General features: G+C 69.6%; 83 protein-coding genes, 3 rRNA genes, 1 other RNA gene and 1 pseudogene (2 of these 88 only partly in view). 38 read left to right on the top strand and 50 right to left on the bottom strand.

Features of this window, described 5'->3' with window-relative positions:
• On the top strand, positions 1–277 hold the 3' portion of the coding sequence (locus OG828_RS30270; RefSeq protein ID WP_328502905.1) for an anthrone oxygenase family protein. It extends 260 nt beyond the left edge of the window; 277 of the gene's 537 nt are visible here — the last part of the coding sequence; its start codon lies off the left edge, out of view; its stop codon occupies positions 275–277.
• Here the strand turns inward: OG828_RS30270 and OG828_RS30265 are convergent.
• Positions 226–1,377, bottom strand: a complete 1,152-nt coding sequence (locus OG828_RS30265; protein ID WP_210580047.1) for a uroporphyrinogen-III synthase — start codon at positions 1,375–1,377, stop codon at positions 226–228. The two genes, OG828_RS30270 and OG828_RS30265, sit on opposite strands and share 52 nt — an antisense overlap.
• A gap of 206 nt (positions 1,378–1,583) precedes the next feature.
• Positions 1,584–2,966: a nitrate/nitrite transporter gene (locus OG828_RS30260; RefSeq protein ID WP_328502904.1), complete on the bottom strand. Its 1,383-nt coding sequence runs from the start codon at positions 2,964–2,966 to the stop codon at positions 1,584–1,586.
• A gap of 494 nt (positions 2,967–3,460) precedes the next feature.
• Here OG828_RS30260 and OG828_RS30255 point away from each other — a divergent pair, with 494 nt between their 5' ends.
• The 3 genes from OG828_RS30255 to OG828_RS30245 are packed head-to-tail and all read left to right on the top strand — an operon-like array spanning position 3,461 to position 5,312.
• Positions 3,461–3,871, top strand: a complete 411-nt coding sequence (locus OG828_RS30255) for a hypothetical protein (RefSeq protein ID WP_210580054.1) — start codon at positions 3,461–3,463, stop codon at positions 3,869–3,871.
• Positions 3,872–3,889: 18 nt separating this feature from the next.
• Positions 3,890–5,032 (top strand): type VII secretion target, encoded by a 1,143-nt coding sequence (locus tag OG828_RS30250; RefSeq protein ID WP_328363636.1) that lies wholly within the window; start codon positions 3,890–3,892, stop codon positions 5,030–5,032.
• Position 5,033: 1 nt separating this feature from the next.
• Positions 5,034–5,312 carry a hypothetical protein gene (locus tag OG828_RS30245; RefSeq protein ID WP_328502903.1) on the top strand — a complete coding sequence of 93 codons (279 nt, stop codon included), beginning with the start codon at positions 5,034–5,036 and terminating at the stop codon, positions 5,310–5,312.
• On the opposite strand, the gene OG828_RS30240 is transcribed toward OG828_RS30245, so the two are convergent.
• The 5 genes from OG828_RS30240 to OG828_RS30220 form a co-directional block, all read right to left on the bottom strand.
• On the bottom strand, positions 5,309–6,301 hold the full coding sequence (locus OG828_RS30240; RefSeq protein ID WP_328502902.1) for an IS481 family transposase: 993 nt from the start codon (positions 6,299–6,301) through the stop codon (positions 5,309–5,311). The two genes, OG828_RS30245 and OG828_RS30240, sit on opposite strands and share 4 nt — an antisense overlap.
• Before the next feature lie 241 nt (positions 6,302–6,542).
• Positions 6,543–7,790 (bottom strand): acyltransferase family protein, encoded by a 1,248-nt coding sequence (locus OG828_RS30235; RefSeq protein ID WP_328502901.1) that lies wholly within the window; start codon positions 7,788–7,790, stop codon positions 6,543–6,545.
• A complete protein-coding gene (locus OG828_RS30230; protein ID WP_328502900.1) occupies positions 7,787–9,988 on the bottom strand; it encodes a glycosyltransferase in 2,202 nt (733 codons plus the stop codon). The genes OG828_RS30235 and OG828_RS30230 overlap by 4 nt, the downstream gene beginning before the upstream one ends.
• Complete coding sequence (locus tag OG828_RS30225; protein ID WP_328502899.1) at positions 9,988–10,785, bottom strand: hypothetical protein; 798 nt, start codon at positions 10,783–10,785, stop codon at positions 9,988–9,990. The genes OG828_RS30230 and OG828_RS30225 overlap by 1 nt, the downstream gene beginning before the upstream one ends.
• A gap of 447 nt (positions 10,786–11,232) precedes the next feature.
• Positions 11,233–12,198 (bottom strand): LysR family transcriptional regulator, encoded by a 966-nt coding sequence (locus tag OG828_RS30220; RefSeq protein ID WP_328502898.1) that lies wholly within the window; start codon positions 12,196–12,198, stop codon positions 11,233–11,235.
• An 83-nt stretch (positions 12,199–12,281) separates the two neighbouring features.
• On the opposite strand from OG828_RS30220, the gene OG828_RS30215 reads away from it, so the two are divergent.
• From OG828_RS30215 to OG828_RS30185, 7 genes are all read left to right on the top strand, one after another.
• Positions 12,282–13,517 carry an MFS transporter gene (locus OG828_RS30215; protein ID WP_328502897.1) on the top strand — a complete coding sequence of 412 codons (1,236 nt, stop codon included), beginning with the start codon at positions 12,282–12,284 and terminating at the stop codon, positions 13,515–13,517.
• Positions 13,518–13,637: 120 nt separating this feature from the next.
• Positions 13,638–14,933 carry an ABC transporter substrate-binding protein gene (locus OG828_RS30210; RefSeq protein ID WP_328502896.1) on the top strand — a complete coding sequence of 432 codons (1,296 nt, stop codon included), beginning with the start codon at positions 13,638–13,640 and terminating at the stop codon, positions 14,931–14,933.
• Positions 14,930–15,880, top strand: coding sequence for a carbohydrate ABC transporter permease (locus tag OG828_RS30205; RefSeq protein ID WP_328363609.1), 951 nt, complete (start codon positions 14,930–14,932; stop codon positions 15,878–15,880). The genes OG828_RS30210 and OG828_RS30205 overlap by 4 nt, the downstream gene beginning before the upstream one ends.
• Positions 15,877–16,701: a carbohydrate ABC transporter permease gene (locus OG828_RS30200; protein ID WP_328363606.1), complete on the top strand. Its 825-nt coding sequence runs from the start codon at positions 15,877–15,879 to the stop codon at positions 16,699–16,701. Before OG828_RS30205 ends, OG828_RS30200 begins: the two co-directional genes overlap by 4 nt.
• Positions 16,702–16,712: 11 nt before the next feature.
• Positions 16,713–18,962: an alpha-xylosidase gene (gene yicI, locus OG828_RS30195; protein WP_328363603.1), complete on the top strand. Its 2,250-nt coding sequence runs from the start codon at positions 16,713–16,715 to the stop codon at positions 18,960–18,962.
• The gene (locus OG828_RS30190; RefSeq protein WP_210580105.1) at positions 18,962–19,972 is read left to right on the top strand and encodes a LacI family DNA-binding transcriptional regulator; all 1,011 of its coding nucleotides are present in this window, start codon (positions 18,962–18,964) and stop codon (positions 19,970–19,972) included. The genes yicI and OG828_RS30190 overlap by 1 nt, the downstream gene beginning before the upstream one ends.
• 39 nt (positions 19,973–20,011) lie before the next feature.
• The gene (locus tag OG828_RS30185; protein WP_328502895.1) at positions 20,012–22,918 is read left to right on the top strand and encodes a glycoside hydrolase family 3 protein; all 2,907 of its coding nucleotides are present in this window, start codon (positions 20,012–20,014) and stop codon (positions 22,916–22,918) included.
• Positions 22,919–22,942: 24 nt separating this feature from the next.
• Here OG828_RS30185 and dacB read toward each other — a convergent pair whose 3' ends face one another.
• The 7 genes from dacB to ftsE form a co-directional block, all read right to left on the bottom strand.
• Entirely contained in the window at positions 22,943–24,529 is a 1,587-nt protein-coding gene (gene dacB, locus OG828_RS30180) for a D-alanyl-D-alanine carboxypeptidase/D-alanyl-D-alanine endopeptidase (protein ID WP_328502894.1), read from the bottom strand.
• A 44-nt stretch (positions 24,530–24,573) separates the two neighbouring features.
• The gene (locus OG828_RS30175; RefSeq protein WP_328502893.1) at positions 24,574–25,557 is read right to left on the bottom strand and encodes an extracellular catalytic domain type 1 short-chain-length polyhydroxyalkanoate depolymerase; all 984 of its coding nucleotides are present in this window, start codon (positions 25,555–25,557) and stop codon (positions 24,574–24,576) included.
• A gap of 195 nt (positions 25,558–25,752) precedes the next feature.
• Positions 25,753–26,140: a transfer-messenger RNA gene (gene ssrA / locus OG828_RS30170) on the bottom strand.
• Between the two features lie 92 nt (positions 26,141–26,232).
• Entirely contained in the window at positions 26,233–26,778 is a 546-nt protein-coding gene (gene smpB, locus OG828_RS30165) for an SsrA-binding protein SmpB (RefSeq protein ID WP_328372295.1), read from the bottom strand.
• A gap of 58 nt (positions 26,779–26,836) precedes the next feature.
• Complete coding sequence (locus tag OG828_RS30160) at positions 26,837–28,006, bottom strand: S41 family peptidase (RefSeq protein WP_328502892.1); 1,170 nt, start codon at positions 28,004–28,006, stop codon at positions 26,837–26,839.
• Between the two features lie 67 nt (positions 28,007–28,073).
• Positions 28,074–28,991, bottom strand: a complete 918-nt coding sequence (ftsX, locus tag OG828_RS30155; protein ID WP_328363584.1) for a permease-like cell division protein FtsX — start codon at positions 28,989–28,991, stop codon at positions 28,074–28,076.
• 39 nt (positions 28,992–29,030) lie between these two features.
• On the bottom strand, positions 29,031–29,720 hold the full coding sequence (gene ftsE / locus OG828_RS30150; protein WP_004000799.1) for a cell division ATP-binding protein FtsE: 690 nt from the start codon (positions 29,718–29,720) through the stop codon (positions 29,031–29,033).
• A gap of 293 nt (positions 29,721–30,013) precedes the next feature.
• Here ftsE and OG828_RS30145 point away from each other — a divergent pair, with 293 nt between their 5' ends.
• Entirely contained in the window at positions 30,014–30,205 is a 192-nt protein-coding gene (locus OG828_RS30145) for a hypothetical protein (protein WP_210580151.1), read from the top strand.
• A gap of 117 nt (positions 30,206–30,322) precedes the next feature.
• Here the strand turns inward: OG828_RS30145 and OG828_RS30140 are convergent, their stop codons facing one another.
• The 4 genes from OG828_RS30140 to OG828_RS30125 form a co-directional block, all read right to left on the bottom strand.
• Positions 30,323–30,928 carry an LPXTG cell wall anchor domain-containing protein gene (locus OG828_RS30140; protein WP_328363580.1) on the bottom strand — a complete coding sequence of 202 codons (606 nt, stop codon included), beginning with the start codon at positions 30,926–30,928 and terminating at the stop codon, positions 30,323–30,325.
• 289 nt (positions 30,929–31,217) lie between these two features.
• Positions 31,218–32,324, bottom strand: a complete 1,107-nt coding sequence (prfB, locus tag OG828_RS30135) for a peptide chain release factor 2 (RefSeq protein WP_328363577.1) — start codon at positions 32,322–32,324, stop codon at positions 31,218–31,220.
• Between the two features lie 579 nt (positions 32,325–32,903).
• Positions 32,904–34,160: a serine/threonine-protein kinase gene (locus tag OG828_RS30130; RefSeq protein WP_328502891.1), complete on the bottom strand. Its 1,257-nt coding sequence runs from the start codon at positions 34,158–34,160 to the stop codon at positions 32,904–32,906.
• A gap of 135 nt (positions 34,161–34,295) precedes the next feature.
• On the bottom strand, positions 34,296–35,981 hold the full coding sequence (locus OG828_RS30125; protein WP_328502890.1) for a serine/threonine-protein kinase: 1,686 nt from the start codon (positions 35,979–35,981) through the stop codon (positions 34,296–34,298).
• A gap of 392 nt (positions 35,982–36,373) precedes the next feature.
• Here OG828_RS30125 and OG828_RS30120 point away from each other — a divergent pair, with 392 nt between their 5' ends.
• The 5 genes and pseudogenes from OG828_RS30120 to OG828_RS49625 all read left to right on the top strand — a co-directional run.
• A complete protein-coding gene (locus tag OG828_RS30120; RefSeq protein ID WP_328504961.1) occupies positions 36,374–40,693 on the top strand; it encodes an FHA domain-containing protein in 4,320 nt (1,439 codons plus the stop codon).
• A gap of 245 nt (positions 40,694–40,938) precedes the next feature.
• Positions 40,939–42,315 carry an ABC transporter substrate-binding protein gene (locus OG828_RS30115; protein ID WP_328502889.1) on the top strand — a complete coding sequence of 459 codons (1,377 nt, stop codon included), beginning with the start codon at positions 40,939–40,941 and terminating at the stop codon, positions 42,313–42,315.
• Positions 42,316–42,319: 4 nt separating this feature from the next.
• Positions 42,320–43,663, top strand: coding sequence for a carbohydrate ABC transporter permease (locus tag OG828_RS30110; protein WP_328363565.1), 1,344 nt, complete (start codon positions 42,320–42,322; stop codon positions 43,661–43,663).
• Positions 43,660–44,568 carry a carbohydrate ABC transporter permease gene (locus tag OG828_RS30105; protein WP_328363562.1) on the top strand — a complete coding sequence of 303 codons (909 nt, stop codon included), beginning with the start codon at positions 43,660–43,662 and terminating at the stop codon, positions 44,566–44,568. The genes OG828_RS30110 and OG828_RS30105 overlap by 4 nt, the downstream gene beginning before the upstream one ends.
• 190 nt (positions 44,569–44,758) lie before the next feature.
• Positions 44,759–44,929: pseudogene (locus OG828_RS49625) on the top strand (glycosyltransferase family 2 protein); the annotation flags it as partial.
• Between the two features lie 500 nt (positions 44,930–45,429).
• Here the strand turns inward: OG828_RS49625 and OG828_RS30095 are convergent.
• Entirely contained in the window at positions 45,430–45,843 is a 414-nt protein-coding gene (locus OG828_RS30095) for an organic hydroperoxide resistance protein (RefSeq protein ID WP_328502888.1), read from the bottom strand.
• A 123-nt stretch (positions 45,844–45,966) separates the two neighbouring features.
• Between OG828_RS30095 and OG828_RS30090 the strand changes: the two genes are divergently transcribed.
• Positions 45,967–46,431 (top strand): MarR family winged helix-turn-helix transcriptional regulator, encoded by a 465-nt coding sequence (locus tag OG828_RS30090; protein WP_328440326.1) that lies wholly within the window; start codon positions 45,967–45,969, stop codon positions 46,429–46,431.
• Between the two features lie 93 nt (positions 46,432–46,524).
• Positions 46,525–47,505, top strand: a complete 981-nt coding sequence (gene galE / locus OG828_RS30085) for a UDP-glucose 4-epimerase GalE (protein ID WP_328502887.1) — start codon at positions 46,525–46,527, stop codon at positions 47,503–47,505.
• 13 nt (positions 47,506–47,518) lie between these two features.
• Here the strand turns inward: galE and OG828_RS30080 are convergent, their stop codons facing one another.
• Entirely contained in the window at positions 47,519–48,157 is a 639-nt protein-coding gene (locus OG828_RS30080) for a TetR/AcrR family transcriptional regulator (protein ID WP_328363549.1), read from the bottom strand.
• Between the two features lie 181 nt (positions 48,158–48,338).
• Between OG828_RS30080 and OG828_RS30075 the strand changes: the two genes are divergently transcribed.
• On the top strand, positions 48,339–49,262 hold the full coding sequence (locus OG828_RS30075) for an ABC transporter permease (RefSeq protein ID WP_328440325.1): 924 nt from the start codon (positions 48,339–48,341) through the stop codon (positions 49,260–49,262).
• Positions 49,255–50,103 carry an ABC transporter ATP-binding protein gene (locus OG828_RS30070; RefSeq protein WP_328363543.1) on the top strand — a complete coding sequence of 283 codons (849 nt, stop codon included), beginning with the start codon at positions 49,255–49,257 and terminating at the stop codon, positions 50,101–50,103. The genes OG828_RS30075 and OG828_RS30070 overlap by 8 nt, the downstream gene beginning before the upstream one ends.
• Positions 50,104–50,175: 72 nt before the next feature.
• On the opposite strand, the gene OG828_RS30065 is transcribed toward OG828_RS30070, so the two are convergent.
• Positions 50,176–55,110: an NAD-glutamate dehydrogenase gene (locus tag OG828_RS30065; protein WP_328363540.1), complete on the bottom strand. Its 4,935-nt coding sequence runs from the start codon at positions 55,108–55,110 to the stop codon at positions 50,176–50,178.
• A gap of 795 nt (positions 55,111–55,905) precedes the next feature.
• Here OG828_RS30065 and OG828_RS30060 point away from each other — a divergent pair.
• Positions 55,906–56,472 (top strand): DJ-1/PfpI family protein, encoded by a 567-nt coding sequence (locus tag OG828_RS30060; protein WP_210580200.1) that lies wholly within the window; start codon positions 55,906–55,908, stop codon positions 56,470–56,472.
• Between the two features lie 60 nt (positions 56,473–56,532).
• Here the strand turns inward: OG828_RS30060 and OG828_RS30055 are convergent, their stop codons facing one another.
• On the bottom strand, positions 56,533–57,198 hold the full coding sequence (locus tag OG828_RS30055) for an HAD family hydrolase (RefSeq protein WP_328502886.1): 666 nt from the start codon (positions 57,196–57,198) through the stop codon (positions 56,533–56,535).
• Between the two features lie 47 nt (positions 57,199–57,245).
• Complete coding sequence (locus tag OG828_RS30050) at positions 57,246–57,761, bottom strand: DUF6912 family protein (RefSeq protein ID WP_328502885.1); 516 nt, start codon at positions 57,759–57,761, stop codon at positions 57,246–57,248.
• Between the two features lie 327 nt (positions 57,762–58,088).
• Here OG828_RS30050 and OG828_RS30045 point away from each other — a divergent pair, with 327 nt between their 5' ends.
• On the top strand, positions 58,089–58,631 hold the full coding sequence (locus OG828_RS30045; RefSeq protein WP_328502884.1) for an Rv3235 family protein: 543 nt from the start codon (positions 58,089–58,091) through the stop codon (positions 58,629–58,631).
• Positions 58,632–58,852: 221 nt separating this feature from the next.
• Here OG828_RS30045 and secA read toward each other — a convergent pair whose 3' ends face one another.
• On the bottom strand, positions 58,853–61,672 hold the full coding sequence (secA, locus tag OG828_RS30040) for a preprotein translocase subunit SecA (protein ID WP_328363528.1): 2,820 nt from the start codon (positions 61,670–61,672) through the stop codon (positions 58,853–58,855).
• Between the two features lie 279 nt (positions 61,673–61,951).
• On the opposite strand from secA, the gene OG828_RS30035 reads away from it, so the two are divergent.
• Complete coding sequence (locus OG828_RS30035; RefSeq protein WP_328502883.1) at positions 61,952–62,536, top strand: GNAT family N-acetyltransferase; 585 nt, start codon at positions 61,952–61,954, stop codon at positions 62,534–62,536.
• A gap of 626 nt (positions 62,537–63,162) precedes the next feature.
• Positions 63,163–64,365 carry a winged helix-turn-helix domain-containing protein gene (locus tag OG828_RS30030; RefSeq protein WP_328502882.1) on the top strand — a complete coding sequence of 401 codons (1,203 nt, stop codon included), beginning with the start codon at positions 63,163–63,165 and terminating at the stop codon, positions 64,363–64,365.
• A gap of 3 nt (positions 64,366–64,368) precedes the next feature.
• On the opposite strand, the gene OG828_RS30025 is transcribed toward OG828_RS30030, so the two are convergent.
• The 7 genes from OG828_RS30025 to mtnA form a co-directional block, all read right to left on the bottom strand.
• Positions 64,369–65,115, bottom strand: coding sequence for a response regulator (locus tag OG828_RS30025; protein WP_210580213.1), 747 nt, complete (start codon positions 65,113–65,115; stop codon positions 64,369–64,371).
• Between the two features lie 202 nt (positions 65,116–65,317).
• Entirely contained in the window at positions 65,318–66,010 is a 693-nt protein-coding gene (gene hpf / locus OG828_RS30020) for a ribosome hibernation-promoting factor, HPF/YfiA family (protein WP_374104737.1), read from the bottom strand.
• Positions 66,011–66,316: 306 nt separating this feature from the next.
• Positions 66,317–67,234, bottom strand: coding sequence for a ComF family protein (locus OG828_RS30015; RefSeq protein ID WP_328502881.1), 918 nt, complete (start codon positions 67,232–67,234; stop codon positions 66,317–66,319).
• 171 nt (positions 67,235–67,405) lie between these two features.
• A complete protein-coding gene (locus OG828_RS30010; RefSeq protein ID WP_328502880.1) occupies positions 67,406–69,235 on the bottom strand; it encodes an LpqB family beta-propeller domain-containing protein in 1,830 nt (609 codons plus the stop codon).
• Positions 69,225–71,291: an MtrAB system histidine kinase MtrB gene (gene mtrB / locus OG828_RS30005; RefSeq protein ID WP_328502879.1), complete on the bottom strand. Its 2,067-nt coding sequence runs from the start codon at positions 71,289–71,291 to the stop codon at positions 69,225–69,227. Before mtrB ends, OG828_RS30010 begins: the two co-directional genes overlap by 11 nt.
• A 1-nt stretch (position 71,292) precedes the next feature.
• Complete coding sequence (mtrA, locus tag OG828_RS30000; protein WP_015659998.1) at positions 71,293–71,982, bottom strand: two-component system response regulator MtrA; 690 nt, start codon at positions 71,980–71,982, stop codon at positions 71,293–71,295.
• 165 nt (positions 71,983–72,147) lie between these two features.
• Positions 72,148–73,296, bottom strand: a complete 1,149-nt coding sequence (gene mtnA, locus OG828_RS29995) for an S-methyl-5-thioribose-1-phosphate isomerase (RefSeq protein ID WP_328502878.1) — start codon at positions 73,294–73,296, stop codon at positions 72,148–72,150.
• 141 nt (positions 73,297–73,437) lie between these two features.
• On the opposite strand from mtnA, the gene OG828_RS29990 reads away from it, so the two are divergent.
• The 5 genes from OG828_RS29990 to OG828_RS29970 are packed head-to-tail and all read left to right on the top strand — an operon-like array spanning position 73,438 to position 79,060.
• Positions 73,438–74,793, top strand: a complete 1,356-nt coding sequence (locus OG828_RS29990) for a glycerophosphoryl diester phosphodiesterase membrane domain-containing protein (protein ID WP_328502877.1) — start codon at positions 73,438–73,440, stop codon at positions 74,791–74,793.
• 4 nt (positions 74,794–74,797) lie between these two features.
• Complete coding sequence (locus OG828_RS29985) at positions 74,798–75,568, top strand: DUF4129 domain-containing protein (protein ID WP_443062444.1); 771 nt, start codon at positions 74,798–74,800, stop codon at positions 75,566–75,568.
• Positions 75,565–76,761 carry a DUF4350 domain-containing protein gene (locus OG828_RS29980; protein ID WP_328440316.1) on the top strand — a complete coding sequence of 399 codons (1,197 nt, stop codon included), beginning with the start codon at positions 75,565–75,567 and terminating at the stop codon, positions 76,759–76,761. Before OG828_RS29985 ends, OG828_RS29980 begins: the two co-directional genes overlap by 4 nt.
• Positions 76,761–77,750 (top strand): AAA family ATPase, encoded by a 990-nt coding sequence (locus OG828_RS29975; RefSeq protein ID WP_328372285.1) that lies wholly within the window; start codon positions 76,761–76,763, stop codon positions 77,748–77,750. The genes OG828_RS29980 and OG828_RS29975 overlap by 1 nt, the downstream gene beginning before the upstream one ends.
• Positions 77,750–79,060: a DUF58 domain-containing protein gene (locus OG828_RS29970; protein ID WP_328502876.1), complete on the top strand. Its 1,311-nt coding sequence runs from the start codon at positions 77,750–77,752 to the stop codon at positions 79,058–79,060. Before OG828_RS29975 ends, OG828_RS29970 begins: the two co-directional genes overlap by 1 nt.
• 82 nt (positions 79,061–79,142) lie before the next feature.
• Here OG828_RS29970 and rrf read toward each other — a convergent pair.
• From rrf to OG828_RS29950, 4 genes are all read right to left on the bottom strand, one after another.
• A 5S ribosomal RNA gene (gene rrf / locus OG828_RS29965) occupies positions 79,143–79,259 on the bottom strand.
• A gap of 70 nt (positions 79,260–79,329) precedes the next feature.
• Positions 79,330–82,451: ribosomal RNA gene (locus OG828_RS29960) — 23S ribosomal RNA — on the bottom strand.
• A gap of 301 nt (positions 82,452–82,752) precedes the next feature.
• Positions 82,753–84,278 (bottom strand): 16S ribosomal RNA (locus OG828_RS29955).
• The 16S, 23S and 5S rRNA genes sit together here, the layout of an rRNA operon.
• Positions 84,279–84,868: 590 nt before the next feature.
• Positions 84,869–85,876: a stage II sporulation protein M gene (locus OG828_RS29950; protein ID WP_328502875.1), complete on the bottom strand. Its 1,008-nt coding sequence runs from the start codon at positions 85,874–85,876 to the stop codon at positions 84,869–84,871.
• Between the two features lie 127 nt (positions 85,877–86,003).
• On the opposite strand from OG828_RS29950, the gene OG828_RS29945 reads away from it, so the two are divergent.
• Positions 86,004–86,954, top strand: coding sequence for an RDD family protein (locus OG828_RS29945; RefSeq protein WP_328502874.1), 951 nt, complete (start codon positions 86,004–86,006; stop codon positions 86,952–86,954).
• A 35-nt stretch (positions 86,955–86,989) separates the two neighbouring features.
• Here OG828_RS29945 and OG828_RS29940 read toward each other — a convergent pair whose 3' ends face one another.
• Both OG828_RS29940 and ahcY read right to left on the bottom strand, forming a co-directional pair.
• Entirely contained in the window at positions 86,990–87,604 is a 615-nt protein-coding gene (locus tag OG828_RS29940; RefSeq protein WP_328363488.1) for a hypothetical protein, read from the bottom strand.
• A 218-nt stretch (positions 87,605–87,822) separates the two neighbouring features.
• The gene (gene ahcY / locus OG828_RS29935) at positions 87,823–89,280 is read right to left on the bottom strand and encodes an adenosylhomocysteinase (RefSeq protein WP_328502873.1); all 1,458 of its coding nucleotides are present in this window, start codon (positions 89,278–89,280) and stop codon (positions 87,823–87,825) included.
• Positions 89,281–89,770: 490 nt separating this feature from the next.
• On the opposite strand from ahcY, the gene OG828_RS29930 reads away from it, so the two are divergent.
• A complete protein-coding gene (locus OG828_RS29930; protein ID WP_328502872.1) occupies positions 89,771–91,975 on the top strand; it encodes a fructose-specific PTS transporter subunit EIIC in 2,205 nt (734 codons plus the stop codon).
• A 124-nt stretch (positions 91,976–92,099) separates the two neighbouring features.
• Here OG828_RS29930 and OG828_RS29925 read toward each other — a convergent pair whose 3' ends face one another.
• The 7 genes from OG828_RS29925 to OG828_RS29895 all read right to left on the bottom strand — a co-directional run bounded on the left by OG828_RS29925 (position 92,100) and on the right by OG828_RS29895 (position 100,251).
• Complete coding sequence (locus tag OG828_RS29925) at positions 92,100–93,080, bottom strand: cation diffusion facilitator family transporter (protein WP_328363476.1); 981 nt, start codon at positions 93,078–93,080, stop codon at positions 92,100–92,102.
• Between the two features lie 116 nt (positions 93,081–93,196).
• Positions 93,197–94,348, bottom strand: a complete 1,152-nt coding sequence (gene manA, locus OG828_RS29920; protein WP_328502871.1) for a mannose-6-phosphate isomerase, class I — start codon at positions 94,346–94,348, stop codon at positions 93,197–93,199.
• A 142-nt stretch (positions 94,349–94,490) separates the two neighbouring features.
• A complete protein-coding gene (locus tag OG828_RS29915) occupies positions 94,491–95,621 on the bottom strand; it encodes an SIS domain-containing protein (protein WP_328363470.1) in 1,131 nt (376 codons plus the stop codon).
• Positions 95,622–95,648: 27 nt separating this feature from the next.
• Positions 95,649–95,819, bottom strand: coding sequence for a Trm112 family protein (locus OG828_RS29910; protein WP_210576332.1), 171 nt, complete (start codon positions 95,817–95,819; stop codon positions 95,649–95,651).
• A gap of 732 nt (positions 95,820–96,551) precedes the next feature.
• Entirely contained in the window at positions 96,552–97,919 is a 1,368-nt protein-coding gene (locus OG828_RS29905) for a phosphomannomutase/phosphoglucomutase (RefSeq protein ID WP_328440310.1), read from the bottom strand.
• A 101-nt stretch (positions 97,920–98,020) separates the two neighbouring features.
• Positions 98,021–99,637, bottom strand: a complete 1,617-nt coding sequence (locus OG828_RS29900) for an L-lactate permease (protein WP_328440309.1) — start codon at positions 99,635–99,637, stop codon at positions 98,021–98,023.
• Positions 99,638–99,828: 191 nt separating this feature from the next.
• Entirely contained in the window at positions 99,829–100,251 is a 423-nt protein-coding gene (locus tag OG828_RS29895) for a DUF3499 domain-containing protein (RefSeq protein ID WP_210576335.1), read from the bottom strand.
• Positions 100,252–100,535: 284 nt separating this feature from the next.
• On the opposite strand from OG828_RS29895, the gene OG828_RS29890 reads away from it, so the two are divergent.
• Positions 100,536–100,985 (top strand): metallopeptidase family protein, encoded by a 450-nt coding sequence (locus OG828_RS29890; protein WP_210576559.1) that lies wholly within the window; start codon positions 100,536–100,538, stop codon positions 100,983–100,985.
• Positions 100,986–101,026: 41 nt separating this feature from the next.
• Here the strand turns inward: OG828_RS29890 and OG828_RS29885 are convergent, their stop codons facing one another.
• The 3 genes from OG828_RS29885 to OG828_RS29875 form a co-directional block, all read right to left on the bottom strand.
• On the bottom strand, positions 101,027–102,514 hold the full coding sequence (locus tag OG828_RS29885) for a DUF5719 family protein (protein ID WP_328502870.1): 1,488 nt from the start codon (positions 102,512–102,514) through the stop codon (positions 101,027–101,029).
• Positions 102,511–106,209, bottom strand: a complete 3,699-nt coding sequence (locus OG828_RS29880) for a glycosyltransferase family 2 protein (protein ID WP_328502869.1) — start codon at positions 106,207–106,209, stop codon at positions 102,511–102,513. The genes OG828_RS29885 and OG828_RS29880 overlap by 4 nt, the downstream gene beginning before the upstream one ends.
• Positions 106,210–106,390: 181 nt before the next feature.
• Complete coding sequence (locus tag OG828_RS29875) at positions 106,391–106,654, bottom strand: WhiB family transcriptional regulator (protein WP_003975777.1); 264 nt, start codon at positions 106,652–106,654, stop codon at positions 106,391–106,393.
• 660 nt (positions 106,655–107,314) lie between these two features.
• On the opposite strand from OG828_RS29875, the gene OG828_RS29870 reads away from it, so the two are divergent.
• The 4 genes from OG828_RS29870 (at position 107,315) to OG828_RS29855 (ending at position 111,284) form a co-directional block, all read left to right on the top strand.
• Entirely contained in the window at positions 107,315–107,806 is a 492-nt protein-coding gene (locus tag OG828_RS29870) for a cysteine dioxygenase (protein ID WP_328363452.1), read from the top strand.
• A 42-nt stretch (positions 107,807–107,848) separates the two neighbouring features.
• A complete protein-coding gene (gene cofD / locus OG828_RS29865; protein ID WP_328502868.1) occupies positions 107,849–108,808 on the top strand; it encodes a 2-phospho-L-lactate transferase in 960 nt (319 codons plus the stop codon).
• Positions 108,805–110,115 (top strand): coenzyme F420-0:L-glutamate ligase, encoded by a 1,311-nt coding sequence (locus OG828_RS29860; protein ID WP_328502867.1) that lies wholly within the window; start codon positions 108,805–108,807, stop codon positions 110,113–110,115. Before cofD ends, OG828_RS29860 begins: the two co-directional genes overlap by 4 nt.
• A 179-nt stretch (positions 110,116–110,294) precedes the next feature.
• Positions 110,295–111,284 carry a DNA-3-methyladenine glycosylase family protein gene (locus tag OG828_RS29855; protein WP_328502866.1) on the top strand — a complete coding sequence of 330 codons (990 nt, stop codon included), beginning with the start codon at positions 110,295–110,297 and terminating at the stop codon, positions 111,282–111,284.
• Between the two features lie 647 nt (positions 111,285–111,931).
• Here the strand turns inward: OG828_RS29855 and OG828_RS29850 are convergent.
• From OG828_RS29850 to OG828_RS29840, 3 genes are read right to left on the bottom strand one after another with little or no spacing between them, the layout of a single operon-like run.
• Positions 111,932–112,954, bottom strand: coding sequence for an SDR family oxidoreductase (locus OG828_RS29850; protein WP_328502865.1), 1,023 nt, complete (start codon positions 112,952–112,954; stop codon positions 111,932–111,934).
• 34 nt (positions 112,955–112,988) lie between these two features.
• Positions 112,989–113,708 (bottom strand): DUF998 domain-containing protein, encoded by a 720-nt coding sequence (locus OG828_RS29845; RefSeq protein ID WP_328502864.1) that lies wholly within the window; start codon positions 113,706–113,708, stop codon positions 112,989–112,991.
• Positions 113,705–114,754, bottom strand: a complete 1,050-nt coding sequence (locus OG828_RS29840; protein ID WP_328363434.1) for an aldo/keto reductase — start codon at positions 114,752–114,754, stop codon at positions 113,705–113,707. Before OG828_RS29840 ends, OG828_RS29845 begins: the two co-directional genes overlap by 4 nt.
• A gap of 76 nt (positions 114,755–114,830) precedes the next feature.
• Between OG828_RS29840 and OG828_RS29835 the strand changes: the two genes are divergently transcribed.
• Positions 114,831–115,343 carry the 5' portion of a TetR/AcrR family transcriptional regulator gene (locus OG828_RS29835; RefSeq protein WP_210576344.1) on the top strand. It continues 30 nt past the right edge of the window, so 513 of the gene's 543 nt are visible here — the first part of the coding sequence; its start codon is at positions 114,831–114,833; its stop codon lies beyond the right edge, outside the window.

Raw genomic sequence — 115,343 nt, 5'->3', positions numbered from 1 at the left:
GACGTGGGTGTGGGCGGGCCTCGCGGCGTACGCCCTCACCTTCCTCGTCACGGTCGTGGTGAACATCCCGCTGAACAACGGCCTCGCAGAGATCGGCACTTCGGCGTCGGTCGCGCGGGAGGAGTTCGAGGACATGTGGGTGGCCTGGAACGTGGTACGGGCGGTGTTGTCTACGCTCGCGCTGGCGTTCCTGGCAAGGGCCCTGGTCGTGTACGGCCGCGGCCGTCAGGCGTCGGCGTACTTGGCGTCGGCGGCCGGGTCGAGGGCGAGCCGGTAGCCGCGTTTGACGACGGTCTGGATGAGTTTGGGCGCCCCGAGTGCCGTACGCAGCCGGGCCATCGCGGTCTCCACGGCGTGCTCGTCGCGGCCGGCGCCGGGCAGCGCACGCAGCAGTTCGGCGCGGGCGACGACCCAGCCGGGCCGCCGGGACAGGGCCCGCAGCAGGGACATCCCGGCGGGCGGTACGGGTTTCAGCTCGCCGTCGACCAGGACCGCGTGGCCCCGGATCTCCACCCGGTGCCCGGCGATCGGCAGGGCCCGCGCGCGGGCCGGCAGCTCCTGGCAGAGCAGCTGGACGAGCGGGCCGAGCCGGAAACGTTCCGGCGAGACCGTGTCCACGCCACGGGCCTGGAGCGGCAGCGCGGTGACCGGGCCGACACAGGCGGGCAGGACGTCGTGGTGCAGGGCGGCGAGCAGTTCGGCCAGCAGACCGCGCTCCTCGGCGCGGGACAGCAGGGACGCGGCGGCGGGCGCGCTGGTGAAGGTGAGCGCGTCCAGGCCGCGTGAGACGGCGGCGTCGAGCAGCCGGTCGACGGGCCCGATGTCCTCCGGCGGCATCCACCGGTACACCGGCACCCCGACGACCTCCGCGCCCGCGGCCCGCAGCGACTCCACGAATCCCGGCAGCGGCTCGCCGTGCAGCTGAATGGCGATACGACGCCCCTCGACCCCTTCCTCCAGGAGCCGGTCGAGCACCTCGGCCATGGACTCGCTGGACGGCGACCAGTGCTCGGTCAGCCCGGCGGCCCGTATCGCGCCCTTGACCTTGGGTCCGCGCGCGAGCAGCTCCACGCCGCGCAGCCGGTCCAGCAGATCCTCGCCGAGGCCCCACCCGTCGGCGGCCTCGATCCAGCCCCGGAAGCCGATCGCGGTCGTCGCGACCGCGATGTCCGGCACGTTCTCGACGATGTCCTTGGTGGCGGCGAGCAGCTCACCGTCGTCGGAGAGCGGCACGATCCGCAGGGCGGGGGCGTGCAGAACGGCGGCACCGCGCCGCTGGAGCAGTGCCCCGAGTTCATCGGCCCGGCGCGCGGCGGTGACACCCACGGTGAACCCGGCGAGGGGTCCGTGTTCCGGTCGCTGCTGTTCCTCGTACATAAAACTCTCGTCCCGCACTCGAGTCGTCGCACCGTATGACCCAGGTGAGGCCACAGGCCCTGCATGAGGCGCTGCCTCACATCAGGCACTACCTCAGATCAGGCGCTACCTCACATGAGGCATTTCGGCTCTTCTGCCTGCATGCCGACCGAGCCTGTCAACGGTGCGTGACAGGCTCGGTTCGACTGGATGTCGCTGGTGTTACGTCACACCTCGGCGTAGCTGAGCTGCGATTTCGCCTCCGATGCGGTGGCGGTGGCCGGAGCCTGCGCGGCCGGGCGGCGAAGGTATACGGCCCAGGTGACCACGAAGCAGACGCCGTAGAAGGCGAGGAAGGCGACGAAGGCGCCGGTGCCGGAGCCCACGCTCAGGAACGACTGCCGGAAGGCGAGGTTGATGCCGAGCCCGCCGAGTGCGCCCACCGCGCCGATGAGTCCCATGGAGGCACCGGAGAGCCGGCGGCCGTAGGAGGCGGCCTCTTCACCGGTCAGGCCCTTGGCCGCGGCCTTGGCCTGGAAGATGCCGGGGATCATCTTGTACGTCGAGCCGTTGCCGAGCCCCGTCAGGATGAACAGCGCGATGAACGCGGTCGTGAACAGGGCCAGCGACTTCGACATCGAGGCGGAGATGATGACCGCGGTCGCGGCGGCCATGCCGACGAAGTTCCACAGGGTGATGCGCGCGCCACCGTACTTGTCGGCGAGCCAGCCGCCGAAGGGCCGGATCAGCGAGCCGAGCAGCGGGCCGATGAAGGTGACGTACGCGGACTCCAGCGGCGTACGCCCGAACTGCGTCTGCAGGACGAGGCCGAAGGCGAAGCTGTAGCCGATGAACGAGCCGAAGGTGCCGATGTAGAGGAAGGACATGATCCAGGTGTGGGGGTCCTTCGCGGCCTCCTTGGCGGCGCCGGTGTCGTTCTTCACGGACGAGATGTTGTCCATGTACAGCGCGGCGAGGACCGCGGCGACGACGATGCAGGGGATGTAGATCCCGAGCAGCACGCGCGGGCCGCCGCTGGCGCCGATGACAGCGAGGCCGACCAGCTGCACGACCGGGACACCGATGTTGCCGCCGCCGGCGTTCAGGCCGAGCGCCCACCCCTTCTTCCTGAGCGGGAAGAAGGCGTTGATGTTGGTCATGCTGGACGCGAAGTTTCCGCCACCGATGCCGGCGAGCATCGCGCACAGCAGGAAGGTGGTGAACGAGGTCCCCGGCTCCATCACGATGAAGGCGGCGATGGTGGGGAGCAGCAGCAGCGAGGCCGAGACGATGGTCCAGTTCCGGCCACCGAAGACCGCGACCGCGAAGGTGTAGGGGACCCGGACGAGCGCGCCGACCAGCGTCGCCATCGACACGATGACGAACTTGTCGGCCGGGGTGAGCCCGTACTCGGGGCCCATGAACAGCACCATCACGGACCACAGGGTCCAGATCGAGAACCCGATGTGCTCGGAGAGTACGGAGAAGACGAGGTTGCGGCGGGCCACCTTCTCTCCGGTCTCGTTCCAGAAGGTCTCGTCCTCGGGATCCCAGTGATCGATCCAACGGCCTCCCCTGCTCTGGGCGGGGGCCTGGCTAGGGGCTGTCATGACGCCTCCACGGTGCTCCGGGGCTCGGGCGGTTCTTTGCGGTGCTGAGCGGTATGAGTCCTGAAGGTAGGGAGGGCGCGTTTCCTGTCTGTGGCGTCGGGTGACCGGAAAGGAACTTTGCTCTCACCCCGGCGAAGGGGCGGATGAGAGGTTGTACGGCGAAACGAACGCGGACGGCCGCCGCCGGTACGCCCCCGGGCTGCCTCGCGTCGTGTCATGGAGCGCAGATCGCGAATGCGCTCGAGACGCCGTAGATCAGCGACCGTTCGCGCCTCGTTCGTCGCCTTCGCCTCCACGGTCGTCGTGCCGGCCTGCCCGATGTCGCCCCAAAATCAGGGCATTCTCTAGCAATTCGGACCTGTTGCACCGTCTGTTCGTATCTCTGTCACGCGCGGGCATGTGACGGATCTGTGATTCCAGCGCATCGAATGTTTTGCGTCAGGCACCTTAGGTTCAGAGTGGTCGGCATCTGTGATCTGTCTGAGGGAGGACATGTGGCCGAGAGTCCGGATTCGGGCAGGCAATTCGACGACTCCGAACTTCTGGAGATGTCCCAGGGAGACCCGGCGCAGGCGAGACTGCTGCGCAAGTCACTGGAGACCCTCGCCGCCGGGCACGGCGGCGATGCCCTGAAGGAGATGGCACAGGAGGTCCTCTCCGGGCGGGCGAGCCTGCGGGACGCCGCGAACGTGTCCGCGTACGCCGACCAGCTGATCGAGCAGGCGGCGCCCATGGCGGAGAAGTGGGCCTCACTCTCCGAGGCGGAGCGCGAGGAACTGGCCGCAGAGGGCAGGCGCGCGATCGCGGCGGAGCAGGAGCAGATCGACGAAGAACGACGCGCGGCGCCCGACGAGCGCGCCGACAAGAAGTCCCGGCATGACGGCCGTGGCTGGTCACTGTACTGACGGGGGCGGGAGCAGACCGTGGGTTTTCGAGTAGAGCCGGACGCGATCCAGGGGTTCTCCACGCTCGTGGGGCGCGGCGCCGAGGGCGCCACGCAGGCCGTCGAGTACACGAGCAACAACGCGAAGATCGACACGATGGTCGGAGGGCAGCTCTGGGATCTTGTCGCGGGCGATCACGACAGTTACGTGGAAGCCGCCAAGAAGGCCCTGGGCAAGGTGCAGAGCGTCCTCACCGCGTCGCAGAAGGAACTGTCCCAATCCGCCAAGTACTACCGCGAGACGGACACGGACGAAGCCGCGAAGATGGACGCCACCTACCCGGGCTCCAAGGGCGGCGGAGGCGCACCGTCCGGCGGCGGCAACGGAAGCGACTTCGCCGACGCGCAGGACGCCGGGGCCACACTCAAGGCACCGGCGGGCGACAGCGACAACCCCCTGGTCAAGTACGCCCAGGGGCACGCCGACGAATACACGATGAACCCGGTGCAGAAGACCCTCGGCACCGTCCTCGACCTGGGCAGCCCCTCCACCGTGGCCGTGGAGGCGGTGAAGCTGCTCTTCGGCGTCGACATCTTCGGCGAGATCAACAACTGGGTTCTGGGCGACTGGAACAAGTACAAGGACTGCGCCGAAGTCTGGGGCAACCTCGGCTCGTTCTGCGACTCGGTGGCCGCGAACCTGAAGAAGGGCACCACGAACGTCGGCGTGACCTGGGAGGGCAACGCCTACGACGCCGCGAAGGTCTACTTCGACGAGTTCAGCAAGAAGCTCGCCGACTTCAAGGAGAGCTTCGACTCCCTGAAGACCTGCTACGACCAGGCGGCACAGATGGTGTTCCAGCTCGCCGAGGTCCTCAAGGCCGGGGTCGTCTTCCTCGCCGACATGGCGATCATCTGGATGGCCAACATGGCCGCGGCCACGGCCGTCAACGCCATCCCGGTCGGCGGGCAGGTGGCGTCCGCCGCCATGTTCGCCCTGGCCGCCGCGCAGGCCGTCATGATCATCGAGAGGTACGCCGCTCTGGTGAAGGCATTCGACGCGACCATGATGGCCATCACCGGGCTCGGGGCGGTGCTGTCCACGGCGATCAACGGCTTCTCGTCGGCCGACGGCTTCCCCGAGGCCAGCTCCGCCGGCTACGACAACCGAGTGGTCGCCTGAGATGCCCTACCCCTCCTCGAGCGAAAACATGGAGCTGTTCCTCACCCGCGCCCGGATGCTGTCCGCGGTGGCCGTCCCCGCATACCTGGCCCTCCTGCTCTTCCTCACCAGCGAGGAGGGCTGGACCTGGAGCTTCCTGGTGCTGTGCGTCCTGCCCCCCGTCGCCGCGGTGGCGGGCTTCGTGGGGAAGCGGGACATCCGGCCGGGGCTGGCGGTGGCGGCGCTGGTCCTGGCGTTCGCGCCACTGCCGCTGATCGGCGGGCTTGAGGCGTTGTTCTAGTTGTACTGCCCAGGGACGTTGGTCAACCTGGTGATGGGGGCTTTGCCGCCGGTCGCGGTGTGGGGGCGGTGGTGATTGTAGTGATGGAGCCAGGCCGGCAGGGCTTTGCGGCGGGCTGATTCGCTGGCGTAGAAGCGTCCCAGGGCCCAGCCGTCGGCGAGCGTGCGGTGGAAGCGTTCGACCTTGCCGTTGGTCTGTGGCCGGTAGGGCCGGGTCTTCTTCGGTGTGATCCCGAGTTCGTGGCAGGTCCGGGACCAGTGGCGGGAGCGGTAGGCCGAGCCGTTGTCGGTGAGGACCCGCTCGATCGTCACCCCACGGACTGCGAACCAGTCGACCGCACCGCGCAGGACGTCGGCTGCGGTGGCGGCCGTCTCGTCATCGCGGATCTCGACGTAGGCGACTCGGGAGTGGTCGTCGACGACGGTGTGGACGAACGCGGTTCCCAACAGCGGTCCGCGGTATTTGTTGCGGGGCCTGTCGGGTGTTGCGGCGCGGTTCCTGCGGCCCTGGACGCGTCCGACATAGCGCCAGCCGCCGCCGTCGGGAACGTTGCCCAGCTTCTTGACGTCGATGTGGAGCATCGCACCGGGATGATCGTGTTCGTAGCGGCGGACCGGCTCGCCGGTGACGCGGTCGATGTGGGACAGCCGGTTGATCCGGCACCGGGTCAAAACCGCGTGGACGGTCGAGGCGGGCATGCTCAGCCGCCCGGCGATCTGGACCGGGCCCAGCCGTTGCTTCCAGCGCAGATGCACGATCTTGCGGACCTGGGGCTGCGGGGTTCGGGCCGGGCTGCGGTGAGGCCGTGAGGACCGGTCGAGCATGGCGGCCGGCCCGGACTCGGCGTAACGGTCGGCCCACCGTTTGGCGGTGGGCCAGGACACGTCGTAGCGCTCGGCTGCACGGGCGACCGGCCAGCCGTCATCGACAATCAGACGCGCCAGGCGCAGCCGGGCACGAGGCGTCAAAGCAGCGTTAGCGTGAGACACGAGGCCTCCTGGTTGGCGGAGCGGTTCCTCGACAGCTTCACTCCACAACCGGAGGCCTTCACCCGTCACCCGATTCAGACGGTGTCAGAGCACAAACTCGACCAACCTGCCTGGGCAGTACATCTAGTACCGCGAGGCCACGCTGGGCCGCGGGGGCGTCGGCCTTGTCGTGGTTGAGGGCGTAGCCGCTGGTGTGGGGCACCGCGGTCGGTCGGTCCTACCACCTGGTGGGCGCAGCGCCTCACGCCCGATGCGCCGCGCCCCTGCCCCCGCCACGCTTGGAACCATCCGGCCACAACCTCGGCTTCCGCTTCGCGGCGATGTCCTCGATCCAGCCCACCCCCACGATCGCCAGTCCGATCAGTGGCCACACCAGCAGGAACATCCACAGCATGTACGTCGCGTCGAGCGCCGCCGTCGCGCTCTCGCCCTGCATGAACGGCAGCTCGTACGCGCGGTCGATGATGGGGACCGTGGCCATGATGAGCATGTTGTGCCAGAGGTAGATCGTGACGGCGCGGTTGTTGGACAGGGTCACGAGCTTGTCCCACCTGGCGAGGCGGCCGGGGAGTTCCTGCCAGGACGGGGAGTAGACGAGGAGGATGACGACGAAGCCGAAGGACCAGGTGGCCTGGGCCAGGGGGATGTCGTTCAAGTCCCAGCCGTCGGGGCCCAAGTGGCCGGATGCCCACCACAGGCCGAAGGCCATCAGCAGCGTCGAGCAGGAGACGGACATGTAGCGCGGGATTTTTGCCAGCAGGCCCTCGTGGTGGGCGATGCCGAGGACCCAGCAGCCGCCGTAGACCGCGAAGTCGGTGACCGCGTTGCCCGTTTCGCCGGGGATGGTGACAAGTCCCGTGCCCACTACGGCCGTCAGGCCGAGCGGGGCGAGCAGGGTCGGCCAGGGTGCCCTGCGGAATGCCCACAGCAGCAGGGGCGACGCCACCACGAACCACAGATACGCCCGCAGGTACCACAGCGGACCCGCCGTCTGCACCGCCCAGGTGTCCTCCACCAGGCCCGTCGGGGAGCCGATCTGCCATGGGAAGGGCGGAGCGCCGATCGGGACGATGTAGTTGACCAGCTTGAGGAGGGTCCAGACGGGGCCCTCGTCCGAGCCCTTCGCCGGGTTCCAGCCGTCCGCGAACATCAGGACCAGGATCACCGCGCTGAACGCCCAGAGCGGAGGCAGAAGGCGCCGGATGCGGCCCTTGATCACGCCCCGTGCCGGACGGTTCAGCGAGCGGGCCATCAGGGAGCCCGCCAGCGCGAACATCACGCCCATGGAGGGGAACAGGACGGTCAGCCAGGCCCAGCCGAACAGGTGGTACACGACCACGCGGACCAGGGCTATGGAGCGGAGGAGGTCCAGGTAGCGGTCCCGGCCGGGTCTCGCGGCAGGGGGTGCCGGCTGCTCCGCCGTCCGCTGCTGCGGAATGCCGTACGACGTGCTCACACCCGTCGTCGTCGGCTCGTATGCCTGCGTCATCCCACCGGCCTCCGATCGGCCCCGTCCTGAGGCGCCCGCGGCCTCGGCATCGCGCCGCCCGGAGCTTCGACGACCCCGGTGCGGCGCAGCTTCTGCCAGCGCAGGCGGCCGCCGGTCAGGGCGGTGATCCAAGACTGGAGCAGGACGACGTACATGAGCTGCCGGTAGAGGATCTGCTGGAGGGGCAGGGTGATGAGGTGGGTCATGCGTTCGCGGTCGAGGCGGAAGGCGTACGCCGCGCAGACCGCCTGGATCGCCAAGACGCCCAGCCAGGCGCCGATGGTCTTCGTCGTCGGGCCGAAGATGATGCCGTAGAGGAGGAAGACGTCGATCAAGGGGGCCAGGAGCGGGGCCAGGACCATGAACAGGGACACCAAGGGCAGGCCGACGCGGCCGAAGCGGCCCGACGGGCCCCGTTCCACCAGCGCCCTGCGGTGCTTCCAGATCGCCTGCATGGTGCCGTACGACCAGCGGTAGCGCTGGGACCAGAGCTGCTGGACCGTCTCCGGGGCCTCGGTCCAGGCGCGCGCGTTCTCGGCGTAGGCGACCCGCCAGCCGTCGCGGTGCATCGCCATGGTGATGTCGGTGTCCTCGGCGAGCGTGTCGTCGCTCATGCCGCCGACGCGTTCGAGGGCGCTGCGCCGGAACGCTCCCACCGCGCCCGGGATCGTCGGCATGCAGCGCAGGATGTCGTACATACGGCGGTCGAGGTTGAAGCCCATCACGTACTCGATGTGCTGCCAGGCGCCGATCAGGGAGTCGCGGTTGCCGACCTTCGCGTTGCCCGCGACCGCGCCCACGCTCGGGTCGCCGAAGGGCTGGACGAGTTCGCGGACCGTGGCCGGTTCGAAGACCGTGTCGCCGTCCATCATCACGACGATGTCGTGACGGGCGTTCGCGAGACCCCGGTTGAGGGCGGCCGGCTTGCCCGCGTTGAGCTGGCGGACCACCCGGACGTTCGGCAGGCCCATCGCCTCGACGATGCGGGCGGTGCCGTCGCTGGAGCCGTCGTCGACGACCACGACCTCAATGGGATGCTCACTGGCCATCAGTGAACGGACGGTGTTCTCGATGCACTTGGCCTCGTTGTACGCCGGCACCAGCACCGACACCGGTTCGGTGACCGGCGGTCCCCAGCTGAAGTCGCGGCGGCGCACCCGGCGGGCGTGGATGCCGGAGAGGAGCAGCATCAGGACGAAGCGGCTGATGACCAGGAAGCCGATCACCGCGAGACCCACGACGAGTACGTCCGTGATCCGCTCCGAGGCCTGGACCAGGAAGACCCATGCCTTGCCCTTCCAACGGTCGAGGCCGGTGACCTGGGTGTGCGCGCTGGGCGCGTCGAGGGCCTCGGTGAGGTTGTCGAACTCGTAGCCCCGCGCCTTGAGATCGGGCAGGAGCCGGTCGAGCGCCGCGACGGTCTGGCTGCGGTCGCCGCCGGAGTCGTGCATCAGGACGATCGCGCCCTTGCCGTCCTGCGGCGTCGCGCGGCGGATGATCTCGTCGACGCCGGGCCGCTGCCAGTCCTCGCTGTCGGTGTTGTTGACGACGGTGATGTAGCCGCGGGCGCCGATGTAGTCGGTGACCGGCCAGGACTTGTTGTCCATCGCGTCGGCGAAGGAGGAGTACGGCGGCCGGAAGAGGGAGGTGCGGATGCCTGCCGCGCCGCTGATCGCGAGCTGGTTCTGGGACAGCTCCCAGTCGATGCGCTGCTTCGACTGGTAGGAGAGGTCGGGGTGGTTGAAGGTGTGCAGGCCCACCTCGTGGCCCTCCGCCACCATGCGCTTGACGAGGTCGGGGTAGCGCGAGGTCATCGTGCCGGTGACGAAGAAGACCGCGTGGGCCTTGTGCTCCTTCAGCACGTCCAGGACCCTCGGGGTCCAGACCGGGTCCGGGCCGTCGTCGAAGGTGAGGACGAGACGGCGGTCGGGGACGCGCAGGCTGGTGGTGCGACCGCTGCGGGTGTCGATGACCGGGCCGCCCTTGAGGATCTGCTCCGGCACCCGGTCGGTGGCGGCGGGCGGCTGGACGCGGTGGTCGGCGAGGATCTCGCTGTGGACATACCCGCGCAGCATCAGCATCGCCATCAGCGCGACGAGGACGAGCGAGGGGAGCAGCAGGCGCATGGGCAGGCGGCGGCGCCGGGAGCCGTCACGGGCTCCGGTTGCGGGCCCGGGACGGCGGGTGCGGGATGCCATCAGGTGATGTTCTCCGGGGACGAGGGTGGAGCGGAGGTGCCGCCCGGCTCCTGGGCGACGGGGTTCGGGTCGCTCGCGCCGTCGGCCACCGCACCGGGGGCGTCGACGGTCGCGGAGGCACTGGCCGAGGGGGAGGGCTCGCCGCCGCCGGTCGGGCTCGGGTCGGGCGATGCGGAGGCCGACGGGTCGTCGGACGGCTCCGGGTCGGCGGGGTCGTCGGACGGACCGGTGCCCGGGTTCGGGGCCGTCCGGGTCGCCGAGGGCTCGGGGTCGGTGGACGTGCCGGGGTCCACGACGCCGGCGGAGGCGCCGGGCGCGGTGGCGGAGGCGCCGATGGAAGGCGTCACGTCGGCTCCCGGGGACTCGGTCACGCCGGGTGAGAGGAGACCGGTGCCGGTGGGTTGCGCCGACTGGGCGGGGAGCGGCGGGGAGTCGACCTTGCCGGCCGGCTGCTCGTCCTTCTGGCCCGGTACGGGGAGCCAGGGCGCTTCGGAGTTGCCGGACATCAGGGTGGCCAGGATGACCACGGCGTAGACCGCGCAGGCGATGCCCACGGCCATGCCGATCCGGCGGTACCTGCGGCTGCGGCGGCCCGACTCGTCGACGAACACCGGTCCGTCCGAAGCGGGGGACGTGGAAGAGGAGCCGCCCGCGCCGGACGGTCCGCCCTTCGCCGCGTGCAGCCGCAGGTTGTCGAGCTGCAGCCCTATGCCGTCGAGCTGGACCGTCACCTCGTGCGGGTCATGGGTGTGCCCGTCCGTCTCGCCGGACTCGGCCCACGGGTCGCGCGGGGGCACGGTCCCGGAAGCGGGCGACTGAAGCGCTCTCTTGCGGATGGGCGGAAGCACCTCGGTCTCGTCGGCCGGGACAGCGGATGACGTCGAAGGACCGGACGAACCGGAGGAAACTGAGGAGCCGGAGGAACCCGAAGGACCGGAGGCACCGAAGAAACCGGTAGAACCCGAGGGGCCCGAAGTACCCGAGGAACCGGAAGAACCCCGTCCGTCCCCCATGGTCACCGACAACTCCCGAGTCCCGGAAGCCGCATCGGGCCACTCCGGTTGGGCGTCTTCCCGCCAATTTTTCACGCGCACGCACATCCCCCCACGGACCGTTCTGGGCGCGCACGACTCCGAGCACCAGTCGACCGAACCGGGCCCCCACCCGCTCCGAGCGCCCCCCTTACCACACCGTGCTCAGGGCATGAATGTAGCGCACCGAGGAGGATCCATGTTCGGCAGGTGTCAGAAATGCGTACTTACTGTGTCCACGTCAATGGCTGGAATCCATCCCCCGACGGGTCTCACCAGCCACCCCTCCTCGCCGGCCAGCTGAGCCGCGGCCCGTCGAAGTGCGTCGAATCCGGGGTGCACCAGCCCCTTTCGCCACACCAAACTGACGAGCGAGAGGGGAACAGGGTCCACAAGGGGCCGTACTACCGTCGAAGGCATGGCCGGAAAATCCACCACGGCGAGGATCGGGTTACGCATCTTGGCCATGATCCGCTGGAACTCCTCGTCACCCACCGCAAGCGGAGCGGGCGCGGCGACCTGGATGCCGCGCCCCTCGAAAAGCCGGCGGGCAAGATCGGTCCACTCCGGTGTCCGTGGATTTCCGGCGCCCGCGTACACGGTCTCGCCCGCAAGCGCTTCGAGTGGCACTGTCTCATTTCCGGCCAACCGGTGGTCCTCGGGCAGAACGACCGCCATCGGCTCGTACCGCACCGGCTGATGGTCGAGCTGGGCCCGCAGCGCCGGGTCCAGCCCCGCGTACCGCCCGAACGACGCGTCCAGCCGGCCCGCGATCAACTCCCCCGCCGCGCCGGTCAGCCCGCTCTCGAAGCGGGCCATCAGCTCCTGCTCGGGGGCGAGTTCCCGCGCCCGGTGCAGCACTCGGCGGCCGGTGACGAGACCCGGCGAGTTCAGGTCCACCAGTAGCGGCCTGGCCTGCCCGAACGCCGACAGCAGCGCCTCCTGCGCCGCCAGCACCCGACGCGCGTACGGCACCAGCCGCTCACCGTCGGCCGTCAGCGTCACCTGGCGCGTGGTCCGTACGAACAGTTCGGCGCCCAACTCCCGCTCCAGGCGACGTACATCACGACTGAGCGCCTGCTGGGCGACGTAGAGCCGGGCCGCGGCGCGGGTGAAGTGCAGCTCCTCGGCGACGGTGAGGAAAGCACGCAGCAAGCGGGGGTCGAGGTGAGCGGGCATGACGGGAACTTACAACGCAGGTGCGTGAATCGGCCCGCAGAAGGTGTTGGACCCCTTGATCGCTTACGGGCGACGGTTGCTCCATGCCCAGCCGCTACCGCCGTTCCATGTCCAGCCCCTACCGCCACCTCTTCACCCTCCCCGGCACCCGAGCCTTCACGATCGGGAATCTCGTCGCCCGGCTCCCCATGGGCATGTTCAGCGTGAGCGCGATCCTGATGATCGCCGGTTCGCGTGGCTCGTACGCCCTCGCCGGCGCCGTCACCGCCACCGGCCTCGCGGCGACCGCCGTGACCGCCCCCTGGATCGCCCGGCTCGTCGACCGGCACGGGCAGGCCCGGGTCGCCGTACCCGCCACCACCCTCGCCGCGCTGGGCAGCCTCGCGCTGCTGCTGTGCGTCCACTACGACGCCCCGGCCTGGACCCTGTTCGCCGCGTATGCCGCGACCGCCACCACCCCCAACCTCGGCGGCATGTCCCGCGCCCGCTGGGCCCACCTGCTCAAAGACGACACCGCCGCCCTGCACACCGCGAACTCCTTCGAACAGGCCGCGGACGAGCTGTGCTTCATGCTGGGCCCGGTCCTCGCGGCCTTTCTCTGCGGCACGTTCTTCCCGGAGGCGGGCACGCTGACCGGCGCCGTCCTCCTGCTCACCGGCATGCTGCTGTTCACCGCCCAACGCGCCACCGAACCGCCGATACAACGGCGGAAACCGGCGAAGGCCCCCCTCCGCACCCCCGGCATGCCCCCGCTCCTCGCCGTATGTCTCGCCCTGGGCGCGGTCTTCGGCTCGATGGAGGTCGTGACGCTCGCGTTCGCGGACGCACAGGGCCACAAGTCGGCGGCGGGCGCGATCCTCGGTCTCCAGGCGGCCGGTTCCTGCGCGGCGGGCCTGCTGTACGGCGCGACGAAGCCGACCGGACCGGCGGAACGCCGTTACCTGTACTGCATAGCCGCCATGACCGCCCTCATGGCCCTCCCCCTGCTCGCCGCGGCCCTCACCGGCTCGCTCCTCGTCCTGGCCGGCGCCCTGCTCGTCGCCGGTATGGCCACGGCGCCGACCATGGTCACCAACATGACCCTGATCCAGCGGCACACCCCGGACGGCCGCCTCAACGAGGGCATGACGCTCGCGGTGACCGCGCTGCTCGGCGGTATCGCGTGCGGCAGCGCGCTGGGCGGCTGGACGACGGAACACCTGTCGGCGACGGCCGGCTTCTGGATACCCGTGGCCGCCGCGGCGGCGGCGCTGGTGATCGCGCTCGCCAGAGCACTTCCCGGAACACTCCGCCGAACCAATTCGCGTCCAGCCCATTGACGCCCTCACAGCCCCCACATACCTTCGCCCGTCGAAGCGCTTCGACGTCCAGCATCGAATCGATTCGACGAACGCGATCCATCTAGATCCATCCGGCTCCGACTTCCCTGGAGGCACGGGATGTTGACGGCACGAAGGCGTGTGGTGGCGACGGCGGTGATACTCGCCGGGTCACTGCTCCTGACCTCCTGCGGAGACTCAGACAGCGGGTCCTCAGGAGACGGCAAGACGCTCAAGCTGTGGCACTACGAGGCCCCGAACAGCGCGATGGGACTGGCCTGGAACGAGGCGATCAAGGAGTTCAAGGCCAAGCATCCGGGCGTGAAGGTGGAGTTCGAGGAGAAGGGCTTCGAGCAGATCCAGAAGACCGCCCCGATGGTCCTCAACTCCTCCGACGCACCCGACGTCATGGAGTACAACAAGGGCAACGCGACGGCGGGCCTGCTGTCCAAGCAGGGTCTGCTCACCGACCTGTCCGCGGAGGCCACGAAGCGCGGCTGGGACAAGAAGCTCAGCGCGAGCGTCCGCACCACCAGCGTGTACGACGCGAACGGCGTGATGGGCTCCGGCAAGTGGTACGGCGTGCCCAACTACGCCGAGTACACGATGGTCTTCTACAACAAGGAACTCTTCGCGAAGTACAAGATCCCCGAGCCGAAGACGTTCGACGAACTGACCGCCGCGATGGACACGTTCGTCAAGAACAAGGTCACCCCGCTCGCCAACGGCGGCGCCGAGTACATCGCCCACCAGTACCTGTACCAGCTGGCCCTGTCGAAGGCCGACCGCGCCTGGGTGGACTCGTACGAGCTGTACAAGGGCAAGACCGACTTCCACGACCCTGCCTGGACGTACGCCGCCGACACCTTCGCCGACTGGGTGAAGAAGGGCTACATCGGCAAGACGTCCAGCAATGTGAAGGCCGAGGAGACCGGGGTCTCCTTCATCCAGGGCAAGGCGCCGATCCTGTTCTCCGGCAGCTGGTGGTACGGCCGTTTCGTGAACGAGGCGAAGTTCGACTGGGGCACCTTCCTGTGGCCCGAGTCCAACCTCACGCTCGGCTCCGGCGGCAATCTGTGGGTGGTGCCCAAGGGCGCCAAGAACAAGGAACTCGCCTACGACTTCATCGACATCACCATGTCGGAGAAGATCCAGAACCTGCTCGGCAACAAGGGCGGCGTCCCGGTCGCGGCCGACGCGAGCGCCATCACCGACCCGAAGTCCAAGACGCTCATCGACAACTTCAACACTCTCTCCGAGCGCGACGGCCTGGCCTTCTACCCCGACTGGCCGGTCCCCGGCTTCTACGACGTCCTCGTCTCCGAGACCCAGAAGCTGATCACCGGCAGCGAGCAGCCGGACGGCTATCTCGACGCCCTCCAGGAGGCGTACGACAAGGGCGTGCCGCAGCAATGACGGTGACCGTCGAGCGGCGGGTGACCGGCAAACAGACCCACGCCGGTCACCCGCGCCGCCCCCGTGACTCGTACGCCCTCTTCCTGCTGCCCGGTGTCCTCGCCTTCCTGGCCGTGATCATCGTCCCGTTCCTGATGAACACGGGCGTGAGCTTCACCGACTGGCAGGGCGTGGGCTCACCGGAGTGGTCCGGGCTCGCCAACTACCGGGAGCTGCTGGACGATTCCGAGTTCTGGGCATCGTTCCGGCACAGCCTGTTCATGGTCGTCGCCATGGCGGCCGTACCGACGGCGGTCGGACTGGTGCTGGCCGCCGCGCTGTTCGACTACGTCGGCAAGCACTTCGGCTCGAAGACGGTCGCCGTCCTGCGCGCCTGCTTCTACCTCCCGCAGGTGCTGCCGATCGCGGTCGCTGGCATCGTCTGGAGCTGGATCCTCGCCCCGGACAGCGGCTCCCTCAACGAACTGCTCAAGGCGATCGGCCTGTCGAGCTGGCAGCAGGACTGGCTCGGCGATCCGGACATCGCGCTCTACAGCGTGATGGGCGTGATGGTCTGGGTACAGCTCGGCTTCCCGCTGGTCATCTTCATGGCGGGTCTCCAGCGCGTCGATCCGCAGCTGTACGAGGCGGCCGAGTTGGACGGCGCCGGCTGGTGGCGCCGCTTCTGGCACATCACGCTGCCGCAGATCCGCCCGGAGATATACGTCGTCCTGACGTGGTGCACGATCGCCGCGCTCAAGGTCTTCGGCGCGGTGTACGTCCTGACGAAGGGCGGACCGGGCGGCGCCACCAACGTGCCGTCCTACTTCTCCTTCACCACGTTCTTCGAGAAGACGCAGGTCGGCTATGGCGCCGCGATCTCCACGGTCCTGACGGTGATCATCCTGCTGCTGTCGCTGATCGGCCTGAAGCTCCAGACCCGCGCGGAGGAAAGGGAGGGATCATGACCGGCGCCCTGCGTCGCTACCCGGTGCTGATCGCCCTGTGCATCGCCGCCCTCTTCATGATCGTGCCGTTTCTCATCGTCACGCTCAACGCGTTCAAGTCCCCCGCCGAGTACTCCCAGAACGGCCCCCTGAGCCTCCCCGACGGCCTCTACCTGGACGGCCTGAAGGACTTCTGGGAACGCGTCGACTACACCCAGAAGCTCGTCAACTCCCTGCTGATCAGCGGCGGGGTGGCGGTGTTCGCGGTGATCCTGTCGATCCTCAACGCCTATGCGATCGGCATCGGCCGGATCAAGGGCCGCACCTGGGTGCTGGCGTTCTTCGTCCTCGCGAACATGCTGCCGCAGGAGGCGCTGGTCTACCCGATCTACTACCTGAGCAAGGAGGCGGGGCTCTACGACACCCGGCTCAGCGTGATCATCGTGTTCACGGTGATCCAGGCGGCGTTCGGCACGTATCTGCTCTCCTCCGTCCTCGGCCAGTTCCCCCGGGAGATCATCGAGGCCGCCCGGATCGACGGCGCGAACAAGTGGCAGATCCTGTGGCGGATCGTCGTCCCCGTCAGCCGTCCCACCATCGGCGTGCTGCTGGTGTTCTTCTTCATCTGGACCTGGAACGAGTTCCTGCTCCCCCTGGTCATGCTGATCTCCAACGACAACCAGACGGTGTCGGTGGCGCTCGGCGTCCTCCAGGGCCAGCGTCTGATGGACGCCACGATGACCAACGCGGCCGCCCTCCTCGGCGTGCTCCCCGCTCTCGTCTTCTTCCTCGTCTTCCAGCGAACGCTCACCCGCGGCATCGCCGTGGGAGCCGTGAAGTAAGGGACCCCCACGTGAAGTTCACCGACGGCTACTGGCTGCTCCGCGAAGGTGTCACCGCGGCCCACCCGGTCGAGGTGCTCGACGTCACCGCGACGGACGGCGCACTGGAGATCCACGCGCCGACCCAGCCCATCCGGCACCGCGGCGACCTGCTGAAGGGACCGGTCGTGACGATCAGCGCCCACACTCCGATGCCCGACGTCATCGGCCTCACCTTCACCCACTTCGAGGGCGAGCAGCCGCGCGGCCCCCAATTCGACCTCGCGAAGGAGGAGACCGCCGCGCACACGGAGTACGACGAGGAGAACGCGACCCTCACCTCCGGCGCGCTGTCGGTCCGGGTGGCCCGCACCGGCCCCTGGCACGTCGACTTCCTCGCCCACGGCCGCACCCTCACCTCCAGCGGCCCCAAGGGCATGGGCATCATGCGGGACGGGGAAGGCTCGCACTACCTGCGGGAACAGCTGAACCTCAAGGTCGGCACCTCCGTCTACGGCCTCGGCGAACGCTTCGGCCCGCTCGTCAAGAACGGCCAGGTCGTCGACATCTGGAACGCCGACGGCGGCACGGCCACCGAACAGGCCTACAAGAACGCCCCGTTCTATCTGACGGACGCCGGCTACGGCGTCTTCGTCGACCACCCGGGCAAGGTCTCCTTCGAGGTGGGCTCGGAGACGGTGTCGAGGGTCCAGTTCAGCGCGGAGACGCAGCAGTTGACGTACTACGTCATCTACGGCCCCTCCCCCAAGGACATCCTCCGCAAGTACACGGCCCTCACCGGCCGCCCGGCCCTCCCGCCCGCCTGGTCGTTCGGGCTGTGGCTGTCGACGTCCTTCACCACGTCGTACGACGAGGAGACGGTGACGTCGTTCATCGAGGGCATGCGGGAGCGCGAACTCCCGCTCTCCGTCTTCCACTTCGACTGCTTCTGGATGCGCGAGTTCAACTGGTGCGACTTCCAGTGGGATCCGCGGGTCTTCCCGGACCCGCAGGGCATGCTGTCCCGGCTGCACGCCCGGGGCCTGCGCGTCAGCGTCTGGATCAACCCGTACATCGCCCAGCGCTCCCCGCTGTTCGCGGAGGGCAAGGCGCTCGGGCATCTGCTGAAGCGGCCGGACGGCAGCGTGTGGCAGTGGGACCTGTGGCAGCCCGGCATGGCCCTGGTCGACTTCACCTCCCCCGCCGCCCGCGACTGGTACGCGGCCAAGCTGGAGGCACTGCTCGCACAGGGCGTGGACTGCTTCAAGACGGACTTCGGCGAGCGGGTGCCGGTGGACGTGGCCTGGTCCGACGGCTCCGACCCGGAGCGGATGCACAACTACTACACGTACCTCTACAACCGCACGGTCTTCGACGTCCTGCGCAAGCACCGCGGCGAGGAGGAGGCGGTCGTCTTCGCCCGGTCGGCGACGGCGGGCAGCCAGAAGTTCCCCGTGCACTGGGGCGGCGACTGCGAGGCGACGTACGAGTCGATGGCCGAGTCACTGCGCGGCGGGCTCTCGCTCGGGCTCTCCGGCTTCGGCTTCTGGAGCCATGACATCGGCGGCTTCGAGGGCACGCCGACGCCGTCGCTGTTCAAGCGGTGGCTGGCGTTCGGGCTGCTGTCGTCGCACAGCCGGCTGCACGGCAGCTCGTCCTACCGGGTTCCGTGGCTGTTCGACGAGGAGTCGGTGGACGTGCTGCGGCACTTCACCCGGCTGAAGCTCAGCCTGATGCCGTATCTGTACGAGGCCGCCCGCACCGCCCAGGCCGAGGGGACGCCGGTCATGCGGGCCATGGTGCTGGAGTTCCCGGACGATCCCGGGTGCGCGCATCTGGAGCGGCAGTACATGCTCGGGCCGGATCTGCTGGTGGCGCCGGTCTTCGACGACGAGGGACAGGTGACCTACTACTGTCCCGAGGGCACCTGGACCCACTTCGTCAGCGGGCAGACGGTCACCGGCCCGCGCTGGGTGCGCGAGAAGCACGGCTTCATGAGCGTGCCGCTGCTGGTCAGGCCCGGTGCGGTGATCCCGGTCGGCGCGGTGGCCGACCGGCCCGACTACGACCACGCCGACGGGGTGACGCTGCGGGCGTACGGGCTGGAGCGGGGCGCCCAGGTGACGGTACGGGTCGGGGAGGTGGCCTTCACCGTCGTACGCGAAGGGGACACGCTGCGGGCGTCGTGCAGTGACCCGTCGGCGCCGTGGGCGCTGGCCGCGGGCGAGCGGGTGGTGCGGGCGCCGGCCGGGACCGGCTTCCTGACGGTGGAGCTGGGCTGATGGTGAAGATCACTGATGTGGCCCGGCACGCCGGGGTCTCCCCCAGCACCGTCTCCTACGCGCTCAGCGGCAAGCGCCCGATCTCCGAGGAGACCCGGCAGCGCGTCGAGGCGTCCATCCGCGAATTGGGCTACCGCCCGCACGCGGGCGCCCGGGCCCTGGCCAGCAGTCGCTCCAACGTGCTGGCACTGGTGGTCCCTTTACGGGCCGGCATCCACGTCCCGGTCGTCATGCAGTTCGCGGTGTCGGTGGTGACGACGGCACGGCGATACGACCATGACGTGCTGCTGCTGACGCAGGAGGAGGGCGAGGAGGGGCTGCGTCGGGTCGCCGACACGGCGCTCGTCGACGCGCTCGTGGTCATGGACGTCCAGCTCGACGACCCCCGGCTGCCGCTGCTGCGCTCGCTGGACCGGCCGTCGGTGATGATCGGGTTCCCGGCCTCATCGGAGGGCCTGACCTGCATCGACCTCGACTTCAAGGCCGCCGGCGAGGCATGCGTGGAGCATCTGGCGCGGCTCGGCCACCGGGTGGTGGCGCTGATCGGGTCACCGCCGGAGGTGTACGTCCGCCAGACCGCGTTCGCCCAGCGCGTGGTCCAGGGCTTCACCGCCGCCGCCGACCGGGGCCGGCTCTCCTCCTCGGTCCACCCGTGCGAGGCCACGCCCGCCGCCGCCCGCGCGGTCGCCGAGCAACTGCTGCGGGAGCAGCCCGCGTTGACCGGCGTCGTCGTGCACAACGAGGCGATCCTGGAGCCGCTGATCGACGCCTTCGGCCGGCTCGGCCTGCGCGTCCCCGCCGACCTGTCCGTCACCGCCATCTGCCCCGACGAACTCGCCGACTCCCTCCGTATCCCGGTCACCTCGGTCGCCCTGCCCTCCGCCGAGGTGGGCGCACAGGCCGTGGAGCTGCTGATGAACAAGCTCGGCGGCAAGACGGTGCCCGAGGCCACGCTGCTGCCGCCCCGGATGACGGAACGCGCGAGCACGGCGCCGCGCAACACGCCCTGAACCCCGTATGTGCAAGGCCCTACCTGAAGGAGCCGTGGCATGAGAGGCAAGACAAGACGCAGATCCACGCTCGTGGTGGCGCTGGCCCTGGTCGCAGGGCTCGGCGCCACCGTCCCCGCCCACGCCGAAGACCCGGCCCACCCGTTCCGCAACCCCACCCTCCCCGTCGAGAAGCGCGTCGACGACCTGCTCGGCAGACTCACCCTCGCGGAGAAGATCTCCCTCCTCCACCAGTACCAGCCCGCCATCCCCCGCCTCGGCATCCAGTCCTTCCGCACCGGTACCGAGGCCCTGCACGGCGTCGCCTGGCTGGGTGAGACCACCGTCTTCCCGCAGGCCATCGGGCTGGCCTCGACCTGGGACCCGGCCCTGATGGAGCAGGTCGGCTCGGCGGTCGGCGACGAGGCCCGCGGCTTCCAGCAGGAACGCCCGGCCGGCTGGGGCCTCAACCTCTGGGCTCCCGTGGTCAACCTCCTCCGCGACCCGCGCTGGGGCCGCAACGAGGAGGGCTACAGCGAGGACCCCGAGCTGACCGGCGCCCTGTCGACGGCGTACGGCGAGGGCCTGACGGGCGGCGACCCCGACCACCTCAAGACGGCGCCCACGATCAAGCACTACCTCGCGAACAACAACGAGTGGAACCGCACGACCACCTCCTCCGACCTGCGTCCACGGGTCGCGAAGGAGTACGACGAGGCCGCCTTCAAACCGGCGATAGAGGCGAACGCGGCGACAGGCGTCATGTCCTCGTACAACCTGGTCAACGGCCGCCCGGCGACCGTGAATCCGGACCTCAACGACGTCGTACGGAAGTGGACCTCGTACGACCTCCTGAACGTCACCGACGCCTTCGCGCCCGGCAACATTCCCGGCTCCCAGCAGTACTACCCGACCCTCGCCGAGGGCGACGCGGCGACGCTCAAGGCCGGCAACGACAGCTTCACGGACAACGACACGAACTCGGGCGTGACGATCGCGGCGATCAACTCGGCCCTGGAGCAGGGCCTGCTGGAGGAGTCGGACGTCGACGAGGCCGCCTCCCACATCCTGTCCGTGCGGGTCCGGCTCGGCGAGTTCGACCCGGGCGGCGGCAAGTACGGCTCGATCGACAAGTCCGTGATCAACAGCCCGGCCCACCAGAAGCTGGCGCGCAAGGCGGCGACCGAGGGCGCGGTGCTGCTGAAGAATGACGCGGCTCTGCCCTTGAAGAAGTCCGAGAGGGACGTCGCCGTCGTCGGCCCGCTCGCCGACACCCTCTACACCGACTGGTATTCCGGCACCCTCCCCTACGCGGTCACGCCTGCCGACGGCGTCGCCGCGAAGCTTTCCACCGAGGTGACCAGCAGCGAGGGCGTCGACCGGATCGCGCTGAAGAACGCGGCGACGGGGAAGTACATCACCGCGGGCACGGACGCGGACGGCGAGGCGCTGAAGGAGACCGAAGTCTCCAGTACGGCCGGACAATTCGACGTCTTCGACTGGGGCGGCGGCGTGGTGACCCTGCGCTCCGCGGCCAACGGCAAGTACGTCGGTTACAACTGGTCGAACTTCGTCAACGACCAGACGCAGCCGAACGGTTGGTATGTGCAGCAGCAGTTCAAGCTGGAGGAACAGACGGACGGCACGTATCTGCTCCGCTACGCCGGCTACGAGACCGAGGAGTCCTGGTGGTCCAACCCGGTCTACCTCGGCCCGACCGGTGAGGACGGCACGCTGGGCCTGGTGGCGAAGGACGCCGCCGCGCACTACACGAAGGACGTCGTCCGCAGCGGCGTCGACGAGGCCGTGGCCGCGGTGAAGGGCAAGGACACGGCCGTGGTGGTGATCGGCTCCAACCCGTCGATCAACGGCCGCGAGGCCCACGACCGCACCGACATGGGTCTCGCCCCGGCTCAGGAAGCCCTGGTCAGGGCCGTTCACAAGGCCAACCCGAACACGGTCGTGGTCGTCGAGAACAGCTACCCGACCACCCTCGGCGCCTTGCAGAAGGAGGTCCCGGCCGTGCTGTGGACGTCCCACGCGGGCCAGGAGACGGGCAACGCGCTCGCCGACCTCCTGTACGGCGACGCGAACCCGTCGGGCCGCCTCACCCAGACCTGGTACCGCTCCGAGGCGGACCTCCCGTCGATCCTCGACTACGACATCATCAAGTCCGACCGCACCTACCAGTACTTCAAGGGCCGGGCCCTCTACCCCTTCGGCCACGGCCTCTCCTACACGAACTTCCGCTACGGCGCCCTGAAGAAGACCGACGGCGGCTACGCCCTGACCGTCACCAACACCGGCCGCCGCACCGGCGACGAGGTCGTCCAGCTCTACGTCCACCAGCGCGCCTCCCGCGACAAGCAGCCGCTGAAGCAGCTGAAGGCGTTCCAGCGGGTGTCGCTGAAGCCCGGCGAGACCAAGACGGTCAAGCTGAAGGTGACACCCAAGGACCTCGCGCACTGGGACGTCACCCGCTCCAAGTGGGTGGTGGAGAAGGGCACATACGACGTCCTGGCCGGCGCCTCCTCCGCCGACATCCGCGCCCGTACGACGTGGCAGGTGTCCGGGGAGACGATCCCGGCGCGCGACCTGTCCCGTACGACCCGCGCCGAGAACTTCGACGACTACGCCGGCACGCGTCTCGTCGACGAGTCGAAGGCGCGCGGCACGGCGGTGGGCACGGCGGCCGACCGGGCGTGGCTGAAGTTCGGGGACGCCCAACTGCGGTCGGGCGCCACCAGGTTCACCGCACGCGTGGCGGGCGCGGCAGGCACGGTCGAGATCAGGCTCGGCTCCCCGACCGGCACACTCGTCGGTACGGCCGTGACGGACGGGACGCCTTCGCCGTACGACTACGAGACGGTGACCGCCGATCTCGCGCGCGCGGCGAAGGGCCGTACGGACGTGTATCTCGTGCTGAAGGGAGAGGGCCTGCGCCTGGCGACGTTCAGTCTGCGCTGACGGGCACCCGGCGCAGGCCCGGCCTCAGCAGCGGGCGGGCTTGCGCCACGCGCACTCGACGTCGGTGCCCTGGGTCGCCTTCGGCTGGACCGCCGTCGCGGCCTCTTCCGTCGACTTCGCGAGCGTGACCACGATGGCGTCCTCCAACGGCTTCACGGAGGACGCCAGATAGTTGTTGAGGACGATGCTGAAGACCAGCTCGCGTCCACCGGCGTCCGTGACATACCCGGACAGGGCCGAGGCCCCCGTCAACGACCCCGTCTTGGCGCGGGCGTTGAGCGCGGCGGCCGTACCGCACATCCGGGAGCGCAGGGTGCCGCCGACGAACCGGTCGGGATCGCAGGCGACCGGCAGCGAGCGCAGCCAGTCGGCGTACCAGGGCTCGGCACGTACGGCGAGGAGGAGCTCGGCGAGCTGTGCCGCGGGGAAGTTGTCCATCCGCGACAGCCCCGACCCGTCGACCTGACGGACCCTGCCGGTGTCGACGCCGATGCCCTTGAGATATCCGCTGACGGCGGCCAGCCCGGCACTCCAGCTCCCCTGCTTCGACACCTCGTACGCCATGGCCTTGGTGAGGATCTCGGCGTGCATGTTGTTGGAGAGCTTCATGAACGGGACGAGCAGGTCCTTGAGGGCCATGGAGTCGTGCGAGGCCAACTCGCGTGCGGATGCGGGCGTTTGACGCCCGAGCCGAGTCGGCCCGGCGACCTTGACCCCGTGATCCGCGAGCGCGTCCCGGAAGACGGCGGCGGCGTATCCGGTGGGCTCCCACACGGTGATCCACTCCTTGGCACCGGAGCCGCCCACGGGGGTCGTACCGCTGACGACGATGTCGTTGGTGCCGTGCTCCCGCTCGACGGTCAGGTCGTTCGGGCCCCCGGCGGCGACGGTGGTGGCGCGCACGTCGATGTCGATAAAGTCCGTGTCGGGTGTGACGGCGACGACGGGCTCGTCCCCCGCCTTCGCACCCGGCGTCACCGTGACGATCACGCTCCCGGTGTCGTAGTCGGTGTCCGGCGCCACGCTCAGCGCGCTGATCTGCGCGGAGTAGTACGAGGACTCGTCGTCGGCTGCCCAGGAACGGCCGAGCCGCTGGGCGTCGAACCGGGTGTCGTCGGCGATCAGCCGTCCGTCGACGCGTTTGACACCGGCCGCGGCGACCTGGGCGGCAAGGCGGTCGTAGTCGGCGGCGAGCAGGGTCGGGTCGCCGGTGCCGCGCAGATACAGATCGCCCCGGAGCACGGACCCGGACCGCCGTCCGGCCGCCAGGACATCCGTGGTGAACCGGTACCCGGGGCCGAGGATCTCCATCGCGGCGGCCGAGGTGGGCAGCTTGGTGTTGGAGGCCGGCATCAGCCGGGTGCTGGGCAGATGCTGGTACAGCAACTCACCGCTCACCGCATCGGCGATCACGACACTCGCCACCCCGCCCTCCATCCGGGCGTCGCCCAGGATGGTGTCGACGGCCTCCGGCAGACCGGTGCGATCGGAATCCGCACCGGCCTGCGCGCCGGGCCCCAGGACGGCGGCGAGCGCCGCCACCAGGGCCCAGATCCATACGCTTCTACGGGAGTTGAGACGTCTCCCGGACCATCTCACGGGTGTGCTCATGCCAAGGGAGCATTCCCGATACCGGAACCGGGCAACAGACCGCCTCAGCCACCGAGCCCCCAGGCCCGCCCCATCCGGTACGCGGCGCACAGGTCGACGTCGAGGATGTACGCCCCGGCACTCCCGCACTGCTCGGCCCCGCTGCCGGGGTCGACGGGCTGCCCGTGGCCCATGCCGGTGATGCTGTAGGTCTCTACGGCGGTGTTCCCGCCCGAGTCCCGGAAGACCTGGTGCGGATATCCGGCGACGGTGTCGCTGACGTCGGCGGACTGGTCGGTCCCGTGGACATCGGCCCACTGCTTCACCAGGTCGGTCATGTTGACGGGCTTCACGGTGTAGTCGGCGGTGCCCTGGAAGGCGACCAGGGTGGGCCAGGGTCCGGTGTACCCGGGGCGGGCGGCGCGGACGCGGTCGCCCCACTGGTCCGGGGTCTGGGTGGCGCCGACGTACATGCAGACGTACGGCGACCCGGCGGCCTGCGCGCAGCCGTACGGCAGCCCGGCGACGATCCCGCCCGCCTTGAACTTCTCCGGGTACGCCGCCATCATCACGGCGGTCATCGCGCCCCCGGCGGAGAGCCCGGTGACATACACCCGCGAACCGTCCCCACCGGCGTCGGCGAGCTGCCGGTCGACCATCTGCGCGACGGACGCGGTCTCGCCCTGGCCACGCGCCATGTCGCCGCTCTGGAACCAGTTGAAGCAGGACGAGCCGTTGTTCGCGCTCTGCTGCTGCGGCAGCACCACCGAGAAGCCCCACCGGTCGGCGAGCTGCGTCCACCCGCTGCCGGTGCCGTACCCGGACGCGTTCTGCGTACACCCGTGCATCGCGACGACGACCGGCCGCCCGGCGGGCAGCCCGTCAGGGACGTACCGGAACATCCTCAGCGCACCCGGATTCGACCCGAACCCGGTCACCTCCTGGAGAGAGGCGGCAGCTGCTCTGCCCGGAGTCAGCAAACCGGCGAGAAGGGCGACCAGCAGGGTCGCCAGGACAGTGATACGACGTGCGGCTCTGGTCTGTGTCATGCAGCGGGACGGTAGAACCGCGAACCACCGGCCGATATGTCGCCGGACAACACAACTAGGGCCCGGCGTCATGTGCCGCCGGGCCTCGAGGAAGGGGGTGCGGGTGGCGAAGCCCCCGCTCGCGCGGCGCAGCCGCGCAATAACGACGAAGGCGACGCGGCCCGCGCTGTCCGCGGGCACACGTCGCCTTCGACTTCGTGGAGATGGCGGGAATCGAACCCGCGTCCAACGGTGCAGAATCAGGGCTTCTCCGTGTGCAGTTCGCTGCGATTTTCTCGGCCCCGGCGATCACGCGAACAAGTCGCCGACGGGCCCAGTCACTGTTTGATTTCCCATCGAACCCCGTGACCGGGCTCGATGGTTTAGTTCCCTAGATTATGCCAGGATCCGGGCCGGGAACACTCCCGGGCTGACACCCTTTATGGGCCTTCACTCACTGCTTATTAGGCAGCGAGGGCGAAGGCGCGGGAATCGCTCTTGGTATTGGCGATTATTGGTTGCGACATATGGTTTACGAGATCATTGCCGCTTCCTCGACACGCTTCCCCTGCTTCGACAGCCGCTGTCGAAACCGATCATCCCCATGTTGATTTTTCAAGGTGCGCCCCGTTACCAGCGGGGCTGTGCCCATCGTACGTGACCAACGCACGTCGATGCCACCGTATTCCCGCCCCGTCAGGCGCTCCGCTGCCGCCGCTTCGCCGCCGCGATCGCCCGCTCCGACTCCCGCCGGTCCTGCTTCTCCCGCAGGGTCTGGCGCTTGTCGTACTCCTTCTTGCCTCGAGCGAGGGCGATCTCGGCCTTCGCGCGGCCGTCCTTGAAGTACAGGGCGAGGGGCACGATGGTGTGACCCGTCTCCTGGGACTTCGCCTCCAGCTTGTCGATCTCCTCACGGTGCAGGAGGAGCTTGCGCTTGCGGCGCGCGGAGTGGTTGGTCCAGCTGCCCTGGTGATACTCGGGGATGTGGGCGTTGTGCAGCCACGCCTCGCCCTGGTCGATCTGGACGAAGCCGTCGGTCAGCGACGTCCGCCCCTCACGCAGCGACTTGACCTCGGTCCCCATGAGGACGAGACCGGCCTCAAAGGTGTCGATGATCGCGTAGTCGTGGCGGGCCTTCTTGTTCTGGGCGACGATCTTGCGCTTGCCGCCCTTCTCGCCGTCCCTGGCCTTCGCGGCGGCAGCGCCGCCCTGCTTGGGCTGGGACTCCTTGGGTACGTACATTCCCTTGCTCATAGTGCTGGCCATTTTCGCACTACAAGGGGGTCCGAGGGAAAGGCGATTACGAAGCGTCCCCGAGCCCGCTCAGCACCGTCTCCGCCTGCTTCAGCGCCCCGGTGTCGGCCTCGAGGTCGGGCGTGATGCCCTTGCCGTCGACGCCGCGGCCGGACGGCGTGCGGTAGTGCCCGACGGTCAGCTCGGCGACGGAGCCGTCGGGCAGCCGGGTCGGCATCTGCACGGACCCCTTGCCGAAGGTGCGGGAGCCCACGACGACCGCGCGACCGCGGTCCTGCAGGGCGCCGGTGAGCAGCTCGGCCGCGCTCATCGTGCCGCCGTCGACGAGCGCGACCAGGGGTCTGGTGGTGTCGCCGCCGGCCTCGGCGTGCAGGGCGTGCTCGGTGCCGTCGACGTCGTACGTGGCGACGAGGCCGCCGTCGAGGAAGGCGGAGGCGGCGGTGACGGCCTCGGTGACGAATCCGCCGGAGTTGCCGCGCAGGTCGAGGACGATCCCGGTGTCGGCGGGGGCCTGCCGTACGGCGTCGCGGACCACGTCGCCCGAGCCCTTGGTGAACGCGTCGATGGTGATGACGGTGACCCGGTCGGCGAGATTCCGGACGGTGACCGAGTCCGTGGACAGACGGGCCCGGCGCAGAGTGAGGCTCCACGCGTGCGTGCCGCGTTCCAGGCCGAGCCGGACGGTCGTACCGGCGGCGGCGTCGGTCGCGTCACCGCGCAGTAAGGAGACCACCTCGGTGACGGGCCGCCCCTCGACGCGCGCGCCGTCGACGGAACGCAGCCGGTCCCCGGCGCGGATCCCGGCGGTGGCCGCGGGCGACCCGGCGCTCACCTTGGTCACCTCGATACGGCCGTCCCGCACGCCGCGCGTCCACAGCCCGACGCCGGTGTACTCGCCGTCGAGGGACTCCTCGAACTCCTCGAACTCGCCCGGCGAGTAGACGGCGTCCCAGCGGTCGCCGCTGCGGCTCACCGCGCGTTCGGCGGCCTCCATCGGGGACTTGCCGACGGCCATCGCCTCTGCGGCGGCCTCGGTGACCTCCTGGGGCCGGGCGGCGGAGGCGGACGAACGGGACGTGCCCGGCGTGGTCTTCCGGTCAGGTCCGGGCAGGGAGCCGGTCGCGGCACCGGCGACCAGCACACTCGCGAACACCAATGTCAGGGCGGCCCCGCGGCCGAAGCGGCGGGGCTGACAGAACAGGTCACGGCCTGACATGCCGGTGAGTCTAGGACAACGCGAAGGGCCGCACGGCCGGTTGACCGTACGGCCCTCTTGGCGTGCGTCACACCTTCAGGTACTTGCGCAGCGCGAAGAACGCGGCCAACGCGGGCATCAGCAGGCTCGTCGCGAGGATGAGCGGCAGCTTCGTCAGGACGGCGTCCCAGCCGATGAAGTTGATCAGATTCAGCTTCTCGGACAGGGCCAAGCCGTGGTCGATGATGAAGTACCGCGCGACCACCAGGAACCCGCACGCGACCCCGCCGCCGATCAGCCCGGCGACGGCGGCCTCCATGATGAACGGCGCCTGGATGTAGAAGCCGGAGGCGCCGACGAGCCGCATGATGCCGGTCTCGCGGCGCCGGCTGAACGCCGAGACGCGCACGGTGTTGACGATCAGCATCAGCGCCACGACCAGCATCAGCGCCATCACGGCCCGCGCCGCCCAGTTCATGCCGTTGAGCAGTCCGAAGAGGTTGTCCAGGATCCCCTTCTGGTCCTGCACGGACTGCACGCCGTCCCGCCCGTCGAAGGCGGTCGCGATGACCTGGTACTTCTCCGGGTCCTTCAGCTTGATCCGGTACGACTCCTGCATCTGGTCCGGCGTGAGCGAGCTGGCCAGCGGGGAGTCGCCGAACTGCTCCTTGTAGTGCTTGTACGCCGCGTCCTGCGACTCGTAGGTGACCGTGTCGACCACGGACATCTTCTTCAGATCGCCGAGGATCTGGTCCTTCTGGTCCTTGGTGACCGCGCCCTTGGCGCAGTTGGGGTCGGACTCGGCGTCGCTCTTGTTGCAGAGGAAGACCGAGACGTTGACCTTGTCGTACCAGTAGCCCTTCATCGTGTTGACCTGATCGCTCATCAGCAGCGACCCGCCGAACAGGGCGAGGGACAGGGCGACGGAGACGATGACAGCGAAGGTCATCGTCAGATTGCGGCGGAGACCGACACCGATCTCGGACAGAACGAACTGGGCGCGCATGGCGTCTCTTTCAGGCCTTTCCGTGGACGGGGGAGCGGGTCAGTGCTGGTAGCCGTAGACGCCGCGTGCCTGGTCGCGGACGAGGCGGCCCTTCTCCAGCTCGATGACGCGCTTGCGCATCTGGTCCACGATGTTCTGGTCGTGCGTCGCCATCACCACGGTCGTGCCGGTCCGGTTGATCCGGTCGAGCAGCTTCATGATGCCGACGGAGGTCTGCGGGTCGAGGTTGCCGGTGGGCTCGTCCGCGATCAGCAGCTTGGGCCGGTTGACGAAGGCCCGCGCGATCGCCACGCGCTGCTGCTCACCACCGGACAGCTCACCGGGCATCCGGTCCTCTTTGCCGCCAAGCCCGACCAGGTCGAGCACCTGCGGCACGGACTTGCGGATCTCACCGCGGGACTTGCCGATCACTTCCTGCGCGAAGGCCACGTTCTCGGCGACCGTCTTGTTCGGCAGGAGGCGGAAGTCCTGGAACACCGTCCCCAACTGGCGGCGCATCTGCGGCACCTTCCAGTTGGAGAGGCGCGCGAGGTCCTTGCCCAGGACGTGCACCTGACCGTGGCTGCACCGCTCCTCGCGGAGGATCAGCCGCAGGAAGGTGGACTTTCCGGAGCCGGAGGACCCCACCAGGAACACGAACTCGCCCTTCTCCACTTCCAGGGACACATCCCTGAGTGCGGGGCGGGTCTGCTTGGGGTAGACCTTGGAGACGTTGTCGAATCGGATCACGGATGCACCACGGTTAGCCGGGGGTAGATGAGCGTGACCATACGCGAACGGGGAGCATGAGCGCAGTCACGAGAGGGGATGCGCGAGGCTTGTGCGGTTTTGTGAGCGCCCCAAAGGGGCGCGGGGAACTGCGCGACAAGCCACACCCAACCCGCAGCCGCGAGATAATGGCCAACCACCCCTCTGAGAGCGACCCGCGCACCTTCCGGAGGAACCTGGCATGGTGGAGAGGGGAACGTTCTCGTACGCGAGGGCGTTCTAGGGGTGGAACCGCTGGCGAGGAGGCGAGGCGCATGACGTACGACCGGCTGGTGTGCGCGAACTGCGCGGCGCCCGTGAACGAGGGCCGCTGCCCGGTCTGCCGGGCGAACCGCCAGCGACTGCAGCAGGAGAACCCCTTCGCGGGGCTCAACCCGATGACGCTGATCGCCCTGCTGGCGATACTGATCGCGGCCGTGGCACTGCTGGCGCACCAGACCGCCTAGAGCGGCCTCGGACCCGCACCCCACAAGGCACACAAGGCATGTGAAGGGCCCGGAGCGACACCGCTCCGGGCCCTTCATCACTCACAGCGCATACGTTCCGTATGACTGCGGCTACCGTCAGGCAGCCGCACCGCCACGGCCGCCCATGAGGCGCGGCAGAACGCGGAAGCCGATGCCACCGGCGATCATCGTCGCGGCACCGATCAGCAGGAACGTGGTCTGAGCGGCACCGGTCTCGGCGAGCTCGTCACCGTTGCCCTGGGCATTGGTGTCGGTCGCGGCGGCCTCAGAGCCGGTGTCGGTGAGGGAGGACGAGCCCTCCTGCTGCGCCGAGGAGCCACCGTCGGGGTCGGCGTTGTTGCCGCCACCGCCGGCGTTCCCGTTCCCGTTGCCATTTCCGTTGCCGTTACCCGGGTCGGACGGGTCGTCGGAGGCCGGCGGCTCGGTGGGCTCGGGCTCCTCCGGCGGCTCGCTCGGCTCCAGGGTCGGCTCCGGAGGAAGGTCCGTCGGAAGGCCGGTGGGCGCATCGGTCGGCAGGCCCGTCGGGACCGTCGGCTCCGGCTCCGGCGAGGGAGACTCGTCGCCACACAGGATGCCGAGGATGCAGTCGTCCCCGGGCTCCTCCGCAGCCGAAGCGGCGCCCGCAGCGGTCAGCGAAGCACCGGCGGCGATCACGGTCGCGGCTGCGAGGCGCGCGACGCGGATGCGCGTCTTGTTGGTCATCTGGTTGCTACCCCCAGTAGCTGATCGTCATTGAGGCGGCGCTCGGGGCTGTGATCGACGGGATAGCTGAACTCACGGCCCCCCGGTTCACATGCGCCCCGGAGATACGCATGCCACGCTTTACCCTTCCCATTTTTCAAAGCAACGTCAAGGCCGTTTACATACGCGATGTCCAATTGCGGCGACTATGCGATGGGTTGGAGTCTGTGAGTGTGATGTAAAACCTGGACATGCAGGCACGCAAAAGGCAACTGCCGCCGAGGTGGCGGCAGTTGCCTTGTCGACAAAGTTACTTCTCTTGCTGCTTGCGCCAGCGAATTCCGGCCTCGAGGAACCCGTCGATCTCGCCGTTGAACACGGCCTCGGGGTTGCCGACTTCGAACTCGGTGCGCAGGTCCTTGACCATCTGGTACGGGTGCAGGACGTACGAACGCATCTGGTTGCCCCAGGAGTTGCCGCCGTCGCCCTTGAGCGCGTCCATCGCGGCCTGTTCCTCCTGGCGGCGCCGCTCCAGCAGCTTGGCCTGGAGCACGTTCATGGCGCTCGCCTTGTTCTGGATCTGCGACCGCTCGTTCTGACAGGAGACGACGATGCCGGTGGGGAGGTGGGTGAGCCGCACCGCGGAGTCAGTGGTGTTGACACCCTGACCACCGGGCCCGGACGACCGGTACACGTCCACGCGCAGCTCGGACTCGTCGATCTCGATGTGGTCGGTCTGCTCGACCACGGGGAGGATCTCCACGCCCGCGAAGGAGGTCTGCCGGCGCCCCTGGTTGTCGTAGGGCGAGATCCGCACCAGCCGGTGCGTGCCCTGCTCGACGGAGAGGGTCCCGTAGGCGTACGGCGACTGCACGGCGAAGGTGGTCGACTTGATGCCGGCCTCTTCGGCGTACGACGTCTCGTACACCTCGGTCTTGTAGCCGTGCTGCTCGGCCCACCGCAGGTACATCCGCTGGAGCTTCTCGGCGAAGTCGGCGGCGTCGACGCCACCGGCCTCGGCGCGGATGTTGACGAGCGCTTCCCGGGAGTCGTACTCGCCGCTGAGGAGCGTCCGCACTTCCATCTCGTCGAGGGCCTTCTTGACGGCGATGAGCTCGGCGTCGGCCTCGGCGCGGGTGTCCGGGTCGTCCTCCTCCTCGGCCATCTCGAAGAGAACGGCGAGGTCGTCAATGCGACCGCGGAGGGCCTCGGCCTTCCTCACCTCCGCCTGAAGGTGGGAGAGCTTGCTGGTGATCTTCTGCGCCTCGTCCGGGTTGTCCCACAGGGACGGCGCGGCCGCCTGCTCCTCGAGCACGGCGATGTCTGCCCTCAGCTTGTCGAGGTCCAGAACGGCCTCGATCGACTCCATGGTCGAGGAGAGGGACTTGAGCTCTTCGGATACATCGACGACTGCCACACCCCCAGCGTAACGGCTCCGCCAACCGAGGAACGCCGGGTCACCGCCACTTATCCGTGCCCCAGCGTTGGCACCCCGGTAAGCACAATTCAGCCCGTCCGGCGTTTGAGCACGAGGCCGCAGGCCGATGGGGTGCGGGGCGAAGCCCCGGTGGGGCGCAAGGGCGCAGCCCCGCCGGGGTCCACGGGCGAACCCCCGCCGGGGTCCAGGGGCGAAGCCCCGCCGGGGTCCAGGGGCGAAGCCCCGGTGGGGTGCAAGGGCGAAGCCCCGCTGGGGTCCACGGGCGAAGCCCCGCCGGGGTCCACGGGCGAAGCCCCGCCGGGGTCCACGGGCGAAGCCCCGCCGGGGTCCACGGGCGAAGCCCCGCCGGGGTCCACGGGCGAAGCCCCGCCGGGGTCCACGGGCGAAGCCCCGCCGGGGTCCACGGGCGAAGCCCCGCCGGGGTCCAGGGGCGAAGCCCCGGTGGGGTGCAGGGGCGGAGCCCCGCGGGGGGTGCAGGGGGCGCAGCCCCCTGGCGGGGTCGAAGGGGCGGAGCCCCTTCAGGATGGGACGGGTAGGGGCGGCGGGGGCGAAGAACACTCAGGGCGTGGCCGGCGCCGAGTTGTTCGTGTCCTGGGGAGTCGCGTCCGCATCGTCCCCCGACGTCGCCAGCCACGCCCCCACCCCCGCAGCCACCACCAACACCACCGCAGCCACCCCCACCGCCACCCTCCGCCGCCGAGTGACAGCCCGATGCCGCGCGGACCCCGGCCGAGGCGCCCCCGCCGCCCGCGGCACCCGCGCCGTCCCCCGCGCACCCCCGGCCAGCTCATCCGGCCCCGGCACCCTCATCGACGTATGCGTGTCCCGATTGGAGTCGGCCGGCTTCGCCCCCGGCACCAGCGGCACCGCCCCCCGCCGCCGCACCCGCTCCCCCCGCTCGGCGGCCGACGCCCCCGTCCCGACGGCCTCCTCCGCTTCCTCCGCCGCCTGGGCGTCCGCATCCGGCTCGTCCACATCCAGCGGCGGCATCCCGGCCATCAGAGGCAACAGCTCCCGCAGCCGCGCCCCCATCTCGGAGGCCCGCAGCCGCGAGGCCGGCGCCTTGGCGAGGCACTGGACGAGCAACTGCCACAGTTCGTCGGGGATGCCGGGAAGAGGGACCACCGTCTCCGTGACATGGCGGCGCAGCACCGCCCCGGGATGCCCGCCACCGAAGGGCGTGAAGCCGGCCAGCAACTCGTACAGCACGGTCGCCAGCGCGTAGATGTCGACCGACGCCCGCGGCGGCAGCCCCTCGACGATCTCCGGCGCGAGATAGTCCGGCGTACCGATGATCTTCGTCGCCCGGGTCCGCCGCGGCGAGTCGATGAGTTTCGCCACACCGAAGTCGGTCAGCAGCGCCCGGTGCGAACTCCCGGGCCCGAGCGGGCCCTGCATGTCGAGCAGCACGTTCTCCGGCTTGACGTCCCGGTGCACGACCCCGGCGGCATGCGCGGCCGCCAGCCCGTCCGCGACGTCCGCGACGATCGCGACGGCGGCCTCGGGGGCCAGCCGCCGGTCGCGGTCCAGCCGGGTGCGCAGATCGGTGCCTCGTACGAGATCCATGACCAGCGCGAGATCGTTTCCGTCGACCACCAGGTCGCGCACGGACACGACGTTCGGGTGCTCGAGGCCGAGCAGTGCCGTGCGCTCCTGCACGAAGCGTCCGACGAGCTCCTGGTCGGACGCGAGGTCCTCGCGCAGCAGCTTGATGGCGACGGGCCCTTCCGGCCCCTCGCCCAGCCACACCGTGCCGGCGCTGCCCCGCCCCAGGATCTGGTGGGCGGTGTACCGGCTGCCGATCTTCCGTGCCAAGGCTGCTCCTACGGACGCGTGTTAGTCGCTAAAACTACGCGTCCGACGAGCCAACCTTCACCGCGGAGGCGGAAATCACCCGCCAGGTGTCGACAAATCACCAACCCCGTCGCCACGAACACCGCGAAGGCGACGTCAGTTGGTGCCGGAACTCCCGCCGCCCAGGTCCTCGACCCACCCGGAGACCGTGCTGAACATGTCGCCGATCTGGTCCCAGTAGCTCTTGCCCGTGCCGATCCACTCCTGCAAGGGGCTCAGCTCCCAGACCAGCCACCCCGCGACGAACAGGATGACGATCGAGAACAGGCACCCCTTCAGACAGCCGAGACCGGGGATCCTCATCCGGTTGGCGCTGCGCTGCCGCGGCTGCCGGGGCTCGCGCTGGGGCTGCTGCGGCTGCTGGGGCGGCGCGTACCGCTGAGGCTGCTGAGGGGCGTACTGCTGCGGCTGTTGCTGCGGCGGATAGCCGTAACCCTGCTGCGGCTGCTGCTGCCGCCGCTGCTGTCGGCGCGACGGCTGCTGCTGCTGCTGAGGCTGCGGCGGTGGCTGCTGCGGCCGGGCGACCTGCCGCTGGGGCCGGCGGCGCAGGGGGTCCTGGTTGGGGTCGAGGTGCTGGACCTGCGTCTGCTCGTTGCGGTCGCGGGCCGCCCGCATCTGGTTCTGCCAGGGGTGCGGGTCGTCGGGCCGCCCGGGCTGCTGCCCCGGCTGCCCCTGCGGCACCGGCGGCATGACGGCGGTCGGATCCGCCGCGCCGCGGTTCGGCAGTACGGCGGTGGGGTCAGCGGCGCCGGCCGGGCCGCTGGTGTGCGGCATGACGCTGGTCGCGGCGTTCGGGTCGTAGTTCCCGTGCGGCAGCACCTGCGTGGGATCGGCGGAACCTGGGATACCCGATCCGGGTACGGTCGCGGGCGCCGGGTCGGGGGCGAGGAGCGCACCGACGTTCTCGGCGGCGGCGATCTGCGCGGAGTTCGCGTGCACCCCGATGCCCTCGGCGACGACACGCAGGCCGCGGGCGAGGTTCTCGGCGCTGGGCCGCTGGTCCGGGTTCTTGCGCATACAGCGCTCGATGACCGTCCACAGCGCGTCGGGGACGGTGGAGGGGCGGCGCGGTTCGGCGCTCAGATGCTGGTGCAGGACTTCGAGCGCCGAGCTGCCGGCGAACGGCGGACGGCCGGTGACCAGCTCGTACAGCAGGATTCCGGCGCCGTAGATGTCGACGGCGGAGGTCTGCGGGCGGCCCTCGGCGGACTCGGGCGCGACATACGCGGGCGTGCCGACGAACTCCTGGGTGCGGGTCAGGCCCGGGGAGTCGGCGAGGCGCGCGATGCCGAAGTCGGTCAGCATCGGGTGCATCTGGCCGCCCTGCTGGGCGAGCAGGACGTTGGCCGGCTTCAGGTCGCGGTGGACGACGCCGTCGGCGTGGCTGGCGGCGAGCGCGTCGGCGATCTGCGCGGTGAGCAGGGAGGCGCCGACGGGGGTGAGGGGGCCGCTCTCGCGCAGGTAGCGATGGAGGTCGGGGCCGTCGATCAGATCCATGACCAGGGCCAGCAGATCGCCCTCGACGACCAGGTCACGGACCCGGACGATGTTCGGGTGGGTGAGCCGGAGCAGGACGGACCGCTCTCTCAGGAAGCGCATCACGATGTCGGGATCGCTTGCGAGCTCTTCCTTGAGGACCTTGATCGCGACGGTCTCGCCGGGCTGGCCTGCCACGGCCGCCTCGGCGCCCGCGGTCTCCCGCTGACGGGCTCGCCAGACGGTGCCCGTGGCGCCGCGTCCGAGCGGCTCCTCGAGCAGGTACTTGCTGCCTACCGGCCGCACGTCATGTGCTCCCTGCTGCTTGCCTGCGTTTCCGACCCACTGTAGTGCCGCCGCGCCCGGCACCGGGCTGCCGTCTTCCTGTGCTCGCTCAGTTCCGCTTTCCGTTCCGTTTACGTACGCCTTCCCGAACTTGTTCGAAGGAAAGACGCTCGACCCGGTCCGCCGGTTGCCGGACCCGGACGTGACCGATCTCAATCCGCTACCGAACGATCAACGGTGGGGTATTGGTCAGGCACTTTTGCGGGCAGAGCCGACCAATCAAGATCACTTGGCACCCGGCGGGGGGCGCGTTGTCAGTGGCGGGTGCGAGGATGCTTCCAGTACTGGCCGACGTGCTCGTGTGGGGTGGGGAAGCCCGCGCCGCGCCCGTGCAGAAGGGACCGCTGACGGCGATGCAGATCCGGCTGACCGTCGTAGACCCCCTGGGGGCGCCCGCGCCCGGCCGTGCCGCGAGCTGCGACGTACTGATCACGGCCCCCGCGGGCACGGCTCTGTCCGCGGTCGCGTCGGCGCTCGCCTCCGCGGTCTCCGGCAGCGACGGCCCGGCCGTGCTGTTCGCCGGCGCGGAGCGGCTCGACGACCGGCGCTCCACGCTGGGCGAGCCCCCGCTGATCGACGGCGCCGTGCTGTCCCTGGGCGCCCCGGCCGAGCCCGAACCGCACCCCGAGGTCGACGACGCCCCGACCCGCCTGGACATCGTCGCGGGCCCGGACGCGGGCGGCGTCCACCTCCTTCACGGCGGCCAGATCCACATCGGCCGCTCCGCCGACGCCGACGTCGCCCTGGACGACCCGGACGTCTCCCGCCTCCACTGCGCGGTCACCGTCGCCGCCGACGGCCGGGTCACGGTCGCCGACCTCGGCTCCACCAACGGCACGACGCTGGACGGCGCGCCCGTGACCACCCGCCCGGTCCGCTTCACCCCGGGCGCCCTCCTCCGCATCGGCGAGTCCGCCCTCCGCCTCGCCCCGGCCGGCGGCCCCGGCCCCCGCCTCCCGACGGCACCCGACGGGGAAGGCCACGTCCGGGTGCCCGCCGATGACACCGAGGACCCGCGCGCGGCAGGGGCCACGTCTCACTCGTACGGGACGGGGGCATGGGCGGCACAGGGGCAGAGCCGGCAGAGCCCAGGTGAAGCAGCGGTGGTACCGGAGCAGGGCGGGGCACCGCACATCGAGCGCCGGAGGACGGCGACGGCCACGGACGCGAACACGGCAGGCGGCTCGGCTTCGCGGGGGCGGGGGCGCGAGGGTGGGGGCGACACCCATGGCGGCCGGTTCGGGGTGGCCGGACCGGGCGTGACGTCCGGCGGGGCGTCGGCGGACGGTGGCGGCTTCGGGGCGGCGGGGGGCAGTGGGGGCGGGGGTGGCGCTCACGGTGCGGCGGGGGGCGGTGGCCGCGGGGGTGGCGCTTACGATGCGGCGGCCGGGAGCAGCGGGCGCGACGATGACACATACGGTGCGGCGGTCGGTGGCGGGCGCGACAGCGGCTCCTTCCGTACGGCAGCCAGAGGCGGACCCGCCGACGGGGTCCCCGGCACCGCAACTCACGGGACGCAACCGGACCGGGGCCCTGGCGCGAGGGCCGCGGGCAGGCTCGGCGACATGGACCCCGGTGCGGCGGCTGGGAGCGGGCGCGACAGCGGCGCCTTCCGTACGGCAGCCGGTGGCGGACCCGCCGACGGGGTCCCCGGCACCGCAACTCACGGGACGCAACCGGACCGGGGCCCTGGTGCGAGGGCCGCGGGCAGGCTCGGCGACATGGACCCCGGTGCGGCGGCTGGGAGCGGGCGCGACAGCGGCGCCTTCCGTACGGCAGCCGGTGGCGGACCCGCCGACGGGGTCCCCGGCACCGCAACTCACGGGGCGTACCCGGACCGCGGTTCCGGTGCGGGGGGCGAGAGCACCCTTGGCGGTACCGCTCCCGGTGCGGCCGCGGGCGACGACACGTTCGGCGGCTCCCACTCCGGTGCGGCGGGGCGCTCCGCGGGCAGCCCGGATTTCGGTACGACGACTGGCGGCCGGCACAGCGACGCGGGCTCCGGCGCGACGGCAGGGCGCTCACTCGGCGGCCCTGATCCCCGTACGGAGGCCGACGGCGTTGGGCGGGGCGGCGGTGGAGCGGTGCACGGCAGGCTCGGTGACCGGGCCTCTGATGCGGAGGCGTCGGCCCACCCTGCCGACGGGAGGAGCCGGCGGAAAGGGACTCCCCTCCGGGGGACCGATGTGCCGCAGGGCGTGCGGAAGCGCGGAGGGCTGACGGCGTGGGCGCGGCGGTTGGCCGGGGGTCGCACCGAGCAGGGGGCGGCGGCCGGGCGCGAGGCGTACGACGCGGACGTAGCCGGTGTGGCGGCGGAGCCCCTGGTGCCCGTCCCCCAGCTGCCGGAGACCTGGCCGGACCCGGCGGCCCTGCTGCTGACGGCGCTGGGCCCCGGCCCTCGGCTGTGGGAGCGCGGCCCGGGTCACCCGGAGGCGCTCACCGTCCGGCTGGGCACGGCAGACCGGGCGGCACCCGACGGCTCCGGCCTGCTGCCCGCCGTACCCGTGACCACCGATCTGCGTGAGGTCGGGGCGCTGGGGCTGGCCGGCCCGCGCGCGCGGCTCGCCGGGCTGGCCCGCGCGGTCGTGGCCCAGCTCACCGCGCTGCACTCCCCCTCCACTCTGGAAGTCGTCCTGATCAGCGCGGACCGCTCCCGCCCGCTGCCGGAGCGCACCGCCGAGTGGTCCTGGCTCGGCTGGCTCCCCCACCTCCGCCCGGGCCACGGGCAAGACTGCCGACTCCTCCTCGCCTACGACCGCGAACAGGCCACCGCCCGCGTAGACGAACTCCTCCGCCGCATGGAGGACCACCTGGCGGAGCTGCGCAGCGGCCCGGGGGCCACGGCCCACGGCCTTACCTCCGCACGGACAACAGGCGGGCCGACGCCCCCGACCGCAGAGGGAACCGCCACGGTCACTCTGCCGGGCACGTCCACCTCCGGCACCGGCCCGACGCACCCTGACAACCCCACCCTCAAAGCCTCCTACGACACCCCCGCGGCCCACCCCGACCACGCCACCGAGGAGCCGATCCGCGGCGCAGTCCACCGGCCCTCCTGGGCCGCGGCCGCCGACGAAGCCGTACCCGACAAGGGCGGATTCCCGGGGCCGTACACCGTGGTCATCGTGGACGGGGACCCCGGTGGCGCCGATGTGCGGGAGGCGGTGGCGCGGCTGGCGTCGGAGGGGCCGCGGGTCGGCATTCATGTGGTCTGCCTGGCCGAGACCGCGCCTGCCTCGCCCGCGTCGCCGGTGACGGAGACGTACGAGGCGGCATGCGCGGCGTCCCCGGCGTTCCGGGAGTGCGGGGCCGTGGCGCTGCTCAGCGGTGATGTGGCAACGGCGCTGCGGCTGTTGCGGGTCGCGGGGGCGGGCGCCACGCGGCCCGGCCCCGTCGGACACGGCACGGTCGCCGCGGTGGACGCCGTCTCGCTCGCCTGGGCGGAGCGGTTCGCGCGGGCACTGGCGCCGCTCAGGACGGACGGTGCCGGGGGTGAGCGGCAGGGCAGGGTGTCGGCGCCGTTGCCCCAAGTGGCCCGATTGCTGGACGAGTTGGGGCTGGCCCGGGCCACTCCGGCGTCTCTGATGGCGCGGTGGGCGGACGCGGCCGACGACGCGGAGGCGCTCGGCGGGCGGGCGCTTGCCGTGCTCGGGGCCGGGCCGCGCGGGCCGGTGTGCGCGGACCTGGTCGCCGATGGGCCGCATCTGCTGATCGAGGGGCCGCACGGCAGCGGGCGTACGGAGCTGCTGCGGGCCGTGGTCGCGTCGCTGGCCGCCGCCGAGCGGCCGGACCGGCTGAGCGTCGTGTTGATCGACGGCCGGGACAGCGTGAGCGCGGGCAACGGCCACGGCGAGGGCTTGCGCGTCTGTACGGACGTACCGCATGTGACCACCCATCTCGCCGCCAACGACCCAGTCCGCATGCGGGAGTTCGCGCAGTCGCTGAGTGCCGAGCTCAAGCGGCGGGCCGAGCTGCTGGGGCGGGCTGACTTCGCCGAGTGGCACAGGGGGCGGGAGGTGTCCGGCCGTATGGTCGCCCAGCGCTCGGCAGGAGCGGGTGCGGGAGCGGGCGTAGCCGGTGCCGGGGATCTCGACGCGCCGTCCAGTTCGACGCTGCGGTTGCGGCCGGGGGCGGCGCGTCAGCGGGCGGAGGCGATATCGCCGTTGCCGCGGCTCGTCGTGGTCGTCGACGACCTGGACGCCCTGGTGTCGCCCGCGCTCGGTTCACCCGGCCGGCCCGCCGCCGGGTCCGTGATGCGGGCACTGGAGGCCGTGGCCCGTGAGGGCGAGCGGCTGGGCGTGCACCTGGTCGCTGCGGCGGGTATCGGCGGCCGTACGGCCCAGACGGAACCGGCACAACGGGCGACTCTGCGGGTCACCCTGGACCCACCGGCGCCGGGACCGGACGAGCCGGCACCGGGGCGCGGGCGGTTGACCTGCGACGACGGCCGGGTGACGCCCTTCCAGGGCGGACGGGTCACGGGCCGCATCCCCCGTACGGCAACCCTGCGGCCGACCGTCATACCCCTGGAGTGGGAACGCATGGGCGACCCTCCGACCCGGCGCCCCGTACGGGAGCTGGGAAACGGCCCGACGGACCTGGCGCTCCTGGCAAGCGCGCTGGAACGGGCAGCCCGGGAGGTATCGGCGGTGGCGGTGCCGTCGCTGTTGTAGGGGGTAGGGCGCAAATTGACGAGGGGTGACTGGTCCAACCCAAGGGGCGCGGGGAACTGCGCGACCAGCCCCCACCGACCCGCACCCGTCAATCAACCGTCCCCACCACCACTCTTGGTCACGACGCGGTCACGATCACCCACTTGACACCGAACGCACTCTTGCCGACCCCCACCACCCGGCGTAGACCAGACCGCACGGGACAGCGTTCGGACGTTCGACGAGGAACGAAGAACGGGGCAGTCATGCGCAGCACGCACAGCACCATCCGGAAACACACGGCCGTGAAAACCGCAGCCACCGTCCTCGCGGGAGCACTCGCACTCACGCTCACCGCCTGCGGTGGAGACGACGACAACGGAAACGAGCAGGCCGGCGGCGGCAAGGAGACGGGCACCACCGTGACCCTCCCCAAGCTGAACGGCGAAAGCCTCGAGGTCGCCGCCGTCTGGAGCGGCGCGGAGCAGGACAACTTCAAGAAGGTTCTCGCGGAGTTCGAGAAGCGCACCGGCGCCAAGGTCTCCTTCGTGCCCGCGCAGGACCCGATCGTCAACTTCCTGGGCTCGAAGATCGCGGGCGGCCAGCCGCCGGACATCGCGCTGCTCCCGCAGCCCGGCGCGATCAAGCAGGCCGTGGACAAGAAGTGGGCCAAGCCGCTGGGCGCCGAGGCCAAGGCCGAGCTGGCCAAGAACTACTCGCAGGGCTGGCAGGACATCGGCAAGGTCGGCGGCGAGCAGTACGGCGTCTACTACAAGGCCGCCAACAAGTCCCTGATCTGGTACAACACGCAGGTCTTCGAGAACGCGGGGGCCACGGAACCGAAGACCTGGGACGAGTTGCTCACCACCGCCCAGACCATCTACGACTCCGGTGTCACCCCGTTCTCCGTCGGCGGCGCCGAGGGCTGGACCCTCACCGACTGGTTCGAGAACATCTACCTCTCCCAGGCGGGCCCGGAGAAGTACGACCAGCTCGCGCAGCACGAGATCAAGTGGACGGACCCGTCCGTGAAAGACGCCCTGACCACGCTGGCCCAGGTCTGGGGCAAGAAGGACTATGTCGCCGGCGGTGCGAAGGGCGCGCTGCAGACGGACTTCCCGGCCTCGGTGACGCAGACCTTCACCGGCGGTGACCAGCCCAAGGCGGGCATGGTCTACGAGGGCGACTTCGCGCAGGTCAACATCGGCACCGCGGGCGCGAAGGTCGGCACGGACGCGAAGGTGTTCCCCTTCCCGGCCGTGGGCGACAGCCCACCCGTGGTCTCCGGCGGCGACGCGGCGGTGATCCTCAAGGACTCCAAGGCGGCGCAGGCGCTGGCCACCTTCCTGGCCTCCCCGGACGCGGCGACGATCCAGGCGAAGCTGGGCGGCTATCTCTCGCCGAACAAGAACGTGGACAACTCGGCGTATCCGAACCCGGTGCAGCAGAAGATCGCCAAGGCGCTCATCGACTCGGGCGACGAGTTCCGCTTCGACATGTCCGACCAGGCCCCGCAGGCCTTCGGCGGCACGCCCGGCAAGGGCGAGTGGAAGGCGCTGCAGGACTTCCTGACCAATCCGAAGGACGTAGCGGGCGCGCAGGCGAAGCTGGAGGCGGACGCGGCGGCCGCCTACGGAGGCTGACGCGATGACGTCGGCCACGGCGGCAGGGGTCCCTCCGACCCCTGCCGCACCCAAGTCGCGCAAGAGCGTGACCGGCACCCGCAAGACCGTGGCAGCGCTGTTCCTGCTGCCCGCTCTCGTGCTGCTGGGCGCGCTCGTGGTCTACCCGATCGGGTACTCGGTCGTCCGCAGTTTCTACGACCAGTCGGGCTCGTTCACCGGCTTCGACAACTACGAGTTCCTGTTCACCGACGACGGCATCCGCACCGCCCTGAAGAACAACGTCATCTGGGTGGTGTTCGCGCCGACGGTCGCCACCGCGCTCGGTCTGATCTTCGCGGTGCTGACCGAACGGGTGAGCTGGGGCACGGCGTTCAAGCTGGTCGTCTTCATGCCGATGGCGATCTCGATGCTGGCGGCCGGCATCATCTTCCGCCTCGTCTACGACCAGGACCCGGAGAAGGGCGTCGCGAACGCGGTGTGGGTGGGCGTCCACGACACGTTCGCCGAGTCGTCGGCGTTCCCGAAGGCCCACCCGGGCCGTGAGTCGCCCCTCGTGGCACAGGGCGGCGGCGCCTTCATCACCAAGGCGACGGTCCACACCGGGGACACGGTCACGCTGCCCCTCGTGGGCGTCGCCCCCGACCAGATGCCCGGCAACGCCAAGCGGGCCGTCGCTCCGCAGGCCGACCCGGGCAGGATCACCGGCACGACCTGGCAGGACTTCACCCGCGGCAAGGGCGTCGGCACGCTCGGCGCACCCGACGCGACCGAACTCGGCTACCCCGGCATGAAGATCGAGGCGGTCAAGGACGGCAAGGTCGTGGAGACGGCGAGGGCCGGCGACGACGGCACGTTCTCCCTGTCGGAAAAGGCCGACGGCGCCCAGCTCCGCCTCCCGGCGAGCAACTTCAAGGAGCCGTACAACGGCCTGGACTGGCTCGGCCCGTCGCTGGTCACGCCGTCGATCATCGGGGCGTACATCTGGATGTGGGCCGGTTTCGCGATGGTGCTGATCGCGGCCGGGCTCGCGGGCATCCCGCGCGAGCTGCTGGAGGCGGCCCGCGTCGACGGCGCGAGTGAGTGGCAGGTGTTCCGCAGGGTCACGGTCCCCCTGCTGGCGCCGGTCCTCGCGGTCGTCATCGTCACCCTGATGATCAACGTCCTGAAGATCTTCGACCTGGTCTTCATCATCGCCCCGGGCTCCGCACAGGACGACGCGAACGTCCTGGCGCTGGAGCTGTACCGCAAGGGCTTCTCCGAGGACCAGCCGGGCATCGCGAGCGCGATCTCGGTGTTCCTGCTCCTGCTGGTCATCCCGGTGATGTGGTTCAACATCCGCAGGCTCAGGCGGGAGGTGCGGCGATGACCACGCATGCCGACAGGCTCACCAAGCCCGAACCGGTCACTCCGGTCAAGGCGAAGCAGTCCCTCGGCTCACGCCTCGCGGAAGGTGTCAGCGGCGGCGCGGTCCGGGTCTTCCTGATCGTCGTCGGCCTGTTCTGGCTGGTCCCGACGATCGGTCTGCTCCTGTCCTCGCTGCGTCCTCCGGAAGAGATGACGATCAGCGGCTGGTGGGACGTCTTCAGCAAACCGTCCCAGCTCACCTTCGAGAGCTACGACAAGCTCCTGCAGAACGACGACATCACCGAGTCGCTCGTCAACACCCTGTTGATCACGGTCCCGGCGACGCTCCTCGTCGTCGTCATCGGCGCGCTCGCGGGCTACGCGTTCGCGTGGATGGAGTTCCCGGGCCGCGACTGGTGGTTCCTCGGCGTGGTCGGCCTGCTGGTGGTGCCGGTGCAGGTGGCGCTGATCCCGGTCGCCGAACTCTTCGGCAAGATCGGCCTGTTCGGCAACGTCATGGGCGTGGTCCTCTTCCACACGGGCTTCGGCCTGCCCTTCGCGGTGTTCCTGCTGCGGAACTTCTTCGCGGAGATCCCGAAGGAACTGCTGGAGGCGGCCCGGCTGGACGGGGCGGGTGAACTGCGCCTGTTCGCCCGGGTCGTACTGCCGCTGGGCGGGCCCGCGATCGCGAGCCTGGGTATCTTCCAGTTCCTGTGGGTGTGGAACGACATGCTGATCGCGCTGGTGTTCTCCGACACCGACAGCCAGCCGATCACGGTCGCCCTGCAGACGCAGATGCGCGCGTTCGCCGACAACGTCGACATCCTGGCGCCGGGCGCGTTCATCTCCATGGTGATCCCGCTGGTCGTGTTCTTCGCGTTCCAGCGGCAGTTCGTGTCCGGGGTGATGGCGGGCGCGGTGAAGTAGCGCGTACGACGGCCTGCTTGAAGCCTGACCGAAGCCTGATTGAAGGCGTACGACCGGGGCGAGCCGGCAACCGGCTCGCCCCTTCACCTGCCCGGGCTCGGCTCGTCCCCCGAATGCCGTACCCGACGTAACCAAGCCACTCCACCGGCCGTTCCCGGGCCGACCGCCCGCGCCGACCCATGGATGTGCCGTGCCCAGGTTCAGCGTCATCGTCCCCGCGCACCGGGTTCAGGCGTATCTCCCCGCGTGCCTGGAGTCGGTGCTCTCCCAGTCATGTCCGGATCTGGAACTGATCGCCGTGGACGATTGCTCGCCGGACGCCTGCGGCGCGCTCGCCGACGAGTTCGCGACCCGCAACGCCACCCTCGCCCCGGACGTGCTGGTGGTCGACCACCTGCTGGCGGTGCACACCAGGCGCGACCGCCTCCCGCGCGCCGCCCGCACCGAGTTCCTGGGCAAGTCCCGTGCGTACTACCGCCGTTACCGCCCGCTCGGCACCCAGGTCCCGCCGCGCTCCCATGCCCGGCACGCACTGCTCCGCCTGGGCCTGCATCGCACCTACGGCACGCTCCGCCTCACCTCGGCGATGTGCCGCAGGGCAGCCCGGCAGTCGGTCCGCCTGATCAGATCGGCGCGAGCCGTCGCGCTCCGGCTCCACCACCGCATCCAGCTGCGCCCCACTGACCCCTTTCGGTCAGTCGAGCGCTTCTGAACACCGCCCTCACATCAGGGAGTTCCCTTGCCCTCCAGCCCCTCACGGCCTACTCCCACCAGGCCGCACACCTGGCGTCCGGCGGGACGGCCGGGCCGAGCGACGAGTTGACGCTCGGCCCCCGGCGGGAACGTTCGGCGCGTGCTGGATTACTCGACGACGAGGTCGACGTCGATGTTGCCGCGAGTGGCGTTGGAGTACGGGCAGACCTGGTGGGCGGTCTCGATGAGCTTGCGGCCGGTCGCCTCGTCCAGGCCGTCGGGCAGCTCGACGCGGAGGGTGACCTTCAGGCCGAAGCCCTCGCCCTGCTTGCCTATGCCGACCTCGGCGGTGACGGCGGCGTCGCTGACGTCGACCTTCGCCTGGCGGCCGACGAGGCCGAGGGCGCTGCCGAAGCAGGCGGCGTAACCGGCGGCGAACAGCTGCTCCGGGTTGGTGCCCTCGCCGTTGCCGCCCAGCTCCACCGGCGGGGCGAGCTTGAGGTCGATCTTGCCGTCGGAGGAGACAGCGCGGCCGTCACGGCCGTGGGTGGCGGTGGCGACAGCGGTGTAGAGCGCGTCCATGGAAAATCCATCCCTCTCAAGTCACGGTCGGCGGTCCTGTGCGGCCGCCTCTCGACGTCCCCAAGTAGAGCACACAATTCAATTGTGCACAACTAAATGACGGACAAGCGCTACCCTGGATACATGACCACCACGCCCACCGCGGACTGGCTCCGCCTCGACCAGCAGATCTGCTTCTCCCTGAACGCCGCGTCGCGCGCCTTCGGCGGCCTCTACCGCGTCCTCCTCAAGGACCTCGGCCTCACCTACCCGCAGTACCTCGTGATGCTGGTGCTGTGGGAGCACGGCGACCTGCCCGTCAAGAAGCTGGGCGAACACCTCCGCCTCGACTCCGGCACGCTCTCCCCGCTGCTCAAGCGGCTGGAGACGGCCGGCCTGGTACGCCGGGAGCGCAGCGCGCGCGACGAGCGGTCGGTGGAGGTCCGGCTCACCGAGGACGGCACGGCGCTGCGCGAGCGGGCCCTGGAGGTGCCGCGCCGGATCGGCGCCGCGACCGGCTTCGAGCTCGACGAGATCCGTGAGCTGCGGGAACGTCTGGACCGCCTCACCACGGAGTTGGACAGGGCGGTGGAGCAGGCGAGTGACTGACGCCTGCTTCACTGTGCCTGATTCACTTTGACTTCACTGTGACCGACCAGCAGCACCAAGCACACGGGCCAACTGACGAGGGGACGGCCGCACATGACCTGGCTGATCACCGGCGGCGCCGGTTACATCGGGGCGCACGTCGTACGCGCCATGACCGAGGCGGGCGAGCGGACGGTCGTGTACGACGACCTGTCCACCGGCATCGCCGAGCGCGTCCCGGACGGCATCCCCCTGGTGGTCGGCTCGACCCTCGACGGCGACCGCGTGACCCGCGCGCTCACCGACCACGCCATCACCGGTGTCGTGCACCTGGCGGCGAAGAAGCAGGTGGGCGAGTCGGTGTCCCGGCCGCTGGAGTACTACCGGGAGAACGTCGAGGGCCTGCGCGTCCTGCTGGAGGCCGTGACACAGGCGGAGGTCCCCTCCTTCGTCTTCTCCTCCTCCGCCGCGGTGTACGGCATGCCCGATGTGGAGCTGGTGACGGAGGAGACGCCGTGCGTGCCGATGTCGCCGTACGGCGAGACGAAGCTGGCCGGCGAATGGCTGGTCCGCGCGACAGGCAAGGCGACGGGCCTCGCCACCGCCTCCCTCCGCTACTTCAACGTGGCGGGCGCGGCCACCCCCGAGCTGGCGGACACCGGCGTCTTCAACATCGTCCCCATGGTCTTCGAGCGCCTCACGGAGAACGCACACCCGCGCATCTTCGGCGACGACTATCCCACCCCGGACGGCACCTGCATCCGTGACTACATCCACGTGATGGACCTGGCCGAGGCCCACGTCGCCACAGCCCGCGCCCTCCAGTCCTCCCCCGGCCGCGACCTCACCCTCAACATCGGCCGCGGCGAAGGCGTCTCCGTCCGCGAGATGATCGACCTGATCAACGCCGCCACCGGCTACAACCTCCCCCCCACCGTCACCCCCCGCCGCCCCGGCGACCCCGCCCGCGTCGTCGCCTCCGCCGACCACATCACCACAGAACTGGGCTGGAAGGCGAAGCACGACGTCCACGACATGGTGACGTCGGCGTGGGAGGGGTGGGTACGACTGCACCCGGGGGCGGCTCGGAGGTAAGGCCGCCGATCACTCAGAGCGCCTTCAGCCCCGCCGCCGTAGCCCGAGTCAGCGCCTCCAGGTACCCCTTCGGCAGCTTCGGGCTGCGGATCACCACCGAGCGCCAGTACAGCGGCCCGGAGATGAGATCCAGCGCCAGGTCCTGGTCGATGCCCTCCCGCACCTCACCCCGCCGCTGAGCCGCCGCCACGATCCCGCTCGCCACCCCGTCCTGCCCCTCGCGCACGGCCTTCTGCATGGCCTCGGCGATCTCGGGGTTGCGGGCGGCCTCGGCCTGGAGGTCGGGGATGATCTGTGAGGCGACGGGATGCCTCAGCGCCCGGGACGTCACCTCGTACAGGAGGCGCAGGTCGCTCTCCAGGGAGCCGGTGTCCGGGGCGGGCAGGCCCTGGACGGCGATGGCGGAGACCAGGTCGAGGACCAGGTGCAGCTTGGAGCGCCAGCGGCGGTAGACCGCCGTCTTGCCGACGCCCGCGCGGCGTGCGATGCCCTCGATGGACATCCGCGCGTAGCCGACGGCCGCGAGTTCCTCGAAGACGGCGCCCCGGATCGCCTCCGTCACATCCGCCCGGAGTACGGCCGCACCGGCCGGGGGCCTGCGGCGCCGGCGTTCGGCCACCTGGGCCCTTGGCTCGTCGGCGTTCGTCGTCATGCGCACCAGCATAGGACGTTACGACGAGACGGTTGCGTTCCGACGTTAAATCGGAATACTCTCGCGTTGCGACGATACGGTCCCGTCCCGACGTAAGAGAACGTGAAGAAACACGTAAGGAAACGCCAGGGGATCAAGGACCGGACGTGCGCGCCCCGCCCCTCGAGCGAAAGCAGCGGATGTGAGCCAGGTCCTCGACGCACCGCCCCTCACGGCGACCACTCCGGCCGACGACGGCGACCTCGCGGCGCTCGCCGCCCGCCACGGCCTCACGGTCAGCGGCGCCCGCCCGTCCCTGCCCGAGTACGTCCGCCAGCTGTGGGACCGGCGCCACTTCATCGCGGCGTTCTCGACCGCCCGGCTCACCTCCCAGTACAGCCAGGCGAAGCTGGGCCAGATCTGGCAGGTCATGACCCCGCTGCTGAACGCGGCGGTCTACTTCCTCATCTTCGGCGTGCTCCTTGGCACCAAGAAGGGCGTGCCGGACTACGTCCCGTTCCTGGTCACGGGCGTGTTCGTGTGGACGTTCACGCAGAGCTCGATCCTGTCGGGCACCCGTGCGATCTCCGGCAACCAGGGCCTCGTACGGGCCCTGCACTTCCCGCGTGCCGCGCTGCCGATCTCCATGTGCCTCCAGCAGCTTCAGCAGCTGCTGTTCTCGATGGCGGCCCTGGTCGTCATCCTGCTCGCCTTCGGCGTCCCGGTCGCCTTCTCCTGGGTGCTGGCGATCCCGGCCCTGCTCCTGCAGTTCACCTTCAACGCGGGCATGGCGATGATCCTGGCCCGGGTCGGGGCGAAGACGCCGGACATCTCACAGCTGATGCCGTTCGTGCTGCGTACCTGGATGTACACCTCGGGTGTGATGTGGAGCATCGAGCACCTGCTCAGCAAGCACCACGACTGGCCGTCCTGGGTGGGCCCGGTCCTCCAGGCCAACCCGGCCGCCGTCTACATCGACCTGATGCGCTTCGCACTCATCGACAGCTTCCACGCGAGCCAGCTGCCCCCGCACGTGTGGGCCATCGCGACGGGCTGGGCCCTGCTCGCCGGAGTCGGCGGCTTCATCTACTTCTGGAAGGCTGAGGAGACGTACGGCCGTGGCTGATCACACTTCTGAGAACGTCCCCACCGTCATCGCCGACGGCGTCGACATCGTCTACCGCGTCAACGGCACGGGAGCCGGCCGCGGCTCCGCCACCGCCGCCCTCAACCGCATGCTGCGCCGCAAGCAGACCGAGAAGGCGGCCGGCGTCCGCACGGTGCACGCCGTGAAGAACGTGTCCTTCGTCGCGTACAAGGGCGAGGCGATCGGCCTCATCGGCACCAACGGCTCCGGCAAGTCGACCCTGCTCAAGGCGGTCGCGGGCCTCCTGCCCGTGGAGAACGGCGCCATCTACACCGACGGCCAGCCCTCCCTCCTCGGCGTCAACGCCGCCCTGATGAACGACCTCACCGGCGAGCGCAACGTCTACCTCGGCGGCCTCGCCATGGGCATGTCCCGCGAGCAGATCAAGGAGCGCTACGAGGAGATCGTCGACTTCTCCGGCATCAACGACAAGGGCGACTTCATCACCCTCCCCATGCGGACGTACTCCTCCGGCATGGCCGCCCGCCTGCGCTTCTCCATCGCCGCCGCCAAGGACCACGACGTCCTCCTCATCGACGAGGCCCTCGCCACCGGCGACGCCAACTTCCGCAAGCGCTCCGAGGCCCGTATCCGCGAACTGCGCAAGAGCGCGGGCACGGTGTTCCTGGTCAGCCACAACAACAAGTCCATCCGCGACACCTGCGACCGCGTGCTGTGGCTGGAGCGCGGCGAACTGCGCATGGATGGGCCGACCGAGGACGTCCTCAAGGAGTACGAGGCGTTCACCGGCGACAAGGCCCCCAACAAGCCGAAGCCCAAGCCGAAGGCGGCGGCACCGAAGGTTCCGCAGCCGTCCTGAGCTGCTCTTCTACGACGACCAGGGCGCCCCGAGCCGTATCAGCTCGGGGCGCCCTGGTCGTCGTATCACCGCCTACGAATGCGTCCGCAGCAGCGTCCGCATCGTCCGCATCGCCACCGACAGGTTGGCCAGGTCGAACGCGTCCGAGTTCTGGATCTCCTCCAGCGTGGCGCGGGCGCGGGCGAGGATCGCCGCGTTCTTCTGCTCCCAGAGCTTGAACCGCTGCTCGGGCGTATCGGTCCCGTTGCCGACCGCGAGGACGTCCGCCGTCACCGCCGAGTGGGCGGCGTAGAGGTCCTCGCGGATGGCGGCGCGGGCCATGGACTGCCAGCGGTCGGCGCGGGGCAGCTCGATGATGCGGTCCATGAGCTGGGTGATGCCGAGCCGGTCGGCGAGGTCGTAGTAGACCTCGGCGACGTCCAGCGGCTCCTTGCTCATGCGGTCGGCCACCGAGACGATGTCCAGCGTCGGGAAGGCGGAGGAGAACCCGGCCACGCGGGTGGCGAGTTCGTCCGGGACGCCGACGCCGGTCAGCTCGTCGTGGATCTGCTGGTACCAGTCGAGGTCGGCGCCGCGCAGCAGCTTGGGCAGCTGCGACCAGACCTGCTCGACCCGGTCGCCGAAGAACTCGACGGTCTCGGCGAGTTCCAGCGGCTGTGGCCGGTTGTTGAGCAGCCAGCGCGTGCCGCGCTCGCACAGCCGGCGCGAGTGCAGTCGGATACGGGTCTGGACGGCCGCCTCGACCTTGTTGTCGAGCAACTCCACGGCGTCCCACACCGCGGCCGCGTGGAAGATCGTCCGGGCCGCTGTCTGCGCCCGCACGATCTCCTCGAGGGAGGCCCCGGTCTCCTCGCGCAGCCGGTGCAGGAAGCTCGTACCGCCCGTGTTGACCGTGTCGTTGACCAGGACGGTCGTCACGATCTCGCGGTGCAGCGGATGGCTGTCGATGTGCTCGGGGAACTTCTCGCGCAGCGGGGCCGGGAAGTACGCGTAGAGCAGGCCGCGCAGGTACGGGTCGTCGGGCAGCGAGGTGTGCAGCAGCTCGTCGGCGACCGTGATCTTCGTGTACGCCAGCAGGACCGCCGTCTCCGGACCGGTCAACCCCTGTCCCGCGCCGAGGCGTTCGCGGATCTGACGGTCGGTGGGCAGGAATTCGATGGCCCGGTCGAGGTGGCCCTCGCGGACCAGGTGGCGCATGAAGCGCTGCTGGGCGTGGAGCATGTCCTTGGACTGGGCCAGCGCGTTGGAGATCGCGGTGTTCTGCGCGTAGTTGTTGCGCAGGACCAGCCGGCCGACCTCGTCGGTCATCTCGGCGAGCAGCTTGTTGCGCTGCTTGACGGTCATGTCGCCGTCCGTGACCAGGCTGTTGAGCAGGATCTTGATGTTCACCTCGTGGTCGGAGGTGTCCACACCCGCGCTGTTGTCGATCGCGTCCGTGTTGATCTTGCCGCCGTGCCGGGCGAACTCGATCCGGCCGAGCTGGGTCAGGCCCAGGTTGCCGCCCTCGCCGACGACCTTGACGCGCAGGTCGGCGCCGTCGACCCGGATCGCGTCGTTGGCCTTGTCGCCGACGTCCGCGTGGGACTCGGTGGACGCCTTGACATACGTACCGATGCCGCCGTTCCACAGCAGGTCGACCGGCGACTTGAGGATCGCCTTCATCAGGTCGGCCGGGGTCATCTTGGCGACTTTGCCCTCGATGCCGAGGGCCTCCCGGATGTGGCCGTTGATCGGGATCGACTTGGCGCTCCGGGGGAAGATGCCGCCGCCCGCCGACAGCAGCTCGGTGTTGTAGTCGGCCCAGCTGGAGCGCGGCAGCTCGAAGACCCGGCGGCGCTCGGCGTACCCGGTGGCCGCGTCCGGGTTCGGGTCGATGAAGATGTGCCGGTGGTCGAATGCGGCGACCAGCCGGATGTGCTCGCTGAGCAGCATGCCGTTGCCGAACACGTCACCGGACATGTCGCCGATGCCGACGACCGTGAAGTCCTCGGACTGGGTGTCAACGCCCAGCTCCCTGAAGTGCCGCTTCACGGACTCCCAGGCGCCGCGCGCGGTGATACCCATGCCCTTGTGGTCGTACCCGGCGCTGCCGCCGGAGGCGAAGGCGTCGCCGAGCCAGAAGTTGTAGCTGCCGGCGACCTCGTTGGCGATGTCCGAGAACGTCGCCGTGCCCTTGTCGGCCGCGACCACGAGGTAGGTGTCGTCCTCGTCGTGCCGGACGACGTCGGCGGGCGGGACGACCTCGCCGGCCACCATGTTGTCGGTGATGTCGAGCAGCGCCGAGATGAAGGTCTTGTAGCTGCCGATGCCCTCGGCCAGCCACGCGTCGCGGTCCACGGACGGATCCGGCAGCTGCTTGGCGACGAACCCGCCCTTGGCGCCGACCGGCACGATGACGGTGTTCTTCACCATTTGCGCCTTGACCAGGCCGAGGATCTCGGTCCGGAAGTCCTCCTTGCGGTCGGACCAGCGCAGCCCACCCCGCGCGACCTTGCCGAACCTGAGGTGCACACCCTCCACCCGCGGCGAGTACACCCAGATCTCGTACGCCGGACGCGGCGCCGGCAGATCGGGGATCGCCTGCGGGTCGAACTTCATGGAGACGTAGTCGTGCGGCCGGCCGCCCACGGCCTCCTGGAAGAAGTTCGTCCGCAGCGTCGCCTTGATGACGGTGAGGAAGGACCGCAGGATCCGGTCCTCGTCGAGCGACGCGACCTGGTCGAGCGCCGCGTCGACCTCTTCGAGGAGGGCGTCCACGATCTCCCGGCCCGCCCGCTGCCGGTCCGGCGACATCCGCGCCTCGAAGAGCGAGACGAGAAGCCGCGTGGTGTGGACGTTGTTGCAGAGGGTGTCCTCCATGTAGTCCTGGCTGAAGGTGGAGCCGGCCTGGCGCAGATACTTCGCGTACGCCCGCAGCACCATCGCCTGCCGCCAGCCGAGACCGGCGCGCAGCACCAGGGAGTTGAAGCCGTCGTTCTCCGCCTTGCCGGTCCAGGTGGCCGCGAAGGCGTCCTGGAACCGCTCGCGCCCGTCGTCGCCCAGGTAATCACCGGCGGTACCGGCCAGCTTGGGCATGCGCAGGCCGAAGTCATAGATCCAGGCGGTCGTACGGTCCGAGCAGCGCAGTTCGTACGGCCGCTCGTCGATGACCTCGACGCCGAGCCGGTTGAGGACCGGAAGGACCGCGGACAGGGAGACGGGGGCACCCTTGCGGTAGATCTTGAAGCGGCGCTCCTCGGGCGCGGCGCCCACCGGCTCGTACAGGCTCAGCTCGAAGTTCTGCTCTTCGGTGAGCTGTTCCAGGTGGACCAGGTCGGCGACCGCGGCGCGGGGGGAGTGGTCGGCCTTGTAGCCCTCGGTGAAGGCGTTGCCGTATTTGCGCAGCAGCCCGGCCGCCCGCTCCTCGCCGAGCTCGGCGTTGAGCGCCTCACCGAACCCGTCCGCCCAGGAACGGGCCGCCTCCACCAGCCGCGCCTCGATGCGCTCCTTGTCGCTGTCGCTCAGCTCCGGCAGCTCGGTGCCCTGCGGGACCCGGACGACGAAGTGCAGCCGGGAGAGGATCGACTCGGTGTTCCAGGCGGTGAAGTCGACGCTGGTACCGCCGAGTTCCTCCTTGAGGATGTCGATGATCCGCAGCCGTACGCCCGTGGTGTACCGGTCGCGCGGGAGGTAGACGAGGGCCGAGTAGTAGCGCCCGTACTCGTCCTGGCGGAGGTAGAGCCGCAGCCGCCGTCGCTCCTGCAGATAGAGGACGGAGGTGACGATGGACCGCAGTTCGTCGACCGGCGTCTGGAACAGCTCGTCGCGCGGGTACGTCTCCAGGATCTGCAGCAGATCGCGCCCGTCGTGGCTGTTGGGCGAGAACCCGGCGCCCTCCAGCACCTCGGCCACCTTGCGCCGGATGACGGGCACCCGGCGGACGGACTCGGTGTACGCGGCGGACGAGAAGAGCCCGAGGAACCGCCGCTCACCGACGACTTCTCCGTTCTCGTCGAACTTCTTGACGCCCACATAGTCGAGATACGACGGCCGGTGCACGGTCGACCGGCTGTTGGCCTTCGTGAGGATGAGGAGCTTGTGCTCGCGGGCCTTGGCCCGGGCATCGGCGGGCAGCCGCTCGAAGGAGGGGCTGACGGGATGGCTCTCTTCAGTGGCGTGATGCGGATCGGACCGCAGAATGCCGAGCCCGGTACCGGGTACCGCCGCGAGGGAATCGTCGTCCCGCAGCTCGTACTCCCGGTACCCCAGGAACGTGAAGTGGTCGGCGGCCAGCCAGCGCAGCAGCTCCCGGGCCTCCTCGACCTCCTGCTCCCGCAGGTCGGACGTGGGCTCCCTGGGCAGCTCCTCGGCCATCCGCAGCGCCGCGTCCCGCATCTTCTCCCAGTCCTCGACGGCCTCCCGGGCGTCGGAGAGGACACGCAGCAGATCGGCGGTGATCTGCTTGAGGTCGGAGCGGTCGGTCTCGCGGTCGATCTCTACGTGGATCCAGGACTCGGTGTGCGCGTCGTGCGGCAGCTCGGCCGGCGGGTCGGTGAGTACCTCGCTGAGCTTGCCGGTGACATCGCGACGGACGATCACCTGGGGGTGGATGACGACGTGGATGCCGCGTCCCTGCCGGGTCAGCTCATTGGTGACGGAGTCGACGAGAAACGGCATGTCATCGGTGACGACCTCGACGACCGAGTGGCTGCAGGTCCACCCGTTCTCTTCCACGGTGGGCGTGTGAACCCGCACATTGGCCGTACCCTGCGGTCGGTTCTCGGCCAGCCGGTAGTGGGAGAAGGCGGCGCCGAAGATGTCGACCGGGTCGCGGTCGGTGAGGTCCTCCGGTGCGGTGTGCAGGTAGTAGCGCTGGAGGAACGCGAGCACGATGTCGTGGTCCGGGGTGCCGGAGGTGCCCTCGTCCGTCGTCCCAGTCGGTAGATACCCCCCGACCGGGCTGTTCTCAGCTACCCGGGCGGCCCTGTCGAGCAGCTCGGCTTTGGCTTCGTCCAGCTTGGTCTGCATTGTCCTCTGGCTCCTGTCGCGCGCCATTGCGTGACGTTGAAGGAAGTACGGTCTCTTCCCCTCCGACGTAACGTCTCGACGCGGGGTGTCCGGTCTGCTTCGACGCTATGCCGCAAGGTGAGATGAGCGGGGGGTTATCAGCCATTCTCGACGCGCCCGAGGGGTGTGACGCTGCTCTCTGCGCCGCAGGCACCCCGGGTGCACGTGCCGTCCCGGGTGCCTCACCGGCCCCCTCCCACCCGCGAAGACCAGCGACCATCGCCCGGCCACGGCTGTCATCCGTGAACCCCGGGCGCACAACGGAGACACCAAGGCCCCCGCGATCTATCGCGCTGATCACGCCACCAGGCTATCGCTCCGGCCGGGGCCCCCGTCATGAGCCGTATGTGTACAAAACCGGGGACTGAAGTTTGCCGTTCTGCACAGTATGGGGGCCACGCCTAGGCTGGGGAGCAGGCACCCGTCCCGCCAAGCTGCGGGCACCCGTCCCGCCAAGCTGCGGGCATGCGTGCCGCCCAGCTGCGGGCATGTGTGCTGCCTGGGGCGGCACGGGTGGGCGCAGGCGGCACCCCGTCAGCGCCGGGCCGCGCGACCTACCCCTGCCCAGCCCCAACCCACGGCACCCGCCCCAGTGCCGGGTCGCACGACCCACCTCACCCCGCACAAACTCCGGCACCCCAACAACCCCCCACCGCCGTCCCCCTTGGCAAGACCCCCACCCCGAGGCACGTTGCCCATAGCACCCGCACCCGCACCCGCCAAAGCCACAACCCACCCTCGAGGGGAGCGCAGCCCATGTCGGCCAAGATCCTCATCGTCACCGGCGACGCAGCCGAGTCCCTGGAAGTCCTGTACCCCTACCAACGCCTCCGCGAAGAGGGCTACGACGTCCACATCGCCGCCCCCACCCGCAAAAAGCTCCAGTTCGTCGTCCACGACTTCGAACCCGGCTTCGACACCTACACCGAAAAGCCCGGCTACACCTGGCCCGCCGACCTGGCCTTCGCCGACGTCGACCCCGGCCAGTACGCCGCCCTCGTCATCCCCGGCGGCCGAGCCCCGGAGTACCTCCGCAACGACCCCGAACTCCGCAAGATCCTCAAGTCCTTCTTCGACGCCGACAAACCCGTCGCCCAGATCTGCCACGGCCCCCTCCTCACCGCCGCGACAGACAGCCTCCGGGGCCGCCGCGTCACCGCGTATCCGGCGCTGGAGCCGGACATGCAGGCCGCCGGTGCCACCTTCCAGGACACCGAGGCGGTGGTGGACGGCACCCTCGTCTCCTCCCGCGCCTGGCCCGACCACCCCAGCTGGATGCGAGAGTTCCTCACCGTCCTCCGCGCAAAGGCCCCGGCAACCTGAGCCACCCACCTGAGCCACCCACCTGAGCACCCACCCCCACCCGCACGCCCGCCGCAGGCGTCACGCGGCCAACCGCTCCGCCACCGCGACCGCCTCCCCCAACGTGTCCACCACCGGCACCCCCGTCTCCTCAAGACTCGCCCGGCTGTGCGACCCCCCGGTGTACAGCACGGCCCGCGCCCCCACATGACGCGCCGCCAGCGCGTCATCCGCGGCATCCCCGATCACCACCGTACGAGCGGGGTCCACACCGGCGAGCGCCGCGACGTGCCGCTCCATGTGCTCGGCCTTGCTGCCCCCGGACGGCCCGGTCCGCCCGTCGACCCGTATGAAGTGCGGCTCGATCCCGAACCCCCGCACCAGCGGGACGAGTTCGTCATGGACGTACATGCTGAGAAGCGACTGGCTGCGCCCCGCCGACCGCCAGCTCTCCAGCAGTTCGGCGACACCCTCGGTGAGCCCGCACGTCACCCGGTGCTCGGCGTAGTACCGATGGAAGGTCTCGTCCATGACCAACCACTCGTCCTCGGTCGGCAGCCGCCCCAGCAGCCGCTCGTAGAACTTCGGCACCGGCACGCAGTACAGCGACCGGTACTCCTCCATCGTGATCGGGGCGAGCCCCAGCTCGCCGAAAGCCGCGTTCGTCGCCCCGATGATCGCTTCGTTGTCGTGGAACAGCGTCCCGTTCCAGTCCCAGACAATGTGCGCGTCCGTCTGCATCCCCATGGCAAAAACCGTACCCGCCACCACTGACAATCAAGAGAAGGGCGGCGTCAGTCCCCCAGCCCCACCAGATTCGGAATCTCCTGCCTGGCGAACCACAGCAGCTCGTGATCCTCGGCCCCGTCCACGACGAACTGCGCGTCGTCGTCACCGGCGTCCGCCGCCTGGAGCGCCTCCGCCGCGGCGGCCACGTCCGCCTCCGCGTCGTCGGCGTCGACATGCACCGACGCGGCCTTGGCCAGCGATACGGCCCCGCCGATCCGCACCTCCCCCAGCACCGAGGGATCGAGCCCCCGGTCGGGGTCGGCCACCGCGGCGCCCTCGGGTACGTCGACGGCGACCACGACCCGGCGCCGTACCGCCCCGGGGTCGGCCGCCAGCAGCCGCAGCGAGGCCAGCGCGGCCCGGCTGAGCGCCGCGTACTCGAGCTCCTCGATGTCGTCGGAGAGGTACCACTCGCGCAACCCGGGCGTGACGGCGTAGGCGACGAACGGCCCGTCTCCCAACTCACCCGTCTTGTACGCCTCGGCGAGACCGGAGAGGGTCAGAGGGACGTAGACGCGCATGGCTGGCCGCTTTCGTGGTCGAGGGCTCCGCAGTGATCCCGGGAAGAGCGAGTCCCGCGTCTCCCGGGGGCCTTCAGGATACGTGCGGGCGTCCCCTTTCGGGTTCCCGCCCTTGCCTCGGGAGGCGTCCACCTCGCGCCCGGAACTCACCCGGTGCACCCGCGAGATCACGGTCCTGGACAGCTCTGGATCACCCGGATAAGTGAACCGTGCGACCACCTCGGCGCGGACCGCGGCTGCCTTGCCCTCGCCGTCCGCGGCCCCGTACAAGATCCCCACCAGCAAGTTACTGCCCGGTACCCCCGGGCCCACCGAGCGGGGACACTCATGAACAAGGTCATGACCAGGGCGAACCACGACGCGGGCACTCGCCCTCCCGGCCGCCGTGACACCCGCCGCCCCGGCGGCACCCCGCCCCGCACATCGGGCGGCACGGCATCGCGCACGAGGACGCGCACCGAGGCGCGTACGACCTCCGTCACCGCGCCTCCCGCCGTACCGCCCCAGACCCCGCCCAGGCCCGCCCCGCGCCCACGGCCCACCGACGTCTTCGCCGACCGCCTGCTGCTCGTCCTGAGCGGCCAGCGCCCCGTCCACTGGATGCTGGGCCACACCGCGGGCCGCGCCTACGACGAACTGGCCCGGCTCGCGGAACACGGTCTCCTGCGCACCCGCGGCACGCGCCCCGTCGTCCGCGACATCGGCTACTACATCGTCCACGCCGGCGCCGTCGAGGCCTTTGCCCGCATCGGCGCCGGTGACGAACTGCGCGCCATGGCCTTCCGCCTGGAGAAGGGCCCGGACCTGCGCTGGCGCTGCACCGCGCTGGAACTCGACGGCCCACGCACACCGGAGCCGGACGACGACTGAAGCCCGCCCACAGCGAGGGGCCGCGGGCACCCTCAGGATGCCCCGCCCATAACGAGAGGCCGGGCACCCTCGAGATGCCCGCCCACAACGAGAGGCCGGGCACCCTCAGGATGCCCGCCCACAACGAGGGGCCGGGCACCCTCAGGATGCCCGGCCCCTCATCACTCCGCCTCGCTCATGGAGCAGCCATCACAGCCGCTGCCACTCTCGCGAAGCGCCCGTCACTTCTTGCGGCGCCGCCCGCCCCGCGCCTGCTTGCGGCGCTCCGCGCGGGTGAGGCCGTCGGACTCGGAACGCGCCCCGGCGGTCTCCTCCTCGCTGGCGAACTCGCCCTCCACGGTGCCGCCTTCGCCGTCCACGGTCGGCGCGGTGAAGTGCAGATTGCGCCGCTGCGGAGCCTCCAGGCCCTTGGCGCGGATCTCGGGGCGGGACCCCGCCTGCGCCGGCACCGCGTCCTGCTTCTGCAGGGTCGGCTGCTTGGCGTCCTCGACCGGGACCTCCTCGACCTGCTGCTCGACCTGGACCTCCAGGTTGAACAGGTAGCCGACGGACTCCTCCTTGATGCCCTCCATCATGGCGGTGAACATGTCGAAGCCCTCGCGCTGGTACTCGACCAGCGGGTCCTTCTGCGCCATCGCGCGCAGGCCGATGCCCTCCTGGAGGTAGTCCATCTCGTAGAGGTGCTCGCGCCACTTGCGGTCCAGGACCGACAGCACGACCCGGCGCTCCAGCTCACGCATGATCTCGGAGCCGAGCTGAGCCTCACGCGACTCGTACTGCTCGCGGATGTCGTCCTTGATGGAGTCGGCGAGGAACTCGGCGGTGAGGCCGGCCCGGTCGCCGGCCGCCTCCTCCAGCTCCTCGATGGTGACCTTCACCGGGTAGAGCTGCTTGAAGGCGCCCCACAGCCGGTCCAGGTCCCACTCCTCGGCGAAGCCCTCGGCGGTCTCGGCCTGGACGTACGCGTCGATCGTGTCGTCCATGAAGTGCTGGATCTGCTCGTGCAGGTCCTCGCCCTCCAGGACGCGGCGGCGCTCGCCGTAGATGACCTCGCGCTGCCGGTTGAGGACCTCGTCGTACTTCAGGACGTTCTTACGGGTCTCGAAGTTCTGCTGCTCGACCTGCGACTGGGCCGACGCGATCGCGCGCGTGACCATCTTGTTCTCGATCGGCACATCGTCCGGGACGTTGGCCATCGACATCACGCGCTCGACCATCTGGGCCTTGAACAGGCGCATCAGGTCGTCGCCGAGCGACAGGTAGAAGCGGGACTCACCGGGGTCGCCCTGACGGCCGGAACGACCGCGCAGCTGGTTGTCGATCCGACGCGACTCATGCCGCTCGGTGCCCAGGACGTAGAGCCCGCCGAGTTCCTTGACCTCCTCGAACTCGGCCTTCACCGCCTTCTCGGCCCGCTCCAGGGCGGCGGGCAGCGCGGCGGCCCACTCCTCGATGTGCTCCTCGGGGTCGAGGCCGCGCTGGCGCAGCTCGGCCTCGGCGAGGTCGTCGGGGTTGCCGCCGAGCTTGATGTCCGTACCACGGCCGGCCATGTTGGTGGCGACCGTCACGGCGCCCTTGCGGCCGGCCTGGGCGACGATCGACGCCTCCCGGTCGTGCTGCTTGGCGTTCAGCACTTCGTGCTGGATGCCGCGCTTGGAGAGCTGCTGCGAGAGGTATTCGGACTTCTCGACCGACGTCGTACCGACGAGGATCGGCTGGCCCTTCTCGTGCTTCTCGGCGATGTCGTCGACGACCGCGTCGAACTTCGCGACCTCGGTGCGGTAGATCAGGTCCGACTGGTCCGCGCGCACCATCGGCCGGTTGGTCGGGATGGGGACCACGCCGAGCTTGTAGATCTGGTGGAACTCGGCGGCCTCGGTCATCGCCGTACCGGTCATGCCGGAGAGCTTGTCGTAGAGACGGAAGAAGTTCTGGAGGGTGATCGTGGCGAGCGTCTGGTTCTCGTCCTTGATGTCCACCCCTTCCTTCGCCTCGATCGCCTGGTGCATGCCCTCGTTGTAACGGCGGCCGGCGAGGATACGGCCGGTGTGCTCGTCGACGATCATGACCTCGCCGTCGATGACGACGTAGTCCTTGTCCTTCTTGAAGAGCTCCTTCGCCTTGATCGCGTTGTTCAGGTAGCCCACCAGCGGCGTGTTCACCGACTCGTAGAGGTTGTCGATGCCCAGCCAGTCCTCGACCTTGCTGACACCGGACTCGTGGATGGCGACCGTGCGCTTCTTCTCGTCGACGTCGTAGTCGCCGGTCTCCTCGATGCCCTTGAGGGGGTTGCCCGCCTCGCCGCGCTTGAGGCGCGTGACCAGCTTGGCGAAGTCGCCGTACCACTTGGTGGCCTGGTCGGCCGGGCCGGAGATGATCAGCGGCGTACGGGCCTCGTCGATGAGGATGGAGTCGACCTCGTCGACGATGGCGAAGTTGTGGCCGCGCTGGACGAGTTCGTCCTTGGACCACGCCATGTTGTCGCGCAGGTAGTCGAAGCCGAACTCGTTGTTCGTGCCGTACGTGATGTCGCAGCCGTACTGCTCGCGGCGCTGGGCCGGCGTCATGTTGGCGAGGATGCAGCCGACGGACAGGCCCAGGAACCGGTGGATGCGGCCCATCATCTCGGAGTCGCGCTCGGCCAGGTAGTCGTTGACCGTGATGATGTGGACGCCGTCTCCGGAGAGGGCGTTCAGATACGCGGGCAGGGTGCCGACCAGGGTCTTGCCCTCACCGGTCTTCATCTCGGCCACGTAGCCCCAGTGCAGGGCCGCGCCGCCCATCATCTGCACGTCGTAGTGGCGCTGGCCGAGGACGCGCTTGGCGGCCTCCCGCACGGTGGCGAACGCCTCGGGCAACAGGTCGTCCAGGCTCTCACCATCGGCATACCGCTGCTTGTACTCATCGGTGAGGGCCCGCAGCTCGGCGTCGGAGAGGTCGACGAAGTCCTCTTCGATGGAGTTGACCTGGTCCGCGATGCGGTGCAGCTTGCGCAGGATTTTGCCTTCGCCTGCACGCATGATCTTCGAGAGGACGGACACGGGGGTTGGTCTCCTTGCCGGTCGGGCCTGGGACGGTCGGTTTCATTTGACTTGACTGAGCAACGGCCATCGTATGCGAGGACCCCGGCACGCCGGGAGGCCTGCCGTGACTGCGACTGTCCGCTGCTGCACAACTCTTCAATACTCTTCAATAGGGGACAACGGCCGGGGCCCACGGATGGTGCCGCGTCGCGCCGACGAATTGCGCGAACTGTGATCGCCTGCTCACGCACCGCGAAAAGATGGCGTCTTCGTCGAGACTCCGACCAGAATCACCGGATGGAACCCGCCACGCTGACCACCGGCCGTCTCGTCCTGCGCACGGTCGGTCCGCAGGACACGGACGCCGTGTTCGCCGCCGCCCAGGACCCCGAGATCCAGCGCTGGACCACGATCCCCTCGCCCTACCTCCCCGAACACGCCGAGAGCTTCACGGAACACCTCGCTCCGGACGGCTGGGCGAACGGTTCCATGTTCACCTTCGGCGCCTTCCTCCCCGAAGGGGAGTTGGTCGGCATGCTCAGCATCACCATCCGCTCCCTGGGCGTGGCCGAGATCGGTTACTGGGCCACAAAGCACCACCGCGGCAACGGCTACATCACCGAGGCCACCCTCACCGCCGCCCGCTGGGCCTTCACCCATGTCTCCGTCGACCGCATCGAGTGGCGAGCCGAAGTAGGCAACACAGCCTCCCGCGCCGTCGCCGAACGCGCCGGCTTCACCATCGAAGGCACCCTCCGCTCCGCCCTCAACAACAAGGGCGTACGCCGAGACTGCTGGATCGGCTCCCTACTCCCCTCAGACCTGGGCCTCCCCTCAACAGCCCCCTACCTACCAACACCCCCCACCCCACCCACCCACTGACGACGACACCCCCACCGCCCAACACCATCCACCCCACCCGGCATCCGGGCACGAGAACAACCCCCTACCCACGCACCCGCCGGGCCAACTCACTCCTCGGGACCGGTCGCCGCCATCCAGCCGCTCCGGTCCCTCCCCACGCCGATCCGCATCATCCAGCACCTCCGCATTTGACGACGAGAACGGCCATGCCAACCCCCACCCACCCACTGGGGGCGCCTCACCTCTCGACACCAGTCCACGCATTCCAGCCCGCCCGGCGCTTGAGGACGAGAACGGCCATCCCCAACCCCCACCCACCCACTGGGGGCGCCCCACTTCCCGGCACCAGTCCACGCATTCCAGCCCGCCCGGCGTTTGACGACGAGAACGGCCATCCCCAACCCCCACCCACCCACTGGGGGCGCCTCACCTCTGGGCGCCGGTCCGCGCTTTCAGCCCGTCCGGCGTTTGAGGACGAGGCCGTTCAGGCCGAAGCGGGGGTCTGGGGGCGCAGCCACCAGGGATGGGACGGGTAGGGGCGGCGGGGGCGAAACACCGCGAGGCCCGCACCCACGCCGGGCACCCACACAACAAACCGGCAGCTCACACCCCACTGTCAGACCCAACCCCTATCGTGCGGAACCATGACGACCCTCCCGCGCCCGAGCACGGAACTCTCCGCAGACGACGCCCGCCGCCTCGCCCTCCGCGCCCAGGGCTTCATCGGCGCCCCCGACCGCCGCTCCGGCGTCCGCGGCCTCCTCCGCCACCTCGGCGCGGTCCAACTCGACACCATCTCGGTCCTGGCCCGCTCCCACGAACTCATCCCGTACGCCCGCCTGGGCGCGGTGAGCCGCAAAACCATCGAGAGCGCCTACTGGACGCCCGCATCCGACACCGCCCGTCCAGCACAACCGCACGCCTTCGAATACTGGTCCCACGCCGCCTGCATACTCCCCATCGAGGAGTGGCCCCACTTCGCCTTCCGCCGCCGCGCCTACCGCAACCGCCCGCACTGGAACCACGAACTCCCGGACGGCACCTACGACCAGGTGATCAAGCAGCTGCAAGCGGAAGGCCCCCTCACCGCCACGGAGTTGGGCGGCGCGAAGAGGACCAGCGAGTGGTGGGACTGGTCCGGCGCCAAGGTCGCCGTGGAGCGCGCCCTGATGCACGGCGAGGTGGTCTGCGTGTCACGCCGCGGCTGGAAGCGTGTCTACGACCTGGCCGAACGCGCGATCCCGGACACCCTGCTGCACGACGACCTCGACGACACCGAGTGCCTCCGCAGACTGGTCCGCCTCGCCGGCCAGTCCCTGGGCGTCGGCACCCGCGCGGACATCGCCGACTACCACCGCCTCAAGGGCGACCAGGTCGATGCGGTGATCGCCGAGTCGGGCCTGGTCCCGGTCACGGTCGAGGGCTGGGGCAAACCGGCCTGGGCCGACCCGGCGGCCCTGGAGACCCCTCCACGCAGCCGCCACCGCACCACGCTCCTGTCCCCCTTCGACTCACTGATCTGGGAACGGGCACGCACCGAGCGGATCTTCGGCTTCACCCACCGCCTGGAGGCCTACGTCCCCAAGCCGAAGCGCGTGTACGGCTATTTCGCGATGCCGGTCCTGGCAGGAGGCCGCCTCGTCGGCCGCGTCGACCCGGCCCGCGACGGCCGCACCCTGGTGGCCAAGCAGGTCACCCTGGACGGCCCGAAAGCAGTCCCGGCCGTCGCCCAGGCCCTGGCCGAGGCGGCAAGCTGGGTCGACTGCACGGACGTACGCGTGGAGCGCGTGGACGCCCCGGAACTGCGCGAGCCCCTCACAAGGGAACTCACCCGCATACTGGCGTGATCGTCAGCGGATCTCGAGGATCTTCTCCCGCATCGCATACACGACCGCTTCCATCCTGGAGTGCAGCTGCAGCTTCTCCAGGATGTTGCGCACATGGTTCTTCACGGTGTTCTCGGAGATGAACAACTCCTTGGCGATATCGCGGTTGTTCATCCCCGTGGCGACGAGCTTGAGCACTTCCAGCTCGCGGTCCGTAAGCCGCGGCGCAGGCACCAGCCGGCGCTCGTCGGTCCGCTGGATCATCGACTTGAACTCGGTCAGCAGCTTCGACGCCATGGAAGGGCTGATCTGCGACTGCCCGTCGGCCACCGCGCGAATGGCGGTGGCCACCTCGTCCGTCGAGATCTCCTTGAGGAGATAACCGGTCGCGCCCGCCTTGATGGCCTCGTAGAGATCGGCTTCCTCATCGCTGATGGTCAGCATGATGATTTTGGCACTGGGGGCCACTTCCTTGATCGAGGTGCACGCCTCGATCCCGCCCCGCTTGGGCATCCGTACGTCCATCAGGACGATGTCCGGCAGCAGATCGGCGGCCTTGTCGACGGCCTCCGCGCCGTCACCCGCCTCCCCGACGACCTGGATGTCCTCCTCGGCCGCGAGCACGATCTCCAGACCACGACGGAAGAGAGCGTGGTCGTCCACGACCAGGACGCGGATCGGCTCCTTACGTGGTGAGCCCGTGTCCGGGCCCATGCCGGCGACGCCGTCGTCGGCGTCTCCGTCATGCATCGGTCCGAAGCTGTCCGCCATCGTTCCTCCCCCTGAAGGCTGTGGCTGGTCCTGTGCCATCGCCAACCCAAGGCAACGGCCCACCGGTTGGGCCGGTCCGGCCATGATTCCATGCCCGGACGACACTGAGGTGACAGAGCGGGGCGCGAAGTGGTCGCACGCGGGTGCCCCTGGGGGCGCATACACGCTCCAGGGGCACCGTCAGATGTGCCGGCCGGATGGGTCAGCCACCCAGCGTGCCGCCTGCCGCGGGGGACTGCGCCTGGGCCACCATCGGGTCGGTGTTGAGGTGGATGACGCCGTAGTCGTATGCGTGCCGCCGGTAGACGACGCTCGGCTCCTTCGTCTCGGAGTCGACGAACAGATAGAAGTCGTGCCCGACCAGTTCCATCTCGTAGAGGGCCTGGTCGAGGGTCATCGGAGAGGCGACGTGGGTCTTCTCGCGGACTACGAGGGGGCCTTCACCCTTCACTTCCAGCGAGCCGATCTTCTTGACGGGCACGCCGTCCGAGTCTTCGTCGTGGACGGTGTGGCCGTTCCCGTTGAGCGTCGCCGCGCCCGGAACGTGGTCGGGGACCTCGGCTGCCGTGAGCCGTCGCGCGCCCCGACGTGTGTGGCGCTTGTCGTGCTGCTTGCGCAGCCGGGCATCCAGCTTCTCCGCCGCCAGGTCGAGTGCCGCATACGGATCGCTGGCCGCCGCCTCCGCCCGGATCACCGGACCGCGGGAGCGGAGCGTGATCTCCACTCGATCCGATCGGTCGGCCTGTCGCGGGTTCGGCTCCTTGGACACCTCGACGTCGAGGCTGATCACCTTGCCATCGAGCTTCTGGATCTTCTCCAGCTTCAGCTTCTCGGCCACGTGCTTGCGGAACCGCTCGGGCACCTCGGTCTTGCGGCCCTTGACGACGATGTCCACGCAGAACTCCGTTCCCGGATCGCTCCGCTTCAGTGGCGGAGCATCTCCCTCTTGCATCAGGCTCCGGTGAGGCCGGAACCTCGGACTCGGTGACGTTCACCTCCTCCTCCCCCGCGGGCAAGATCTCCACCCCGCCGGCCCGGTGATTGCGCAAAACCCGCGGCACGGCATTCGATATGCGAGGTATGGCCTGGGCCTTTCCCTCACAACCGAACATATCTCGCCTGGACGGATGTCGTCACCCTCTACCGCGGCGTACCTCCACTCAGGTGAATTGCTCCTCTCATAACCTGCAACGATGCGCGTTCACAGCCAGTTCCGGTTTATTTCGAAAGAATCCGGCGAGGCCGCGACCACAGCTGCGCAGACCTTGTCACCGGCCCGGCGCGGGCCCGCCATTCCTGGCACTCCGTGCCTTCGGTCCACTGCCTCGTCCATTGATCCAGTCCTTCGTTCCTCTGTCCTTTCCCGAGGCGCCGCGGCATACACCGCCGTAGTCCTTCTTGTGTACGTTTCCGGCCCCTCTGCCCCGCTGTACCCAGCCGTTACGTCTGTACGTCCGCATGCGGCCACTGCCGCTGCCGCCGCCCGCACGGCTCGCGCCGCCTCCGTCAGGGAGGCGCCCGTCGTCATCAGGTCGTCGACGAGCACGACCGGGCCCGCGGTGAGCAGACCTGCCCCTGCGGACGCCACCGCCAGCGCGCCCGCGAGATTGTCCAGCCGCTGCCGGGAGTTGAGCCCCGCCTGGTCGGCCACGGCCCTTCGCTGCCGCAGCACGGCGACCACCCGCGCCGGCACTCCGCCCCGCCGCAACTCCCCCGCGGCGGCGAGTGCGATCCGCCGAGCCGGATCATGCCCCCGAGCCCGCACCGCCCCACGCGCGGAGGGCACGGGAACAAGCAGCACAGGCCGGCTGTCCGATGCCTGGTCGCTGGTCAGCCCCGCCCGCACAGCCCCTGCCAAGGCCATGCCCAACGGTGCCGTGAGCGCCAGCGCGCCCCGTTCCTTGTGAGCGAGCAGCACCGCACGCACCTCGTCCGCGTACCGGGCGGCCGCGTGCACGGTCGGCAGCCCGGGCGGCTCCGGCACCGGCCGCACCCGGCGCGGTACGGCCCCGCTCAGCGCCGTACGGCACTCCGGGCAGAGCACCGTACGAGGCCGACCGCAGCCTCCGCACTCGGCCGGCAGCACCAGGTCGGTGAGGTCCTGCCACCACCCCCGCATGCCCACCACTGTGCCAACACCCGCGCCACGCGGCCACCCCTGTGGATAACGCGCTGTGGATAACTGCGGACGCCGACTGGACGGCCGTATCGCGGAACCGTGCGCAGCACCGGAGCATGCGGCCGCAGCATCGGAGAGCGCGCGGAGGGAGAACCGCAGCGCCCCGAAGCCTCACCCCGGATAAACCGGCGCCGAGCCCTCCGCGATCACCTTCTGCCACTGGGCCCCGGTCGGCAGGCGCACGATCCCGTCCTCCGAGTACGCCACGAGCGGCAGCCGCTCGTCCTCGGACGCGGCGATCTCCTTCACGCCGGTCAGAGCGGCGGGCGCCGGCCCTTCAGGGGTGGAGCCGTCGACGGCGGCATACCGCATCTGCTGCACGCCGCCCTCCTCGCGCCCGACGACCACCAGTCGGCTGTCGCCGGCCCACGACATGGCGGTGATCTCTTCCAACTCCGGTGCCGCGGAATGCAGTCCGGAGACCGAGACGGCCTGGCTCTCGCCCACCTTCCCGCTCCGCTCGATCCGCCCGATGAGCAGGGACTGCTTGCCGCCCTTGTCGACGACGAGCGCGATCCGCACCCCGTCGGAGGCCACGCGGACGGATTCGATACGGCCGCCCAGCTCCGGCGTGTTCACCACGATCGGCTCGCCCGCGCCGTCCTCCAGCATCAGCAGCCTGGAGTTGTCGGGGTTCTGGTCGGCCACCCACAGATCGCCCTGGCTGTCCCAGCTCGGCGTCGTCAAGCGGTCCTCCACCGAGCCGCCCGCGCTGCGCAGCACGGCCTCCCCGAGGGAACCGCTCGCCACCATCGATCCGACGTACAAGGACTTGCCGTCCGCGGATACGGCGGCCGCCCTGCTCTCGTCGCGGGCGACCGCCACCGACCGCAGCTCTACGTCACCCTCGCCCAGCGCACCCGGCACCGCTTCGGATTGCTTGTCGCTGCTGTCGGCCGCCATCCGCACGAGCCGCTTCTTGCCGTCGACGAAGTACAGGTACTCGGTACGCCTCACCTCACCGCGCGCGGCGACCCCGTCGGCGCTGTCCTCGGTCAGCGTGCACAGCTGGGTGTCGCCCGACTTCAGCTCGACCTCGTCGACGGCGGGAGTCAGGTTCTGCAGGGTGAAGAGGATCTGGGTCGCCATCTCGTTGCACGTGCTCGTCCCGACCCGTGCGGCCTTCTCGTTCAACGGCACGGTCAGCTTGTTCTGGTCGTCCGGCGTCAACGGCGTGGTGCCCTTCAGCGCCGTACCGGTCGGGAAGCTCGACCTGACGACCGGCTTGAGCCACCTGGTGGGCCCGTTGAGCAGGGAGCGCACCATCTGCGTCATCGGGTCGACATGCCGTCGTACGTACACCGGATCCGCGACCGCCGCAGGCTGCTGCACGACCGTCCCGGCCGCGGTGTTCGAGGCGAGGAAGTACTTGTCGACGGACATGTAGTTGCGCTGGAAGTCCGACCTGCCCATGACGACGCCCGGCGGCAGGCCGTCGATGCGCCACTGCTTGGTCTTCTCCTCCCGCACGAGGTACACCGTCTGGCTGTAGTTCCCGCGCGCGGGCTCATACGCCTGCTGTCTGTCCACCGCGGCGACCTTGGTACCGGTGAGCGTGAAGGAGAAGTAGTCACTGTCGTCGCGGGGCCCCGGGTCGGGCGTGGTGTCGGGCGCGCTCGCGAGCACCGTCGTGGACATCTCCGGCTGCCACGTCTTGGCGGCCCTTGCGGTCAGGTACTTGCGCGCCGTCTCATAGCGCGGATCGTCGCTGGTCAGCGCCTCCATGAAGCCGTCCACGATCTGCTGGGGCTGAGCGCCCTCGGAGGGCGGCATCGCGAAGACCCGCACTTGTGTGTCCTGGCGGGGTGTGGATTCGACGCCGCGCAGATCCCCGCTGTCGGGCATCGAGGCGCATCCGGCCAGCAGTACGCCGCCACAGACGGCGTACGCCACCGCGCGCACCGGTCGACGCCGCGCGCCCCCCTCGCGGTCAGCGCCCACGAAATGCCTCCCCTTGCTGTTCCACGTCCTGCGACCCGGCATCCGCACGGTCCGAGGACACGCCGCGCGGCCCGTCCGCAGCCGGCGTGTCGTCCTGTCGTCGGGTGCCTGAAGTCGGCCGGGGCACCACGCGCGCGCCGTTGCCGGGCAGCGCCGTCGGGTCCGCCGTCGGCGCCACGGAGGCCATCCGCGGTGTGATCGACATTGACGCCCCCTGCTCGCCCGCCGGCTGCGCCGGCACGGTCGCGCTCTTCTCGGCACCGCCGTGCGGCAGTCCGGCGTCGTCAAGTCCGCGATTGCGTCGCGAGTCCTTCGGCTCCAGCGGTATCGGGGAGCCCCGCAGCGGCTCGTCCGCGGTCCTCGGCAGCGTCAGCCGGAACTGCGAGCCGCCGCCCGGCTCACCCCATGCCTGCAACCAGCCCCCGTGCAGCCGCGCGTCCTCCAGGGCGATCGACAGCCCCAGCCCCGTACCACCGGTGGTACGCGCGCGTGCCGGGTCGGCCCGCCAGAACCGGCTGAACACGCGAGTCGCCTCGCCGGGCTTGAGCCCGACTCCGTAGTCACGCACCGCGACAGCGACCGCCCCGCCCGCCGCGGCGAGCTTGACGATGACGTCCTTGCCCTCGCCGTGCTCCACGGCGTTGACGATGAGGTTGCGCAGGACACGCTCCACCCGCCTGGCGTCCGCCTCCGCGACGACGGGCTGCTGGTCGCCGACGACCCGTATGTGTGTGCCCTTGCGCTCCGCGAGCGGCTCGGCACCGCTGACGACCCGCCGTACGACCTCCCTGAGGTCTATCGGCTCGGCCTCCAGCGCCGCCGCGCCCGCGTCGAAGCGGCTGATCTCCAGCAGATCCGCGAGCAGCGACTCGAACCGGTCCAACTGGTCGGCCAGCAGCTCCGCCGATCGCGCGGTCACGGGGTCGAAGTCCTCCCGCGCCTCGTGGATCACGTCGGCGGCCATCCGCACGGTCGTCAGCGGCGTCCGCAGCTCGTGCGAGACATCGGACACGAACCGCCGCTGCATCCGCGACAGGTCCTCCAGCTGCTGGATCTTCAGCTGCAGGTTCTGCGCCATCTTGTTGAAGGCCTCGCCGAGCCGCGCGATGTCGTCCTCGCCGGTGACCTTCATACGTTCCTGCAGGCGCCCCGCGGACAGCCGCTCTGCGATGCCCGCGGCCATCCGAACGGGGGTGACGACCTGGCGTACCACCAGCCAGGCAATGGCCCCGAGGAGAACGACCACGAACAGCCCGGCCGTCGCCAGCGTCCCCTTGACCAGGCTCAGCGACTTCTCCTCCTGCGTCAGCGGGAAGAGGTAGTACAGCTGGTACGGGTCGCGGTTCGGGTCGTCGACCTGCTTGCCGATGACCAGGGCCGGCTGGGACTCCTTGTCGGTGTTGTAGATGATGCGGGTGTAACTCTGGGCCGCCGCGGGGCTGGTGTCGACGCGTTCACGCAGTTCCTCGGGCACGCTGGCGAACGGGTCGACGTAACCCGAGGCGCGCGGTCCGCGCCCACCGCCGGTGTCGTTACCCGCCGGGAGCGTGACGACGTCGAAGGCGCCCTGGCCGCCGCTGGACAGCGAGGACACCAGATCGCTCATCCATTCGATGACGTTCTGCGCGGGACGGCCGTCCGCCGTGGTGGCGTCGTCCACGGTGCCGCTGGCCGTCTCCTCGGCGTTCTGCTTGGCGACCGCGAAACCACCGGTGGCCTGGCTCTGCGAGGCCTTCACCTTGGCGTCCAGCAGGCCGTTGCGCACCTGCCCGATGACGACGAAGCCGAGCAGCAGGACCACGCCCAGCGACATCAGCAGCGTCGTGACGACGACCTTGAGCTGGATGTTGCGCCGCCACAGCCGCATGACGGGCAGCAGCGGCCGACGCACCCAGCGCATGAACAGGCGCAGCACCGGGCTGCCCTGGACTCCACCCTGCAGCAGCCCGCCCTCCAGGAAACGCCCCCAGCGGGAGCCCGCAGCCTTCCGGCCGACAGGCCGCCCCGCGCGGCCCCCGGGCTTGCCGGGCGCCGAAGCGGCACTGTCCCCGGACATGTCAGCTCGGCCCGGCCTTGTAACCGACACCACGGACAGTCACCACGATCTCCGGCCGCTCCGGGTCCTTCTCGACCTTGGACCGCAGCCGCTGCACATGCACGTTGACAAGGCGCGTGTCGGCCGCGTGCCGGTAGCCCCACACCTGCTCGAGCAGAACCTCACGAGTGAACACCTGCCACGGCTTACGGGCCAGCGCCACCAGCAGATCGAACTCCAGCGGCGTCAGCGCGATCGACTGCCCGTCCCGCTTCACAGAGTGACCGGCCACATCGATGACCAGGTCACCGATGGCAAGCTGCTCGGGCGCCGGCTCTTCCGACCTCCGCAGCCGCGCCCGGATCCGGGCGACCAGCTCCTTCGGCTTGAACGGCTTCACGATGTAGTCGTCCGCGCCCGACTCCAGGCCCACGACGACATCGACCGTGTCACTCTTCGCCGTCAGCATCACGATCGGCACACCCGACTCCGCCCTGATCAGGCGGCACACCTCGATGCCGTCCCGACCGGGCAGCATCAGGTCGAGCAGCACCAGGTCGGGCTTGGTCTCACGGAAAGCAGCCAGCGCCTTGTCGCCGTCGGCCACAAAAGACGGCTCAAAACCTTCACCACGCAGCACAATGCCGAGCATCTCGGCAAGTGCGGTGTCGTCGTCGACGACAAGGACTCGTCCCTTCATAAACGACATCATCCCATTCTCGTAACATTGGCGAAGGTACTGGTGAGGCACGTCACTGGCCCGTGACGATAGTCGTATCCAACCGTCACTGTCTGCCTTGGGCCAGCGGCCCCCTTCAAGACCCGAACGTGAACGGGATCCAGACCGCCCTTCCTCACAGGATCGCAGAACATCCCGTCAACTGAGCGTGACCTCTCGAGACCTGGCACACAGCTCTGCCAGGGCCTCAGCCGTCACAGGTGAAACAGCGCCCTCCTCAGTGACGATCGCCGTCACCAGCTCGGGCGGGGTCACATCGAACGCCGGGTTGTACGCCTGTGTCCCCAGCGGCGCCACCGGAATCCCGCCTCCCGCCTCCGCTCCGGCCACCGGCACCTGGGGCGCCGTCACCTCGGTCACCTCATGGCCGGCCCGCTGCTCGACCTCGATGGACGCTCCGTCCGGCGTGTCCGGATCCACCGTCGTCACCGGCGCCACCACGATGAACGGCACATGGTGGTAGCGCGCGAGCACCGCGAGCGGATAGCTCCCCACCTTGTTCGCCACCGAACCGTCGGCCGCGATACGGTCCGCCCCGATCAGCACCGCGTCCACCTCCCCGGCCGCGAACAGCGACCCCGCCGCGTTGTCGGTCAGCAAGGTGTACGACATGCCGCTGCGCGCCGCCTCGTACGCCGTCAGCCGAGCGCCCTGCAGCAGCGGACGCGTCTCGTCCACCCACAGCCGCCGCAGTCGGCCGGACCTATGCGCGGCGAGCGCCACCGCGAACGCCGTCCCCTCACCACCCGACACCAACCGCCCGGTGTTGCAGTGTGTGAGGATCCTGTGCCCACCGCCGGGCAGCAGCTCGTCCAGCAGCGCCAGCCCCTTCTCGGCCATCCGCGCACTGGCTTCGGCGTCCTCCTGGTGCAGCGCACGCGCCGCGGCCAGCGCCGCCCGGGCGGACTGCTCCGGATCACCACTCCTGCCGAGCTCCGCCCGGTACGCGGCCTCGGCCCGGCGCACTCCGCCGGCGAGGTTCACCGCGGTGGGCCGGGCGCTCGCCAGCGCGCTCGCGGCGTCGGCCACGTCGAACCCGCGCGCGGCGGCGAGCGCGACCCCGTACGCCCCCGCGACACCCAGCAGTGGCGCCCCGCGCACGGCGAGCGAACGGATCGCCTCCACCAGCGCGGATGCATCCGTACACACCAGTTCGACCTCCTCGACCGGCAGCCTCGTCTGGTCGAGAAGGACCACCACCGGGCCTTCGGGCGGCTCTTCCCACCGGATCGCCGGTATCTCGGTCGACTGGTTGTCCTCGCCGGATTGCGCGTGCTGATCAGCCATGCGGTCAGTCTGCCCCTTACCCGGCGGACAATTGAAGGTGTCCACCCCAGACCGCGGCCGGTCACTCGTCGACCACCCCATGGCACGATGGCTGCCAACCTGCCGCCGCGACCGCGGAATGGGCACCGTGAAGGAGCGACGATGAACGACACTCCGGGCTGGGCCTCGCCCGGATCTGCCCCGTCCGACGGACAGCAGCCCGGTCCATCGGGCCCTGCCGAACCCGCCGACCGGCCCGGCCCCGAACAGCCCGCGGCCCAGCCGGGTCCGGATGCGACGGGCCCCGGCTCGAAGTGGTCCAAGGAACAGCCGCCACCTGCCCAGTGGTCGGCACCCACCGGACCGGCGACCGGCCCCGGCCAGGCCCCGCCACCGCCTCCGCCCGGCCCTGGCTGGGGCAGCCGGCCTCCCGTCAGCCCTGGCGGCTACGGAGGAGGCTACGGAGGCCCTGGCGCTCCCGGCGGATACAGCGGCTGGGGCGGCGGCTGGGGCGGTCCCCCGCCCGCGGCCAAGCCCGGCGTGATCCCGCTCCGCCCGCTCGGCGTGGGCGAGATCCTCGACGGCGCTGTCTCCACCATGCGCACCTACTGGCGCACGGTTCTGGGCATCGCGCTGACCGTCGCCGTCATCACGGAGATCATCGTCATCCTGCTCCAGGGCTTCGTCCTGAACGACCGCGCCAGCACCGAGGCCCTCAACGATCCGAGTGCCAGCCTCGACGAGCTGACCCGCGCCCTGGGCGACACCATGCTCAGCACGAGCGTCGTCTTCCTGGTCTCCCTGATCGGTACCATCGCCGCGACCGCCCTGCTCACGACCGTCACCAGCCGGGCAGTGCTCGGCAAGTCCGTGACCACCGGCGAGGCCTGGCGCGACGCCCGTCCGCAGATGCCAAAGCTGTTCGGCCTGATCTTCCTGCTGCTGCTCATCGCCTTCGGCGTGATCCTCGGCGGCGCGACGCCCGGCATCATCGTGGCCGCGGCTGGTGCCGGTGCCGCCGGTGCCGCCCTCGCCATCCTGGGCAGCCTCGCCGCGGGCGTGGTCGCCCTGTGGCTGATGATCCGCTTCTCCCTCGCCTCGCCGGCGCTGATGCTGGAGAAGCAGAGCATCGTGAAGTCGATGAGCCGCTCCGCGAAACTGGTCCGCGGCTCCTGGTGGCGCGTCTTCGGCATCCAGCTGCTCGCCACGATCATCGCGAACATCGTGGCGTCGATCGTCGTCATCCCCTTCACCTTCCTGGGTGCGGCGGTCAGCGGTGGCGGCATGAGCAACTTCCTCGACACCGGCGGCAGCGACCTCGGCTGGACCTTCCTCATCGTCAGCGGGGTCGGGGCGGTGATCGGCTCCATGATCACTTTCCCGATCACAGCCGGCGTCGCCGTGCTCCTCTACATCGACCAGCGCATCCGCCGAGAGGCCCTCGACCTCGAGCTGGCCCGCGCGGCCGGCGTACAGGACTACGGCACAGGCGCCCCCGGCCCCACCCCGGGGAGCTGATGCGGTGAGCTTGGCGGGGGGAGTCCTCACGGTCGTACCGGAGCGCGTCGCCGACATGGCCGCACGGGCGCTGCTGCGCGCCGGTGATGCCTCGGCCCTGTCGCGCTCCGACGACGAGCCGCCTTTGACCATCCCGCGCGACCCGGCGCGGGAGGCGGCTCGGCGCGAGCTGTCCAAAGGCATGTACCACGAGAACGACCCCAGCCTGTTCGAGCGGGCGCTGAACGCATTCTGGGACTGGGTCGGCAAGCTGTTCGGCGCCGCCTCTGCCGCCACTCCTGGGGGGACGCTCGGCCTGGTCGTCGTCATCCTGGTCGTCCTAGCAGCCCTGGCTGCCCTGTGGTGGCGCCTGGGCACACCGCATCGAGCACCGGTCTCCTCCGCCGCCCTGTTCGACGACCGCCCCCGCAGCGCCGCCGAGCATCGCGCCGCCGCCGAGGCACAGGCCGCACAGGGCCACTGGAACCAGGCCGTCCAAGAACGCATGCGGGCCATCGTCCGCTCCCTGGAGGAACGCGCCCTCCTCGACGTCCGCCCCGGCCGCACCGCCGACGAGGCCGCCGCGGAAGCGGGCAGCGCCCTGCCCTCCGCTGCCGACCGGCTGAGCGCAGCCGCCCGTGACTTCGACGACGTGACATACGGAGGACGCGCGGCAACCGAGCAGTCGTACCACCGCATCGCCGAACTCGACCGCAACCTGGAGCGCACCAAACCGGTGCTCGCCAGCAGCGCCCACAGCGCGGCCCAGAACGCCCGCCAGGGAGCCGCCGAATGACCGCTGAGGCCACGCTCCCGTCCACCTCGGCCTCTCCCACCACCCGTCAGGTGTGGACCCGCACGCGAGGCGTCCTGCTCGCTCTCGTGCTGCTCCTGGTCGGTGCCATCGCGATCGCCGTGATCCAGTCCGACGCCCGGCACGGCCGACTCGACCCACGCTCCGCCGACCCCTACGGCAGCCGCGCCGTCGCCGAACTGCTCGCCGACCGCGGCGTGTCCACGCGCGTGGTCACCACCACGGACGAGGCCCGCACCGCCGCCGGCCCGGACACCACCCTCCTCGTGGCCGACCCCGACTTGCTGACAGCACGTCAACAGACCCAGCTGTACGCCGCGACCGACGCCTCCGGCGGACGCAGCATCCTGGTCGCGCCCGGCAGCTGGTCCGTCGAACGGCTCGCTCCCGGCGTCATCGCCGACCCTGCCACCAGCCTCGACTCGACGCTGTCCCCCGACTGCAATCTGCCGGCGGCCCGCCGCGCAGGGAGCGCCGACACCGGCGGCATCCGCTACACGGCCCTCCAGGTCGACGCCGACGAGTGCTACCCCAGCGAGCGCCTGGCCACCCTCGTACGCGTCCCGGCGGCATCCGAGGGCGGCGACACCGTCGTCATCGGTGCGCCCGACATCCTCTTCAACGACCGCCTCGACGAGCAGGGCAACGCCTCGCTCGCCCTCCAACTCCTCGGCTCCCGCCCTCATCTGGTCTGGTACCTCCCCTCGCTCTCCGACTCCACCGCCGCCGGCACCGAGGGCGAGCGAGGCTTCTTCGACCTGCTCCCCTCGGGCTGGCTCTGGGGCACACTTCAGCTCTTCATCGCGGCAGCCCTGGCCGCTCTCTGGCGGGCACGCCGGCTCGGCCCTCTCGTGCCCGAAAATCTCCCCGTGGCGATCCGCGCCTCCGAAACCGTCGAAGGCCGCGCCCGCCTCTACCGCAAGGCCAACGCCCGCGACCGCGCGGCCGCCGCTCTCCGCTCCACCACCCGCACCCGCCTCGCCCCCCTCGTAGGCGTCCCCGTCGCCCAGGCACACGCGCCCGAAGCCCTGCTCCCCGCGTTGTCCGCCCACCTCCACGGCGACGGACAGTCCCTGCACACCCTCCTCTTCGGCCCGCCGCCCAGCGACGACGCCGCGCTCATCGCCCTCGCCGACCAACTCGACGCCCTCGAAAGAGAGGTACGCCGTCCATGATGGACCCGACCACTGACAACGCCGGGCCGACCGAGGACGCGGGCAACGCCCGAGCCGCCCTGGAGGCCCTGCGCGCCGAGATCGCCAAGGCCGTGGTCGGCCAGGATCCCGCCGTGACCGGCCTCGTCGTCGCCCTGCTCTGCCGCGGACACGTTCTCCTTGAAGGAGTCCCTGGGGTCGCCAAAACGTTGCTCGTCCGCGCCCTCGCGTCCGCACTCGAACTCGACACCAAGCGCGTCCAGTTCACCCCGGACCTCATGCCGAGCGATGTGACCGGCTCCCTCGTCTACGACACCCGCACCGCGGAGTTCTCCTTCCAGCCCGGCCCGGTCTTCACCAACCTCCTCCTCGCGGACGAGATCAACCGAACGCCCCCCAAGACCCAGTCATCTCTCCTGGAAGCCATGGAAGAACGCCAGGTCACGGTCGACGGCACCCCCCGCCCGCTCCCCGAGCCCTTCCTGGTCGCGGCGACCCAGAACCCGGTCGAGTACGAGGGCACCTACCCCCTTCCCGAGGCCCAGCTGGACCGTTTCCTCCTCAAACTCACGATCCCCCTCCCCTCTCGCCAGGACGAGATCGCCGTCCTCACCCGCCACGCCGATGGCTTCAACCCGCGTGACCTGCGCGCCGCCGGCCTGCGCCCCGTCGCCGGCCCCGCGGCTCTCGAAGCCGCGCGCGCCGCAGTCGCCAAGACCGCCGTCTCCCCCGAAATCACCGGCTACGTCGTGGACATCTGCCGCGCGACGCGCGAATCCCCGTCCCTCACCCTCGGCGTCTCCCCACGCGGCGCCACCGCCCTCCTGGCCACCTCGCGCGCGTGGGCCTGGCTGACCGGCCGTGACTACGTCATCCCCGACGACGTCAAGGCCCTCGCCCTCCCCACGCTCCGCCACCGCGTACAACTCCGCCCGGAGGCCGAAATGGAGGGCGTGACGGCGGACTCCGTCATCAACGCGATCCTCGCCCAGGTCCCGGTCCCCCGCTGATGGCCCTCACCGGACGCACAGCGCTCCTCGCAGCCCTCGGCTCGCTCCCCGTAGGCATCTGGGAACCCGGCCTCACGAGCCTCCTCGCCGTGAACGCCCCCCTGGCGCTGGCCTGCGCGTGCGACTTCGCCCTGGCGGCGCCAGTCCGACATCTGCGCCTGACCCGCTCCGGCGACACCTCCGCACGCCTGGGCGAGCAGGCCGACGTCACCCTCACGGTCACCAACCCGTCACGCCGCCTGCTCCGGGCCCGCATCCGAGACGCCTGGCCCCCCAGCAGCTGGCAACCCGGCACGGAAATCGCCGCCTCCCGCCATCGCCTCACGGTCCCCGCCGGCGAACGCCGCCGCATCACGACCCGTCTACGCCCCACCCGCCGCGGCGACCGCCAGGCAGACCGCGTCACAGTCCGCTCGTACGGCCCTCTCGGCCTCTTCGCCCGCCAGGGCACCCACAAAGTCCCTTGGACAGTCCGCGTCCTACCCCCCTTCACCAGCCGCAAGCACCTCCCCTCGAAGCTCGCCCGCCTGCGTGAACTCGACGGCCGCACCAGCGTCCTCACCCGCGGAGAAGGCACAGAATTCGACAGCCTGCGCGAGTACGTCCCCGGTGACGACACCCGCTCCATCGACTGGCGCGCCACAGCTCGCCAGACCACGGTCGCCGTACGCACCTGGCGCCCCGAACGCGACCGGCACATCCTCCTGGTCCTCGACACCGGCCGCACCTCGGCCGGCCGCGTCGGCGACGCCCCACGCCTGGACGCCTCCATGGACGCCGCCCTGCTCCTGGCCGCCCTGGCATCCCGCGCCGGCGACCGCGTCGACCTACTCGCATACGACCGCCGGGTACGCGCCCTGGTCCAGGGCCGAGCAGCAGGCGACGTCCTCCCGTCCCTGGTCAACGCGATGGCAACACTCGAACCCGAGCTTGTCGAAACCGATTCCCGAGGTCTTACGGCCACCGCGCTCAGGACGGCCCCCCGCCGCTCGCTGATCGTGCTCCTGACAACCCTCGACGCGGCCCCCGTCGAGGAGGGCCTGCTGCCCGTCCTCGCCCGCCTCACCCAGCGCCACACGGTCCTGCTGGCGTCCGTCGCAGACCCGAATATCGCCCACATGGCCACGGCACGTGGCAACACAGAAGCCATTTACGAATCCGCAGCCGCCGCCCAGGCTCAAAGTGAACGCCATCGCACAGCGGAACAACTACGACGTCATGGAGTTACGGTCGTGGACGCGACACCTGATGAGCTGGCTCCCACACTGGCCGATGCATATCTGGCGCTAAAGGCGGCTGGCCGCCTTTAGCGAGGAGGGCAGGACTCGCCTGCCTACCCCAAAACGCAATTAGGGCCCACACCAAAAGGTGTGGGCCCTAATTTTAAGTTTTGTTCGGCGGTGTCCTACTCTCCCACAGGGTCCCCCCTGCAGTACCATCGGCGCTGTAAGGCTTAGCTTCCGGGTTCGGAATGTAACCGGGCGTTTCCCTCACGCTATGACCACCGAAACACTATGAAGTTACGACCGGACACAACACGGTCGTTGCCTCAGAACTAACACAGTGGACGCGAGCAACTGAGGACAAGCCCTCGGCCTATTAGTACCGGTCACCTCCAGCGGTTACCCGCCTTCCAGATCCGGCCTATCAACCCAGTCGTCTCCTGGGAGCCTTAACCCCTCATGGGGGTGGGAACACTCATCTCGAAGCAGGCTTCCCGCTTAGATGCTTTCAGCGGTTATCCCTCCCGAACGTAGCCAACCAGCCATGCCCTTGGCAGAACAACTGGCACACCAGAGGTTCGTCCGTCCCGGTCCTCTCGTACTAGGGACAGCCCTTCTCAATGTTCCTGCGCGCGCAGCGGATAGGGACCGAACTGTCTCACGACGTTCTAAACCCAGCTCGCGTACCGCTTTAATGGGCGAACAGCCCAACCCTTGGGACCGACTCCAGCCCCAGGATGCGACGAGCCGACATCGAGGTGCCAAACCATCCCGTCGATATGGACTCTTGGGGAAGATCAGCCTGTTATCCCCGGGGTACCTTTTATCCGTTGAGCGACGGCGCTTCCACAAGCCACCGCCGGATCACTAGTCCCGACTTTCGTCCCTGCTCGACCCGTCGGTCTCACAGTCAAGCTCCCTTGTGCACTTACACTCAACACCTGATTGCCAACCAGGCTGAGGGAACCTTTGGGCGCCTCCGTTACTCTTTAGGAGGCAACCGCCCCAGTTAAACTACCCATCAGACACTGTCCCTGATCCGGATCACGGACCCAGGTTAGACATCCAGCACGACCAGACTGGTATTTCAACGACGACTCCCCCTGAACTGGCGTCCAGAGTTCACAGTCTCCCAGCTATCCTACACAAGCCGAACCGAACACCAATATCAAACTGTAGTAAAGGTCCCGGGGTCTTTCCGTCCTGCTGCGCGAAACGAGCATCTTTACTCGTAGTGCAATTTCACCGGGCCTATGGTTGAGACAGTCGAGAAGTCGTTACGCCATTCGTGCAGGTCGGAACTTACCCGACAAGGAATTTCGCTACCTTAGGATGGTTATAGTTACCACCGCCGTTTACTGGCGCTTAAGTTCTCAGCTTCGCCACCCCGAAGGATGACTAACCGGTCCCCTTAACGTTCCAGCACCGGGCAGGCGTCAGTCCGTATACATCGCCTTACGGCTTCGCACGGACCTGTGTTTTTAGTAAACAGTCGCTTCTCGCTGGTCTCTGCGGCCACCCCCAGCTCACCGAGTAAATCGGATCACCGGTGATGGCCCCCTTCTCCCGAAGTTACGGGGGCATTTTGCCGAGTTCCTTAACCATAGTTCACCCGAACGCCTCGGTATTCTCTACCTGACCACCTGAGTCGGTTTAGGGTACGGGCCGCCATAAAACTCGCTAGAGGCTTTTCTCGACAGCATAGGATCATCCACTTCACCACAATCGGCTCGGCATCAGGTCTCAGACTCCTGCCAGGCGGATTTACCTACCTGACGTCCTACACCCTTACCCCGGGACAACCACCGCCCGGGATGGACTACCTTCCTGCGTCACCCCATCACTCACCTACTACAGGTCTGGTTCGCCGGCTCCACCACTCCCCCTTGCCCGAAGGCTCCGGGGCGGCTTCACGGACTTAGCATCGCCCGGTTCAGTGTTAGACGCTTTACAGCGGGTACCGGAATATCAACCGGTTATCCATCGACTACGCCTGTCGGCCTCGCCTTAGGTCCCGACTTACCCTGGGCAGATCAGCTTGACCCAGGAACCCTTAGTCAATCGGCGCACACGTTTCCCACGTGTGAATCGCTACTCATGCCTGCATTCTCACTCGTCAACCGTCCACAACTCGCTTCCGCGGCTGCTTCACCCGGCAGACGACGCTCCCCTACCCATCCCAGCCCCCGTTGGGGGTACATGCTGGAATGACACGACTTCGGCGGTACGCTTGAGCCCCGCTACATTGTCGGCGCGGAATCACTAGACCAGTGAGCTATTACGCACTCTTTCAAGGGTGGCTGCTTCTAAGCCAACCTCCTGGTTGTCTGTGCGACTCCACATCCTTTCCCACTTAGCGTACGCTTAGGGGCCTTAGTCGATGCTCTGGGCTGTTTCCCTCTCGACCATGGAGCTTATCCCCCACAGTCTCACTGCCGCGCTCTCACTTACCGGCATTCGGAGTTTGGCTAAGGTCAGTAACCCGGTAGGGCCCATCGCCTATCCAGTGCTCTACCTCCGGCAAGAAACACACGACGCTGCACCTAAATGCATTTCGGGGAGAACCAGCTATCACGGAGTTTGATTGGCCTTTCACCCCTAACCACAGGTCATCCCCCAGGTTTTCAACCCTGGTGGGTTCGGTCCTCCACGACCTCTTACAGCCGCTTCAACCTGCCCATGGCTAGATCACTCCGCTTCGGGTCTTGAGCGCGCTACTCCACCGCCCTGTTCGGACTCGCTTTCGCTACGGCTTCCCCACACGGGTTAACCTCGCAACACACCGCAAACTCGCAGGCTCATTCTTCAAAAGGCACGCAGTCACGACTGTATGTGCAAGCACACACAGCGACGCTCCCACGGCTTGTAGGCACACGGTTTCAGGTACTATTTCACTCCGCTCCCGCGGTACTTTTCACCATTCCCTCACGGTACTATCCGCTATCGGTCACCAGGGAATATTTAGGCTTAGCGGGTGGTCCCGCCAGATTCACACGGGATTTCTCGGGCCCCGTGCTACTTGGGCGTCTCTCCAACGAGCCGCTGACGTTTCGACTACGGGGGTCTTACCCTCTACGCCGGACCTTTCGCATGTCCTTCGCCTACATCAACGGTTTCTCACTCGTCTCACGGCCGGCAGACCGTGAAAGAGAGATCCCACAACCCCGTATACGCAACCCCTGCCGGGTCTCACACGCATACGGTTTGGCCTCATCCGGTTTCGCTCGCCACTACTCCCGGAATCACGGTTGTTTTCTCTTCCTGCGGGTACTGAGATGTTTCACTTCCCCGCGTTCCCTCCACATACCCTATGTGTTCAGGTATGGGTGACAGCCCATGACGACTGCCGGGTTTCCCCATTCGGACACCCCCGGATCAAAGCCTGGTTGACGACTCCCCGGGGCCTATCGTGGCCTCCCACGTCCTTCATCGGTTCCTGGTGCCAAGGCATCCACCGTGCGCCCTTAAAAACTTGGCCACAGATGCTCGCGTCCACTGTGCAGTTCTCAAACAACGACCAGCCACCCATCACCCCACCGTCACACGGCGAGTTCACTGGGGCCGGCACCCGAGGAAAAATTCATTCCCTCAGACACCCAACAGCGTGCCCGACACCCTCGCCACTCGTGATCAGCTTTCCACGCTCCGAAGAGCAGTACTGGCAGCCCGAGATGACTGAGTGTGCCGAATAATCAACGTTCCACCCATGAGCTGACCACCGCAGGACGTGTGCCTGCGTAGTGGCTCTGGCTGCCTTGCGGCAGCTAGATGCTCCTTAGAAAGGAGGTGATCCAGCCGCACCTTCCGGTACGGCTACCTTGTTACGACTTCGTCCCAATCGCCAGTCCCACCTTCGACAGCTCCCTCCCACAAGGGGTTGGGCCACCGGCTTCGGGTGTTACCGACTTTCGTGACGTGACGGGCGGTGTGTACAAGGCCCGGGAACGTATTCACCGCAGCACTGCTGATCTGCGATTACTAGCAACTCCGACTTCATGGGGTCGAGTTGCAGACCCCAATCCGAACTGAGACCGGCTTTTTGAGATTCGCTCCACCTCACGGCATCGCAGCTCATTGTACCGGCCATTGTAGCACGTGTGCAGCCCAAGACATAAGGGGCATGATGACTTGACGTCGTCCCCACCTTCCTCCGAGTTGACCCCGGCGGTCTCCTGTGAGTCCCCATCACCCCGAAGGGCATGCTGGCAACACAGGACAAGGGTTGCGCTCGTTGCGGGACTTAACCCAACATCTCACGACACGAGCTGACGACAGCCATGCACCACCTGTCACCCGGCCACAAGGGGGGCACCATCTCTGATGCTTTCCGGGCGATGTCAAGCCTTGGTAAGGTTCTTCGCGTTGCGTCGAATTAAGCCACATGCTCCGCTGCTTGTGCGGGCCCCCGTCAATTCCTTTGAGTTTTAGCCTTGCGGCCGTACTCCCCAGGCGGGGAACTTAATGCGTTAGCTGCGGCACCGACGACGTGGAATGTCGCCAACACCTAGTTCCCACCGTTTACGGCGTGGACTACCAGGGTATCTAATCCTGTTCGCTCCCCACGCTTTCGCTCCTCAGCGTCAGTAATGGCCCAGAGATCCGCCTTCGCCACCGGTGTTCCTCCTGATATCTGCGCATTTCACCGCTACACCAGGAATTCCGATCTCCCCTACCACACTCTAGCTAGCCCGTATCGAATGCAGACCCGGGGTTAAGCCCCGGGCTTTCACACCCGACGTGACAAGCCGCCTACGAGCTCTTTACGCCCAATAATTCCGGACAACGCTTGCGCCCTACGTATTACCGCGGCTGCTGGCACGTAGTTAGCCGGCGCTTCTTCTGCAGGTACCGTCACTTTCGCTTCTTCCCTGCTGAAAGAGGTTTACAACCCGAAGGCCGTCATCCCTCACGCGGCGTCGCTGCATCAGGCTTGCGCCCATTGTGCAATATTCCCCACTGCTGCCTCCCGTAGGAGTCTGGGCCGTGTCTCAGTCCCAGTGTGGCCGGTCGCCCTCTCAGGCCGGCTACCCGTCGTCGCCTTGGTGAGCCATTACCTCACCAACAAGCTGATAGGCCGCGGGCCCATCCTTCACCGCCGGAGCTTTCAACCCCCACAGATGCCCGTGGAAGTGCTATCCGGTATTAGACCCCGTTTCCAGGGCTTGTCCCAGAGTGAAGGGCAGATTGCCCACGTGTTACTCACCCGTTCGCCACTAATCCCCACCGAAGTGGTTCATCGTTCGACTTGCATGTGTTAAGCACGCCGCCAGCGTTCGTCCTGAGCCAGGATCAAACTCTCCGTGAATGTATTCCCGGTCATCCGGGTCGACACCACGAGAGCGGAACCGCCGAGCGGAATAAGCCCGACCGTTCACAGCGTCCTCGCTGTGTATTTCTTCAAAGGAACCACGCCCTCTCAAATTGAGAGAGACGGGGTATCAACATATCTGGCGTTGATTTTTGGCACGCTGTTGAGTTCTCAAGGAACGGACGCTTCCTTCGTACTCACCCGAGACACACTCTCTCGCGGCTTTCCTCCGGGCGCTTCCCTTCGGTGTTTCCAACCTTACCAGATCGCTTTTCCGTTCCGTTTCCGGTCGGAATTCGTTTCCGGTGGCCGTTGGAGTGGCCTTGCCTATTTGATTGCCTTCCGGCTCTCTTTCGGCGAGTCCGACTTTATCAGAAGTTTTTGACCGGCCTGACAGGCCACTCAGTCCTGAATAATCGGGGGCTTCTCGGGAAGTGAGATCACAAGAAGCCGACAGATGCTCACTGTCGCCCCGGGCAAACCCTGCCCTCTAGGCAACTGTTTGAATCTACCTCCCCACGCCCTCCGTGTCAACGGCTCTTGTGGGGCGAACGAGAGACTAGCAGCTCAGCAGACATGTCCGCACATCAGGCAGCCGTCGGAACCGCGGCGCTGCGCTCCGCGGCCTCGACGTCGCCCGTCTCCCCGGTGCGGGCGGCGCGGCCGCCCAGGACGTAGACGTAGGCAAGGAAGACGAGCTCAGCGAGGACCCCGATGCTTATTCGTCCCCATGTAGGCAGGCCCGACGGGGTCACGAAGCCTTCGATGGCGCCGGAGATGAAGAGGACCAGGGCGAGGCCGATGGCCATGCCCACTGCGGCTCGGCCCTCTTCCGCGAGGGCCGTGCGTCGGCTGCGTGGGCCGGGGTCGATGACGGTCCAGCCGAGGCGCAGGCCGGTGCCGGCGGCTACGAAGACCGCGGTCAGCTCAAGCAGACCGTGCGGAAGGACGAGACCGAGGAAGGTGTCGAGCCGGCCGGCTGAGGACATCAGGCCGAAGCCCACGCCGAGGTTGAGCATGTTCTGGAAGAGGATCCACAGGACCGGGAGGCCCAGGAAGACCCCGAGGATCAGACACAGGGCGGCCGCCCAGGCGTTGTTCGTCCACACTTGGGCGGCGAAGGAGGCCGCGGGGTGGCTCGAGTAGTAGGCCTCGTACTGGCCTCCGGGGCGGGTGAGCTCGCGCAGCTCATCCGGGGCCGCTATGGAGGACTGCACTTCTGGGTGAGTGCCTATCCACCAGCCCAGAAGGGCCGCGACCAGGGTCGACAGGAGCGCGGTGGGTACCCACCAGTGGCGCGACTTGTAGACCGCGGCGGGGAATCCGTGCGTGAGGAAGCGGGTGACGTCGCGCCAGGAGGCGCGTCGCGTGCCTGTCACGGCACTACGCGCGCGTGCCACGAGTTGGCTGAGCCGACCGGTCAATTGCGGGTCGGGGGCGCTGGACTGGATCAGGGAGAGATGGGTGGCGGTGCGCTGGTAGAGGGCGACGAGTTCGTCGGCCTCGGCACCGGTGAGGCTGCGCTGGCGCCGGAGCAGGGCGTCGAGGCGGTCCCATTCGGCTCGGTGGGCGGTGACGAAGACGTCGAGGTCCATCGGTTTGCCTGCTCCTGGGCTGTTCGTCGGCGGCTCGTCGTGGTGTCAGCTTGTCGTACTGCGGCGCGATGCGCCCTCAGCTTGGCAGACTGGCCCTTCTCAGGGCAGGTCAGGGAAGGACAGCGGCGTGAGTGAGCTGGTGACGGGTGAGGCGGTGGCGCTGGAGTTGCGCCCCGCGAGGCTGCCCAGCAGGGCGCTGGCCGTCCTGCTCGATCTGGTGGTGGCCGTGATCGTCTACCTGGTCGTGACCATCGGTCTGGTGGTCTCGACAGCGTCATTGGACGAGGCGGCACAGTTCGCTCTGTCGATCGCGACATTCGTATTGGTGCTGGTGGGCGGACCGATCGCGGTCGAGACGCTGAGCCATGGGCGGTCGCTCGGCAAGATGGCGTGCGGGCTGCGTGTGGTGCGGGACGACGGCGGGCCGATCCGGTTCCGGCATGCGCTGGTACGGGGTGGGATCGGCGTGATTGAGATTCTGATGACATTCGGCGTGATCGCCTGCATCGCTTCTCTCGTGTCGGCGCGCGGGCGGAGGCTCGGGGACGTGTTCGCAGGGACTCTGGTCGTGAGGGAACGGGTGCCCGTGGCCCGTACGACCTTCGTTCCTCCGCCCCCGCCCTGGCTGGCCGGGCGGTTCGCCGAGCTGGATCTGTCGGCCGTACCGGACGGTCTGTGGCTTGCCATCCGCCAGTATCTGACGCGGATGCAGCAGCTGGATCCGCAGGTCGGCTGGGCCATGGCGGAACGGCTCGCCACCGACCTCGCGGCCCGTACGGGGAGCCCGGTGCCGCAGAGCGTTCCGCCGGCCGCGTATTTGGCTGCGGTGGTGCAGGAACGGCAGGCACGGGATGCCAGGCGTGCCTTCGCGGGCGGTTCGGTGGTGGGCGGTCAGGCTGTGGGTGCTCCCGCAGCTGGTGGCGGGCCTGCGGCCGGTGTGCCAGGGGCGTTTGTGCCTCCGCCGGTTCCGTCCACGGTCCCTGCTCCTCAGCCCGAGGCTCCGGTCAGTGGTCGGCGCGAGGCTGCCGAGGTGTCGCCCGCCGACCGTCCTGCCACTGGGTTCGTACCGCCTGCCTAGCCCGGCCCGTCGGCCATCCAGCCCGAACGCGGCGCTCAGTCGAACGCGGACGGCGGCGAGTCAAGGTCCTCCAACTCGATGCCCGGTGCCGCGAGCACGACGTCGCCGGCGATGTGTACGGCGTGCTGTTCGCCCGTGTCCAGGGCTGTGACCTGGTACTCGTCCACGGTCAGGGGGCCGTTGTCAGTGGCGTGTGTTTCTCTTTTCAGCAAGGCCCAGGACTGGTCCACGGTGCGCGGGGCGAGGACGGGGTCGGTGAAGGCGACGAGGCGTACGCGGGTTGCTGAGCTGGAAGGGGTGAGGCGCAGGAGACGAGTGGTGGCGATGAGGAATGCGGGGGACGTGCCGGTGAAGGCGTGGGCGCGGACGTTGCCTTCCGTGGCATGAGCCCCAGTGGGGTCTGTACGGACCCAGGTGACGCCGTCGAGCGCGGCGCCGCGGACCTGCCAGCCCGCGGCGTGGAGTTCGAGGCGGATGGGGCGGCCGAGTTCGTCGAGGGTGAGGTCGACGGAGCCGCTGTGGTCACCCGCGGGGGTGGTCCGTTGTGAGACGTAGCGCCAGCCGGAGGGGCCGGGGGCGCAGTGGAAGTGCTCGTCTGCGAGGGGGGTGTGATCGTGCGGATCGTGGAGCGAATAACGGCCGCGGGGCATGGGGGTCCTGGGTCTTGACGGGCTGGTCCGGCCGCAACGGCCAACGGGGCAGGCCCCCGGCACGGGGGTGCGGGGGCCTGCCTCGGAGGACCTGCTGGTGAGAGCGCGTCAGCGCACCGGCGCGCTCTCACGGGATGCGGTCAGTACTCAGCGGTACTCAGTGCCAGAGCCGGCGGCTACCAACAGCAGCCGACGGCTCAACAGCGGCAGCCGAGGGCTCAGTAGCGGTAGTGGTCCGGCTTGTACGGCCCCTCGACCTCGACACCGATGTACGCGGCCTGCTCCGGGCGCAGCGTGGTCAGCTTCACGCCGAGCGCTTCCAGGTGGAGGCGGGCGACCTTCTCGTCGAGGTGCTTGGGCAGCACGTACACGTCGGTCGGGTACGCGTCGGGCTTGGTGAACAGCTCGATCTGGGCCAGGGTCTGGTCCGCGAAGGAGTTGGACATCACGAACGACGGGTGGCCGGTGGCGTTGCCCAGGTTCAGCAGGCGGCCCTCGGAGAGGACGATGAGCACCTTGCCGTCGGGGAACGTCCAGGTGTGAACCTGCGGCTTGACCTCGTCCTTGACGATGCCGGGGATCTTGGCGAGGCCGGCCATGTCGATCTCGTTGTCGAAGTGGCCGATGTTGCCCACGATCGCCTGGTGCTTCATCTTGGCCATGTCCGAGGCCATGATGATGTCCTTGTTGCCGGTCGTGGTGATGAAGATGTCGGCCGTCTCGACGACCTCGTCGAGGGTCGTCACCTGGTAGCCGTCCATCGCCGCCTGCAGTGCGCAGATCGGGTCGATCTCGGTGATGATCACGCGGGCGCCCTGGCCGCGCAGGGACTCCGCGCAGCCCTTGCCCACGTCGCCGTAGCCGAAGACCACGGCGGTCTTGCCGCCGATGAGGACGTCGGTGGCGCGGTTGATGCCGTCGATCAGGGAGTGGCGGCAGCCGTACTTGTTGTCGAACTTCGACTTGGTGACGGCGTCGTTGACGTTGATCGCCGGGAACAGGAGGGTGCCGTCGCGGTGCATCTCGTACAGGCGGTGGACGCCGGTCGTGGTCTCCTCGGTCACGCCGCGGATCTCCGAGGCGAGCTGGGCCCACTTCTGCGAGCCGTCCGAGATGGTGCGGTTCAGGAGCTCAAGGATGACGCGGTGCTCGTCGTTCTCGGCGGTGTCGACCGACGGGACCTTGCCGGCCTTCTCGTACTCGACGCCCTTGTGGACGAGGAGGGTGGCGTCGCCACCGTCGTCCAGGATCATGTTCGGGCCGCCGGTGGGGGTGTTCGGCCAGGTCAGCGCCTGCTCCGTGCACCACCAGTACTCCTCCAGGGTCTCGCCCTTCCAGGCGAAGACCGGGATGCCCTGGGGGTTGTCGGGCGTGCCGTTCGGGCCGACGGCGACGGCGGCGGCCGCGTGGTCCTGGGTGGAGAAGATGTTGCAGGACACCCAGCGGACCTCGGCGCCCAGGGCGACCAGGGTCTCGATCAGGACCGCGGTCTGCACGGTCATGTGCAGGGAGCCCATGATTCGGGCGCCGGCCAGCGGCTGAGTGGCGGCGAACTCCCTGCGGATCGCCATCAGGCCGGGCATCTCGTGCTCGGCGAGGGTGATCTCCTTGCGGCCGAACTCGGCCAGGGAGAGGTCGGCGACCTTGAAGTCCTGTCGGTTTTCGACAGTCGTCATACGAGCTGCTCCTCGGAGGTTGAGGCGAGGTGGATACGGCTGTTCTGCGCGGCGGCGGACACAGGGGTGCCCGAAGAGGACACAGGTATGCCCGCGATCACGCAGCGCAGTCCGTCGGAGGCCCTCTCTCCCTCGGTCGGTCCGCGGTGGGACCGCCCGACCGCCATCAGCAGCGACGTCTGGCTCCGTCCCAAGCTACACCGGCAGAGCGGGCCGTCCCCAGCCCGCCTCCGAATAGATCAGGCCGATCACGGTCCCGGGGAGGGCCCGTCCGCCGGCTGGCCTGTCGGGCGGCGAACGGTTGTGACAGCGATAACAGGACACCCGCAATCGGATGGACAGGCGTCGACAGACCAGGACTTTCAGGCACTCCTGCCTCTTTGAGCTGGGAGAGAGGTGTTGCAGGATGCGAGGAGATCGGGACATCTGATCGATCCTGCGGGACGTCCGGGACGGCGTTCTCGCGTGACAAAGGCGTTAGGAGATCGACGTGACCAGTCCGGCCGGCCCTCCCCCCACGGGCAGCGGCGGTGGCGAGCGCAAGAGGTTGAAGTTGCTCGCGGTGACCGCGTGCCCGACCGGCATCGCCCATACGTACATGGCGGCGGAGAAGCTCGCGCAGGCCGCCGTGAGCCGAGGCATCGACATGAAGGTGGAGACGCAGGGATCCATCGGGGCTGAAAACATCCTCGATGACAACGATGTCACATCCGCTGACGGCATCATCATCGCTGCAGACAAGGATGTGGACCTGAGCCGATTCGCAGGCAAGCGGGTCCTGACCGTCGGGGTCGCGGAGGGCATTCGCCACCCCGAGCAGCTGATCGAGCGGGTGCAGTCGGCGCCCGTACACATGGAGGGTGGCTCCCCCACGGCCGCCCGCGCCACCGGCGGCAAGGAACGCGGCATCACGTACAAGGCGCTGATGAACGGGGTCAGTTACATGATTCCGTTCGTGGTCGTCGGCGGGCTGCTGATCGCGGTCTCGCTCGCGATCGGCGGGAACACCACGCCGGACGGCCTGGTCATCCCGGAGGACTCCTTCTGGATGGACGTGAACAACATCGGCGTCATCGGCTTCACGCTGATGGTGCCGATCCTGTCCGGCTATATCGCCTACGCGATAGGCGACCGGCCCGCACTGGTGCCGGGCATGATCGGTGGCTGGATCGCGAACACCGGTGAGTTGTACGACTCGAAGGCGGGCGCCGGGTTCATCGGGGCGATCGTGACGGGGTTCCTGGCCGGTTATCTGGTCCTGTGGATCAAGAAGGTCAAGGTCCCGAAGTTCGTGCAGCCGATCATGCCGATCATCGTGATCCCGATCGTGGCGACCTCGGCGCTCGGGCTGTTCTTCATCTACGTCATCGGCAAGCCGATCTCCTGGGTCTTCGAGCATCTGACCAGCTGGCTCAGCGGGATGACGGGCACGAGCGCGATTCTGCTCGGGGCGATTCTCGGGCTCATGATCGCGTTCGACATGGGTGGGCCGGTGAACAAGACGGCGTTCCTGTTCGGCGCCGGGCTCATCGCGACCGGCAATCAGACGGTCATGGGCATGTGTGCCGCCGCGATCCCGGTCATGCCGCTGGGGCAGGGCCTCGCCACGCTGATCCGCAAGCGCCTCTACACCGAGCAGGAACGGGAAACCGGTCTGGCCTCGCTGTTCATGGGCTGCTTCGGCATCTCCGAGGGCGCGATCCCGTTCGCGGCGGCGCGGCCCGCGCAGGTCATCCCGGCCAATATGCTCGGCGGCGCCGTCGCCGGTGCGATCGCCGGGCTCGCCGGCGTCGAGGACGCGGTGCCGCACGGTGGGCCCATCGTGGCCGTGCTGGGTGCGGTGAGCGGCGTGCCGATGTTCTTCGTGGCCGTTGTGATCGGCTCTGCCGTCACCGCGCTGACGACGGTCGCCCTCGTCGACATCACCGAGCGGAGGCGGGGCACGCCGGTCGGCGGTGTGGGCGTGAGCGGGCCCGAGCCCTCGCTGGTCGGGGCGGGCGTGGGAGCGCGGGCCGCCACGAGCGCCGTAGGGGCGCAGGACGCCGCCAGAGCCGTACCGTCGCAAGCTGCCGGGCGTGCATCCGCGGCGCCGGTCGAGGGCGGGGCGAGCGCTGGCGGACCCGCCGAGACCGCGGCTGCGCGGGGCACGGGTACGACGGAGGAGGCAGCGGAATCTGCGGAGCCGGACTCTGCCGTGGACACCGCGAGCCCGAGCTCCACCCCGGAGTCAGCCACCCCCGAAGCCCTCTCCGGTCACCTCACCGCGCAGACCGTGAAGGTTCGGCTCGACGCCTCCGACAAGGAGACGGCGATCCGCGAGATGGCGGCCCTGCTGGCGCGGACGGGCAAGGTGGCGGACGTCGACGAGTTGGTGGCGACGGCGTTGCGGCGTGAGGCGCAGGGCACCACGGGGCTCGGTGAGGAAATCGCGATACCGCATGCCAAGACGGACGCGGTCACCGCGCCGGTCGTCGGGTTCGCGCGGTCCGCCGAGGGTGTCGAGTGGGGCTCGATGGACGGTACGAAGGCGAGGCTGGTGTTCATGATCGCCGTACCGGAAGCCGCCGCGGGTGACGAACACCTGCGGATACTGGCGCTGTTGTCGCGGAAGTTGATGGACAGCGCGTTCCGAGAGCGGCTCATGGCGGCGCCGGACGACGCGGCGGTGCTCGGCGTGCTGAGCGAGATCCAGTAGCCGGTAGCCGGTAGCCGGCACAACAGCCGATGGGGCCCGCCGAAACGCTCGGCGGGCCCCATCGTCGTAAACACATGGTCGTCAGCACATCGTCGTGCTGAGAACGCGGTCGTACGGCGTCGTATCAGTGCTCGGCGGGGTGGGGTGCCGGGCCTCCCGGCGTTGCCTCGCGGTCGGCGCCCTTCGCGGCCTCGGTCTCGCTGTAGATGTCGGGCTCGAGGTAGATCACGCGGGCGATCGGGACGGCGTCGCGGATGCGGGCCTCGGCCGCGTCGATGGCGGAGGCGATCTCCGTGGCCGTGTCGTCGTGCTGGACGGCGATCTTGGCGGCGACGAGCAGTTCCTCGGGGCCGAGGTGGAGCGTGCGCATGTGGATGATGCGGGTGACGGTGTCGCCGTCGACGATCGCGGCCTCGATCTTCTGGACGTCTTCGAGGCCGGCGGCCTCGCCGAGGAGGAGGGACTTGGTCTCGACGGCCAGCACGATGGCGATCAGGATGAGGAGCACGCCGATGCAGAGCGTGCCGATGCCGTCCCAGACGCCGTCGCCGGTGGCGAGGGCCAGGCCGACGCCGCCGAGGGCGAGGATCAGACCGACCAGCGCGCCGAGGTCCTCCAGGAGGACGACGGGCAGCTCGGGCGCCTTGGCGTGACGGACGAACTCCGACCAGGACTTCTTCCCGCGCAGGACGTTGGACTCCTTGATGGCCGTCCGGAAGGAGAAGGTCTCGGCGATGATCGCGAACACGAGGACGCCGATCGGCCAGTACCAGTGCTCGATCTCGTGCGGGTGCTTGATCTTCTCGTAGCCCTCGTAGAGGGCGAACATGCCGCCGACCGAGAACAGGATGATCGAGACGAGGAAGGCGTAGATGTAACGCTCGCGGCCGTACCCGAAGGGGTGCTGGGGGGTCGCCTCGCGCTGGGCCCTCTTGCCGCCGACGAGAAGCAGGCCCTGGTTACCGGAGTCGGCGAGGGAGTGCACCGACTCGGCGAGCATCGACGACGAGCCGCTGAAGAGGAACGCCACGAATTTCGCTACCGCGATCGCGAGGTTGGCGACGAGTGCCGCCACGATCGCCTTGGTGCCGCCTGACGCGCTCATGTATTCGCGTTGTCCCTTCGTACGTACGCCGTCCAGACCTTTGCCCGGTCTTTGCCAGTGGGCCATTGTTGCAGCCCGCTCCGACAACGGTGCGCGAGCCCGCAACTCCTTGACATTCAGGCGATGACGGTGGCCCGGAAGAGCGTTCCAGAACCGGATACTTCGGCCTTTTCGCCGGCCGGGACGAAGACCGACCGACCGGGGTTCAGCTCGTGCTCGCCGGCCCGTACGGAACCGGCCGTGCAGAGGAGGATCTGCGGGGTCTCGCGGGTGAGGTCGTGGGCGGCGCCGCCCACGGGGAGGACGTACCGGGAGAGCCGGAACTCGTCGATCGGGGTCTCGTAGACCTCCTCGCCGTCCGGGGACGCCTCCGGGCGCAGCACGCCGGGGTCGCTGGGCTCGAAGCGGACGATGCGCAGGAGTTCGGGGACGTCGACGTGCTTGGGGGTCAGGCCGCAGCGCAGGACGTTGTCGGAGTTGGCCATGATCTCGACGCCGAGGCCGTTGAGGTAGGCGTGCGGGATGCCGGCGCCGAGGTAGAGGGCCTCACCGGGCTGCAGGCGGACGTGGTTGAGGAGCATTGCGGCGATGACGCCGGGGTCGCCCGGGTAGTGGTGGGCGATGTCCGCGTAGGGGGCGTACTCGCCGCCGAGGCGGGCGCAGGCTGCGGCGGCCGCGGTGACGGTGCGGGCCATCTCCTCGCGGTCGGCGCTCAGAACGGCCGTCAGGACCTCGCGCAGCGCCGCCTCCTCGGGGTGGGCGCGCAGCAGGTCGACGTACGGCTTGAGGGAGTCGACGCCGAGGCCGGCCAGCAGGTCGGCGGCCTGCGCCGGGTCGCGGAAGCCGCACAGGCCGTCGAACTCGGTGAGCGCGCAGATGAGTTCGGGCTTGTGGTTGGCGTCCTTGTAGTTGCGGTGCGGGGCGTCCACGGGGATGCCCCGGCGCTCCTCGTCCTCGTAACCCTCCTTCGCCTGCTCCAGGTTGGGGTGCACCTGGAGGGAGAGGGGGGCGCCGGCGGCGAGGATCTTGAGCAGGAAGGGCAGGCCGGGGCCGAACTTGGCCACGGCCGCGGCGCCGAGTTCGCGTTCCGGGTTGTCGGCGATGACCTCGACGAGCGTGCCGCGGTCGGTGCGCGAGGGTGCGCCCGGGTGGGCACCCATCCACATCTCCGCCTGCGGTTCACCGGTCGGCTCGACGCCGAGCAGCTGCGGGATCGCGGTGGTGGAACCCCAGGCGTAGGGGCGGATGGTGTTGTCGAGGCGGTCCATTCGGCTCTCTGTCTGCTCTCTGCGTTCGACGCGTTCAATGCGTGCGATGCGTGCGCTGCGTGCGCTGCGTTCGACTCTGGTTCGCCGTGCGTGCGGCTTTCGTCTTGTCGCGTGTACGGCGGTCAGGGCGTCCTGGGTCAGATCAGGCCCTCGAAGCGAGCGCCAGGTAAACGGCGGCGAAATCGGTGATGGCGATCAGTTCGGCGAGGGTCTCCAGTTCGCCACCGGGTTCCGGCTCCAGTTCGCTGATCGGCGTGTCGTGGCTGAGGGCCAGGTCACGGGCTGCGGGGGCGGCGGTGAGGCCCTCGATCGGGCGGTCGCGGAGCAGCACCACGCGCGCGTGCATCGCGGGTGGCTCCTCGACGCGGTCGCGGAAGAAGTCGTCGGGGTCGGCACTGGCGGCGAGTGGGCCGGCGAGCAGGGCGCTGTGCGCGGCGAGTGCCTCGGGGAGTTCGGCGACTACGGCCGGTGTGCCAGAGAGTTCGGCGAGGGCCGCGGCGAACCTGCGGCCGGCCGGTCCTGCCGAGGTGCCCTCGGTCCAGACCAGCGGGAGGGCGTCGGCGAGTTCGGCCGCGAGGGTCTTGGCGGGGTTGCTGTACGTCGCGATGGCCGGCCCGCAGCGTTCGGCGATGTGGTCGAGGCGGTCGGCGACCTTCTCGATGGCGTCCGGCGGAGCGGTGAGCAGGCCGGTGCGGTCGAGGAGGGCGAGCAGCGGGGTCAGCAGCGCCCACAGGACGCCGGGCGCAGACGCGGCGGCGAGGGATTCGTCCTCCTCGTACGGGGCGGTCGCGAGCGGTACGAAGAGACCGTGGGCGCCGTCCACCGCCTCGGCGAGCGGGGTGCGGGGCGGGGCTACGGCGGCGACCGTGCAGCCGCGGCGGTAGGCCTGGTCGGCGAGGAGGGAGAGGCCGGGTTCGGTGCCGTCCGGGGTGGCGATGAGCAGGAGGTCCACCGAGCCGGCCCAGCCGGGGAGTTCCCAGCGCAGGGCGCCTGCGGCGGGGGCGACGCCGGAGGGGGCGAGGCGGGTCACCGGGCTGCCTGCGCCTGCGAGCGTGCCGAGGAGGTCGGCCACGCAGATGGCGGCGGCGCCGGGGCCCGCGATGAGCACGGCGCGGGGGCGGCCGTCCGGTTTGAGGTCGTGGACGCCGGACTCGGCGGCGTGCCGGGCCGCGGTGCGGACTCGGGCGCCGGCCTCTGCGGCGCCGCGGAGCAGGCCGCGTTGGTCGGCCTCCGAGAGCGCCTCGGGGGCGTCGAGCAGCGATTCGTCGAGCATGGGCGGCAGACTCCGATCGCCGGGTGGTTACGCGGGGTGGCGGGCCTCGTCGACGAGGAGGACGGGGATGCCGTCGCGGACGGGGTATGCCAGGCCGCAGTCCTGGCCTGTGCAGATCAGCTCCGTGTCCTGCTCCTTGAGAGGGGCGTGGCAGGCCGGGCAGGCGAGGATCTCCAGGAGGCCGGATTCGAGCGGCATGGGGGGTCCCTTCGGGGGCGGGGTGGGCTACGGCTGTGTGGGTGGATGTGCCTGGTCAGGGTACCGCTGGAGGGGGTGGGTGTGGGGGTTGGACGGGGTGGGGGTTCGGGGTGAGCAGCGTTGGTGTGACCGTTGGCGGGTTTCGCCCCCGCCGCCCCTACCCGTCCCATCCTGAAGGGGCTCCGCCCCTTCGACCCCGCCAGGGGGCTGCGCCCCCTGAACCCCCGCGGGGCTTCGCCCCTGCACCCCACCGGGGCTCCGCCCCTGAACCCCGGCCGGGCCGCGCCTCCTGCACCCCCCGCGGGGCTCCGCCCCTGCACCCCACCGGGGCTCCGCCCCTGAACCCCGGCCGGGCCGCGCCCCCCTGGGCCCCACTGGGGCTTCGCCCCTAGACCCGTCGGGGCTTCGCCCCGGACCCCGTCGGCCTGCGGCCTCGTCCTCAAACGCCGGACGGGCTGGGGGTGGCTGTGACGGTCTCGTCCTCGTGCGCCGACGGGAGTGGGTGTGGCTGAGACCGTCTCGTCCTCGCGCGCGGGACGGACTGGGTGTCGCTGACACAGTCTCGTCCTCCTACGCCGACCTACGCCGACGGGCTGAGTAGTGCCGACCGGCGTGCGAGAAGTGAGCGGCCCCAGTGGGTGGGTGGGGCCTCGGGATGGCACCTCCGGCCTCGGACTCCGGGCGGGCTGAAATGGCGCCGACCCGTACCGAGAGCCGTCCCCGGCGTCAGGGTCAGCCCCTGATGATCTCCAGCACCTCGTCCCGGACCTTCGTCATCGTGGCCTCGTCGCGGGCCTCTGCGTTCAGGCGGAGGAGTGGTTCCGTGTTGGAGGGGCGGACGTTGAACCACCAGTCGGCGGCGGTGATCGTGAGGCCGTCGAGGTGGTCGAGGGTTACGCCTTCGCGGCCCTCGTAGGCGGAGCGGATCGCGGTGAGGCGGGCGGTTTGGTCGTCGACGGTGGAGTTGATCTCGCCGGAGCCGGCGTAGCGGTCGTACTGGGCGACGAGGGCGGAGAGGGTGCCGTCCTGGCCGCCGAGGGCGGCGAGGACGTGGAGGGCGGCGAGCATGCCCGTGTCCGCGTTCCAGAAGTCGGCGAAGTAGTAGTGCGCGGAGTGCTCGCCGCCGAAGATCGCGCCGGACTTGGCCATTTCGGCCTTGATGAAGGAGTGGCCCACGCGGGTGCGGACGGGCGTGCCGCCGTTCTCCTTGACGACCTCCGGGACCGACCAGGACGTGATCAGGTTGTGGATGATCGTGCCCTTGCCGCCGTGCTTGGCCAGCTCGCGGGAGGCGACGAGGGCGGTGATGGCGGACGGGGAGACCGGGTCGCCGTGCTCGTCGACGACGAAGCAGCGGTCGGCGTCGCCGTCGAAGGCGATGCCGAGGTCGGCGGACTCGTCACGGACGCGCTTCTGGAGGTCGACGATGTTCGCCGGGTCCAGCGGGTTCGCCTCGTGGTTGGGGAAGGTGCCGTCCAGCTCGAAGTACATCGGCACCAGGGTCAGGGGCAGGCCGGCGAAGACCGTGGGCACGGTGTGGCCGCCCATGCCGTTGCCCGCGTCGACGACGACCTTCAGCGGGCGGATGGAGGTCAGGTCGACGAGGGAGCGGAGGTGTGCCGCGTAGTCCTCCAACGTGTCCCGCTGCGTGATCGTTCCCGTCGTGGCCGTCGGTTCCGGGCCGGCACCGGAGTCCATCCAGCCCTCGACCAGTGCGCGGATCTCGCCGAGGCCGGTGTCCTGGCCGACGGGGGCCGCGCCCGCCCGGCACATCTTGATGCCGTTGTACTGGGCCGGGTTGTGCGAGGCCGTGAACATGGCGCCCGGCAGGTCGAACGCGCCGGACGCGTAGTACAGCTGGTCGGTCGAGCACAGGCCGATCTCGGTCACGTCGGCACCGCGCGCCGCCGCCCCGCGCGCGAAGGCGCGCGACAGCCCTGGCGACGAGGGCCGCATGTCGTGCCCGGTCACGATCGCGCTCGCCCCGGTCACCTGGACGAAGGCGGCCCCGAACAGCTCGGCCAGCGATTCGTCCCATTGGTCCGGGACCACCCCGCGTACGTCGTACGCCTTCACGAGCTGCGACAGATCAGCAGACACGGCCAACCCTCCTGAAAGTCCTATCGGTCACCACAAGCTACCCGTACCCGCTGACAATGCGCTGTGCGGAGGCCAGGTGGACTCCCAGCCGTAACCTGAGGTCAGGGGAGCATCCAATCCAGCACCGGTGAACTCTGACCGACCACGATCAGGCACATCACCATCAGCAGCCCCACACTCCAGGGCAGCACTTTGCGGAGTATGTCCCCTTCGCGGCCCGCGAGTCCGACGGCCGCGCAGGCGATGGTGAGGTTCTGCGGCGAGATCATCTTGCCGAGGACACCGCCCGAACTGTTGGCGGCGGCCAGGAGTTCGGGCGACAGGCCGGACTCGCGGGCCGCGGTCACCTGCAGCGCCCCGAAGAGCGCGTTGGCCGAGGTGTCCGAGCCGGAGACGGCCACGCCGAACCAGCCGAGGACCGGGGACAGGAAGGCCAGCCCCGCGCCGGCCGCCGCCACGAAGTGGCCGATGGTGGCGGCCTGTCCGGAGAGGTTCATGACGTAGGCGAGGGCCAGCACGGACGTCACGGTCAGGATCGCGAACCGCAGTTCGTGCACGGTGGCCGCCCACTCCTTGACCGCCACGCGCGCGTGCACCCCGAGCACGACCGCGCTGCACACACCGGCCAGCAGCACGAGCGTCCCGCCGGTGGAGACGATCGGCCAGGTGAAGACGTTGCCGCCGACCGGCTCGCCGTCCGGTCCCGCGACGTCCAGGAAGGGCCAGTCGTACGTCTGTGTCGCCTCGGCCAGCCAGTCCTTGACCGCCGGGATCTGGGCGACGGAGAAGATGGCGACGATCAACGCGTACGGGGCGTAGGCACGGACGACTTCGGGCCGTGGGTCCTCCACGTCCAGGTCCTCGCTGCGCACCCCGGTCAGTACGGAGGCGCGTACGGACTCGGCGGCGGGCACGCGCGCGTGCGGTACGGCGACCAGGGCGCCCGCGCCGAGCAAGGCGGCGCCGATGTCGGCGAGTTGTGCCGAGACGTAGTTGGAGGCGACGAACTGGCCGACGGCGAAGGCGATTCCGCACGCCAGGGCGGGCACCCAGGTCTCCCGCAGTCCGCGCCGTCCGTCCACCAGGAACACCAGCACGAGCGGCACGACGAGCGCCAGCAGCGGTGTCTGACGCCCCACCACGGAGGCCACGGAGTCCAGTGGCAGGCCGGTGACTTGAGCGAGTGTCACGACCGGTGTGCCCATCGCGCCGAAGGCCACGGGCGCGGTGTTGGCGACCAGCGCGACGACGGCCGCGCGCACCGGCTCGAAGCCGAGCGCGACGAGCATGACCGAGCAGATCGCGACGGGTGCGCCGAACCCGGCGAGTGCCTCCAGCAGGGCACCGAAGCAGAAGGCCACGACCAGCGCCTGGATGCGCGGATCGTCGGAGAGCCGCCCGAACGACCGCCGCAGGATGTCGAAATGGCGGGTGCGGACGGTCATCCGGTACACCCACAGGGCGTTGACGACGATCCACAGAATCGGGAAGAGCCCGAACACGGCGCCCTGGACGGCGCTGGAGACCGTCTGGTCCAGCGGCATGCCGTACGCGAGCCAGGCGACCAGCGCGGCCGCCACGAGGCCCGTGAGGCCGGCCAGATGCGCCTTCATACGGACGCCGCCGAGCAGGACGAGGACGATCACAAGGGGCAGGGCCGCCACGAGGGCGGACAGGCCGAGCGAGTCGGCGACGGGTTCCAGTTCCTGGACATACACGGGCGCCTCCCGGATTCCGCTATGCGAAAGCGATTTCTCACGGGCTTCCGGAATGGTCGTGTCCGCAACAACTTCGCGTCAATGGGCGTGCGTCACTCGGCGAAAGGCACAGGGAACGCACAGAGAACGTCCACGGGACACGCACAGAGAAAGCGGCCGAATCCGAACGGCGTCAGCTGTCAGGAGGACCGTCAGCTGTCGGGAGAACGCAGCACCCGCAGGTGCCCCCGCCGGGCGACCTCCATCGGGTCGGCCCCGCGACCGCCGCCGCCGGCCTGCGCGGCACGCTCCTGCGGCCGGGCCGCCTCGCGCACGGCGTTGGCAAGCGCTTCCAGATCGTCGCCACTGGGCCGCGCCGGAGCCGAGCCGTCCAGGAGTCGTACGACCTCCCAGCCGCGGGGTGCGGTGAGGCGCTCGGAGTGCTCGGCGCACAGGTCGTAACAGTGGGGTTCGGCGTAGGTGGCGAGCGGGCCGAGGACCGCGGTCGAGTCGGCGTAGACGTACGTCAGCGTCGCAACGGCGGGTCGGCCGCAAGCGGTTCGCGAACAGCGACGTACAGGGCTCACGACGTTGGACGGTACCGCACTCTTGAGCGGGCCGCGACGACTCTCCACCAGGTCACTCCACCGTGTCGTGTTGTGAAACGCCCCACACGCCCCTCTGAACACACCCTTCTGACCTGCACAGATACCGCTTTCCAATCAGCGGCGGGATTTCACCTCCGGTCATCACTCGGTACAAACGCCATCAATTGCCTTGAGATCGCCGGTCTCGGAGAGATACGGAAACGAGCCCAACCTTGGCTGGAATGGTCAACTTCCGGCATGCCGTGCGGGGTGGCCGGGCACCGCGTGGGCGCGGAGCACCCGGCTCGGGCGGGGACTACGCTTCACCAGTGATGGACAACCCCGTACCGCCTCCCGCCGCCGGCTCCGGCCCCCGCCGTCGTGATCGCCACGGCCGGGGCATGCGCGGCCCGATCGCGCCGCCGCAGGTGCCGCTGGCGGCGAGCCGTGCCGAGGCGTTCGCCGACCTCGTGCAGGACTCCGTGGAGCGTCTCGAACGACGGTGGCCGCAGCTCGCCGACATCGATTTCCTGGTGCTCGAGGTACCACGCCTCGACGGCCCCGGGCGGGCCTGGAACGACGAGGCGGTCCCGCTGGGCGGCACGATCCCCGCGCGCGACGGGCGGCACGCTCGGGTGATCATCTACCGGCGACCGGTGGAGATCCGCACCAAGGGGCGCGACGAGCGGGCCGCGCTGGTCCACGAGATCGTCGTCGAACAGGTCGCCGAGCTGCTCGGGCTGACGCCGGAGACGGTCGATCCGCGGTACGGCGAGGACTGAACCGGAGCGAGGACTCGGGCCACTGCTGAGGACTCGGGCCGCTACTTCTGCAGCACCGCCAGGTCCTCGTCCGCCTCCGGCACCGACACCATGCCCCGGTCGTCGGGCAGGGTCTGGACCGTGAAGGCGGGCAGGCCGTTCGCCGTTCTCGCCAGGGTCCGGGACGCGTACACCGGCGCTCCTGAGACCGTCTCCACGGTCAGGGCGTACGCCCCCTTCACACCGGTCGGTACCGGCGCCTCGACGTCCTGTGTCGTGCCGGACTTGATCGTGTACGTCTTCGACACGGCCGTGCCTCCGTCACTGCCCGCGGACGCGGTGACCTTGACCTTCGCGGTGCCGGTGGGCGCGGTCAGGGCCAGGGTGGAGTCCTTCTCCGTGTTGTCGGCCACCGTCGCGCGCGTGCCGACCGGGCTCGTCGCCGGGATGAACGCCGTCTCCTGCTTGGCGCCCTCGCCCCGTACGACCCGCACGGCGGCCACGACCGGCACGGACTGATCGGTCGGCGTCAGCACCAGCGAGCCCGCCTCCCCACGCGTCACGTCGCCCAGATCGACCGCCGTGGTCATGCCCGCCTTCACGTGCAGCGTCTCGTTCCCGGCCGGTGTGATCGACCCGGACGGAGAAGCCAGCCGCACCTTGAGATCGGCGTCCGCGTCACCGGGCGTGAAGGCGATCAGCCGCACCTCCGTGGCGTCCTTCGGGATGCCGGGCAGGACCAGGCTGCTCGCCGGATCCGTGGTCGCGGACAGCCAGTCACCGCCGAGCTTCTCGTCCAGCGCCTGCACCGCAGCGCCCACCCGCCCGCTGCGTACGTTCACATGCACGGTCACGTTGGTCTGTTTGTCCGCGGTGAGCGTCGACAGCAGCACCGGCTCACTGGAGTGCGGCTGAACCGTGATGCCCTCCCCCGCCGTCGACTCCAGCGCCCCGTCCTTGCCGTACAGCTCGAGGTCGACGACCGCGGCGGAGTCGTCGGGGTTCGTCAGATGCACATAGTCGGTACGGTCCGCCGCGGTGCTGGCTCCGGGGAACCAGAAGTCCGTGTCCGGCGCGGAACAGTTGACTCCCTGCAGCCCCCGCCCCGTGCCCACGTCGACCTCCGTGGTCTGCTGCACGGTCCACCCGGGCGCGAACTTCCCCTCGGCCGTGCCCACCAGCGCGGGCGAGTCGGCGCCGGAGACATCTCCGGTGACCGGCGTCCCGGGTTCCTTCGGCTCCAGTACGGGCTTGTCGGCCTTCTCGCCCTTCGCCTCGCCCCCGGCCTGCTCCTCCCCCGCGGGCCGCAGTTCGGCCGAGCCGTCGCCGTCCGCGCCCTTTGTGACGGGTGTGAAGGACGAGTACGACGTCTCGGCGAGATCCGATGTGCTCGGCGCCGGGCACAGCAGACTCGTGCGCTCCACGGGCAGTTCGGCCGCCGCCTTCGCGGTGTCCGTGCCGGTCGCCTCCGGCGCGGTCAGCGCGGCGAATCCGGTGACGGCGGCGAGGGCGGTGGCGCCGGCGATCAGGGACAGGGTGGTGCGGTTCACTGCTGACTCCCGTCGGGGCGCTCACTGCCGTTCGGGTACGGCTGTGCCGGGTCGTACGTCGCGTCGTAGCCCTGGTGATAGGTCCCGTCCTGGCCCTGCTCGTACGCCTGCTGGTCGTACGCGCTCTGCTCGTACGCCTGCTGGTCGTAGGAGCCCGGCTGGCCCGGACCGCCGTACGCGTAAGGGTCGTACTGCCCGCCCTGGTACGGGTCCGCCGGGTACTGCTGGCCGTACGACCCGTCCGGGTACTGCTGCTGGGTGGCGCCCTGGTACTGCTCGCCGTCATAGCCGCCGTACTGGGCGCCCGCGTAGGTCGAGTCCCACTCGCCGTACGGCTGCTGCTGCGGAATCGCTGCCGGGGGCTCCTGTGGCGGCGGAGGCGGGAACTCCTCGGCCTGGTCCGTCTCTTCGGCCTCCGCCTGGGCGCGCAGGCGGCGGGCGCGGCGGCCCTCGCCCGGTACGGCCTCGGCCGGGACGACCGCCACCTCCTCCGGGAGGTCGTCGTCGACGTCCCGGCGGCGGCCGGGCAGGGCCATGACGACGAGGACGACGGCGAGGGAGCCCTGGGCCCACAGCCAGGCGGTGTGGGTGAGCGGCGCGTCGAAGGTGACGTCCAGCTGCCCGCCGGAGGCGGGGAGTTCGAAGCCCTGGGCCCATCCGTCGACCGTCTTGCGCGTCAGCGGCTTGCCGTCCAGGGTGGCCGTCCAGCCCTCGTCGGCGGTGTCGGCGAGCCGCAGGATCCTTCCCTCGGCGCCTGCCGGAATCGTGGTGTGGATCTCCACGGGCCCGGCGGCGACGGACTGCGCGCTCCCGGAGCCCGACTCGGCGACTATCGCCGCCCGCGAGACCTGCTGGTCGACCCGCCACAGCGCCCCGCCGTCCTGCTGGCTCAGCCGGGACAGCCCGGGCGTGGCATCCAGCACGCGGGTCACCTCGCGCGGGGCGCCCTGGTGGACGAGGACATAGCGCACGGCGAACTTGCCGAGCTGGTCGGACTGATCGGCGCCGGACCCGGCTACGAGGTTGGCGACGACCTTGTCGAGCGTCGCGTTCTCACCGTCCGCCGCGGCCAGTTCGCCGTCGCCCATCCGTGCCCCGGAACCGCGGACGAGCATGTAGCCGACATGGGCCGCGGAGTCGCTGTCGAGGACGAGGGTGCGGGCCTGGTCGCGGGTGTTGCTCTCCTCGGCGACGAACGCGGGCACCTGCACCGGGTCGCGCCGCTCCAACGGCCCGTCGGCGCCGCTGATCATCCAGCCCGCGGCGACGAGCAGCGGGCCAGCGGCCGAGGCGAAAGCGATCAGCGCGGCCACCGGCTGACGCCAGCCGAAGCTCTGCTCGGCGACACGCGCGCGTGCCCCGTCGGCACCGAGCGCGGCGGCGGCGAGGAGGGCGATGCCGTAGACGAGGGTCGCGGGGCCGGCCCAGGTGGAGCTGTTGGACAGGACCGCGAAGACGAGGCCCACCAGAGCCACGGCCCAGGCCGTCCAGATTCCGAACTGACGGTGGGAGCGCAACAGGGCGGCCAGCGCGGCCAGCACGATACCGATGAGCATCAGCCCGTTCACCGTGCCGGGCCCGCCGGGGCTTGCGCCGAGCAGGTCTGTGGCGGACGCGGCCGAGGCGCCGTACTCCAGACCGGCCTCCTCGAAGAAGCCGGACGGGAACAGGGTCAGCGACCAGGGCGCGAGCACCAGCAGGGGGGTGCCGAGCTGGGCCAGGAAGCGCAGGCCGTGGGCGGTGATGTCGGCGCGGCGCACGGCCAGCACGCCGATGCCGAGGATCAGCGCGATGGGCCACACGATCGGCGTGAACGCGGTGGTGACGGTCAGCAGCAGGGCGTACGCCCAGGTGGCGCGCCAACTGCCGCGCGCCCCCGAGGCGTTCCCCAGGCCGCTGGCCGCGATGCCCGCGCGCGCGAGGAGCGGCAGCAGGATCGCGAGGACGGCCGTGCCGATGCGGCCGCCGGCGAGCGCGCCGGTGGCGGCAGGCAGGAAGGCGTAGACGACGGCCGCCCACGCGCGCAGCAGCCGCGACTCGACGAGCGGGCGGGAGACGAAGTACGCGGCGAGACCGGCCAGCGGCACCGAGCAGACCAGCAGAACCGTGACCGCCAGCCCGGTGGAGCCGAACAGCGCGGAGGCCAGCAGGGCGACGAACGCGAGATACGGCGGCGCGGACGAGGTGCCGCCGGCGGCCACTCCGTGCCAGGAGTCCAGGTACCGCGACCACAGCTCGCTCGCTTCGGCCGGGGCGGGCAGCAGCGCGCCGCCCGCGAGCGCGCCGCCGCCGAGCAGTTGGCGGCAGGCGATGAGCGAGACGAACAGCAGCACCAGGAAGAGCATCGGGCCGGGGTTGCGGGCGATGCGCTTCAGGCGCGCGAACTGCTCTATCTCCAGGAAGTCCGCGTCGTCCCCGCCGGGCCCGGACTCGACCGCGCCCCCGTGCCGCCCGGCACCGCCGGCGGTCTCGGGGTCGGAGTCGCGGAAGAGGCTGCCCGCGGCCTGCTCGACGGTGGCCCGCACGGTCGCGCCGGGCGGCGGGAACAGCGCTCGCAGCTCGTCCTTCTCTATCTGCGGGCGGCCGCGCCTGCGCCGCCCGGAGATGATCCGCTCGGGCCGCAGCAGCACCGACAGCAGGCCCCGGATCTCGTCGAGGGCCTGCCCGGGGACCTTGCCCACGAGATAGGCGACGGTCCGCAGCAGGGTGCCGAGCACCAGCCGCACCAGGACCCAGGGCAGCACGGCCGTCCGCGTGTTGACCAGCAGCGTGTAGACGGCGCCGGCCTTGTCGACCTTGTGCGGGGAGGCCGACGTACGGCCCACGCAGTCGACGGTGCGGCGCTCACGGGAGGCCGCCTCGGCGTGTCGTACGACCGCCTCGGGGGCGATGAGAACGCGGTGACCGGCGGCCTGGGCCCGCCAGCACAGGTCGACGTCGTCACGCATCAGGGGCAGCCGGCGGTCGAATCCACCGAGCTCCTCGAAGACATCGCGCCGCACGAGCATGCCGGCGGTGGACACGGACAGCACGGACCGGACGTGGTCGTGCTGGCCCTGGTCCTGTTCGCGGCGGTCCAGGCCGGTCCAGCGGCGGCCGGAGTTGGCGATGGTGACGCCGACCTCGAGCAGCTGGCGCCGGTCGTACCAACCGCGGAGCTTGGGGCCTACGACGGCGATGTCGTCGCGGCCGAGTTCGTGCTCGCTCTCCACGACGCGCAGCAGTTGGGCCAGGGCGTCCGGCTCAGGGGCGCAGTCGTCGTGCAGCAGCCACAGCCATTGCACCGGCTCCCCGTAAGGGAGTTCGGGCAGGTCGTACGCGTCGTCGCGCCAGGTGCGGGTGACGGGGTCCCAGCCGCTCGGGCGCTTCAGGTAGGGCAGCTCGTCCGGGGTGAGGAGTGGGGCGGTGCGGCCCGCCTCCTCGACGGCCTGGCCGAAGCCGGTGCGACGGGCGAGATGCAGCACACGGTCGGCGCCGAGGGCGTCGGTGAGCAGTTGGGCGGAGTGGTCCGCGCTGCCGGTGTCGGCCGCCATGGCGTACTGGACGGGGCGCTCCTGGCCGAGCAGCCCGGCGAGCGCGTCGGGCAGCCAGCGGGCGCCGTCATGGGAGACGAGCACCGCTGTCACTACATGACGCGGAAACTCAGGCGCGGCAGCGGCGTCTTGGTGGGCTGCCGTATGACTGTGCACGGACATCGAGGTACGGGCCCCGGTTCGATGGACTGCGGTGGACACCTGTGCCCACAGGGGGCAGCGGGACGTCTCGGACGAGCGACCACACTATCGGCTGGGCATGACGTCGGCCCGCCGCCTGTGGATAACCCACCTGCAACGGGCCGTTCGTCACCTATGTACGAAAGGGATGCTTACCGTCCGGTCAGACGGCGGCCTTCTTCAGCCGACGTCGTTCACGCTCGGACAGACCGCCCCAGATGCCGAACCGCTCGTCGTTGGCGAGGGCGTACTCGAGGCACTCGGAGCGGACCTCGCAGGCGAGGCAGACCTTCTTGGCCTCGCGGGTGGAGCCGCCCTTCTCGGGGAAGAAGGACTCGGGGTCGGTCTGGGCGCACAGCGCGCGCTCCTGCCAGCCGAGTTCCTCGTCCGCGTCGTCGACCAGCAGTTGCTGCACCAGCTCGGTCATGTGCGCCCCTCGTCAGTCTTTCGCGTCCCCGTGATGTAGCCGTTACCGATTTCGGCTGAACGACACGAGTGAAATTACAAGTGTGCTGCTCCGGGCGAGTCAAGCCGAGATCTGCTATTGAGCCCCTTATTCACTCTGCGGAACCAAGGCCTAGCGGAAAGTGTTCAAATCGTCCTAAACCTTGACAAGCAGATGAGGCCCCGGAGGGCCTCCACCCCCGCGCAGTGCCTGTACGGAGAAGGACGCCCGGAACATCGATCCCGTTCCGACACACACTCGAATCGATCCGGATCACAGTCCGATCACGGGATCGCATCGAGGTTTGTGCGCCCGGTTGTGCGCCATGTGTCCCGGCCGCCCCATGCACAAACCTTTCGTCACGGGGATGAACCGGATGAGGTGAAACCCGTCCCAGATACCGGGCGCCGAGTTGACAGTGCGAGGTGTCAACCGCTGTCCTTGTGGGCATGCTCGCGCACTTGGCACTCACCTCGACCCGCACCGCCGGGTCCCTCGGTGCTGCCCGCGCCCGCTGTCGCTGTTGTCGCTGTTCCTGCTGTTGAGCCTCACGCGCTCCGGCTGCCCCTGAGTCCATCGGACCGGCTTCCACGCCTTCATCTTCTTTTCTTGCTTCTCTTGCGACGAGGAACCACCGCACCCATGAACAGCGACAGCGACCTCCAGATCGCCGGCGACATCCTCGAAGTCCCGCACCTGCTGCGGGCGCCGAGTGAGCACCCGGCCACCGTCGCCGACTTCGTCGGCCTGGCCCGCTCCATCGCCGCCGACCGCTCCCAGTGGCAGCACCTGGTCCAGTACGACGCCACGTCCCGCTGGTACCACCGGCTGCGCACCGGCCCCGGATACGAGGTGTGGCTGCTGTCCTGGGTGCCCGGCCAGGGCAGCGGGCGGCACGACCACGGCCTGTCCTCCGGGGTGCTGACCGTCCTCGACGGCACGCTGACCGAGCACACGGAACGCGGCACGCGCGCGTTGGAGGCGGGTGCGCAGAGGGTGTTCGCGCCGGGGTACGTCCACGAGGTGGTCAACGACGCGCTGGAGCCCGCGGTCAGCCTGCACGTCTATTTCCCGGGCCTCACCGACATGCCGATGCACAGCGCCCAGTGCACAGCGGCCGCTCCGGTCTCGTAACCGCCTGCCCGGTTGTCGTACCCGCCTGCAACACTGATTCCCATGCGCATTGTGGTTCTGGCAGGCGGCATCGGCGGTGCCCGGTTCCTGCGCGGTCTGATGCAGGCCGTGCCGGACGCGGACATCACGGTCATCGGCAACACCGGGGACGACATCCACCTCTTCGGCCTGAAGGTCTGCCCGGACCTCGACACGGTGATGTACACGCTCGGCGGCGGCATCAACGAGGAGCAGGGCTGGGGCCGGGCCGACGAGACCTTCCACCTCAAGGAGGAGCTCGCGGCGTACGGCGTCGGGCCCGAGTGGTTCGGGCTCGGTGACCGGGACTTCGCCACGCACATCGTGCGGACGCAGATGCTCGGCGCCGGGTATCCGCTGAGTGCGGTGACCGAGGCGCTGTGCGACCGCTGGAAGCCGGGCGTCCGGCTGATCCCGATGACCGACGACCGCGTCGAGACGCATGTCGCCGTGGAGATCGACGGCGAGCGCAAGGCCATCCACTTCCAGGAGTACTGGGTACGGCTGCGGGCGTCGGTGCCGGCCGAGGCGGTCGTGCCGGTGGGCGCGGAGCAGTCCAAGCCGGCGCCGGGGGTCCTGGAGGCGATCGCCGAGGCGGACGTCATCCTCTTCCCGCCGTCCAACCCGGTCGTGTCGGTCGGCACGATCCTCTCCGTGCCCGGCATCCGCGAGGCCATCGCCGACGCCGGGGTGCCGGTCGTGGGCCTGTCCCCCATCGTCGGGGACGCGCCCGTGCGGGGCATGGCCGACAAGGTGCTCGCGGCGGTCGGCGTCGAATCGACGGCCGCGGCGGTCGCCGAGCACTACGGCTCGGGCCTGCTGGACGGCTGGCTGGTCGACACCGTCGACGCGGCGTCCGTCGAGCGCATCGAGGCGGCGGGCATCCGCTGCCGGGCCGTACCGCTGATGATGACCGACCTCGACGCGGCCACGCAGATGGCCCGGGAGGCGCTGGCCATGGCGGCGGAGGTTCAAGCGGCATGAGCACGGCACCTGACGAGGGCTACCGGGTCTGGGCCGTTCCCGGCCTTCCCGAGGTGGCCGCGGGCGACGATCTCGCCAAGCTGATCGCCGCCGCCGAACCCGGGCTGGCCGACGGGGACGTCCTGCTCGTCACCTCGAAGATCGTGTCCAAGGCGGAGGGACGGGTGGTGGCGGCGGACGACCGGGAGGCCGCCATCGACGCCGAGACCGTACGGATCGTGGCGCGGCGCGGACCGTTGCGGATCGTCGAGAACCGGCAGGGGCTCGTGATGGCCGCCGCCGGGGTCGACGCCTCCAACACCCCTTCCGGGACAGTGCTGTTGCTGCCCGAGGACCCGGACGCGTCCGCGCGCGCGATCCGCGACGGGCTGCGGGACGCCCTCGGCGTCACCGTCGGAGTCGTCGTCACCGACACCTTCGGGCGGCCGTGGCGTACGGGGCTCACGGATGTCGCGATCGGTGCGGCCGGGGTGCGTGTGCTGGACGATCTGCGTGGGGGGACGGACGCGTACGGCAATCCGCTCAGCGCGACCGTCGTGGCGACGGCGGACGAACTGGCCGCCGCCGGAGACCTGGTCAAGGGCAAGGCCGCCGGGCTGCCCGTCGCCGTCCTGCGCGGGCTGGCGCACGTGGTGGCCGCGGACGACGGGGAGGGGGCGCGGGCCATGGTGCGCGGCGCGCGCGACGACATGTTCCGGCTGGGCACGTCCGAGGCGGTACGGGAGGCGGTGACCCAGCGGCGTACGGTTCGGGCCTTCACGGACGAGCCGGTGGACGCCGGGGCGGTGCGACGGGCGGTCGCCGCGGCGGTGACCGCGCCGGCGCCGCATCACACCACGCCCTGGCGGTTCGTACTGCTGGAGTCGGCGGAGTCCCGGACCGGGTTGCTGGATGCCATGCGGGACGCGTGGATCGCCGACCTGCGGCGGGACGGAAAGAGCGAGGAGTCCATCGCCAAGCGGGTGCGGCGGGGGGACGTGCTGCGGAATGCGCCGTGTCTGGTGGTGCCCTGCCTGGTGATGGACGGGTCGCACACGTACGGGGACGTGCGGCGGGACGGCGCCGAGCGGGAGATGTTCGTGGTCGCGGCCGGGGCCGGCGTGCAGAACTTCCTGGTGGCGCTGGCCGGGGAGCGGCTGGGGTCGGCGTGGGTGTCGTCGACGATGTTCTGCCGGGATGTCGTGCGGGAGGTGCTCGGGCTGCCGGAGCACTGGGATCCGATGGGGGCGGTGGCGGTCGGTCATCCGGCGGAGGAGCCGCGGGCTCGGGCGGGGCGGGATGCGGGGGCGTTCATCGAGGTTCGGTGACGTGACGCTCCGCTGAGGCCGGGTGCCTATGGATCGGGGGGGTGGAGATTCGCGGGCGGCTGCGGGTTCGATGGGGCCGGTGGCGCAGTTCCCCGCGCCCCTGGGGCGTTGTCCACACGTCGTTGTCGTATACCGCCTAGTCTCGTAACGCCTCTCCCTCACCCCCTAGGACCTCATTCGTGGCCGGACGTTTTGCTCCCCGACCTACTCGTACGACCGTGCGTGGTGGCCATGTCGGCGTGCCGCGGCAGGCTGTGGGGCCGGGGCGGGTGCGGACGTATGTGCCGGAGGGGCCGGTCGATCTTGGGCTGGTGCTCGGGCCGTTGCGGCGGGGGGCGGGGGATCCGACGTTTCGGGCGGCGACGGACGGGTCCGTGTGGCGGGCCACCCTTACGCCTGTGGGGCCGGGGACGTTGCGGGTCGCGATGCGGGGCGGTGAGGTGTGCGGGGAGGCGTGGGGGCCGGGGGCCGAGTGGCTGCTGGAGCGGTTGCCCGAGTTGGTCGGGGGTGCCGACGATCCGTCCGTCTTCGTGCCGCGGCATCGGCTGGTGGCGGTGGCTCGGCATCGGCGGCCGGGGTTGCGGCTGACGCGGACCGGGCTGGTGCTGGAGTCGTTGATTCCGTCGATTCTGGAGCAGAAGGTCACGACCGGGGAGGCGTATCGGGCGTGGCGGATTCTGGTGCGGAAGTACGGGGAGCCGGCGCCGGGGCCGGTCGGGGGGCGGATGTGGGTGATGCCGGCGGCGCGGACGTGGGCGTTGATTCCGTCGTGGGAGTGGCATCGGGCCGGGGTCGACAACAAGCGGGCGTCGACGGTTCTTCGGGCCGTGCGGGTGGCTGCGCGGCTGGAGGAGGCGGTGGGGATGTCGGCGGAGGCGGCGCAGGCTCGGTTGGAGGTGGTGCCCGGGGTGGGGCCGTGGACGTCTGCGGAGACCGTGCAGCGCAGTCATGGGGCGGCGGATGCGGTGACGGTGGGGGATTTGCATCTGCCGGGGATCGTGGGGTGGGCGTTGGCGGGGGATCGGGATGCGGATGACTCCGTGATGCTGGAGTTGTTGGAGCCGTATGCGGGGCAGCGGCATCGGGCGGCTCGGTTGATTCTGTTGAGTGGGCGGACGCCGGCGCGGAGGGCTCCGCGGATGCCGAAGACTGATATCGGGCGGTTGTGACGCGTCCTGCGCCGCGGTGACCGTCGTGCCGTTTTCGCCCCCGCCGCCCCTACCCGTCCCATCCCTGGGGGCTGCGCCCCCACACCCCCGCTTCGGCCTGACGGCCTCGTCCTCAAACGCCGGACGGGCTGAAAGCGCGGGCCGGCGTCGAGAGGTGAGGCGCTCCCAATGGGTGGGTGGGGGTTGGGGATGGCCGTGCTCGTCCTCGAACGCCGGGCGGGCTGGAATGCGTGGACCGGCGCCGAGAAGCGAGCGCCCCCAACGGGTGGGTGGGGGTTGGGGATGGCCGTTCTCGTCCTCGAACGCCGGGCGGGCTGGAATGCGTGGACCGGTGCCGAGAAGCGAGCGCCCCCAACGGGTGGGTGGGGGCTGGGGATGGCCGTGCTTGTTCTCAAGCGCCGGGCGGGCTGGAATGCCTGGACCGGCGCCGAGAAGCGAGCGCCCTCAGCGGGTGGGTGGGGCCGGGGATGGCCGTGCTCGTTCTCAAGCGCCGGGCGGGCTGGAATGCGTGGACCGGCGTCGAGAAGTGAGGCGTTCCCAGCGGGTGAGCGGGCCGTGCACGCCGACGGTCTGGCCAAGTCTTCGAGGAACTGCTGCCTGTGCCGGCTGAAGGCCCCCGCGCTGTCCAAGACCGCTCCAGTAGCTCTTCATTTCCCGATGCCGTGGGCGAGGAGGCTCTCGGCGGTGTCGGCGATGGTGTTCTCGATGGGGCGCGCCCGCCATCCCAGGAGGCGTTCCGCCTTGGCGCTGGTGGCGTCGAGGTCCCGGCCGAGTTGGTGCCTCAGGAGTCGCAGTTCCGGGTTCACGATGGCCAGCGCGCGCGTGAGCCACACGGGCAGTTCACGCGTCGGGGCCTTCGCGGCGCGCTCGCCCAGGCGGTCATGCAGAGTGCGTGCGATGTCGACGAGGCGCAGATTGTGTCCGGCGATCGCGAGGAAGCGCTCGCCGGCGGCTGCCGGATCTGTCATCGCGCGCAGGTGCAGGTCAGCCACGTCGCGCACGTCGACGTATCCCATCCCGAAGGGAGGGCACGCGGGGACCCGTCCCTCGAGCATTCTGCGCACGAGACGCAGCGATGGTGGATCGTCCGGGCCAAGTAGTGGTCCTAGGACACCCACGGGATGAACCGCTGTCAGTTCGAGACCGCCGCCTTCGTCTTCGACGAACTGCCAGGCGGCTCGCTCGGCGAGCGTTTTGGACCGCTGGTAGGGCGGGATTTCGCTGTCGACGTCGGTCCAGTCCTCCTCGGTGAACGGGGTCGAGCGCGGGGGATGCCCGATCCCGATGGCACCGAAGGCGCTCGTCAGGACGACGCGGCGCACGCCGGCGTCGCGGGAGGCGCGCAGCACCCGCAGGACGCCCTCGCGCGCTGGGGCCACCATCTCGTCGTCGTTCGCCGGTGTACTGCGCAGGGTCGGCGAGGCGACGTGGAGGACGAAATCGCAGTCGGCGACGGCTTCGTCCCAGCCGTCGCGGTGCGCGAGGTCGGCGCGTACGACCGTGAGACGGTCGTCGTCGAACGGCTGGGCTGCGTGGAGCCAGGAGCGCAGTGCCGGCTCGCGCCGCAGGTCGCGGACCGTGGTGCGTACGGTGTGTCCGGCGTCGAGCAGGGTCATAACGCACCAGCTCCCGATGAATCCTGTTCCTCCGGTGACCAGTACCTGTGTCATCTGTGTCTCCTCAGTTCGCGATTCAGTTCGCGATTCAGTTCGCGATGTGCACTTCGAGCGGTGTCGGCGGGCGCGTCGCATGACGTCGCTGGGCCACGGCCAGGCTGCTTCCGAGGAGGGCGTGGCCGATCATGATCGGGTAGATCACGGCGCGCTCGAGCATGCCGATGTTCCACATCCAGCCGGTGAACACGTCGGCCATGAAGAGGGGGAACGCGATCAGTCCGACGGTGCCGAGGGTGATGCTCGCGATCGACCGGCTCCTCCCGAGGCCGATGCGGGCTCCGCCGGCTCCGACGGCGATCGCCATGATGTTGCCGGCGAGCATGACTCCCTGCGCGCCGAGGGTGTGGAAGGCGATCAGGCCGTTGTCGACGTTGGCGTTGGAGCCCTGGAAGATTCCGACGAGCGAAACTCCGACGCCGGCGAGGACGGCGAGGCTCACGATGAGGATCGGGCGGGTGCCCTTGCGTGGGTCGAACACGAGGAACGCACCGACGATCAGGAGGACGCCGTAGATCACCCAACCGGTGTCCATGACGGCGCCGAGGGGGGAGTTGGCGACCTGTCCGAACGCGGTCTGTGGTGGGCCGGTCAGGCCGAGGTGGCTGACCCAGTTGTGGAAGGGCGAGTACGGCGGGTCCTGCCATGCGGCGGCGGTGATGAACTCGGCGAGCCAGGACACGAGCGGGCCGAGCAGGATGAGGAGGGCTCCGGCGCGGGCGGCCGCGCCGGAGCGGACGATGGGGTTCATGCTAGAGCCATGCCGGGGACGCGCTTGCGGATGGCTTCCATCTCGGCCTCGTCCGAGACGCCCTGCCAGTCGTGCCGCGGCGTGTACGGGGCCTCCAGGGCGCGCACCTCGTCGTCGGTGAGGTCGATGTCGAGGGAGGCCACGGCCTCGTCGATCTGCGGGATCGAACCGGCGCCGACCAGCGGCGCGGTGACGACCGGCTGGCGGCGCAGCCAGGCGAGCGCGATCTGTGCGCGGCTGACGCCGTGAGCGTGGGCCACCTGACCGACCGCGTCGATGATCGCGTGGTTGGATGCCTCCTGCTCGGGCGAGTAGAGCAGGTCCGCGTACGCTCCGTCCGTCTCGGAGCGCGCCGTCGAGCGGGCGTCGTCCCATGGGCGGGCGAGGCGGCCGCGGGCCAGCGGCGACCAGATGATCGTGCCGACGCCCTCGTCCAGGCACAGCGGGATCATTTCGCGCTCCTCCTCACGGGCGAGGAGGTTGTAGTGGTCCTGCATCGACACGAACCGCGCCCAGCCGTATCGCTTCTGCAGGTGCAGAGCCTTGGCGAACTCCCACGCGTGCATGGACGAGGCGCCGAGGTAGCGGACCTTGCCTGCCTTCACGAGGTCGCTCAGCGCCTCGAGTGTTTCCTCCCACGGGGTGGAGTGGTCGTTGCGGTGGATCTGGTAGAGGTCGATGTAGTCCGTACCGAGGCGGCGCAGGGAGTGGTCGACCTCGGTCATGATCGCCTTGCGCGACAGTCCCCGTCCGTTCGGTCCCAGCCGCATCGGATGGCGCAGCTTGGTGGCGATCACCACGGCGTCGCGGTCGGCGAAGTCCTTGAGCGCACGGCCGAGGATCTCCTCGCTGGACCCGTTGGAATACATGTTCGCGGTGTCGAAGAAGTTGATCCCCGCCTCCAGCGCGTGCTTGATCAGCGGGCGTGCCTCCTCCTCGCCCTTCGACCAGACGGGGTGCCCGCGGTCGGGCTCGCCGTAGGTCATCGCACCGATCGCCATCGGTGACACGTCCATGCCAGAAGTGCCGAGCTTGATGTACTGCATGATGCCCCTCTAAACTAAGTGGAGAACTCTCCGAATAACGTAGTGGAGAGCTCTCCACTTAGCAAGGTGAGGTCCCGTGGTCCGCTCTGACGCCCGTGAGAACAGGGCTCGCATCCTCGCGGCCGCCCGCGAGGCGTTCGCCGAGGACGGCGGCGCGTCGATGAACCAGGTCGCCCAGCGCGCCGGTGTCGGCGCGGGCACCCTGTACCGCAATTTCCCCACCCGCGAGGCGCTGGCCCTGGCCGTCTACCAGGACGAGGTCGCACGCATCCTCGGCGCCGTGCCCGACCTGCTGGCCCAGCTGCCTCCACTCGAAGCGCTCCGCCACTGGACGACCGACCTCGTCGAAGCGATGCGCAGGAAACACGGCCTCGGCGACGCGCTCAGCCCCAGCGCGCACCAGGCGATCAGCGAGCAGAGCTACGGGCCGGTCGTCGCCGCGATCACGGAGTTCCTCGACGCCGGCAAGAGGGACGGAAGCATCCGCATGGACGCCGACCCCGGCGACTTCCTCCAGCTCACCGGCGCCCTCTGGCGTGCCGCGTCCGCACCCGAAGACCGGGCTCCCCGCATGCTCGCGCTCATCCTC

Source organism: Streptomyces sp. NBC_00457, assembly GCF_036014015.1.
GTDB lineage: Bacteria > Actinomycetota > Actinomycetes > Streptomycetales > Streptomycetaceae > Streptomyces.
This window is presented reverse-complemented; position numbering and strand designations above follow the sequence as displayed.

Bases quoted from the DNA above. Each gene is read 5' to 3' on its own strand.
- OG828_RS30265 (WP_210580047.1), bottom strand. From the start codon at position 1,377: ATGTACGAGGAACAGCAGCGACCGGAACACGGACCCCTCGCCGGGTTC.
- OG828_RS30260 (WP_328502904.1), bottom strand. From the start codon at position 2,966: ATGACAGCCCCTAGCCAGGCCCCCGCCCAGAGCAGGGGAGGCCGTTGG.
- OG828_RS30245 (WP_328502903.1), top strand. From the start codon at position 5,034: ATGCCCTACCCCTCCTCGAGCGAAAACATGGAGCTGTTCCTCACCCGC.
- OG828_RS30235 (WP_328502901.1), bottom strand. From the start codon at position 7,790: ATGACGCAGGCATACGAGCCGACGACGACGGGTGTGAGCACGTCGTAC.
- OG828_RS30230 (WP_328502900.1), bottom strand. From the start codon at position 9,988: ATGGCATCCCGCACCCGCCGTCCCGGGCCCGCAACCGGAGCCCGTGAC.
- OG828_RS30220 (WP_328502898.1), bottom strand. From the start codon at position 12,198: ATGCCCGCTCACCTCGACCCCCGCTTGCTGCGTGCTTTCCTCACCGTC.
- OG828_RS30215 (WP_328502897.1), top strand. From the start codon at position 12,282: ATGCCCAGCCGCTACCGCCGTTCCATGTCCAGCCCCTACCGCCACCTC.
- OG828_RS30210 (WP_328502896.1), top strand. From the start codon at position 13,638: ATGTTGACGGCACGAAGGCGTGTGGTGGCGACGGCGGTGATACTCGCC.
- OG828_RS30205 (WP_328363609.1), top strand. From the start codon at position 14,930: ATGACGGTGACCGTCGAGCGGCGGGTGACCGGCAAACAGACCCACGCC.
- OG828_RS30200 (WP_328363606.1), top strand. From the start codon at position 15,877: ATGACCGGCGCCCTGCGTCGCTACCCGGTGCTGATCGCCCTGTGCATC.
- OG828_RS30190 (WP_210580105.1), top strand. From the start codon at position 18,962: ATGGTGAAGATCACTGATGTGGCCCGGCACGCCGGGGTCTCCCCCAGC.
- OG828_RS30185 (WP_328502895.1), top strand. From the start codon at position 20,012: ATGAGAGGCAAGACAAGACGCAGATCCACGCTCGTGGTGGCGCTGGCC.
- dacB (WP_328502894.1), bottom strand. From the start codon at position 24,529: ATGAGCACACCCGTGAGATGGTCCGGGAGACGTCTCAACTCCCGTAGA.
- OG828_RS30175 (WP_328502893.1), bottom strand. From the start codon at position 25,557: ATGACACAGACCAGAGCCGCACGTCGTATCACTGTCCTGGCGACCCTG.
- smpB (WP_328372295.1), bottom strand. From the start codon at position 26,778: ATGTACGTACCCAAGGAGTCCCAGCCCAAGCAGGGCGGCGCTGCCGCC.
- OG828_RS30160 (WP_328502892.1), bottom strand. From the start codon at position 28,006: ATGTCAGGCCGTGACCTGTTCTGTCAGCCCCGCCGCTTCGGCCGCGGG.
- ftsX (WP_328363584.1), bottom strand. From the start codon at position 28,991: ATGCGCGCCCAGTTCGTTCTGTCCGAGATCGGTGTCGGTCTCCGCCGC.
- OG828_RS30145 (WP_210580151.1), top strand. From the start codon at position 30,014: ATGACGTACGACCGGCTGGTGTGCGCGAACTGCGCGGCGCCCGTGAAC.
- OG828_RS30140 (WP_328363580.1), bottom strand. From the start codon at position 30,928: ATGACCAACAAGACGCGCATCCGCGTCGCGCGCCTCGCAGCCGCGACC.
- OG828_RS30120 (WP_328504961.1), top strand. From the start codon at position 36,374: ATGCAGATCCGGCTGACCGTCGTAGACCCCCTGGGGGCGCCCGCGCCC.
- OG828_RS30115 (WP_328502889.1), top strand. From the start codon at position 40,939: ATGCGCAGCACGCACAGCACCATCCGGAAACACACGGCCGTGAAAACC.
- OG828_RS30110 (WP_328363565.1), top strand. From the start codon at position 42,320: ATGACGTCGGCCACGGCGGCAGGGGTCCCTCCGACCCCTGCCGCACCC.
- OG828_RS30105 (WP_328363562.1), top strand. From the start codon at position 43,660: ATGACCACGCATGCCGACAGGCTCACCAAGCCCGAACCGGTCACTCCG.
- OG828_RS30095 (WP_328502888.1), bottom strand. From the start codon at position 45,843: ATGGACGCGCTCTACACCGCTGTCGCCACCGCCACCCACGGCCGTGAC.
- OG828_RS30090 (WP_328440326.1), top strand. From the start codon at position 45,967: ATGACCACCACGCCCACCGCGGACTGGCTCCGCCTCGACCAGCAGATC.
- galE (WP_328502887.1), top strand. From the start codon at position 46,525: ATGACCTGGCTGATCACCGGCGGCGCCGGTTACATCGGGGCGCACGTC.
- OG828_RS30080 (WP_328363549.1), bottom strand. From the start codon at position 48,157: ATGACGACGAACGCCGACGAGCCAAGGGCCCAGGTGGCCGAACGCCGG.
- OG828_RS30065 (WP_328363540.1), bottom strand. From the start codon at position 55,110: ATGCAGACCAAGCTGGACGAAGCCAAAGCCGAGCTGCTCGACAGGGCC.
- OG828_RS30060 (WP_210580200.1), top strand. From the start codon at position 55,906: ATGTCGGCCAAGATCCTCATCGTCACCGGCGACGCAGCCGAGTCCCTG.
- OG828_RS30055 (WP_328502886.1), bottom strand. From the start codon at position 57,198: ATGGGGATGCAGACGGACGCGCACATTGTCTGGGACTGGAACGGGACG.
- OG828_RS30050 (WP_328502885.1), bottom strand. From the start codon at position 57,761: ATGCGCGTCTACGTCCCTCTGACCCTCTCCGGTCTCGCCGAGGCGTAC.
- OG828_RS30045 (WP_328502884.1), top strand. From the start codon at position 58,089: ATGAACAAGGTCATGACCAGGGCGAACCACGACGCGGGCACTCGCCCT.
- OG828_RS30035 (WP_328502883.1), top strand. From the start codon at position 61,952: ATGGAACCCGCCACGCTGACCACCGGCCGTCTCGTCCTGCGCACGGTC.
- OG828_RS30030 (WP_328502882.1), top strand. From the start codon at position 63,163: ATGACGACCCTCCCGCGCCCGAGCACGGAACTCTCCGCAGACGACGCC.
- OG828_RS30025 (WP_210580213.1), bottom strand. From the start codon at position 65,115: ATGGCGGACAGCTTCGGACCGATGCATGACGGAGACGCCGACGACGGC.
- OG828_RS30015 (WP_328502881.1), bottom strand. From the start codon at position 67,234: ATGCGGGGGTGGTGGCAGGACCTCACCGACCTGGTGCTGCCGGCCGAG.
- mtrB (WP_328502879.1), bottom strand. From the start codon at position 71,291: ATGTCCGGGGACAGTGCCGCTTCGGCGCCCGGCAAGCCCGGGGGCCGC.
- mtrA (WP_015659998.1), bottom strand. From the start codon at position 71,982: ATGATGTCGTTTATGAAGGGACGAGTCCTTGTCGTCGACGACGACACC.
- mtnA (WP_328502878.1), bottom strand. From the start codon at position 73,296: ATGGCTGATCAGCACGCGCAATCCGGCGAGGACAACCAGTCGACCGAG.
- OG828_RS29990 (WP_328502877.1), top strand. From the start codon at position 73,438: ATGAACGACACTCCGGGCTGGGCCTCGCCCGGATCTGCCCCGTCCGAC.
- OG828_RS29980 (WP_328440316.1), top strand. From the start codon at position 75,565: ATGACCGCTGAGGCCACGCTCCCGTCCACCTCGGCCTCTCCCACCACC.
- OG828_RS29975 (WP_328372285.1), top strand. From the start codon at position 76,761: ATGGACCCGACCACTGACAACGCCGGGCCGACCGAGGACGCGGGCAAC.
- OG828_RS29970 (WP_328502876.1), top strand. From the start codon at position 77,750: ATGGCCCTCACCGGACGCACAGCGCTCCTCGCAGCCCTCGGCTCGCTC.
- OG828_RS29950 (WP_328502875.1), bottom strand. From the start codon at position 85,876: ATGGACCTCGACGTCTTCGTCACCGCCCACCGAGCCGAATGGGACCGC.
- OG828_RS29940 (WP_328363488.1), bottom strand. From the start codon at position 87,604: ATGCCCCGCGGCCGTTATTCGCTCCACGATCCGCACGATCACACCCCC.
- ahcY (WP_328502873.1), bottom strand. From the start codon at position 89,280: ATGACGACTGTCGAAAACCGACAGGACTTCAAGGTCGCCGACCTCTCC.
- OG828_RS29925 (WP_328363476.1), bottom strand. From the start codon at position 93,080: ATGAGCGCGTCAGGCGGCACCAAGGCGATCGTGGCGGCACTCGTCGCC.
- manA (WP_328502871.1), bottom strand. From the start codon at position 94,348: ATGGACCGCCTCGACAACACCATCCGCCCCTACGCCTGGGGTTCCACC.
- OG828_RS29915 (WP_328363470.1), bottom strand. From the start codon at position 95,621: ATGCTCGACGAATCGCTGCTCGACGCCCCCGAGGCGCTCTCGGAGGCC.
- OG828_RS29910 (WP_210576332.1), bottom strand. From the start codon at position 95,819: ATGCCGCTCGAATCCGGCCTCCTGGAGATCCTCGCCTGCCCGGCCTGC.
- OG828_RS29890 (WP_210576559.1), top strand. From the start codon at position 100,536: ATGGACAACCCCGTACCGCCTCCCGCCGCCGGCTCCGGCCCCCGCCGT.
- OG828_RS29880 (WP_328502869.1), bottom strand. From the start codon at position 106,209: ATGTCCGTGCACAGTCATACGGCAGCCCACCAAGACGCCGCTGCCGCG.
- OG828_RS29875 (WP_003975777.1), bottom strand. From the start codon at position 106,654: ATGACCGAGCTGGTGCAGCAACTGCTGGTCGACGACGCGGACGAGGAA.
- OG828_RS29870 (WP_328363452.1), top strand. From the start codon at position 107,315: ATGAACAGCGACAGCGACCTCCAGATCGCCGGCGACATCCTCGAAGTC.
- cofD (WP_328502868.1), top strand. From the start codon at position 107,849: ATGCGCATTGTGGTTCTGGCAGGCGGCATCGGCGGTGCCCGGTTCCTG.
- OG828_RS29860 (WP_328502867.1), top strand. From the start codon at position 108,805: ATGAGCACGGCACCTGACGAGGGCTACCGGGTCTGGGCCGTTCCCGGC.
- OG828_RS29850 (WP_328502865.1), bottom strand. From the start codon at position 112,954: ATGACACAGGTACTGGTCACCGGAGGAACAGGATTCATCGGGAGCTGG.
- OG828_RS29845 (WP_328502864.1), bottom strand. From the start codon at position 113,708: ATGAACCCCATCGTCCGCTCCGGCGCGGCCGCCCGCGCCGGAGCCCTC.
- OG828_RS29840 (WP_328363434.1), bottom strand. From the start codon at position 114,754: ATGCAGTACATCAAGCTCGGCACTTCTGGCATGGACGTGTCACCGATG.